Genomic DNA, 115,343 nt, shown 5'->3' with positions numbered 1-115,343 from the left:
AGTGCGATGGCCGATCTGGACCTGGCGAAAAAAAGCGGCTGTCTGGCCTGTCACAGTGTAGAAAAGAAGATTGTGGGTCCTGCCTGGGCGGACGTTGCCAAAAAATACGCCGGTGATGCCTCTGCCAAGGCAAACCTGATCGCCAAGGTGAAGGCTGGCGGTAAGGGTGTGTGGGGCCCGGCACCGATGCCTCCCTACTCACCCCGCGTCTCTGATGCCGACATCGAAAAGATGGTGGATTTTGTATTGGCCCTCGGCAAGTAATCCTGCGGATTATTTCTGAGCGCTAGATTTTTCAGTATTACTTTCTCCAGGACAGGGAAACGGCATTCTACCCCCTAGGTGCCTGGTCCGATCCTTCTTGGGTGTACCATCACCCACGGTTTGCTTGAGGCGAGTGATCCTCGCCTCAAGCGGGCCATCTTTTTTACCACCGCTTTTCATACTGCATTCCCTTGATAGCCGCTGTTGCCGGTTCCCGGCATGGCCTGCCTGCGTGGTTGTTCCTTTCGTGTAATACTTTACGCCGTATAGATGTGTGGTGAGGTTATCCTGTTTTTGCCGATGCCGCCTTCGGGTGGTTGGCATTGTGCTTCTCACCCTAAACCTCAAACGATGGTCGGTATTCGGTTTATGAAAGATGGTGTGCGATAGATGCGTATTTTAATCGTTGAAGACGAAGATCAATTGCGTGAACAATTATCGGTACGTCTGCGCCAGGAAGGTTTCGCCGTGGATCTGGCGGCCGATGGCCGTGAAGGCTTATTCATCGGGCGGGAGTATCCGGTGGATATCGGCGTGGTGGATCTGGGACTGCCAAAACTGTCGGGTATCGAGATGATCCGCAGTCTGCGGGCAGCGGGGCGCAAGTTTCCGATTCTGATTTTGACCGCCCGTGACCGCTGGCAGGACAAGGTGGAAGGCCTCGACGCCGGTGGTGATGACTATCTGGTCAAACCGTTTCATATGGAAGAGTTGGTGGCCCGGATCAAGGCCCTGTTGCGGCGTGCGGTCGGCTGGTCGCAGTCGCTACAGAAATTCGGGCCGTTGTCGCTGGACTCCTCGGCGCAGCAGGTCAGCCTGCGCGGCGAGCCGGTGGAACTGACAGCCTATGAATATCGGGTGTTGGAATACCTGATGGTACGCAGCGGCAGCGTGGTGTCGAAAACGGAATTGACCGAACACATTTATGACCAGGATTTTGATCGTGACAGTAACGTCATTGAAGTTTTTGTGGGGCGTCTGCGGCGCAAGCTGGATCCGGATAATTCGCTGGGCATGATCGAAACCCTGCGCGGTCGCGGTTATCGTTTTTCATTGCCCGCCACCGATGCGGAGGGGGAAAAATAGCGAGCCATGTTATCGCTTAACCTTCGGGTCCTGATCGCTGCCAGCGCGATACTCTCCAGCTTTTTCGGTCTCGCCGGGTTTACGCTTGACCGTGTCTATCGCAGTACCCTGGAACAATCCATGGAAGAGCAGTTGCAGGGTCATGTCTATGCACTGATCGCCACCGCCGGCCTGGATGAGAAGGGTTTGATGCAGATGCCCGCGACCGTGCCGGATGCCCGTTTCTCTGATCCGGGTTCTGGCCTCTATGCCCAGGTGATCAGTAACAGTGGTCGCTGGATGTGGACGTCAGAGTCCATGAAGGGCATGGATATTCCCTTTACTGATCGCCTCGCCCGTACCGAGCATACCCGAAGCATCATCACCGATGACGCTGGTCGGCAACTCTATCTGTTCAGTTATGGCGTGGAATGGAGTGATGCCAATGATCCACGACAGGCGTTTACCTTCAATGTCGCCCGGGATATGACGGATTTCAATGCCAGACTCACGGAATTCCGGCGTAGCCTGTGGGGCTGGTTGGGAGGCGTGGCGCTACTGTTGCTGGCCGTGCAGGGGACGATTCTGCGCTGGGGCCTTTCGCCGCTTAAACATGCCGCGGAAGAGCTTTCTGCCATCGCGGCGGGCCGGCAGACCCGATTACAGGAACAGTATCCCCTGGAGCTGCGCACGCTAACCGGAAATATCAATACCCTGCTTTCGCAACAGCAGGAGCATCTGGAACGCTATCGACATACTCTGGGTGATCTGGCGCACAGCCTGAAAACGCCGCTGGCGATTTTACAAAGTGCGGTGGAAAGCGGTCGCGCGAATCAACCGCTGTCCAGAGTGGTGCAGGAGCAGGTGGAGCGCATGAACCAGATTACCGGATACCAGCTGCAGCGCGCGGCGACCTCCGGCTGGACCGCGCTGGCCGCGCCGGTGGATGTGCGGGAGGCCACCCGCAAGGTGTTTGCCGGGCTCAACAAGGTGTATGCCGACAAGCAGGTGGAGGCCCGTTATGACGTCGACGCCACGGTTGAATTCCATGGCGACGAGGGAGACCTGCTGGAAATTATCGGCAACCTGGTGGATAACGCCTACAAATGGTGTGACCGGCGGGTGAGACTGGTTGCCCGCAATCAGCCCGGCCGGATCGAGGGACAGCAGGATTTCCTGCTGTGTGTGGAGGATGATGGCGACGGGGTGGCTGCGGATATGGTGCGTTACGTGTTGCAACGCGGCAGGCGTGCCGATACCGATATCGCCGGTCATGGAATTGGCCTGTCGATTGTGAATGACATTGCACAGGTCTATGGCGGCAGCCTGGAGATCGGCACCAGTGCGCTTGGTGGGGCGTGCGTTACCGTGTGGTTGCCGATGCCGGTGGTGAACGGCGTGGAGAAAAGTCCCGACTTAAAGTCGAGGTTGTAAGTCGCGAGCCGGCCGGCTCAACCGGTATGGCGCAAAAATCGCGGCCCGGAAAAAGCGATGGCGGGCTACCGTTGCCCGGTAGCCCGCCATCGTGGTCGCCGCTGTGCGGATCAGTCCTGACGATAAGGACTGTTGGAGCTGTAAATCTGGATGACCAGATAAACCAGCAGGATGCCGGCAATCGATCCAACTACAGTTACCATACTGGTCAAAAAATCTATCATTGATCACTCCTCAAAGTAGCCCTGCAAATCGTGTTGCACTTGTGACGGGTCATACGGGGCTGCGCACCGTGTTTTGGTTATTTTTTATCGGTCGTGGCGGGTTGTCTCAACATACCCCTCAACATACCCACTGCGAAAAAGTACTCATCAAAACAACCGCACGGATTCATGCCGGTTATTCAGTGGCTTTATGTTGCCCTAAGTTTTATTTCACATCAAGCGGCGTGGCGGCAAGCCGGGGCTGTGCTGCCGAGGACAGTGGCATGCTGTCTTTCCAATACCCCAGTCTGCCCTGTGGACCGAGTTGCGCCATCTCCACGCTTTGCAACACACCCTGATCATCCATACCACCGGCGACGTAGACGGTGGTTCCCGAGAGCGCCACGGCCGTGGCACTGCGTTTGTGATTCAGGCTCTTGAGTGGGGACCAGGCGCGCGGCTGACCGTTGGCGCGGACCGTGGCCATTTCGACCGTGGCCAGTCGGCGGATGCCGTCATGTCCCCCCAGCAGATAAAGGTGATCCTCCAGGGCGAAGGCGGAGGCAATAAACCGGGGCTGCAACAGGCGCGACTCGGCGACCTGCCAGGGCGCCAGCCAGCCATCCGCGCCGATGGTGGTCGATTCCACGTCGCCGTAACTCATGGGGCCGCCCTTTTCGACGTGACCGCCGAGTAAAAACAGACGCCTGCCCAGGGTCGCTGCGGCGTGAATATAGCGATCGACCTTTGCCTGTTCCGGGTCAAGCCGCCACTGGCCGGGGTCGGCCGGGTTGTCCGGCTCGAGGTGTTCGATGGACTTGAGAAACCGGCCATTGTAGCCGCCGATGGCGTACAGCCGATTATCCACCACGCTGGCCTTCAGGCCGCGCCGGGGGGTGGTGAGATAGCTGTGATGCTGCCAGGCCTGGAGGCTGCCGTCCGGGTTGATTCTGGCGCGTTCGACAGAGGCCAGCGGGACATTGTCATCCCCCAGCGAACCGCCGCCGCCACCCAGGGCATAGAGGTAGTCCCGATGAATGGCGGCCGCCAGATAAAAACGCCCCTCGCGCAAGGCGCTGGTCGTCTGCCACGGGCCTAGCCGGCCATCGGCCAGAATGGGGGCATATTCGACGGGCCGTACATAGCGCCCCCGGGCATCGACGCCACCCACCACATACAGGTAGCCATTGGCCGTGGCGGCGGCCAGGGCGCGGCGGGGATACTGAAAAGGCTTTAGCTCCTGCCAGCCCTCCCGCCAGTCTGTTTGTGAACTCTTCGGGACACCTCTTTGCAAATCAAAGGGAGACGAAGTCTCCCGTTTGTTGAGGCCGATGAAGAGCAGGGCGGCGACCAGTAACAGCAGGCCCAGCAGGGGGAGTGTCCGCGATGGAGGAGGATTAGACATGGTTATAAATCAATATATTACAGTTACTTGTTAAGGTAGATTGTTGAGAATAGCGGGGCCTGACTTCACCAGGCCGCCGGTGATTGAGTTTACAGGGACAGTGGAGGATCATATAGTGTGAGTGGTATCAGGGGCGCGCCACAGGGTATCGGCACGGCGAGACGAGGCTCTTATTATTCTACGTAAAAACAATGTGATGCCTCGTATTGTTAATCAATATTTTGAGGCCTTGGGGATGGGCCGAGATGAGGAAATTTGCAGGATTGGCATGAGATGAGCGAAAAGGGTTCCAGGGATGAATTGCAGGCGGTATCGCCGGCGGCCGAATCGGCGCCGGCAATCGCCCGTCTGTGTTACGTCGACGACAGCCGTACCTCGGCCTATGTGGTGCGACGCCTGTTACAGCCCTACGGTTATCGGGTCGACCATTTTTCATCCGCCGAGCCCGCCTTCGTCGCCCTCATCCAGCAGGACTATGACCTGCTGCTGACCGATCTCAAGGTGTCGGCCACCGGCATGGATGGCGACGACCTGATTCGCACGCTGCGCAATAGCGGCCATGCCAAAATCAGCAAACTGCCGATTATCGTGATCACCGGGGCCTCGGACGCGCAGAGCCTGGTGGACGTGTACGATGCCGGCGCCAATCAGGTATTGAAAAAGCCGGTCAATGCCGATGAGCTCGATGGGCACATTCGGCGTTTCCTGTTTGATGGCCGGCAGCTGCCTACGGCGCCGCCCGATAACACGGTGGTCAGCTTGCCTACCGCACATCGCCCGTCACCCGTGCCACATCCACGGCCGCTACAACCCGTCGACCGGCCCCCGTCTCCGACGTCCCTGATCGATTCCGTGCCGGTGTTGACCACGGCTGCCATCGATGTGCGCGCTACGGCGGGGAAAACACCGGCGCCAGCCTCGCCGGTCAAAGCACACGTGCCTCCAGAGACTGCCGCCGCGACAACCACGGCGGCAGCGTCCAGGCAAAAACCGACACCGCCGTCTGAGCCTGCCATTGATGCACAGGCCCATGCCGCGCCCACTGCCACTGTCGATGACACTCCCGACCCGCACCAGGAAGAGCCGGTGATTATTGAGCCCGGTGAGCGGCCCGGCCGGCGTGCCGCCGACACCAGGGTGCCGTCTGATGAGAATATTCTGCAGGACCTGGATCAATATGCCCTGGTGGTGACCGAGCGTTCCGGCCTGCTGGAGCGCTCCGGTATCGTCGGATATCTGCACTCCCTGATCGAGCTGGTGGGGGCGCGGAATTTGCTCAGGCGCGTGTTGATTTCGGCCGCCGTGCTGCTGCTGCTGATTACCGGCTGGAGCCTGTATTTCAATCAGGGGCTCCCGGTAGAAACCGCGTTGGTGGAATCGGGCGAAATTTTCCAGTCGATCAGCGTACCCGGTCGTATCGTGAGCAAGCAGCGGGTCGATGTGAGCCCGGCCCGCTCGGGACGGTTGATCGAAATCCTGGCCAGGGAAGGCGACAAGGTCACCAAGGCCCAGGTGCTTGCCCGGCTGGATGATCGCGAGCTGTTGAGTCGCCTGAACAGCTCAAAGGCAATCCTTTCCAATGCCCGCGAGGACATCGTGCTGGCGGAGCGTACCCTGGCCCGGTTACAGAAGGCGCACGCCAAGGGCGCGGTGGCACGACGTTTTGTGGAAGATGCCGAAATCGATCTGCGCTCGGCAAAAACCCGGGCCGGTGTAGCGCTGGAAGAGGTACGCAGCGCAACACTGGATGTGGGTAGCCAGCAGATCAAGGCCCCTTTTGATGGCACCGTCACCGCCCGGCTTGCGGAGATCGGCCAATGGGTCGGGCCAGCGGATAGCCTGTTTACCCTGGTGGACGAGTCGCAGCGGGAAATCGAGGTGCGGGTCGATTCCGCCGACAGTGTGGCGATTGACGTGGGACAGGTGGTGGCGGTATCGAGTGATGCCTTTCCCGGCCTGGAGTGGGAGGAATCGGTGGTGCGGCTGGGCACGGCGACGGATAACAAGAGCAACGCAAACTCGGTGAAGGTCTATATTAGCCTGGGTAAAGACGCACCCCTGCTGCGCATCGGCCAGCAGGTGGACACGGATATCCGCACCGCCTGGAATCCCAATACCCTGAAGGTTCCCTTTGAGGCCTTGATCAATCGTGATGGCCAGACCCTGGTGGCGGTGCTGGAGGCGGGACGGGTGCGGATGAAGACGGTGGAGACCGGTATCGAAGATTTTGCCATGGCGGAAATCAAGCAGGGATTGAATGAAGGCGAGATGGTGATCCTCTCCAAGGGCCGGCTGCTACAGAATGGTGATCGAGTGCATCCTGCGCGGGCGGGTAGGTAATCCTGACCCTGCTTGCTGATGCGCCATGGACCTGTGCTGGGTGCGCGGCTGCAATGTATTCCGGTTACTAACAACATCGCATGATTCAACTCCATTGTGTTTCCAAAACCTACTATCGGGGCGATCTTCCGCTGCCGGTGCTGAACAACATTTCGCTACAGATCAAGCAGGGCGAATTTGTTGCCATCATGGGTCCCTCGGGCTCGGGCAAGTCCACCCTTCTCAATATTCTCGGCTGTCTGGATACGGCGGATCAGGGCGTTTATCGGCTGGATGGGAAACCCGTGCAGGCCGCCAACGAAGACGAGCTGGCGCGCATCCGCAATCGCTGGATTGGCTTTGTGTTCCAGTCATTCAATCTCATACCCCGCATCGATGCCCTGCATAACGTGGAACTGCCCATGGTCTATGCCGGCGTGCCGCCGGTGGTCCGCAGAAACCGTGCCCTGGCGGCGCTGAAGATTGTCGGTCTGGCCGACCGCGCCCAGCATATCCCCGCGCATCTATCGGGTGGCCAGCAACAACGGGTCGCCATTGCGCGCTCCATTGTGAATGATCCGACGATTATTATCGCCGACGAGCCGACCGGCGCACTGGACTCAAAGACCAGTCACGACATCATGCGAATTTTTCAGCAGCTACAGGCCAGCGGCAAAACGATCGTGATGGTGACCCACGAAGACGAGATCGGCGCCTACGCACAACGTATTGTGCGTGTGCGCGACGGATCCATTGTCGATGCGGATGGGAGCCGGCCAGCATGAACGGTCTGCACAGCAGCATATTTCACGATGTCTTCTGGCAGGCCATATCGTCCCTGAAAGAGAACCGCCTGCGCACTGTGTTGAGTATTCTGGGCATCACCATCGGTATCTGTGCAGTGATGGTGGTGGGAACGGTTAGCCAGGGTGTCAAAAAATATGTCTACCAGGAATTAGATACCTATGGACTGGAAACCCTGTGGATATACCGCAAATGGGAAGACGAGGATCCCTTTCGCACGGTCAGGGAAGGCAGCGGCATTGATAATGACGATCTCAAATATCTGCGCTCCTGCTGCGCGTCGGTTAAACGGGTTTCGCCCGTAGTTTATATTGATGGCGACGTGGTGATGCGTTCAAAAGGCGATTTTTCCAAGATCAACCTGGAAGGCGTGGGCATTCACTATATCGGCATCAATAATGACCGGGTGATACAGGGGCGGGATCTGCGCCTGGAAGATATACAGCGGCGCAAGCCGGTGGCGATTATCGGTACCGCGATCCGGGATGAGATGTTCGGTAAGCATACAAACCCCCTCGGACAAATATTGCGCTGGGGCGAGGTGCGTCTGACCGTGGTCGGCATGCTGGAAGAAAAGAATCGCGATATTCTGGGCCAGCTCGGCACCGACGATTATGATGTCAATAAAAGGGTGCTGATTCCCTACACCCTGTACCAGCAGCAACTCGGCTCTAAAGATATACAAACCCTGCAGGCCGAGGCCGTGAGCGTTGCAGAAACCAAGAAGGCGCTCAAGGAGCTGACCGAGCTGCTGCATCGGCGGCATAACGCGAACTTTGAATATGCGACCGAGAGCATGGAAGGCTGGATTGAAACGGCCGAGGATCTATTACGGAATATTTCCTTCGTGGGTCTGATTGCCGCCCTGATATCCCTGCTGGTGGGCGGCATGGGCATCATGAATATCATGAGCACATCGGTCGTGGAGCGCACCCGCGAGATTGGTGTGCGAAAGGCCCTCGGCGCCTATCGCCGGGATATCCTCGCGCAGTTCCTGCTGGAGGCCACCGTGGTCAGCGTCATCGGCGGTATCCTGGGCATGATCCTGGGCATCTTCGCCGGTTTCGGCATCAGCTACCTCAGTGGCTATGCCCTCGGCGTGTCATGGTCATCCGCCGTGATGGCCGTATTAGTATCCATCGCCGTCGGCATGGTCTCCGGTTATTACCCCGCCCATCGGGCAGCCAGCCTGAAACCGGTGGATGCCTTGCGGTATGAGTAGCGGCGCCCCATGTCTCGTAATGACGCTTACCTTTAATGATTTACCCTATTGGCATGTTAACTGCATATTTATGGATCGAATGTGCGCTTTAAGAATTAGCATGTATAAGTTATTGATTTTGCATGATTCTCAATAAATGGCGGTGACGGATGTTTGACGGAAAGTCAGTTTTAATAACCGGTGGCACCGGCTCTTTCGGTAATCAATATACCGAGACCTTACTGACTCGGTATAAACCGAAGCGCCTGGTGATCTTCTCGCGTGATGAACTTAAGCAGTATGAGATGCAGCAAAAATTTAATAGCTCTGTTATGCGGTATTTCATTGGTGATGTGCGCGATGGAGAGCGGATCAAACAGGCGATGCGCGGCATAGACTATGTAATACATGCAGCGGCACTTAAACATGTGCCGGCGGCTGAATATAATCCCATGGAGTGTATCAAGACCAATATTCATGGCGCGCAGAACGTGATTGAAGCCGCCCTAGATAACAATGTCGAAAAAGTGATTGCCTTATCAACCGATAAGGCTGCGAATCCAATAAATCTTTATGGAGCCACAAAATTGGCTTCAGATAAGTTGTTTGTTGCTGCCAACAATATTGTTGGTAGCCACCGCACACGGTTCGCTGTGGTTCGCTACGGCAATGTGGTGGGCTCGCGTGGCTCAGTGGTGCCGTTCTTTAAGAAACAGATTGCTGATGGTGCGCGAGAACTGCCTATCACTGATCCACGCATGACCCGATTCTGGATAACTCTCCAGCAAGGCGTGGATTTCGTATTAAAGAATTTTGGGCGCATGCAGGGTGGAGAAATATTCGTACCCAAGATTCCTTCGGTGAGAATCGTGGATTTGGCCGAGTCGATTGCGCCAGGCGTGGCGCACAAAGTCGTGGGAATCAGGCCAGGTGAGAAACTGCATGAAGTGATGTGTCCTGCCGATGATTCACATCTTACGCTGGATTTTGATGATCACTACGTGATTCGTCCCAGTATCAAGCTGACTGGGGCGGTCGATTATGCATGCAATCTTCTTGTGGAGCGCGGTGTGCCTGTGCCGCAGGGTTTCTGCTATCACTCGGGCGACAATGGCGTGTTTCTAACTGTACCCCAGTTGCAAGACATGAACGGTACTAACTAACGATGATCCCCTACGCGCGTCAGCACATTTCACAGGATGATATCGACAGCATCACTGCGGTATTGCAATCCGACTGGCTCACGCAAGGTTCTGTTGCGCCCCGGTTTGAGCAGGCTGTGGCTGACTATTGCGGGGCGAAATATGCTATTTCGACCAATAGTGCTACTTCTGCCCTGCACTTGGCGTGTCTGGCTGCCGGACTTGGACCCGATGATCGTCTATGGACATCAGCCAATACTTTCGTTGCATCGGCCAACTGTGGCCGTTACTGCGGCGCGCAAGTCGATTTCGTAGATATCGATCCGGATACGTATTGTATATCTCCCAGTGCCCTGGATAAAAAGCTCTCTGAGGCCGATGCCAGCGATACCCTGCCCAAGGTGGTGATAGCTGTGCACTTCGCCGGACAGTCCTGCGATATGCAACGCCTGCATGCGTTATCCCAACGCTATGGATTTTTACTGATTGAAGACGCTGCACATGCGATCGGCGGCGAGTACCAGCAGCAGAAAATCGGTGGGTGTGCCTATTCGGATATGACCGTGTTCAGCTTTCACGCCGCAAAGGTCATCACAACTGCGGAAGGAGGGATGATCGTTACCAACTCGGCGGCTTATGCCGAGAAGCTGGCCCTGCTGCGTAGTCATGGAATCACTCGCAATCCCCAGCACTTCATCTGCAAAAGTGAGGGTGAGTGGTACTACGAACAGCATGAGCTTGGCTACAACTACCGCATGAATGAAATCCAGGCGGCCCTGGGTCTGAGCCAACTCCAGCGCCTTGACGAATTCGTTTTCAGGCGGCGTAGCCTGGCGGCATGCTATCAGCACTTGCTGGACGATTTACCAGTCAAGTTGCCGTGGCAGCATCCGGACACCAACTCGGCATGGCACCTCTATGTCATCAGGATCGACGCCGCTGAGAACACCCGCAGCAGGGCCGAGGTGTATGCCGTCATGAAGGCAGCTGGCATCGGTGTCAATGTGCACTATATACCCGTCCACATCCAGCCCTATTACCGCCAGCTCGGGTTTTGTTGGGGAGATTATCCGGAAGCGGAGCGTCACTATCAGGAGGTCATTACCCTGCCGCTGTTTTTCACCATGACCGATGCACAGCTGAATCAGGTGGCCGAGAAACTACGGGAGGCTCTGTCGTGAGACTGGCGGTCATTCCAGCGCGCGGCGGCAGTACACGCATTCCCCGGAAAAATATTCGTGTGTTTGTAGACAGGCCCATCATCGCCTATTCGATCGAGGCCGCACTGACATCGGGATTGTTCGACAAGGTGATCGTGTCGACGGACGATGAGGAAATTGCCAGCGTCGCCAGGGCGCTCGGCGCGGAGGTGCCGTTTATCCGCCCCGCCGCGCTTGCAGATGACTACGTCGGCACAAATCCTGTAGTGGCGCACGCCATTCACTGGTTCCGGGAACAAGGGCATATCATCGAGCATGCCTGCTGCATCTATTCCACTGCACCATTCATCCGCAGCGAATATCTCACTGAAGGTTGGCGCAGGCTGAACGAGAGCGGGCAAAGTTTTGCCTTTTCCGTTACCACCTACCCCTATCCCATTCAACGTTCGTTGCGTATGAGGGCGGATGGCATCATGGAAGTGATGTATCCCGAGGACTTCAAGAAGCGATCGCAGGATCTCGAGGAGGCTTACCACGATGCCGGCCAGTTCTATTGGGGCAGAGCCGACGCCTTCGGTACCGTAGCGCTTCATCAGAACTCTGTGCCGGTGATACTGCCACGTTGGCTGGTGCAGGATATCGATACGCCGGAAGACTGGGCCACTGCCGAATTGATGTACCGGGCGATGCAATTGGATGTTGAACACGCATGAGAGTCGCATTCAGGGTTGATGCCAGCACCACCATAGGCACAGGACATGTGATGCGTTGTCTGGTGCTCGCAGATGAATTGCGTCGACGTGGTGTGGCTACACTGTTTGTTTGCCGTAACCACCATGGCAATTTGGGTGAACGTATCCAGGAGCGGGGCCATGGAATCGAGTTGCTAACCGCGTCAACAGCGCCAGTCAATGGTCCTGAGCAAGAAATGCCTCCTCACGCAGCCTGGCTAGGGGTTAGCTGGGAACAGGATTGTGCCGAGACTGAGCACGTTCTGTGCGCTTACGGAAAATGGGACTGGCTCGTCGTTGATCACTACGCGCTGGATGCCCGTTGGGAGTCCCACATGAAAACGCTAACTCGCTGCGTGTTCGTGATTGATGATCTGGCAGATCGGCCTCATGAGTGCAATTTGCTGTTGGACCAGAGCTACTGCGGCGAATATCAAGATCGTTACCGTGAGCTCGTACCGGCACATTGCCAATGCCTGGTTGGCGTGAGCCACGTGCTGCTGAGGCCGGAATTTGTGGAGGCACGTCGTATGATGGCGCGCCGTCATGATGCGGTGCAACGGATCATGGTCAATTTCGGAGGAGTGGATCAGCCGGGCGCCACTGAAAAGGCTCTGCGTGTAGTGCGTCACGTAGTACCTGATAGTGTGGCTGTCGATGTCATCGCGGGATCGCTCAACCCGCGTCTGAAGCAGATCAAGGCACTCTGCGATAGCGGTGACAATATCCGCCTACATATCGATTGTCAGCAGATGGCAGTCTTGATGTGTCAAGCTGACCTGGCGATTGGTTGCGGTGGAGTCACCGCATTGGAGCGCGCCTATCTTGGATTGGTCTCACTCGTCACTTCAAATGCTGTGAACCAGGATCAAGCCGTAGCGGATATGGCACAGCGAGGTATGATTATTCCCTACCGCGATGAGGTCGATCTTGGGCGGCAGCTGAAAACGATTTTAGCTTCGACACTGCCAACCGTTGTCGATGCGGTAAATAATGGCACCAACCAAATCGTCGATCTCATGATGAACAAGTCCAAGTGTGGGATGCGGCCGCCGCAGAGTTCTGATGGGGTCGTGCATGCTTGAAGCGTTGCGTGAGGAAGACCTTCTGCTGGTGCTGAGCTGGCGCAACGCCCCGGAAGTTCGAGGCAATATGTACAGTGCGCACGAAATATCGGTTGTCGAGCACATGAACTGGTACCAGGAAACGAAAAATGACCCATCGCGGCTCGATTTCATATATAGCGATGAGGGCCGAAAATGCGGTGTCGTGTATTTTACTCAACTGTCGATCGAGAAGCGGACAGCATTCTGGGGTTTCTACGCCGCATCTGATGCGCCGAAAGGCACAGGTCTGAAAATGGAGTACGCAGCATTGGAGCATGCATTTTCGGTGCTTGGCCTGCACAAGCTAAATTGTGAAGTCATCGCATTTAACCGGGGAGTGATCAACATGCATAAAAAAACGGGGTTTGTCGAGGAAGGCCTGTTTCGTGATTTCCATTTTGATGGTGCAACGTATCATGATGTCATCAGGTTCGGCATGCTTGCATCGGAATGGGAGCAATGCCGGCCAGCCTTGCTGCAGCGAATTGCTCGGGTGGGTTAACATGGCGGCCTCCAGATTATGAACATAATTATTGCTGCGAGTCATAAGCGGTTCGATAGTCTGGCTGAGAGGCTATCGGAAGTTCCGGATATCAACGTAATCAGGATACGCAGACCCGACGAGTTGACGCCGGATTGTATAGTGTCTCATGCTCCCCGATACATTTTTTTTCTCCACTGGAGCATGAAGGTTCCTGCCGATATTTGGCAGGCGCATGAATGTGTCATGTTTCATATGACTGATCTGCCGTATGGCAGAGGTGGAAGCCCCTTGCAGAATCTTATCGTACGAGGTAAGGCAGAAACCAAATTAACTGCATTTCGTTGTATCAAAGAAATCGATGCCGGCCCGGTTTATCTCAAAGAGAACCTTTCGCTCTATGGAACGGCGGACGAGATTTTTCTACGTGCGACAGCGTTAAGCGAAACCATGATAAAAAAAATCGTATCGGAAAATATTCAGCCTGTCGCACAGTCTGGTGAGATCACGACTTTTACGCGACGTATACCTGCCGATAGCAATGTCGCTGAAATAACAACGATAACGGCTGTATATGATCACATCAGAATGCTGGACGGTGATGGCTACCCACCGGCATTTCTTGAAACAGAGCATTTTATGCTGGAGTTTAGCCGCGCAAGTTTGAAGGATGATTGCGTACTGGCGGATATACGGATCATGAAAAAAGGCACGCAGAAAAATGGCGAATAAACGTGTAATGGTGATCGTGGCCCATCCCGATGACGAAGTTCTCGGTTGCGGTGGCACCATTGCCCGGCATGCAGATGATGGAGATATGATTAAGGTGCTCATTCTCGCCGATGGTGTGGGATCGCGATCTGACTCCAGGGCGCCAGATCCAGTACAACTCGAAGCCAGAAGACGTAGCGCTCGGGCGGCGAATGAGCTGCTCGGTGTCCACGAAATCGAATTTCATGACTATCAGGATAATCGCATGGATGGCTGTGACTTGCTTGATGTAGTACGCAGCATTGAACGTGAAATGACTGCGTTTGATCCCTCTATCGTTTATACGCATCATGTGGGTGATGTCAATGTCGACCATGCGGTGGTCCACAATGCAGTTGTCACCGCCTGCCGACCCAAGCCTGGCTTCGCAGTCAGGGGACTCTGGTTTTTTGAAACGCCTTCCAGCACTGAATGGCGACCAGCAACATCGGCGATGCCATTTTCGCCGACCTATTTTGTGGATATTTCAGCCACATTGCCACGCAAGCTTGCGGCATTGAATTGCTACTTGAGCGAGATGTGTGACTATCCTCATCCGCGTTCACTACGTGCGTGTGAAAATCTGGCGATGTTCCGTGGAGCCAGTGTGGGAGTGTGCGCTGCAGAAGCATTTCAGGTTGGAAGAATACTGATATGAACCAGATTGTACGGATTGGTAAATACAGTGTAGGGCCGGGACTTCGTCCATTAATTATTGCCGAGATGTCCGGCAATCATGGTGGATCCTTGCAGCGGGCGCTTGCTATGGTTGATGCCGCCGCTGCGGCCGGTGCTCATGCATTGAAATTGCAAACCTACACCGCTGATACCATGACGCTGGCAAGCACCGGCAAGGAGTTTGTTATCACCGATCCCGATAGCCCATGGAATGGTCGTAATCTCCATGATCTTTATCAAGAAGCACATACCCCATGGGAATGGCACCTACCAATTTTTGAGCGTGCTAATCAAAGAGGCATGATTGCCTTTAGCAGTCCATTTGACGAAAGCGCCGTCGATTTTCTTGAAACCTTGGATGTTCCAGCCTACAAGATTGCCTCATTTGAGAACACTGATTTTCACCTGATCCGATATGTAGCGGAAACCGGAAAACCGATTATCGTCTCTACAGGAATGGCCACCGTGGCAGAAATCGACGAATGTGTTCGAGCATGCCGCGAGGCTGGCTGTACACAATTGATACTGCTTAAATGCACGAGCACCTACCCCGCGCAACCGGACGATACCAATATATTAACTATCCCGCACATGCGAGATTTATTTTCTTGCAACATCGGATTGTCCGACCACACTATGGGCAACGGCGTGGCGCTTGCCAGTGTTGCATTGGGTGCCACGGTAATCGAGAAACATTTCATATTGAACCGGGCGGACGGGGGGGTGGATGCCGAGTTTTCGATTGAACCACATGATTTGGCAAGTCTGGTATGCGAGAGTGAGCGTGTGTGGCGGGCTTTGGGCAGCGTTAAGTACGGGCCTGTTGGTGCTGAGACTGCGTCAATCAGGTATCGCCGGTCGATATTTGTAGTAGAGGATCTCAAAAAAGGTGATGTATTGACTGTGCATAACATCAGGCGACTCAGGCCAGCTGTGGGGTTAGCCGCAAAGCATTACGATTCGATTTTAGGCAGACCAGTAAAAATGGATGTTGGGAGAGGAACGGCCCTTAAATGGGATATGTTATGTTGATCAAACTATGGATGGATTGCTGATTAAAAGGTGACAAAGTGAAATTATTATTTATTAATCCATGCCTACGCAAGGGCGCGAATACAAAGATGCTGCCGGTAGGACTCGCAAGTGTAATGACGTACGTTGATCTGCATGGATATGAGTTTGATCTGTTGGATGTGGATGCATATGACCTAAGTGATGAGGATGTAGAAAATCATATCCATAGTAATCAATATGATGTTTATCTTTTTGGGAGCATCGTTACCCACTACAAGTGGGTTAAATGGCTTACACACACGATCAGAAAATATCATCCAAATTCAGTAATTATTGTTGGTAATTCAGTCGCTGGATCCTGTTACGAGGTCTTTATGAGTCATGCGCCCAATGATATTACTGTAATAGGAGAAGGTGAGGTGACGACGGTTGCAGTTCTGGATTCAATAAAGAATGGAACGGCATTATGTGAGGTTGAAGGCATCGCATTTCGCGATGGTGATGCAATCAGGAAGACGACACAGAGGAAGGCCGCGCGTCTGGAAAATTTGCCAATGGTGAATTGGGACTATTTCGATGTTTCGAAATACCTTGATAGCCAATCTACCCGAAATTCATTTGGCGCAGACAACAACACGGTAGCTATGCCAGTTGTCACAGCGCGTGGATGCGCATTCCGCTGTACATTCTGTCATTTCGTATTCTGGGATGACCCATATCGATATCGTAGTCCGGATGACGTTTTGGCAGAAATTAGACGTAATATGGAAAGGTATGGGGCTAATTACATCAATTTTTGGGATGATTTGAGCTTTGGATCGTTACCACAAGCCGAACGTATGGCAGATGCAATTATTCAGTCAGGACTAAAATTCGACTGGAGTGCGGCGGTGCGTACCGACTTGTTCGGTAACCCGAAGCATTCTTACGAACGCCGCTTGGCGGTTGCGCGTAAGATGCGGGAGTCCGGCTGTAAGGCAGTTGGGTTCTCTCTTGAATCTGGTAATAAAAATATTCTCGATATGATGGATAAAAAAATTAATCCAGACTATTTCACAAATCAGATTGAAGTACTACGTGATGTGGGAATAGTCTCGAATACTTCGGTAGTGTTCGGTTATCCGATTGAAACGGCGGAGACTATCGAGGAAACATTTGATATGTGTGATAAGAATCGGGTCTACCCGAGCATCGGTTTCTTGCTTCCGTTGCCATATACAAAAATGTACGAGTATGCGAAGGAGTATGGTTACATCACAGATGAAGATGCCTACCTTGATGCAATAACCGAGCGGCAGGATTTTTGCTTGAATATGACTGCTATGTCTCAGGATGCAGTGATGGATCATATAAAAAATGGCGCTGAGAGATTAAATAGGCTGCTGAAGCTTAATCTTGACGAGGGTTCTTACATACGGACTGGCGGCTATAACAAACACACCAACAAAAAATTACAGCTCAAAAAGCCACTGGATCCAGATAACATGAAGCGTAATGAAAACGATTTTTCGTTCAACTATTCTGAAGCAGTATTCGAAATTGATCAGGGTCTGGATGAAAAGTGAGGGTTTTTTAATGCGCATAGATTCTGTGGTGGACATGGGGGCTGGATTCGTTCAGCGTTCCAGAGCTGAATTTGAAGCAATTCTTAGCGCATGGCTTCCGATCATTAGCAGGTCTTCTGCCTTTGGTATTTTTGGTACGGCTGATGCCGCATACTATATTAATGAATTTCTGTTTAGGCATGGTTATGAGGATGTTGTTTATTTTTCGACTAATCCGCAGTTTCCAGAGATAGAAGGACGCAGCCTTCGAAAGATAGAGTGCGATACTGTGAGGGATCGGGATGTTATCTTCACGTCATCACTGTCCGATTCAGCAACGCAGGAGGATATTATCAGGCATACGGGCTATTCTGGTACAGTTCTTACGCTCCCTGACCTTAAGCACTTGAGTGTGACAATGATGCAAGATTCTGCATCTAACGAGCAAATAATGTTGCTCAAGAATTGTCACAAGAATACTCCTGCGTTTGTCATAGGCAATGGGGCTTCGTTGCTTGAGACTGATCCTAGAAGTATTGGCATTGATGCAGTGACGTTCGCGGGAAACGGCATCGTCCGGCTGGAGGGATTCGTTCCTGATTATTATTTTTCACTGGACTATTCGGCTCTGGTGCATTGGTCCGAAGAAATCTTTCGTTTGTCGTCGCGCAAGTTCTTTCCGTCACGACTTTATGAGTGGGTGCGTGAAGAGTACGCGAAAGATAGTACTGATAACGTATTTTATCCAGCCTGTTATGAGCGGAAAATCGATCTTGATATCGACGATTGGTACGAATATGGTTTTGAGACAGGGCACACCATCATCTGTCCCATGTTACAGATGGCGGCATGGATGGGATGTAATCCGATCTATCTCATTGGCGTTGATCTTTCCCATGATGTCAAAGGGAGCTACTTCACTGGCCACTATCACGAAAACATATTCGCGGGTTATAAGAATGAACAATTGACGGCCTTCAAGTCCAAGTTGCCGCGAGGAATTCTTCGTTCGGTCGAGGCCTGCCGCCATAAAGGTGTGGAAGTCTTTAACCTGGCGCCAACGAGAAACATACAGGGTGTCGCTAACCTCCCGTTCGATGATGTTATATGACTCGCTTTATTGCCTTAAATGACCTTGCAGTCATTCGCACATCGATGCGCACTTTGTGGAGAAAATAATGACGGTTTGTGATAATAAACAGGATCACCGCAAGGCGGCAGTACCGGATGAAGAATGTTGGCGCAGGATGCTGTCGCTATGCCTCAATGATATCGCTGCTGTCAGCTCTATGTATGCGCCGACCAGCTTCTGGTCTCCTGGTGTCGTCCAGCTGCTGTCAGAGCTAGAACATCATGGAATTGAGAGCTTCAAGTCCTGGCCATCTTCACATTTCTGGTTTTATCCGCTGTATGGTCAAGGTTATTCTGATGAAATGATCGCTGACTTATGGGGTCGCGTTCAGAGCGACGGCACGTCACGTCAGTACACTTGGTTTAGGCGACAGCTTTCCGGAGCAGTCGATGCCTACCGAGACTTCGACATGCTGTATGCTAACTGGGATCACTCAGTTTGGAGGCTGGATTTTGAAAAGCTGGGTGAGAGTCCGGTAGGGATGCCAACACAGACCTTTTCTCCCATGGGTGCAAATGGACCGACCTTGGGTAAGGCATATTTGAGCTATCTGCTCTGTCTATCGGCATTGTCTCATCATCTTGACTCAGCTCCTTCCCGGTTTCTCGAGATCGGTGGCGGCTTTGGCGCGTTGGGTGAGATCGTTCTTGCGCAGGATGAGCGGAATTTCTACCTCAATCTCGATATTCCGCCACTCGTCGCGGTCTCCAGTTATTATCTTCAGACTCTGTTCGGAAAAGACTCCGTGCTGGACTATCAGAACTCACGGGATTGTGAGTTAATTTCGATAGATGATATAGCGAAGAGGTTAAGGGGTGGGTCGCTGCCATCGTGGGAAATCGAGAAATTATCAGGCCCATTTGACGTATTTTGTAATGCTTACTCCTTCCAGGAAATGGAGCCGCACGTTGTGCGTAACTATATCAATAAAGTTGCAAGGCTTGACGTGAAATATGTCGTCTCGCTGAACACTATCAATGGGAAGCCGATGAAAACGGACAGTGATAGTGATGAGATAGGAGTTGTTGAACAGGTGACCTCGGATATGATCATCACTGAATTCGAGAGTAACGGATACGAAGTCTGTGGCCGCTATCGGCGGCCACTGATTATATCTGCTGGCGAATTAGTGGTGCTACGGAATCGTTCAATGACAAAGAAAGTTGGTTGCGGGAGATTGTCCCATGCCATAGTTGATCGTTCTGGACAATTTAATGGCGTATGGCCCGCGTGACGGATACGGTAAGCAGAGAGAAAAGTGTCATGACCAAAATCGAGAAAAATCTGGAACAGTTTGGCAAGCAGGGTTATGTCGATCTAGGAAGTGTTGTCGATGTAAATACATGCGCCGATCTGCTTGCAAAAATAAGATCTGAGAAGCAATTTTCACCAGCGATGTTTATGGACGAAGAATCGTTTCTTCGCAGCCCGGTATTTAACGGAGTAAATCCTAAGCCGGGATTCAATCTTCTGGATAACTACGATGATTTTGCTCAAGCAATAGAAAATACTGATGAGATTACTTCATTGTTAAGAAACTTGCTTGGGAATGGCTATAGCATCATCAGAAAAAAAATAATATGTGGCGTCCCAGAGGAGTGGATACCTCGTTGGATACTCGATCGAATTCGTGAAAATCCGGTTAATAATCTTGGGCCTTACGTTCGCCCTGAATATCGGGATGTAACCTATTTCTACGGTATTGATTTTCATCAGGACGTCATTGATTTTGCAGACCGGGATATCGACTTTATCACGCTCTATGTGTATCTACATGATGTGTCTGAAAATGCCGCGCCTCTAAATTTACTTCCGGGTTCATTCCGGCTAGGCGTTGATGGGTTTCCGCATGATATAGACCTGGCTGACGAAACAAGTAATCGTTGGCGTTATGTGCACGGCAAGTCGGGGCAGAGCGTTGAAGCCATACAACAGGTCATTACTGGTAGTGCTGGGAATGTTGCGCTATGGCATGCGTGTACCATTCATGGAACTGAGCCAAATATTGGATCCAACGAACGAGTATCATTGCGATATCTTATTGCCAAAGACCCTGACAGTAGTGCAACGTTCCTTGACTCTGTCAACCGTGGCATAACGACTGAGCGTTTCAATAATTCTATGCGTAAGGATTTGATGCGTGATGGTGCGCCTTGCATGAAGAAAAACAGCCTGTTTGACCAACACATGCTGCGCAAAGAAAAGCAATAGTAACAATGGCAGATTAATAAGTTATACGTTGTCGGCGAAACTTTCTGGCGTGTTTTTCTCTATTTTAATCAGGAATCGTTGTGCATTCTGATTGTGTGGGTCTTTCTCGAGAATATAGCGCACTGCCCAATCTGCCCCTTGGGGCATATCACATTGCCAGAATAATTTACCTGCCTTTAATACTGTGTCCAGGTCATTAGGGTGGTCCAGTAAATAATCGGTGTAAACATTCATAGCCTCATCGATATTTCCCGTTAATAGAAGCATGTCGGCGTACAGTGGGGTAAATGAGGAGTTCAGGCCGGACATTGTCTTCAATGCGTCGATAGCTGCGTCATTCTTCCCTGCATTGGAATACAGCATTAATCTTCGCTTGAGTGCATTTAGGTATGCAGGGCCGCTTGCAATGGATTCATACGCGGTGATTGCAGATGTGTCGTCACCTTCGAGCTCGGCTATGTAACCGCGTATTAATGGTATCAAAAGAACGGCCTGATCCGGCTTGTGATTTTTCTCTAAGCCAGCCAGCAAACGTTGTAAACCTTGCTGATTCTGGCATTGAAAATACTCATATGCTCGATCTGGTGCGCCACCAAGTGAGGCCCCCCGTTCGATGAGGGCTGAGTGATCTTGAGCAATCTCCGCCACCACGTCCGCGATTGACTCCTGGTAATCATGCAATAACTGTTGCTCTGCAATTGGTAGGTGGCTTACGTAAGCTGCATGGTATCTTGCCCAATTTATAGCGCGTCCAGGCTGTTGATCGCGCCGCCATTGTTCAATGAGGTGCCGCACATCGGGTTTGGGGCTCTCTTCCTCCACACGACTTAAGATACGGGTTCTAGTCAAACGGAGCATATCCAGGATTTCATCACTGGTTTCGATGAATGCCTGGAAATAGTGCTGGTTTTTTTTATACTCGATATCCTGAGTGTTTCGGTGAGTTGGCCTGAGGAGTAGGAGAAATCGACGTACGCCAAAATGTTTGATGAATGTTGAAGTTGATATATATTTGCCGTCGAGCTGTTTCTCAACATGCTTTATTTTTGCTTTATTATGAATCTCACTCCCTTTTTCTTTCTTGGCGATTAATTTGTGGTTATATATTAATGCTTTGTTCGCCAGCCCTTTAATGATACTCAGTTCGGTGAGCACATGATCTACCTCACTTAGTATTTCTTTGTAGTAGCTAATTCTAACTCTGGCATCGGAGGGGGGTACGCAGTCAGCGATAATCTTACGTGCCGGTATCTCCATCGGGGTGATCTGGATAGTATTTAATGCTGCATAGTCAACATGGAGCAGACGCATGGCTCCGGCTGCCGGGTTCACTGTTCGACAACCACGCGCCATCGCATTCTGAGATTGGGTATCGATATATTGGGCGGCCTTTAGAAGCGTGGCCGAGGTGTTCGCCGATACACCGCTGTTGGTCGTCACTTGCAGGTTCCCCGCCATGGGCCTGGGCCCTAAGGCGTGCTCTGCAGTACCGCTAGCATGGGTATACCCACTCTGACTAAAGCAGAAGTCAGCGCCACCTAAAATAATTTGCGTAACACCTGTTTCAACGACAAATGAAAATGCACTTTCGGTGACGGTAGGGCCTTCAATGGGCGGCAGGTTTTCCGGTTCCTGCGGGGTGCTCCATGGGTAGCGTTGTCCGATGAATACTTTTTCACCCCCCCAGCTCGACAACAGGTAGGGGGTCAAATGGGTGTTGTTCACCAGTAACGTACCGTCCTGAAATTCGAGCATGTCCCGGCTGACTTCCAGGTTGATGGGCTGGGGGTCGATTGATACGCTGATGTCGGGCTGGATGCCGGCCTGAATCAGTGCACGGCTGACACGGGACACAGCGATTACCAGCAGGTTTTTGCGGTGTTGCCGCACCCAGGGCAACAGTTCATCCAGTGATGGTCCGCCAGCCAGCAGGACTGCGGTTTTGCCGCGGAAGCTGTCCTTCAGGCAGAGTGCCGGCACCTGATTCTCTGTCAGGTTCTCGATCTGGCGCATCGTGAAATAGTGGGCATTCTGGACCAGGGCATACTGCCAGGAGAAGGCATCGAATTCTCCCTTGAGACGACTCCAGAAGTGCGGGTAATCGGGGTAATGGCCATGCAGTACCCCGCGTGAACGCATCAGCGTCAGTTGGCCCAGCAAGGCGTAGTTTTCTGCCCCCATTGCCTTGGCCTGCGCCAGCCAGTGTGTATCGCTGGTTATTTGTAGTTCCGGCTCTTGGCTACCGAGATCGCCCAATAAGACCAGTACGTGAGGCAATTCCACAAAGAGATAACGGCTGCCGGCCGGAATGCCATGCTTTTTCACATACTGGAAGAGAAGACCACTGTCGGTCCCTGGAATCACATAAAAGGTATCTTTCTGGAAAAGTGACTCACCGTATTGGGTCTGGAACACGGTGTTAGCACAGGTGTTCTCGAAGAGATTGCGGTTGATAGCGAACAGGTAGCACTCGCCGAATGCATTGCAGACAGTATTGCCAGAATCCATTTGCTGAGTTTTATCGATTTCGGTCAAATTACCCCACCCCTAAATTATCCTGACAGATTATAAATATAATGCTTGCATATTAAGCAAATTGTATGCCACTTCTAAGGGTCTCTAACCGTCCCTTCTCTTCCCTTCTCTTCCAATGTCCAGGAGATTTATTCGTAAATAGATTAAAGCTTTTTTGGCGGGAGCCGTAATAGGGTATGGGAGCGGTAAATATTTCCAGACTTAGGAGATATATCCGCTGAATATGAAGCACCCCGTATCCTGGTCCGCATAAGTCGCGCCAGTGGGGTATAAATAGGAGCACCTACAATGGCTGCTAGTATCATCAATACCAATCTAATGTCTTTAAACGCCCAGCGTAACCTTAATAAAAACTCTCTGGGTCTGGCCACCTCGCTAGAACGTTTGTCTTCTGGTCTGCGTGTAAACAGTGCGCGTGACGATGCTGCTGGTCTGGCTGTCGGCATGACGCTGCAGTCTGACATTCGTTCGCTGAGTGTGCAGATGAGAAACGAGGCTGACAAAATCTCTAGCGCGCAGAACTCAGATGCAGGCTTGGGTGTGGCAACGGATATTTTGCAACGCATGAATGAGCTGGCGGTGCAGGCGCAAGGTACCAACGGCCAAGCTCAGGTTGCAAATATCAATACGGAATACACAGCATTGGTGACAGAGCTGGCGAATATCACTGGTTCTACCGCCTCTACCGTCGCTAGCCTGACCGCGTCAAATGGTGCTGCAGCCGCGACAGCTGCAGGAGTTGCACTAACTGCCACTGCGGCGACTCGTGCGGGGCATGGTGCCACAATGGCTGTTGCCGAGTTTACCATCCAACGGTTTGAGGCATCGCGTGAGGCCAAATCGGCTGAACGCAGTCGTATCATGGATACGGATTTTGCAATGGAAACAGCGAACCTGGCACGTGGCCAAATCCTGATGCAGGCTGGTACGGCGATGGTGGCTCAGGCCAACTCGATTCCACAAAACGTGTTGGCCCTCTTAAGGTAATAAGAGCTAAGTAGGACTCTGCAGTAACATAGCCTGGTCATGGTAAAACATGGCTGGGCTATGGCAGCAGGAGAAGTAGGAGATCCGGTATGAATATCTCTAACCTGACCCAGATGGGCACAATGTCGCCACCTGTGGTAAAGGAGGCAGTAGCCTCAGAAAGCAGCAGCCCAGCGGTGAATGGCAAGGCTTTGCCGGCTATGAGGCAGGTCGGTGTGCATTCAGCAGACCAGCCGACAACCGGCGATACTCCACAGCAAAATTCCCCCTCCGCACAACCCACTTCAAAGGAACTGGATCAGCTTGTCTCACAGGCCAATGTGTCGTTACAGGCACGATTTAGTGACCTGAAATTTACCGTTGTAAATGGTACCGATATTAATGTTGTTCGAATCGAGGATAAGGAAACAGGTGAACTGATCCGGCAGTTTCCATCGGAGGCGATGGTGGCTATTGCCCGCACATTAGATGAGTTCCAGCGCGGAACCATGCTTGAGGAAAAGGTATAGTTATAATGGCATGTAACATGCATATATTGCTTATGTGTCATGTATAACTTGTAGTTCTGGTTGTAGTTCTGGTTGTAGTTCTGGTTGTAGTTCTGAGTAGGGGGATCTGATAATGGCTACGTTTGGTTTTGGTACGATCACTTCTCAGGGCATTGGCTCAAGTCTCAACCTTTCTGGTCTCGTCACTCAATTGATGCAGGTTGAAAGGATCCCTCTCGATCGGCTTATCGCACAGAAAACCAGTTTTGATGCCAAAATATCCGCACTAGGCACGATTAAAAGCTCCCTTTCGTCATTTCAATCCGCACTTGATGGCCTGGTCACGAGCACGACTTTTCAGGCTAGTTCTGCCACGTCGTCAGACTCCAGCATCATTAAGGCGACGGGAACCAGTGGCGCGGTACCGGGTAATTATTCAATAACAGATCTAACACAGCTCGCCAAATCACAAAAACTTGTGGCGGCCGGGCAGGCTGATGCGACCGCATCTATTGGTGCCGGCACATCCACAACACTCACCATCAATTTAGGCACAACTTCCGGCGCAACGTTCACGTCCAATGCGGACCCTTCATTTGATGTAGTCATTGATAGTAGCAATAATACGTTGGAAGGCATTCGCGATGCGATTAACTCGGCCAATGGAGGAGTAACCGCAACTATTGTAAACGATGGCGATGCGGCTAACCCCTATCGCCTGGTGCTGAGCTCAACGAACAGTGGGGCAGATCAGAGCATGCAGATTGTGGTTTCTGGAGATGCAACTTTAACAAGCCTGCTGAATTATGACCCTGCGGGGGCACAAAACCTTGCACAAACATCAATAGCCCAGGATGCAAACTTTAAAGTTGATGGGATATCGATTACTAAATCTTCAAACACGGTAACGGATGTAATTGAAGGCGTGACGCTGGAATTGGCCGGAGTGACAGCAGGAAGCACAGTGACACTATCCGTATCGCAAGATACCGGTAAAGCCAAGGAGGCAGTCAAGGCTTTTGTTGATGCCTATAATGGCCTGCAGGCAGAAATTAAGACGCAAATAGATTCTGGCGTTGGCGGTGGTGAAGCGGGTGCCCTGGCAAGTGATTCTTTGACACGTCAAATTATGTCGAGTATCCGTGCCGAGCTGAACAAAATTCCGACGGGAGTAACGGGTTCATACACGACTCTCTCAAGCGTTGGCGTTTCTTTTCAAGCTGGTGGAAAGTTGGCTCTGGATGAGACGAAACTGGATGCTGCCATACAGGCCAATAGTAACAATGTTGTAGATTTATTTTCTTCTGCCGATGGTTATGCGACACGACTCGACACTGTCGTGTCAGAGATGTTGGCCTATAACGGCAGTATTGACGCTCGGACCAATGCCTTTAAGGACAGAATCAGCATACTGGATGATCGACAGGAGTCTATTGAAGGTGCGCTATCCAGAACTGAGGAACGATTGCGAGCGCGGTTTACTGCTCTTGATGTATTGGTGGCAAGCCTGAATTCAACGAATAGCGCCTTGTCACAACAACTTGACAGTCTAGGTCTTTCTTCATAGCGATGAAAAATTTGATCATTCCTTTGTTGAATAAATATTACTACTATTATCAGGCAAAAAAACTATAAATAAATTGCTGATGGAGATTGGGATGGAAAGTATGAAAACGGCGGTTAATGCCTATCAGTCGGTACAGTTAGATGCCTCAGTGCTAGGGGCGACTCCATATGAATTAATTGCAAAATTACTTTCCAAGGCTATTGATTCAACCTTGAAAGCCAAGCAATTCATGATAGATGGGAATATTTCCGCCAAGGGAGAGCATATAAAAATTGCTATTGCAATCATAACGGATGGGCTGAATAGCTCTTTGAATATGGAAGAAGGTGGTGATCTGGCGAAAAAACTTCATGCGTTATACGAGCATATGGCTGTGTGTCTTTTGAAGGCGCACGCGGAAAATAATGTTGCTCTGCTTGATGAAGTTGTTTCGTTGTTAACCGAAATAAAATCTGGCTGGGATGGTATTGGCGATCAAGTTTTGGCATCTCGCTAGTAAGGCTAGAGTAATTTCTCCTCGAAATTATTCAACATTATTTTCAATATGGAATCTACGCTCACTCCCGATGAATGTCTGCTCAGTCTGTCGCGCGAGATGTTGCAGTGCGCCACAAGCGGTGATTGGGATCAATTGACCAAGCTCGAACAATCCAGACTCCCGCTGTTTAATGAGATTTTTGCACAGGGTATTTCCGGCAGGATCGCGCTTGCAAGGGAAGTGCTTGCGCTGGATGAACAAACCCAGAGCCTGGTACAGGCCCAGATGCCGGTGTTGCAACAGGCGATTCTGCTGATGCAGACCTCAGGCAAGGCCAATACGGCTTATCAGACTATCCAGGACTCAACCTCCGGTAACGATGGAATCCGGTAACGACTGCATCATCGTCTGCCACGTCGGCATCTACTGTGGTGCAAAAAAGACGTGGATGCGACACCGCCCCAACTTCGCACTCCCAAAGCACTAGCTTTCACTGCTGTAGCGCAGACTTGTGTTTTCGAATCCGCCTGTTTACCCTTCAGCGCATGTCAGACGATCACACCCAGGCGCTCTCGGATGGAATAAGGTTTCAGGCAGTGGTGCCTGTTGACTGGTGCAAAATCCCGTCGCTGCCGCTTGACCGTACCCAATCGCAAACCGCCAGTGCCAATTTACGTCTGCTGAACGCGCTGAATGTCCTCGAAGAAATCCCGCACGATCTGGAGAAATCCCCCCAGGCCCTGACCGAGTCCTCCCACCTGGATGCCAAACTGGATCTCATCCTCGGCATGCTGGGCGAATTGCTGCATCAGCAGGCGAAGATACCGGAGGTCGCGGTGGTGACGATCTCCAGTCACGCCTTGTCGCTGACCGAGCTAAGGCCCCCGAGTGTGCCGGGTGCGGGCGATCTGCTGCGGCTGCGGCTGTTTCTGGATACCCGTTTCCCGCAGGCCCTGGTGCTGTATGGGAGTGTGTCCACGACGACGGAGACCGGTTTTTCGGTGGCGTTGCACCCTCAGGGTGGACTGGTGCAGGCACAGTTCGACAAGCTGATCTTTCGCCAGCATCGCCGCGCCATTGCCCTGTCGCGCAGCGCAAGCGAAAGCTGATACCGCGCAAAGTTCCCGACTCGGTCGAGCAATATCCGCTAGGCCCCCGTTTTTACACCCCTTTTTTTATATAAAGACAGCGCCAGTATTTTGACATTATCAGGATATGGTGTATAACTTACCCGCGAATTCGAGATTCACACAATTTTTAGCGGTAAGTGGTCTTATCCGGGGAGGAGACGATGCCTGATTCAATGACGTTGTTGCTGGTTGAAGATGATGACCAGCAGCGTCAAAAACTCGCGGCTATATTGGAGTTTGTTGCCCAGGGAGCGGTAAGTGTCACTGATAGTCAGCAGGCGCTCGACAAGATTAACGGCAGTGTTGAGGTCGTGTTGTTGGGCAATTGTGGTTCTACCCAACAATTGACCGAGCTGTTTGAGGCGATCAAGGCAAAATCGGAGCAGACACCTCTGGTGTTGCTGGTTCCCGACAATGGCGAGTCACCCCTGCCCAAGGAGACGGTTCAGTCTGCCTTTGCCCTGCTTAACCTACCGATGCGCTATTCCGAACTGTCCGATGTGCTGCAACGGGCGGAGGTGTTTAATCTGGGGCGCAAACGGGGTGGGGGCGGCGGTATCAATCTCGAGCTTTTCCGCAGTCTGGTCGGCAACAGCCGGGGCGTGGTGGAGGTGCGTAAACTGATCGAGCAGGTGGCCGAGTCGGAGGCCACGGTGCTGATTCTGGGTGAGTCGGGCACCGGCAAGGAAGTGGTTGCCCGCAATCTGCACTACCATTCTTCCCGTCGTAATAAGGCCTTCGTGCCCATCAACTGCGGCGCGATCCCCGCTGAATTGCTGGAAAGCGAGCTGTTTGGCCATGAAAAGGGCGCCTTTACCGGCGCCATCAGCGCCCGCCGTGGGCGCTTTGAAATGGCGGAGGGCGGCACCCTGTTTCTGGATGAGATCGGTGATATGCCGATGAACATGCAGGTCAAATTGCTACGAGTTCTGCAGGAACGCATCTTCGAGCGCGTGGGTGGCACAAAAGAATTAACCGCCGATGTCCGGGTGGTTGCGGCCACCCATCAAAATCTGGAAGAGCTGATCAAGGAAGGCAAGTTCCGCGAAGACCTGTTCTACCGCCTCAATGTCTTCCCCATTGATATGCCGCCGTTGCGCGATCGTATCGACGACATTCCGCTGCTGGTCAACGAGTTGATCGCCCGCATGGAACATGAAAAGCGTGGCTCCGTGCGGTTTACGCCGGCAACCATGATGGCGCTGTGTCAGTACCGGTGGCCGGGCAATGTGCGCGAGCTGTCGAATCTGCTGGAACGCATGGTCATCATGTATCCGTATGGGATTGTCGATGTGGGCGACTTGCCGGCGAAATTCCGTCCGGCGGGCAGCCCCATGACCCAGGACCTTCCGGTGATGAATTTTGAGCCGCACCTGGTGTCCAGCACGGACTTCCAGACCTCGTCACGCCTGCCGCGCGAGGGGCTGGATCTCAAGGAGCACATCAGCACCATGGAATGCTCCCTCATCAAGCAGGCCCTGGACGAGGCCGACGGCGTCGTCGCCCATGCCGCAAAGCGGCTCAAGATGCGGCGCACGACCCTGGTGGAAAAACTGCGGAAATATGGCCTGCAACGCGGCGAAACCGTGACGGGAATTTGACCCGGCAAAATCCATCCGGTTATAACTTATTGATAATTAAGGAAGTCGTAATTTAGGCACGCAATTTGCTTTTCTGTGATGAAACCCGGCGGCGGCTTTTGGCCACCCCTTCAAACACAGACAGTTTGTTACTGAAAGGCAAGGCGTGTCATGGCATCGACTCAAGCACAACACATCCAGGACCTGGAAGAGAGTTTCCGGATATTCAATCGCGTTTCCGAACACCTGGAAGCGTCCTATCACCAGCTCGAAGACAGCGTAACCCAGCTGCACAGCGAGCTCAGCAATACCCAACAGTCACGGGCCCAGGAGGCCGCCAACACCTCGGGTGAAGTGGCCTTCCGGGCCGCACGCCTGGATGCGATCCTCACCGCCCTGCCAGCCGGCGTGGTGGTGCTGGATGGGGCCGGCTGTATCAGCGAGTGTAATCCCGCCGCCAGACAGTTGCTGGGTGAGCCGTTGCAGGGCGAGAGCTGGGCCACGGTTATCGCCCGGGTGTTTGCGCCGCGTTCCGATGATGGCCATGAGATCTCATTACGTGACGGCCGGCGCGCCAGCATTTCCACCTGCCCCCTGAGTGACGGCCAGCCCGGCCAGGTGCTGCTGATTACCGATCTCACCGAGACCCGTGAATTGCAGGAACACCTGGGCCAACACCAGCGGCTGATTGCCATGGGTGAAATGGCCGCGGGCCTGGCCCATCAGATCCGCACCCCCCTGGCATCCAGCCTGCTGTTTGCCGCCCAGCTCAAAAATTCCCACCTCGATAACGCGCATCGCTCCCGCATTGTGGACAAGGTCATGGGCCAGCTGCGTCAGCTCGAGGCACTGATCACCGACATGCTGATGTTTTCACGTTCCGGCTACAGCGGCGAGGAAAGCATCAGCCTGCAGGCGCTATTGACGGATCTCTCCAGCGCGGTGGCGGCCATGTGCGAACAGCGTGATATCACGCTGGTGGTCAGCAGTGACACGCCGGACCGCCAGGTCAAAGGCAATCCCCGCATTCTCGGCAGCGCATTGCTGAATCTTGCCAACAACGCGATTCAGGCCATCGGCAAACAGGGAACGCTACACCTGCATGCCGATGACGGCATGGGCGACACCGTGGAGCTGTCGGTCATCGACGACGGCCCTGGCATCCCCAAGCATATTCAGAAAGACCTGTTTAAGCCCTTTTTCACCACCCGTAATGACGGCACCGGCCTTGGCCTGGCGGTTGTGCAGGCAGTGGCACGCGCTCATGGAGGCAGCGTGCGGGTGGACTCGATCGAAGGCCAGGGAAGCCGTTTCATTGTTCAACTGCCGATTGTTCAGCTGCCGATCGCCGGCATACAAAATTAGCACGCCCGAATTTCAGGAGGTTGTATGACTCAAGCAGTAATACTCGTGGTTGAAGATGATGCGGATTTGCAGATCGCGCTGTGCGATACCCTGGCACTGGCGGGTTATGGCACCGAGACCGCGAACGATGGTGTCGAGGCCCTGGAAATCCTCCGCCGGAAAATGGTGGATATGGTGATTACCGACATCCAGATGCCCGGCATGGATGGCCATGAGCTGCTGAAGCAGATCAAGGCGCAATGGCAGGATCTGCCGGTGATGTTAATGACCGCCTATGGTTCCATTCAGATGGCCGTTGAGGCGATGCGCGATGGTGCTGTGGATTATCTGAGCAAACCCTTCGAGGCCGAAGTGCTGGCCACCATGGTGAGCCGCTATGTCGGCACACGCAATATCGCGACCGACACGATGGTCGCCGAGGATCTGCGCAGTAAGGAGCTGGTGGAACTGGTACGACGGGTGGCCGAGAGTGATGCCACCATCATGCTGACCGGTGAAAGTGGCGTCGGCAAAGAGGTGCTGGCGCGATTCATTCACAACAATTCATCGCGTGCGGACAAACCCTTTGTCGCGATCAACTGTGCCGCGATCCCCGAGAACATGCTGGAAGCCACGTTGTTCGGCTACGAGAAGGGCGCCTTCACCGGGGCCTACAAGGCCTGCCCGGGAAAGTTCGAACTGGCCCAGGGCGGCACGTTATTGCTGGACGAGATCTCGGAAATGGATGCGGCCCTGCAGGCAAAGCTGCTGCGGGTCCTGCAGGAGCGGGAGGTGGAACGCCTGGGTGGACAGAAAACCATGGCGCTGGATGTCCGCGTACTGGCGACGTCCAACCGCCTGATGCGCACCGAGGTCAACGAAGGCCGTTTTCGCGAAGATCTGTTTTACCGCCTGAATGTATTCCCCATCCAGATTCCCGCCTTGCGTGAGCGTACCGGTGACATCCTGCCGCTGAGCAGGAAGCTTATCGAGAAACACTTTCAGTCCAGCCAGGCACCGTTGCCGGAGCTAACCACCGCGGCGTGTGAGCGCCTGATGGCGCATCAATGGCCCGGCAATGTGCGTGAGCTGGACAACGTCGTGCAGCGCGCCCTGATACTGAGTAACGGCGACAAGATCACCGCCAGTGATGTGCAGTTTGAAAACCTGTCGGCCGATGAGGCTGGCCTGGATGTGATGGGTAACGGCGAGCCAAGCACGCTGGGCAATGAAATGAAGAATCATGAATACAACAGAATTCTGGCCGTGCTGCAGGCCGATCACGGCAATCGGCAAACGGCCGCCGACAAGCTGGGGATCAGCCAGCGGACCCTGCGTTACAAACTGGCACGAATGCGGGAAATCGGCATGACCGTTCCCGGGCGTTATGGGGCGGAAACGGCATAGATTTTGCTTTTTTGTAATGAATTATTATTGCATCACATGAAAAGGATACCCTTCAATCAAGACGCGCTGAGAATACATCCGTGTACGCTCGACAGCAGCATCCCTGCTGCTGACGGTCTTGATTGAAGGGTATCCTTTCCATGCGCCTTGTTAGTAAAAAGCGGTAATCAGCTTCCTGTATATTGAAGTAGGAGAACAACGATGAATGAAATCGATACCAGTCAATTGATCACCCAGATGCGGGCCATGGCCGCGGCGGCGCAGGGTACGCCGCAACTACAGGAGAGTGGCCCCGCCGGCAGTGACTTTAGTTCAATGCTGATGAAGAGCATCAACAGTGTCAATGAAGTCCAGCAGGAGGCCGGGCGGCTAGGCGATGCCTTTGTGATGGGTGATCCAGCCGTCAGCCTTGCCGAGGTGATGATCGCGAAACAGAAATCGGGCATCGCCTTTGAGGCGACGCTTCAGGTTAGAAATAAACTGTTGGGCGCCTACAAGGAAATCATGGCAATGCAGGTTTAGCGTAGCCGGTAATGTTGTCAAATTCGTAATCATTAATGATGGGTAAAGGTCAATTATGGCACTGGTAAAAGCCGAAGAAGTATCCGCGGGGTTCACTGGTTTGAGTGGCCTGCATGCCTTCCGACAGATCGGGATCATGCTGGGCCTTGCCGCCAGCGTCGCCCTGGGCGTTACGATTGTGCTCTGGTCATGGGCGCCCAGTTTTGGCGTGCTGTACGGCGCGCTTGAAGAGCAGGATGTCAGCACGGTGCTGGATGCACTTCAGCAGAACGGGTTTGAGGCAAAACTGGATCAGGCGACAGGGGCGATTCTGGTGCCCACCAGCAGTATTCATGATGCACGAATCAAGCTGGCGTCGATGGGACTGCCAAAAGGCGTGAGTGCCGGTTTTGACGCGCTGGACGAAAAAAATAATTTTGGCGTTTCGCAATTTATGGAAAAGGCGCGTTACCAGCGCGCGCTGGAGATTGAACTGGCGCGGACCATCTCCAGCCTGAGCAATGTCAAAAATGCCAGAGTGCATCTGGCGGTGCCACAGCAGTCAGTGTTTGTGCGCAATCGAAAGAATGCGAGTGCCTCCGTGGTGGTCAACCTGTTTCCGGGAAGAAACCTGGATGAAGGGCAGGTGTCATCGATTATGCACATGGTCTCATCCAGTGTTGCGGATATGAATATCTCGAACGTCACTATCGTGGACCAACGAGGCAACCTGCTGTCGCGTGGTGAATCGACCCAGAAGATGGCAAAGACCGGCGCACAGTTTGAGTATGCCAGCCGGCTGGAAAACAGTTATATCGATCGCATCGAGCGCCTGCTCACACCGATTCTGGGTTCGGAGTCCGTTCGCGCACAGGTGACCGCGGATATCGATTTCACCATGAGTGAGCAGACCCAGGAGAGCTTTAACCCGGATACCCCGGCCCTGCGGAGTAATCAGACCCTGGTCGAGCAGTCATCGGGTGGCAGCATGAATGGCGGGATTCCTGGTGCCTTGTCCAACCAGCCTCCGGGCGCGGCGACCGCACCAGAGCTTGTCAATGGGGGTGTCGAGGGTGGCGTTAACGGCGGCGCAAATGGTTCCAGCAACTCGCATCGCAAGGAAATCAAAAACTACGAACTGGACAAGACGATCAGCCATACCCGTTTTTCCATGGGGCGTCTCCGCCGCCTCTCAGTCGCCGTGGTGGTGGATGATTCCCTGATAACGGCGGCCGATGGTTCGTTGACCCGGACACAGCGCACGCCGGAAGAGCTGGATCGACTGAGCAATCTGGTCAAGGAGGCGGTCGGCTTTAATGCCCAGCGTGGTGATACCCTGAACATCATGAATTCATCCTTCACCATGCCTGTTACGCCGGAAGAGCTACCGGAAGTGCCTCTCTGGGAGCAGGGCTGGGCGCAGGATGTTGCCAAGAAATCCCTGGGTGCATTGTTGGTGATGTTGTTATTGTTCGGTGTGCTCAAGCCTATCCTGAGGCAGCTGGCCACCCAGTCCAAGATGATGCCGGTCGCTGCATTTGGTAATAATGAACGGGCGATGTCTGACGATACGCTGACGCTGGGTGCGAAACCCGAAAACCTCGCCATCAAGGCGCCGGGCAGTTATGAGCAAAATCTGCTAACGGCAAACGCGGCCGTTGAGCAGGATCCAAAACTAGTGGCGCAGGTTGTTAAAAACTGGGTGGCATCGGATGGCTGATCAAAAAAATAATGAGGTACGTGGTGTTGATCGTGCCGCGATACTGTTAATGAGTCTCGGTGAGGCGTCGGCCTCGGAAGTGTTGAAACACATGGACCCCAAGGAGGTGCAAACCCTGGGTGCAGCGATGGCGCAGCTAAAGAATGTAACCCGCGGCCAGGTGACGTCGGTGCTGAACGAATTCTGCACCACGGTCCTGGAAGAGACCGGTCTGGGCCTGGGCACGGACGAATATGTGCGCACGGTGCTGAGAAAGGCGTTGGGCGATGACAAGGCGGATAATATCATCGATCGGATTTTACAGGGTGGAAATACCAAAGGTCTGGAAACCCTCAAGTGGATGGACTCGCGGGCGGTTGCCGAGATTATTCGTCTGGAGCATCCGCAGATCATTGCCATTGTGCTGTCCTATCTTGAGCCCGACCAGTCCGCCGAAGTGCTGTCGCTGTTTCCCGAAAAGATTCGCGTTGACGTGCTGATGCGTATCGCCACGCTGGATGGCATCCAGCCAGCTGCGCTGAATGAGCTGAATGACATTATGGAGAAACAGTTTACCGGCAAGAACAATGTCAAATCGTCCAGCGTTGGCGGCATCAAGGCAGCGGCAAATATTCTCAACTTCATCGATAGTGCGCTGGAAGGTGAACTGATGGACAGCGTGAAGGAGATCGATGCCGACCTGGGTCAGAATATTCAGGACCTGATGTTTGTGTTTGACAACCTCAATGCCGTCGATGACCGTGATATCCAGACCATTCTGCGGGAGATCTCATCCGAGTCGCTGGTGCTTGCCCTCAAGGGAACGGATGATGAACTGAAGGAGAAGATTTTCCGCAACATGTCAAAACGCGCGGCCGAAATGCTGCGTGACGACCTTGAGGCGAAGGGCCCGGTGCGCCTGAGTGAAGTGGAGGGCGCACAGAAAGAAATACTTTCCGTTGCCCGCCGTCTGGCGGATGCCGGTGATATTGCGCTCGGTGGTTCGGGTGGCGAGGAGTACGTGTAATGACCTCCAGGGTAATACCCCGCGATGCTGCGCACGGCTTTGAATGCTGGGATCTGCCGATCGTTGAAGATGTCTCCGCCGCCGTAAAGGATGCCCGTCATGGCAAGGCGCCGGGCCTGATGACGGCAGAGCAGATCGAACGTATTCAGAAGCAGGCCTACAAGGAAGCATACGATGCCGGTTTTCAGAAGGGCCGGCAGGAAGGCATGGCATCCGGCAAGGCGGAAATCGCCACCAAGGAAAAATTATTAACCACGATGCTCGATTCACTCAGTCATCCGCTTGATCGGCTGGATGAAGCGGTTGAACAGCAGCTGGTAAGCCTTGCGCTGTCTATTGCCAGACAGTTGGTGCGGCGTGAGCTCAAGGCGGACCCAGGCCAGGTCGTCGGTGTGGTTCGCGAGGCCCTGGCGGTGCTCCCCATCGGTTCACAGGATGTCAAAGTCTGTCTGCACCCGGATGATGTGCTGCTGATGCGTGAGTCGATCGCGCAGTCAGGCGCCGACCAAAACTGGTCGTTGGTGGAAGACCCCAGCCTGATGCGTGGTGATTGCAGAATTCTCACCAGGGTGTCGCAGATTGAGGCGACGCTGGAAAAGCGACTGACTGCGGTGGTCGCGCCGTTGCTGGCCGACGCGCGGGGCCGCGATGCGACACCTGCCGCGCCGGCGGACGACGAATAACCGAGCGATGGGCGACTCCATCCATGACAGTGATGACACGCTCAGTGCGGTCAACCGCAGTGGGCTGTGGGCCAAACGTCTTGCCGCGGTGGAGCGGCTGGTTGATCGTCCAAAGCTGATCGTCGAAGGCCATCTGACGCGGATGGTCGGCCTCACCCTGGAGGCCGTTGGTTGCCATGCCCCTGTGGGTTCGCGCTGCCTGGTGGAGGGGCCTGACGGTACGGACATCGAGGCAGAGGTGGTCGGGTTTTCCGGTGAAAAACTCTATTTAATGCCCGTCGGGCGCATGCACGGCATTCTGCCAAACGCCCGCGTTGTGCCCAGCAAGGAAGTATATGATGTCGCCGTCGGCCCTGAACTATTGGGGCGCGTGCTGGACGGCGCGGGCAATCCTCTGGACGGGAAGGGGGCCATCAGCACCAGTGACCGTGTGCCGTTGGCGGGGCGTGCCATCAATCCGCTGGCGCGGCAGCCGATTCGCGAGAAACTGGATGTAGGTATCCGTGCGATCAATGCCCTGTTGAGTGTGGGGCGCGGTCAACGCATGGGTCTGTTTGCGGGTAGTGGTGTGGGTAAAAGCGTGCTGCTTGGCATGATGACAAAATACACCACGGCGGATGTGATCGTGGTTGGGCTGATCGGTGAACGCGGTCGCGAAGTCAAGGAATTCATTGAAAACATTCTGGGCGAGGAAGGCATGTCGCGCGCCGTGGTGGTGGCATCACCGGCGGATGACGCCCCGGTTTTACGCCTGCATGGCGCCACCCTGGCGACACGTATCGCGGAATATTTCCGGGACCAGGGACTCAATGTACTTTTGTTGATGGACTCCCTGACGCGCTATGCCCAGGCACAGCGTGAGGTGGCACTGGCGATTGGCGAGCCACCGGCTACTAAAGGTTATCCACCTTCTGTGTTTGCGAAAATTCCGCAGCTGGTGGAGCGGGCCGGTAACGGTGATACGGGCGGTGGTTCGATCACGGCATTCTATACCGTGTTGACGGAGGGGGATGATCAGCAGGACCCGATTGCGGATGCGGCGCGTGCGATTCTCGATGGGCATATCGTGTTGTCACGTGAGCTGGCGGATTCCGGCCACTATCCTGCGATTGATGTCGAGGCCTCCATCAGTCGCGCCATGACGGAGATCACCACGCCGGAACACCAGGATGCCACGCGTCAGTTCAAGCAGTGGTATTCAACCTACCGTCAGCACCGGGATCTCATTAGCGTTGGCGCCTACCGACCGGGCAGCGATGCGCGTGTTGATGAGGCGGTGGCGCTGTATCCGCAGTTATCCGAATTCCTGCAACAAGGTATTACCGAGGCGGTGTCGCTCGAGGCCAGTATCGCGGAGCTGGAGTCGCTGCGCTCGATAGAAATTGTGACGGCGAACAAGGTGCCGGCAATGCAGAAATCCTCCGCGCAACAGACCCTGCCGGCGGGTGCCAATCCGTACGCAAAATAGATGGGGCGTGTGACTTTCTTGCGTCCGCGCCGACAGACCCTGGTCTGAATCCCAGCCAGGTCGGCACGAGACCCTGCTGCTCCGTGCCAATTCCATGGCTCCGGTGTCACCTAACCACTAATGGATGTAATAAAACGCCACTTCAAAGCCGGCGATGCTGATGGTGTCGTCGGGCTTGAGCTCGACGGGCAATGCACCAAGAGGTTCGCCGTTGAGTAAGGGGGTGTCTGTGCCGCGGCGATGCTTGGAGGCATGCACCGGGCTGATGGAATAGCTGTTTAAGCCCCGGCTGATCAGCGCCAGTTTGTGGCCCTGGAAGCCGAGGGTACTGAACGGTTTACGCAGTTCCATCACGGTACGGGCAAGGGGACCGTTCAAGGTTCGTAGACCCGCCAGCGGCTGACCCTTGATGGTCTCGGCGCGGGACTCCCAGTCGGGCAATACCATCTGCGTATCATCCAACTCGGCCTTGATAAACATGGTGGGCTCATAGCGGGCCTCGCCCTCATTCAGAAACGTGAACTGGTGGTGTCCCACCTGAATGATGTCGCCGTGTTGCAGCGAGGTCTTTTTGATGTGATTGCCATTGACCAGGGTGCCGTTGGTGCTGCCCAGGTCTTCGGCAAACACCTGCTCCGGCAGTGATGAACTGATCATGGCATGACGGCCACTGACGGTCAGGTCATTGAGCTGGATGTCATTACCGTGTTTCCGGCCAATGCTGAGATGTGCGCGATCGAGCGCATATTCATTGATGATTTCGCCATCCAGGGTCAGGATGAGTTTACTGTTCATGCGTGCAAATCCTTGCGAGGTTCAGCTCGCCACACTTTCTTATGTGGCATGGTTGAATTTCGGTGAGTCGGGTTTGAGGCTGGTTCTGGTTGCAACTCTGGGCTCACAGACTGGACTCGGCGTTTAACTCGGGCAGCTAGTTTAAAAAATAAAACTGCACCTCAAAGCCGGCGATGTTGATAATGTCGTTTTCCTTTAGCAGCGTCAGTTCGGTGTTGATAACGGCATTGTTCAGCAGGGGTATGTCGGAGGTTCTACGACTGCGGGTGCCGGCAACGGAGGTGATGTAATAGCCGCCGGTGCCACGGGTGATCAGTGCCACGCGCTTACCCTGAAAGCCGATCGTGTTGTAGGTTTTACGCAGCTCCATCACACACTTTGTGCCGGGGCCACCCACGGTCCGGAATCCGCCCAGTGGCAGTCCCTTGACCACGTGGGTGGCGATGTCGTCGGCATAGATGAACTGCGTCTCGTCGAATTCGGCCTTGATGAACATGGTGGGTTCGTAGCTGTTCTCCGACTCCTGCATATAGGTCAACTGGTGGTGGCCGATCTGGACAATGTCGCCGTGTTCCAGCGCCACCTTCTTCACGTGATTGCCGTTGACCAGGGTGCCGTTGGTGCTGCCCAGGTCTTCGATAAAGACATAATCGGGCACGCTGGAGATCTGCGCATGCCGTCCGCTCAGGGTCAGGTCATTCAGCTGAATGTCGTTGTCATGTTTGCGCCCGATGCTGATGGGACGGCCGGTAACGGGAATTTCGCGGATGATCTTGCCTTCCAGGGTGAGGATCAGTCGACGCCGCGCCTCAGGGGCGCGGGCGGCGACGTCACCGACCTGTCCCGCTTCCGGCGACACGCCGGGAGAGGCCGCATCCCGCCCGCTGTGGAGGGAGACCGGTGCATGGGTCCGTCTGTCATTGGCGGGTGATCGGCTTGAGTGATTCATCGTGTTCCCTATATTGTTCAAAGTTTGATTTCTGGCGGGCCTTTCGGTAGGCCTCTTCGCCGGTAATCAATTTTTCATCGAGCAGGCGGCGTAGCGCGGTGTCGATCGTCTGCATCCCCTGTAGCGCCCCGGCCTGAATCACGTTCTCCAGCTGCTCGGTTTTCCCCTCGCGGATCATGTTCGACGCAGCGGAATTATTAATCAGAGTCTCTACCGCTGCAAGTCTGCCACGATTATCGGCCGTTTTTACCAGTTGCTGGGAGATCACCCCGCACAGCGAGGTGGACAGCATGGTGCGGATATAGGGTTCTTCGCCCGGCGGGAAGACGTTGATGATCCGGTCGATGGCGGCGGCGGCGCCATTGGTGTGCAGGGTCGCGAGGATCAGGATACCCATCTCGGCGGCGGTCACGGCCAGGCTGATGGTCTCCAGGTCGCGCATTTCTCCCACCAGGATCACGTCGGGGTCCTCGCGCAGGGCGGAACGCAGCGCCTGGGCGAAGCCCTCGGTGTGATCGCCCAGCTCCCGCTGGCTCATCAGGCAGGTCTTGTTGCTGTGCAGGTGTTCCACCGGGTCTTCGATGGTGATGATGTGGCCTTTGCGCTCCCGATTGATGAAGTCGATGATCGCCGCGAGGGTGGTGGATTTGCCCGAGCCGGTGGGGCCGGCCACCAGAATCAGCCCCTTGCGCTGGCGGGCCAGGGTCTTCAGCACCGCCGGCATGCGCAGCTCCTCCAGGGGCGTGATCTGGTTGGGGATGGCCCGGAACACCGCGCCAATGCCGCCGAGGTGGCGAAACACATTGACGCGAAAACGGGCCACATCGGGCAGCTGGTAGGAAAAATCGGCCCCGCCCTTTTCGGCCAACACCGTTTTGACCCGTTGCGGCATGATCTCGAACAGCAGGTCTTCGGTTTCGCTCTCGGTCAGTTCGCGGTATTTGATGGGGTGGATCTCGCCGTACAGGCGTATCCGCGGGGGATTGCCTGAAACCAGGTGCAGGTCGGAGCCGGACTGTTTGACCAGCAGCTCCAGAAAGGCGTCGACGCGGCTCATGCTCAGCTGATCGCCAGGTTGACCTGGGGCAGCAGCTCGGGGTTGGTCACGAAGCGCTGGAATTGCTGTTTGTCGGTGGCGTGCAGATAGGCCTCATCGGGATCGATGGTCTTGTTCTGCACCGCCTCCAGCAGGGCCTGATCCATGGTCTGCATGCCCTTGTCGCGCCCGGTCTGCAGGATCGAGGGGATCTGGAAGATCTTGCCGGTATTGATGAGATTGGCGATCGCGGGGGTATTGATAAACACCTCGACGATGGCCTTGCGGCTGCGCCCGTCGGGGCTCTTGACCAGTTTCTGGCTGATCACGCCGCGCAGGTGCTGGGCGAGAAAGTTACTCGCCTGGGCCTTTTGCGCGGTCGGTGTGGCATCGATAATCCGGTCAATGGTTTTGGTGGCGGAGGTGGTGTGCAGGGTCCCCAGTACCAGGTGGCCGGTCTCGGCGGCGGTCATCGCCATCAGGATGGTCTCGGGGTCGCGTAGCTCGCCGACCAGGATCACGTCGGGGTCCTCGCGCAGCGCCGCTCTCAGACCGTTGGCAAAGCTGTTCACATGGGTGCCGATCTCCCGTTGCACCACCAGCGATTTCTGGCTGTGGTGGATGTGCTCGATGGGGTCTTCCAGGGTAATGATGTTCAGGCGCCGGGTGCGGTTTAGCAGGTCCAGCATCGAGGCGAGGGTGGTGGACTTGCCGGTGCCGGTGGCGCCGGTGACCAGCACCAGGCCCTGATGGGTGTCAATAAATTTGGCCACCGCCGGCGGCATGCCCAGATCGTCCAGACTGGGGATGTCGGTGTTGACCAGTCGAAAGGCCGCACCGATGCCGCTGGTTTTACGAAACAGGCTGACCCGAAAGCGCCCGACCTCATGGCTCTGGTAGGCAAAATCGATGTCCTTGCCGTTCTCGAACTGCGCCCTCTGTTGCGGGTCGATGATGTCATCGATCAGACTCGCCAGCTCCTGTTCGGAGAGTTCGCGATACTTGATGGGCAGCAGCTCGCCCATGCTGCGCAGCAGCGGCGGCATGCCCACTGCGAAGTGGATATCGGTGCAACCCTGTTCACGGCCGAGCTTCAAAAAGGCGTCAATTCTGGCCATTAGCATGCATCCTTGCAGATGGTTTCCAGTTGCAGGCGCAGCGCGTCGAAGGTTTGAAAACGCTGTTCGGGGTCGACGGCCATGGCCTTGATGATCACCTGTTCCAGCGCGGGCGGAATGTCGGCATTGATCTCACGGGGCGGGATGGCCTTGCCTTCCACGTGCTGAAACAGGATCGCCATGGACTCGTCGCCGGTGTACGGCGCCTGGCCGGCGAACATTTCATACATGATGATCCCCAGGGTGTAGATATCGGTACGCGAATCGATGGTGCGTCCCCGCACCTGTTCGGGCGCCATGTAGGTCGGGGTGCCCACCAGTATGCCGCTCTTGGTGAGCCGGGAATCCGCCTTGCGGGCGGCGGCGGCCAGACCGAAATCCACGATCTTCAGCTCGTCGTTCTCGTCGATGAGGATGTTGGCGGGTTTCAGGTCACGGTGCACCACCGCCTGGGCCTGGGCCTGGGCCATACCGCGGCAGATGCAGGAAATCACGTGGATGCCGCGCGGCAGATCAAAGGTGGTGTGCCGTGTTTTGTGCTCCCGCAGCTCGTCCGCCAGCGAGTGGCTGGGAAAGTATTCCATGGAAATCGCGTAGGAATCGCCCACGGTGACCAGGTCGTAGATGCGGATGATGTTTTCGTGGGTGATCTTGCGGGCGTAGCGCAGCTCGTGCATGAAACGCTCGATCATGTTCTGGTCGGCGGCAAACTGGGGATTGAGGAACTTGAGGATGAATTCATCACCCACCATCACGTCTTCCACCAGCCACACGACGCCAAAGGCGCCCTCGCCAATCTTGCGGATCACGTGATAGCGTTCCGCCAGGATCGTATTGGGCACCAGTCGCGAGGGGTCAAGATAGTGGGTGAGTGGCGTGGTTTCACTGTCGGTCGCCCTGGTGGCATCGAGCGGCATGGACTGGGTTTGCCCCGAGCTGTCCGGCTGGGGCGCGCGGCTGTCGAAGGCCTGGGTGGGCAGATCCATCACCTCCGTCGACGGGCGGGCGACCGGTGGCGCGACGGCGGACGCGCCACGGGAGGCAGGGCTGGCGCGGTCGCCAAAACGCTGAATCAGACTGCGCACCGTCTCGTCGGCGGCGCTGCCGACCTCGTCGCCCCGGGTATGGATGAGCTGGGTCACGGCCTCCTGCACCGCCTGTGCGGAGGTGTCATCGGTGAGACTCTCCAGCGCCTTCAGCGCCTCTTTGCGCAGCGTGTTGTCGGCCTTGTCGAGCTGGCGGAGCAGGGGATTGATCGCCTGCCGATCGCCCAGCGTGGCGAGGGCGCGGATTACCACCTGGCCGGCCTCGGGATTTTCCTCCAGCATGGTGATCAGGTGCGGCACGGCGCGGGCGTCACCAATGGCGGCGAGGGCGTCCACCGCCCGCTCTCGCACCCACCAGTCTTCGTCGCGCAGGGCCTCGATGAGGCGGTCCAGGGCGCGCGGGTCTTTGCCGGTGTTCAGAATCTCCACCGCGGTGCGGCGCAGAAATTCGTCCTTGTCCTTGATCAGGGCCAGCACCGCATCGAAAACCTTGGGTCCGCCGATTGCCCCCAGGGCATCGGCGGCCCGCACCTTCACCCACCAGTCCACGTCACGCAGCGCGTTGAGCAGGTCTTTCACCGCATTCTGGTCACCGACCTCGTTGAGTACCTCCACCGCGGCGCGGCGCACGTATTCCGATTCATCCTGCAGCACCGTGATCAGGTGTTTGACCGTGTCCGGCGACTGAATCTTGGCCAGGGTCTCGATGGCGGCCGACTGCACCGTGAGGTCGGGGTCGCTCAATAGCTGGCAGATGTCCGCCACATGTTCCGTCGCCTGCAGCGTGGCCAGCCCATTGAGGGCCGCCTGACGCACGGACTTATTGCTATCGCCGAGCCCCTTTACCAGTCCCTCGCGACTGGCCGCGGTATCGAAACGGGCCAGCAGATTGAGCAGGTGGGTGCGCACCAGGGTCTGCGGGCTGTCGAGGCGCTGGATGAGGTCCGGCACCAGGGCCTCGGTGGCGATGGTGTCCAGCAATCGATACAGCATGGGGCGCACCTTGCTGTCGACGTGATCCAGCAGGCCCAGCAGGGTCGTGGGGTTGATGCGCTCGGCGTGGCTGGTGAGTATCTCGCCCAGGGCCGTCTTGGAGACCTCGGCCTCGCCAATGGGCTGACTGAAATAGGGGAGTAGGTCGTTGGGGTTGAACTCCTTCGAGCGCTTGAGGATACGGGTTACCCCATCCACGATGCGTTGGTCGCCCGCGCTCAGGCCGACGACAAAGGCGTGCAGGGTGCTGTTGCGCACAAAGCCGATCAGCAACTGCTCCAGGGTGGCGGTGTTTTGTGGACTGCCGAGGGCCTCAATCAGCCGGGGAATGGCCGGCTCGCCGATCTGCTTGAGCCGGTACAGGGCGCGCTTGCCTTCCGCGCTGGCGCCGGCATCGTCGGCGAGCAGGGTGTTGATTGCCCGACCGGCCTGAAATCCCGATAACAGGCTCATGCGCGGCAACCGTGGCCGGACCGACACCCGGCAAGCGTCTGCGCTGTCTGGCTCACGCGCGATGGGAAGACGGCGTGGCGCAAGCTAGCCCTCTCCCTCGTCATCACCGAGCTGATCGACCTGGACATGGTTGATGTAGGATTTATTGACGAGGTAGATCAGTCCGTCATCTATATGAATCTTGATGAAGGTTTCATCCGCACGATTCAGGTAGTCCAGCAGGCGGGCATGATTCGGTGGCAGTGATTCGCGTATCGTGCCGGCGATATAGGCGCCATCCATTAACTGCAAGTGGCAACGCATGGGATTGGTTTTGGTAGCCTGCTGGTCCTCCTCGGTGGCCTCATATTCAACGCGGGTCACCGATTTGATGTTATAAAATCGCAACTCGGGTGCCTCGTCACGATTAAAGACCAGAAAACTCTGACACAGATTCAGTGCCTCCAGTGGCTGTTCGCTGCCGGCATGGTGCGGGCTTTGCGTGCGCAGATAGATCGCGCCAATCACGCGACCCTCCGGATGAACCCAGAGGGTGACCGGGCGGAGTTTTTTCGGAACCTTTAAAGTGTTGTTATCCACGGCATGGCCTTTTGTGCGATGTGTTATCGAATTGTGTGTGACGCGACAATAAACGTAGTCAGTGTGCCAATATCCATCTCCAGGAGAGGGTTTTTAGTATACGCGAATCGGGCTGATATGCCTGAGAGCCTGTGAAAAAATCGTCGACCTACTGCGGACGTCGCTTTTCGGCTGCAACGGCGTTGCGCACCATGAAAACGGCGGTCATTTGGTCCACCAAACTCCCTTGTTTTCATGGTGCGCGCCTTGTTTCGCTCGAAAATCGACGCCCTCGCTACGGCCAACGGTTCTTTCACAGGCTCTGAGTAAAATCACTGAATTCAACGGCGCGGGCTGTATCGGGCAGGCCGGATTGAGTATAACGATTTAATATTATGAAAAACATCAGTTTACAGGGTTGCCGTAGGTGGATGATCGGGCCGTCGCTACGCGTTCGACGGTGGGTCGATTATTCTTCGACAATGAACGCCGCACAAGTAACGCCGCGCAAGGTCAACTGACCTCGCGCCTGGCCACAGGACAACAGGGTGACAACAGATGATGACACACATGACCGACGCGGTACCCCGACGACCGGCATCGGCCTACCTGGAGGTGCGCGGTGGCGCCCCGGCACAGCGGTATTTCACGCTGGCGGCGGAAACCCTCATCGGTCGCAATGACGAGGATTTCAGTCTGCCCGAAGACAGCATCGGCCTGTCGGATAGCCGGGTCAGCCGGTACCACGCGCGGATATTTCAGAGCAATGGTCGGTTTTATCTGGAAGATACGCACTCGACCAATGGCACGTTTCTGAATGCCTTTCGGCTGACCCCCGGTACCCCCTATGTGTTGCGTGATGGCAGCAATATTCAGGTCGGCGGGGTCTATCTACGTTTTCGTCCCGCTGCCGTGGCGCAGGCGCCGGGTTCCTCGGAGCGTTCCTCAGGTTATTCCTCCGACTATCCCTCCGAGATCGGGCGCAATGAGGAGTTTTTTGATTTCTCCCTCACTCCCGCCAATGCAGACGGTGAGAGGGCGGCAGATGTCTCGATGCTGTTTCGCGCCCCCGAAATGACCTCACCGGAGATCAGCGCCGTGCTGGATGTCTCCGAGGTGATGGAACAGCTGCATATCGCGCAGACCGATACCACCGAGAGCAACAGCCAGCTGCTGCGACGCCTGCGCGCCATGGTGCAGGTCAGTATTGGGCTGGGTACGGAGAGCAGCCGGGAGGCCCTGTTTGCCAGGATCATGGCGGTGATTTTTGACATCTTCCCCACCGCAGAACGGGCCTTTGTGGTGCTGCGCGACAGGCGTGGCGAGGGGGTGGCCGGGTTTCATCCGGCGGCCGCCTCGACCCGCACGCCCGGCGCGGAGAACACGGTGCTGGTGCTGTCCGAGGTCATCGTTGACGAGGTGGTCGGACAGCGGCGCAGTATTCTTTCCACCGATGTGATGGATGATCAGCGCTTTAAGGGGCAAGAGTCTATCTCGCAGCTGGGGCTGCGTAGCGTGATGTGCGTGCCCTTGCTGGTGGAGGCCGAGGTCATCGGTTTGATCCAGATCGACACCCATCGCCAGACGCATTCATTTGACCAGGAAGACCTGCAGATCCTGACCGGCATCGGCGCGCAAGTCGCGGTCGCGCTCAAGAATTTTGGCCTCTACGAAGATATTGAACAGCTGTTCGAGGGTTTTGTAACGGCCTCGGTACACGCCATTGAGGAACGCGATCCCGCCACGGCGGGGCATTCGTTTCGGGTGGCGGAATATTCCCAGCGCCTGGCGCAGGCGGTGGATGGTAGCCAGCATCAGGCGCTGCGTGATATCCGCTTTAGCCTGGAGCAAATCCGGGAACTGCGCTACGCGGCCCTGCTGCATGACTTTGGCAAGGTGGGGGTGCGGGAACATGTGCTGATCAAGGCCCGAAAGCTGTATCATTCGCAGCTGGACGTTTTGCAGGAAAGATTCCGTTATGCGCGGGCGAGTCTGGAGCGGCAGGCCTATCGCGAACTGGTTTATCAGCACAGTGAGCTGTCGCCGGCCGAGTTCAGGCGGCACCGGGGCGCGGTGGAGGCGCGATTGAAACTGGAGGCGGGACGCCTGCAACGTTTCATGGCGATCATCAGACACGCCAATGAACCGTCGGTGATTGATGATCAGGTCAACGGCGAACTACAGGCGGTCGCCGATTTCGTATTTCCCGGTGAACAGGGCGAGGCTGTGGCTTTGCTCAATACGGCGGAGTTTGAGGCGTTGACCCTGGCCCGCGGCAGTCTGACACCCGATGAGCGGCTGGATATTCAGTCACACGTCAGTCATACCTTTTCCTTCCTGAGCCATATTCCCTGGACGGGATCGCTGGCCGCGGTGGCGGATATTGCCCACGCCCATCACGAAAAGCTGGATGGCAGCGGTTATCCGCAGGGCCTGAAGGGGGACGAGATTCCGATCCCGGCGAGGGTGATGACTGTGGCCGATATTTTTGATGCCTTAACGGCGGGGGATCGGCCCTACAAACGGAGCCTCAGTGTCGACAAGGCGCTGGATCTCCTCAAGCATGAGGCCGCGCACGGCAAGATTGATCCACTGTTAGTGGAGGTGTTTATTGACAGTCAGGCCTATCGGTTGTTCGATCGGCCCTGACCTTTTACGATGCGTTTTGCGATAGCTTTGGTGGAGATGAATTGATTTATGGCATTCAGGAATTGCGGTCATCTGACTCACGTCGGTAATGTGAGGCAGCACAATGAAGATGCCTATTGCATCGATACTGAGTATAACTTTGGTGTGCTGGCCGATGGTATGGGTGGCCATGAGGGCGGGGAGATCGCCAGCCGCATCGTGGTGGAGTGCGTGTGCGCCGAAATTCGTGCGGGGCGGCCGATGGCGGATGCCCTGGTACAGGCGCACCATGCCGTACGCAAGGCGGCGGATCGGGGTGAAGGAAAGCCGGGCATGGGCTCTACCGCACTCGCCCTGAAAATGGATCAGGAAAACTTTGAAATCGTCTGGGTGGGCGACAGCCGCGCCTATCTCTGGGACGGCACCGCATTGACCCAGATCACCAAGGATCATTCCCTGGTGCAGGCGCTGGTGGATGATGGCAGCATCACACTGGCCGAGGCGCGGGTGCATCCGCAGCGCAATTACATCACCCAGGCCATCGGCATGTCGGATTTGCAGACCATGCAGGTCGGCCGCGTGCAGGGAAGGCTGTGTCAGGGACAACAGTTGCTGTTATGCAGTGATGGCCTGACGGGTGAGGTTTCCGATGCGGAGATTGCCGAAATTCTGGGTCTGGAACTCAATGAAAAGCAGAAAACTGACCTGCTGATTCAGAAGTCACTGGATAATGGTGGTGCGGATAACATCACGGTGTTGCTGGTGGCAGGCCCCGCAGAGGACACCGTTTCAACCGCGGATTAAGCTCTGCGGCATGGATTCATAAAACCGGCTTATTATTTTATTGAGTCACATGGAAAGGATACCCTTCAATCAAGACCGTCAGCAGCAAGGATGCTGCTGTCGAGCGTACACGGATGTATTCTCAGCGTGTCTTGATTGAAGGGTATCCTTTCCATGCGCTTTCTTAGTAAGAGACTATTAGGCGCCTGACAGGCATCTGGGGAGAGACTGTGGCCACACATAAGCGGCAGGGCCAGTCCGGATATTCCGGACCCACACTGTATTGGCACGACTATGAAACATTTGGTGTCGACCCCCGTCGCGATCGGCCGGCACAGTTTGCGGGCATTCGTACCGATCTCGATTTCAATATCATTGGCGAACCGCTAAGCCTGTATTGTCGCCCGGCCAATGATTTTTTACCGGCGCCAGAGGCGTGCCTGGTTACCGGGATTACGCCGCAAAAGGCCCTGGCCGAGGGAGTTCCCGAGGCCGAGTTCATCCGTCAGATCCATGCCGAGTTTTCGCAGCCCAACACCTGCGTGGTGGGTTATAACAATATCCGGTTTGACGACGAGGTGACCCGCACCACCCTGTACCGTAATTTTTACGACCCCTACGCCCGTGAATGGCAAAACGGCAATTCGCGCTGGGACATTATCGATATGCTGCGACTGACCCATGCGCTGCGTCCCGAAGGCATACGGTGGCCAACCCATGCGGACGGAAAAACCAGCTTTCGACTGGAACAGCTGACGGCGATCAATGGCATCAGCCACGAGGCGGCGCATGATGCCTTGTCGGACGTGCAGGCGACGATTGCCATGGCGCGGCTGATAAAAGAAAAACAACCCAGATTATATGATTATGTCTACCGCCATCGCTCCAAACAGAGCGTCGCCCAACTGCTCAATATCGCCAGGCCGGCGCCGGTGCTGCATGTTTCCTCCATGTATCCTGCGGAGCGCGGCTGTATCGCACTGGTCGCCCCGCTGGCGGCACACCCTGTCAATAAAAATGAACTCATTGTCTATGACCTGAGCGTTTCGCCGCAGCCCTTTTTGGCACTGCGTCCGGATGAAATGGCGGAGCGCCTGTTTACCCGACAGGATGCATTGCCCGAGGGCTGCGCCAGGCTGCCGGTCAAGACGGTGCATATCAACAAGAGTCCGGTCCTGGTTCCGGTCACTACCCTAACCGCTGCGGCGGCCGAGAAATGGCAACTCAATGTGACGCGCGCACAGCAAAACCTGGCAGTGCTGTTGGCACATGCGGATTTTTCCAGAAATCTGCAGGCCGTCTATAAGGAGAGCCGAAGTTTCGAGGCCGTGGATGACCCGGACTTCATGCTTTACAGCGGTGGATTCTTTTCCAATGATGATCGAGACCGAATGGAGATCGTTCGTCAGACCGTTCCGCAACAACTGGCGAGCCTGGATCTGCCCTTTCAGGATCAGCGCCTGTCGGAAATGCTGTTTCGGTATCGGGCGCGCAATTATCCGGAGTTTCTCAGTGAAGACGAAAACAGGCGCTGGGATGAATTCAGGCTGCAACGCCTGACGATGAATAGTCATGGCGCAGGCCTTAGCCTGTCTGAATTGCGTGAACGCATTGCGCTGCTAAAACAGACCTCGGATCTGGATCAAAAGCAACAGCACATACTGGACGCATTGCTGCATTACGCAGAGTCGATTACGAACGATCTTTTGGTGGATGCGTGAATATCCAGAAAAGGTTTCGGTTTGCTTAACCCGGTTTCAGGCAAGTCACCGAAATCATATTTAACTTGTTATTGAGAAAAAAGCGGATACACTTTTATTTCGTCACGTTTTCAGTGTCCATCAAGGAGAATGTCGTGGTTAAAAGAAAAACTAAAACCAAAGCAAAAGCCAAATCAAAAGTAAAACCAAAGGCCCGCCGCGTAGCCAAACGCACCCCGGCACGGGTCGCCGCATCGAAACCCCTAAGTAAGACGCATGAGAAAACATTGAAAGTGGTTAATAGCGCTTTGAATGCAGCGGATACTCTAGCGGCGAAGGTGGTTGCTGCGGAAGAAAATCTGGCAACGCATGTGCTGAAGCTGGAAGGCGCCGTGCGCGCGGCCGCCCGAAAAGAGACCGCCGCTGCCAAGCGTGCAGTGGCATCCGCAAAGCAGGCGCTGATGAAAGGCAAGGCCGCCGTTTCTGCCGGCAAGGCCAAGGCCAGCGCCGCACAAAAATCGCTGAACGAGGCGATTAAGGCGGCTGAGTTCGAGCGCAAGATGGAAGAGGCCAAGGCGGCGGCGATCGCGAAATTCCAGGCAAAATGGGAAGCCGATTTTGCGAGCAAGCTTGCCAAAAAGGCCAGGGCTTCGAAAAAGAAGCGCAGTGTGAAACGTAAACCCACCGCGGCATAAGTTTCATTCTAATGTGAGATAGACGGAGAGGCATACGGCGCAATGCCCTTCGGTTATTGCGCCCTACGGCACTACGGCACTGTGTAGGAGGGCAGCCCCCCTGGCCGATGGGTTGAGAGGGTGCGATTGTTGGAAGGGAATCGCCGAGAGGGCTGGGCTCCTACAGGGCGCAATGCCCTTCGTTTATTGCGCCCTTGTACTGTACTGGTGTGTTGATCGGGGTCTGTCGATGCCGTCCGTGTTTATCCAATCTCCACCAGGGCCTCATCCGGGTTGACGCTGTCGCCTTTTTTGGCGTGTATCGCCTTGATGGTGCCTGCTATGGGGGCCTGTACCTCGGTTTCCATTTTCATCGCTTCGGTCACGAGGACGGGATCGCCCGCAGCGACTTCATCGCCCACGGCCACCAGCACCTCGACAATAATCCCGGGCATGGAGGCGGTGACATGCCCCGGCTCAGTGGCCTTGGGACGACTGCTGCCCTTGGCCTTGCTGGTGGCGGTGGGCTGGTTGGCCGCGCCCACCGTCATCACTTCGTCCAGTGATTCGACCATCACCTCTTCCGGTGAGCCATCTACATTGATGAAGAAGGCGCGTTTGTCGTCCTGCTTATAGCCGGTACCGGTGACCTTGATGTGGTAGTTCTCACCGTGCAGCCCAATGTTAAATTCCGTTGCAGCCGCACAATAGGACTGAGAATGGCCGGGCAGGGGCTCCAGCATTTCTGGCACCAGGGTGCCGGCCTGACGGTGTTCGAGGAATTCACGGCCGATGTCCGGGAACATGGCGTAGGTCAACACGTCTTCTTCGGATTTCGCGAGTTCACCGATCTCGCCGCGTAAGCGGGTCATCTCCGGATTTAGTAAATCGGCGGGGCGACAGGTGATGACCGTTTCATTGCCGATGGCCTTCTGTCGCACCGTGGCATCCACCTCCGCAGGCGGCTTGCCGTATTTCCCCTGCAGATACAGTTTCACTTCATTGGTGATGTTTTGATAGCGCGAATCAGAGAGCACGTTGAGCAGGGCCTGGGTGCCGACGATTTGCGAGGTGGGAGTGACCAGCGGTGGGTAGCCAAGGTCGGCGCGCACGCGGGGAATTTCGTCCAGCACGGCATTCATGTGGTCGAGCGCGCCCTGTTCCTTAAGCTGGTTGGAAAGGTTGGAGATCATCCCGCCGGGTACCTGATTGTTTTGTACGCGGGTATCGATGCCGGTGAATTCACTCTCGAACTGGTGATATTTTTTGCGGATCTCGAAGAAGTAAAAGCCGATCTCCTGCAGGGCGGCGAGATCGATGCCGGTGTCGTATTCGGTGTCGCGCACCGCGGCCACCATGCTCTCCGTCGGCGGATGACTGGTGCCGCCGGACAGGGGCGAGATGGCAGTGTCGATGTGACGACAGCCGTTCTCAATGGCCTTGAGTTGACACATGCTGGCCAGACCGGCGGTGGCGTGCGAATGCAGGTGCACGGGGATATCGACGGCAGCCACCAGGGCCTTGACCAGTTCGGCGGTGGCCATGGGCGTGAGCAGGCCGGCCATGTCCTTAATGGCGATACTGTCGCAGCCCATGTTCTGCAGTGTTACGGCCATCTCGACATTCTGTTCGATGGAATGCACGGGGCTGATGGTGTAACTGATGGCGCCCTGGGCGTGCTTGCCGGCCGCCTTGACGGCCTCGATGGAGACCTGCAGGTTGCGTACATCGTTGAGCGCATCGAAGATCCGGAACACATCAATCCCATTGTCGGCGGCGCATTTCACAAAGGCGCGGGCCACGTCATCGGAGTAGTGTCGGTAGCCCAGCAGATTTTGGCCACGTAACAGCATCTGCAGACGGGTATTGGGCAGCGCGGCGCGCAATTGCCGCAGCCGTTCCCAGGGGTCTTCTTTGAGGAAACGGATGCAGGCGTCAAAGGTAGCGCCGCCCCACATTTCGAGCGACCAATACCCGATGGCGTCGAGCTTGCTGCAGATGGGCAGCATGTCTTCGGTGCGCATCCGGGTTGCCAGTAATGATTGGTGCGCATCCCGTAGCACGGTATCGGTAATGTAGACTTTCGACATGGTTCTTTCCTGGTGCGGTTTAAAAGATAGTGCCAAGTGCCTAGACGTCAGAGGCCCATGTGGGCGGCGACGGCGGCGCCAATGGCGGCGGCAAGGTGGCGTGATGAGGGGCGCACCGAATAATTGATCAGCTCCGGGTGTGATTCGACAAACGAGGTGTCGAACTTGCCGGATTGAAAATGCGCCGATTTCAGAATCTCCAGCTGGTACGGGATGGTCGTTTTGACGCCGTACACCCCGATGTCATTCAGGGCGCGGTTGGCACGGTCCAGCAGCGAATCCCAGTCCAGCGCCCAGACGATGAGCTTGGCGCACATGGAATCGTAGTAGGGGGGGATTTCATAACCCGTATAAATCGCCGCATCGGTACGCACCCCGGGTCCGCCCGGGGCGAAATAGCGGGTGACGCGGCCGAAGCTGGGCAGAAAATCATTCTTCGGGTCTTCGGCGTTGATGCGAAATTCCATGGCAAAGCCGCGACGCTTCACATCGCGCTGGCTGTAGCGCAATTTCAGTCCGGCCGCGATGCGGATCTGTTCCTGCACAATATCGATACCGGTGATCTGTTCGGTGATGGTGTGCTCCACCTGCAGGCGGGTGTTCACCTCCATGAAGTAAAATTCATCATTCTCCGTTAGTAGAAACTCGATGGTGCCGGCATTGGTGTAGCCCACGGAGCGGGCCGCCGTGACGGCCAGCTTGCCGATGTACTTGCGCTGCTCGTCATTGAGCTGCGGCGATGGCGCGATCTCGATGAGCTTCTGGTGACGGCGCTGGATGGAGCAGTCTCGCTCGAACAGATGAATGATCTTGCCGTGTTGATCGCCCAGCACCTGCACCTCGATGTGGCGGGGGTTGTCGATGCACTTTTCCAGAAACACCTCGGGGGCGCCAAAGGTCTTGCTGACCTCCGAGACCACGCGGTCAAAATTCCGATTAAGTTCATCGGCATCCGCGCAGCGACGAATACCGCGCCCGCCGCCGCCGTTGGTGGCCTTCAACATCACCGGGTAGCCGATCTGTTCAGCGATGGTGAGTGCCTCCTTGACGGACTGCAGGTTGTTTTCACTGCCGGGGGTGACCGGCACGCCAGCCTCGATCATCGCGGCGCGGGCCTGCAGCTTGTCGCCCAGACGGCGAATTACCTCGGCCGTTGGGCCGATAAAATGGATGCCGCGTCTCTCACAGGCCTCGGCCAACAGCGGGTTCTCGGAGAGAAACCCATAGCCCGGGTGCAAGGCATCACAGCCGGTCGCGATGGCCAGATTGACGATGCGGTGCACATTCAGGTAGCCGGAAACGGAGTCGGGCCCGAGATTGTAGGCCTCGTTGGCCTTTTTGACGTGCAGCGAATAGCGATCCGCATCCGTATAGATCGCCACGGATTTGATACCGAGCTCCGCACAGGCACGGACAATACGCACCGCAATTTCACCGCGATTGGCGATGAGGACTTTCTTGATCATGGCAAACCCGTCGTTTAGGGCGTGAGTCGGAGCGTTATTTCAACGCATTGTTTTTAATGGTAATTATTAAGTTTTTGTGATGCCCGGAGTCAATCCAGAGACCGTTTCGCACGCGCATCTGATTAATAGTGGCAGGCCGTCAAAAAACCTGACCGGAATCACCCCACCGACTATTGCGGATCACAAACAGTGCGTCAAGCCAGCCCGGCGCCCGGCCAGCGGTGTTGATGGGGATTCCCCTGCCACATTCGGCGCTAAGGCTTTGACAGGAAACCGAATCCCACTTAAAATCGCGCGTTTGGTTCGAGCCGCCTTGCGGTGGATGCAGCCTGTTTGGCCTGTCGTGGGTCGATGAGTAGTGGTTGTTATGGATATTATTGAGCCTTTTGAACTGGCAGCGCAGCACCGTACGCTGGCAGGTCATCTGCCAGTATCGAGCTTGCCGCGACTGATCCCGTTGTTAATCACGGACGACCTTGTGGTGCTGGGTCGATGTCGGGTTGATTACGTGCTGAATTTTGGTGTTGACGAGGGTGGAGTTCCGGGGCTGACGGGGACACTGCAGGCAGTGTTGCCATTGCAATGTCAGCGCTGTATGGAAGAGCTGGCGTTTCCGGTCAGCCTGGTGCTTAACCTGGCCCTGGTGAAGTCCAGACAGGCGGCACAGCAGCTGCCGGAAAATTATGACCCGTTACTGGTCTTGCCGGATGAAGAGACCAGTGTTGAGTCGATCATTGAAGACGAATTGATTCTTGCCCTGCCACAGGTGGCAATGCATGAAATAAAAGATTGCCCGAAAGGCGAAGCATTCCTTAATACCGAGGATGGGTCAGCACCGCAGCGCGAAAATCCGTTTGCTGTACTGGCACAATTGAAAACCTCTCAGTCGTCACACGACGATTGAGGGAACCTGTAAAGAAGAGGATTTAACAATGGCAGTGCAAAAGAGCAAAGTAACCCCTTCACGTCGCGGCATGCGTCGTTCACATGATGCGTTGAAACCGGCGACCCTGTCGATTGAACCAACTACCGGTGAAACACATCGTCGTCATCACGTGAGTGCCGATGGTTATTATCGTGGCCGCAAGGTAACGGGTTCCACCAGCGGCGAATAACACTTCGTTAGCGCAATAGACAACAATTAACGGTTATGGGCACACTATACCCACCGTTGTTCAACTGCACGGTTCAGATTCTCAGCGCTGTTTAACACGCTGAGAATCTGTGACGCGGTGTCTGTCGCGTCCTCGTATTACAAAATAACATCAAAAAATCCATATGAGCCTAGAATTTTCCATCGCGCTTGATGCTATGGGTGGTGATCACGGCCCATCGGTCGTGGTGCCCGCTGCGCTGCAAATTTTGGCGGAATCCCCACAGCTGCGCATTATCCTGGTGGGTGATGAGTCGGTGTTGGAACAAGAGCTGGCGACACACAAGCAGGCTGCCACATCCTCTATCTCGTCACGGTTATCCATTCAGCATGCCTCGCAACAGGTGACAATGGATGAAAAGCCTTCCGTTGCATTGCGGACCAAAAAAGATTCCTCGATGCGCGTGGCCATCAACATGGTCAAGGAGGGGCAGGCCAGGGCCTGCGTGAGTGCCGGCAATACCGGAGCCCTGATGGCGACGGCGCGTTTCGTGCTGAAAACCCTGCCAGGGATCGATCGGCCCGCCATTATCTCCACACTGCCGAGCCTGAAAGGCCATACCCACATGCTGGATCTGGGCGCCAATGTTGACACCAGCGCGGACAATCTTTTCGAGTTTGCGGTGATGGGTTCGGTGCTGACCAGCGCGGTGGAGAATATAGAGTCGCCGACGATTGGTCTGCTGAATATCGGTGAAGAAGAGGTAAAGGGTAACGAGCGCGTAAAAGAGGCGGCGCGCATTTTGGCGAGCAGCGACCTTAACTACATCGGTTTTGTCGAAGGTGATGACATTTTTAATGGCAAGGTGGATGTGGTGGTGTGTGACGGTTTTGTCGGCAACGTCTCACTGAAAACCGCAGAAGGCGTGGCAAAAATGATCAGCCACTTTTTACGCGAAGAATTCAGGCGCAATATTTTTACCCGTTGTGCAGGGTTGATCGCCTTACCGGTGCTAAAGGCCCTGAAACAGCGGATCGATCCTCGGCGCTATAATGGCGCGAGCCTGGTGGGGCTCACCGGTATTGTCGTTAAAAGCCATGGTGGCGCGGATGTATTGGCCTACGCCAGCGCGATTCGTGAGGCGCTAGTGGAAGTTGATAAAAATATCCCTGAACGCATCAGTAAACACGTGGAAGAGGCAATGGCTCGAAGGCAGAGCGATTGATGAGCGCCGCTAAGGAGTCTCCTATCTATTCCAAAATTCTGGGTACTGGCGGCTATCTGCCGGAGAAGGTGTTGACCAATCACGACCTCGAAACACTGGTGGACACATCGGATCAGTGGATTACAGAGCGCACCGGGATTAAAAAGCGCCATATCGCCGCTGATGACGAAACCACCTGTGACCTGGCCGAGCATGCCGCGCGTCAGGCGATTGAGGCTGCGGGTATTGCTCCGCAAGAGATCGATCTAATTATTGTTGCGACCACGACACCGGATCGTGTGTTTCCGAGTACCGCCTGCCTGTTACAGCAACGGCTGGATATCCACGGCTGTGCGGCCTTTGATATTCAGGCGGTGTGTACCGGTTTCGTTTACGCACTCGGTGTCGCGGACAAATTTATAAAAAGCGGCAGCCATAAACTTGCCCTGGTAGTGGGTGCGGAAACCATGTCGCGCATTGTGGACTGGACCGATCGCGGTACCTGTGTATTGTTTGGTGACGGTGCGGGCGCCGTCGTGCTTGGCGCCAGTGACGAACCGGGAATCCTGTCGACGCATCTGCATGCCGACGGCCAGTACAAGGAATTATTGTCGACCACCGGCGGTATATCCGAGGGCTTTCCCGAGGGCAGTAACGGCAAGGCACATGTCACCATGCAGGGTAACGAAGTATTTAAAACGGCGGTGAATACCCTGGGGCGTATCGTTGATGAAACGCTGGCCGCAAATAACATGAAAAAGTCAGACATTGACTGGCTGGTGCCGCATCAGGCCAATATCCGCATCATTAATGCCACTGCCAAAAAACTGAAGATGAGTCCGGACCACGTGGTGGTCACCGTTGCCGAACATGGCAATACCTCGTCGGCGTCCGTGCCGCTGGCGCTCAATGTGGCGGTGCGTGATGGCCGCATTCAGCGCGGTGAGACCATTTTGCTGGAAGCCTTCGGTGGCGGTTTTACCTGGGGCTCGGCCCTGTTGCGTTATTGATTGATGGGCTACCGGCCAAGACGTAAGTTAAGCACGACATTGAGTTCGCAGAGAAAAGTAACACCTGAATCCACGGTTAAGCCACGAATTCAGGTGACAGTCAGGCCATTTTTACAGTGGTTGTAGATTGTCCGTAAAAATTTCAGGAATTAAGACATGAGCTTCGCATTGGTTTTTCCCGGTCAGGGTTCACAGTCCGTGGGTATGTTGGCAGAACTTGCCGCGCTGCATCCGCAGATCAAACAGACATTTCAGGAGGCCAGTGATGCGCTGGACTATGATCTCTGGCAGCGGATCCAGGATGGCCCTGAAGATGAGCTTGGCAAGACACACATCACCCAGCCGGCGATGCTGACGGGCGGTATTGCGGTGTGGCGTTTATGGCAGTCGCAGACCGACCTCAGGCCGGCTGTCATGGCGGGCCACAGCCTGGGCGAATACAGCGCCCTGGTCGCCGCCGGCAGCCTGTCCCTGGCCGACGGGGTCAAGCTGGTTGAAGATCGTGGGCGTTTTATGCAACAGGCGGTACCGGCGGGGGTCGGCGCGATGGCGGCGATACTGGGCCTGAAGGACGAACAGGTGATCGCGGTATGCACTAGTGCCGCCGGGGGCGAGGTGGTGAGCGCGGTGAATTTTAATTCACCGGGCCAGGTGGTTATCGCGGGCCATGCCGCTGCGGTCGAGCGCGCGGTTGAGGGCGCCAAACAGGCCGGTGCGAAACGTGCCCTGATGTTGCCGGTGAGCGTGCCATCGCATTGCAGTCTGATGCTGCCGGCCGCCGAGCAGTTGGCGACACGCCTGGCCGAGATCACGATTAACACGCCGACGATTGCGGTATTAAATAATGTCGATGTCACCGCCGAGAGCGACGTAGACGCCATCCGTGACGCGCTCCGACGCCAGCTGTTTTGTCCGGTGCGCTGGGTGGAAACCATCAATGCCATCGCTGGTCAGGGCATTCAACAGCTGGTCGAATGTGGCCCGGGCAAGGTGCTGGCAGGGCTGAATAAACGCATCAATCGAGACATGGCCGCCTACACGACATCCGATGTAGCCGGCTTTAACACGGCCTTGCAGGCCATTCAGGGGGGAGACTAACGATGTCAAACACTGAGCAGATGAAAAACAGTCTGGAGGGTGAAGTTGCCCTGGTGACGGGAGCCAGTCGTGGTATTGGTCAGGCTATCGCCCTGGCGCTGGGCAATATGGGCGCGACCATTGTCGGCACCGCGACATCGGCGACGGGCGCCGATGCGATCACGGCCTACTTTGCGGCGCAGAATATCAGGGGGCAGGGCATGGCGTTGAACGTGACGGATGCCGATTCCGTCAGCCAGGTCGTGTCCGCCGTGACCGAGGCCTTTGGCGCCCCCAGCATTCTGGTCAACAACGCGGGCATCACGCGCGACAACCTGTTGATGCGCATGAAGGAAGACGAATGGCAGGACATCATCGATACCAATCTCACCTCGGTGTATCGCTTGTCCAAGGCCTGCCTGCGGGCAATGACCAAGGCGCGCAAGGGTCGCATCATCAGCATCAGCTCCGTCGTGGGGGCCGCCGGCAATGCGGGACAGACCAATTATGCGGCTGCCAAGGCGGGCTTGATCGGTTTTACCAAATCGCTGGCGCGCGAAGTCGGCGCACGCGGGATTACCGTCAATGCCGTCGCGCCTGGCTTTATCGACACGGACATGACGCGCGCCCTGCCCGATGCGCAACGTGAGGCGCTGCTGACCGGTATTCCCCTCAATCGTTTGGGACAGCCTGAGGAGATTGCAGCCGCAGTGGCCTTTCTGGCCTCGCCGGGCGCGGCCTACATCTCCGGCGAAACGTTGCACGTGAATGGTGGAATGTACATGGCTTAATCCTCGGCGGATTTTGTTTGAAATGTATAATTTTTTATTTATCAACAGGTTGCAGCACAATGTTAAAGGGTTTTTTTGCTTGTAACCCGGCGACGTTTTCTCTAGAATACCGCCACGCGGCTAGGGGCTGCATTGTAAAAACTTTGGGAGGATTTATCCGAGATGAGCACCATTGAGGAACGGGTCAAGAAAATCGTTGTTGAACAACTTGGCGTTAAGGAAGAAGAAGTCAGCAGCGAGTCATCATTTGTTGACGATCTGGGTGCCGATTCCCTGGACACTGTAGAGTTAGTGATGGCATTGGAAGAGGAATTTGATACCGAAATTCCTGATGAAGACGCCGAAAAAATCACCACGGTAAAGCAGGCAACGGATTACGTTACCGCCCACACCGAAAGCTAGGTTTGTTTTCCGCCAGGTTTGTTTTCTGAAGGCTCATTTTGGTTAGGAAGGGGCCTGGTGCGAGAAAAAAGTGTGACCGACGATGAATGTCGGTTACTGAGGCCGCAAGACTGCTGATAAGTGGTTGCGGCCTTTTCTATGTTGATACCATCGGTTTTGCAGTGGCAGGGGGCAGGCGGGGCAGGGTTGATCCTGACCGGTTGCCTACCCGTACCTTGTAAGGCCGTCGTAAACCATCCGTAAAAACAGCAGCGAGAGAGTGCAGTGACTAAACGACGCGTAGTGATTACCGGACTGGGCATGGTCTCCCCCGTGGGACTGAATGTCGCTGATTCCTGGGCAAACATATTGGCCGGCAAGAGTGGCATTGCGCCACTGACCCATTTTGATGTCAGTGACTTTCCGGTGCGCTTTGGCGGTTCCATTCGCGATTTTGATATCACCGAATACATCTCCGGCAAGGATGCCAAGAAGATGGATCCGTTTATCCACTACGGCATTGCCGCCGGTATGCAGGCCGTGCAGGATTCGGGGCTGGAAGTGACCGAGGAAAATGCCGAACGGATTGGCGTCGCCATCGGTTCGGGGATCGGTGGACTTACCGGTATTGAAAAGGGACACGATGCCTTTCTCAAGGGTGGGCCGCGCAAGATTTCACCGTTCTTTGTGCCCAGCAACATCATCAATATGATCTCGGGCAACCTGTCGATTGTTTACGGCATGAAGGGTCCGAACTATGCGATCACCACCGCCTGTGCCACCGCCACGCATTGCATTGGCGATGCCGCGCGCCTTATCGAATACGGTGACGCCGATGTGATGATCGCCGGCGGCGCGGAAATGGCGACCTCCACCACCGGTCTGGGCGGCTTTGCCGCAGCGCGTGCGCTCTCCGCCCGCAATGATGACCCGCAGGCCGCCAGTCGGCCGTGGGACAAGGACCGTGACGGCTTCGTGCTCAGTGACGGTGCGGGTGTGGTGGTGCTGGAAGAGTACGAAACCGCCAAGGCGCGCGGCGCAAAAATTTACGCGGAAGTCATCGGCTTCGGCATGAGCGGTGACGCCTATCACATGACCTCGCCCTCACAGGGTGGCGAAGGTGCCGCACGTTGTATGAAGCTGGCGCTGAAAAATGCCGGCATCAATCCGCAGCAGGTGGACTACATCAATGCCCACGGCACCTCCACGCCCGCGGGTGATGTGGGCGAGACCCAGGCGATGAAAACCGCCTTCGGCGAGCACGCCTACAATGTCGCGGTCAGCTCCACCAAATCCATGACCGGGCACCTGCTCGGCGCGGCGGGCGGCATTGAGGCGGTGTTCACGGCGCTGGCGATTCGTGACCAGGTCGCACCGCCGACCATCAACCTGGATCATCCGGATCCGGAATGCGATCTGGATTATGTGCCGGGTGCCGCGCGGCCGATGAAAATCGATATCGCCATGTCCAACTCCTTCGGTTTTGGTGGCACCAACGGTACGCTGATCTTCCGCAAGCCGGACTAGCCCGCAAGCGATTCGAGCAGCGCCGGCCCATGGCTCATGCAACGCAGGCAAACGCGAGTCCCTGCATCCGGGTGCTGGATGCGACGCTTGATCTGCTCGCGCTGCATCGGCGTAATCCCCAGCGTTATCCCTTCCTGTTGCAGAGTGTCGCGCACGGCGCGGCGGATGCCCATTTCGACATTCTGTTCGCCTTCCCCGGAGAGACCCTGCGTGCGGACGCCTTGGCCACGGCTACGTCCTCCGCGGCCGGGGACTTTCTCGACCGGCTCGATGCCCGTTGGCGCGATGCGTCTTCCAGCGTCGCGCCAGCCCCTGCCGATGGACTGCCCTTCACCGGGGGCTGGTTTCTGTTTCTGGCCTACGAGCTGGCCGGGCAGGTCGAGCCCAGTCTGGATCTGCCGGCGGCCAAGACGGCCTTGCCGGTGGCCTATGCCGCTCGCATCCCCGCGGCGGTGATCATCGATCATCAGCGCCAGCAGACCTGGCTGCTGAGCGAGGCGGATCAGGCCGACCTGCTTGATGTCCTGCAGCGGGATTGCACGGCGACGCCGTTCCCGCCTGCGGTACTGAAAGGCCTTCACGTTGCGCTGACCGAGGACCCGCCATCGCGTTATCTACAGGGCGTGGAGCGGATCAAGCAGTACATCGTGGATGGCGATGTGTTTCAGGTGAATCTGTCGCGGGCCTGGCAGGGGGAGTGTGATGCAAAGGTGACGGCGGCGGATATCTATCAGCAGCTGTGTGCGCAAAATCCGGCCCCCTTTGCCGGGTTGGCGGTGATCGGCGATGCCGCCGTGATCAGCTCGTCGCCGGAACGTTTGGTGCGCGTCACTCATGGGCAGCGGGTGGAGACGCGCCCCATCGCCGGCACCCGTCCGCGGGCGGCGCATGCCGCCGACGATCATGCCCTGCAGGACGAGCTGCTGGCCCATCCCAAGGAGCGTGCCGAGCACATTATGCTCATTGACCTCGAGCGCAATGATCTCGGCCGCGTCTGCGTGCCCGGTAGTGTCGAGGTCAACGAGCTGATGGTGTTGGAGAGTTATACCCATGTGCATCACATTGTCTCCAATGTGCGCGGCCGTCTGCGCCCCGGCGTGACGCCCGGGCAGGTGATCCGCGCGGTATTTCCCGGCGGCACCATCACCGGTTGCCCCAAGGTCCGCTGCATGGAGATTATCGCCGAGCTGGAGGCCGAGGGCCGTGGGGCCTACACCGGTTCCATGGGCTACCTCAATCATGACGGCCGTCTGGATCTGAATATCCTGATTCGCACCATCACCCTGTCGGGACGACAGCTGATGCTGCGTGCGGGGGCGGGCATCGTTGCCGACTCGGTGCCGCAGAACGAGCTGGAGGAGACCCGTGCCAAGGCCCGTGGTCTGTTGCTGGCGCTGGCCGATGACACGCCACGGGGCTGAAGCGACACGCCGCGGTTGCCCCGGTGTCGGCATCGGCTTGTGTTATCCTAACCGCTTCTGACGAGACGCTACGATCCCGTGTCAGCGACCCGTAATCGACAGGATGAGCAGACCCAGTGGCCGGCATATTAATCAACGGACATCCGACGCAACAACTCTCGGTGCTGGATCGTGGTTTCCAGTACGGCGATGGCGTGTTTGAGACGCTGCGCATCGCTCAGGGACAGCCGCAACACTGGCCGCGACACATGGCGCGCCTGGTCAGTGGCTGTGAGCGTCTGGGCATCACCCCGCCGGACCTCGCCTTGCTGCGTACCGAGGCCGAGCAGCTGTGTGGTGAGTCCGGGGACAGTGAGTGCGGCGTGCTGAAGATCACCGTGACCCGAGGAAGCGGAGGGCGGGGTTATGGTGCCAGGGGTGTGGGTGAGCCGACGCGGGTGTTGGCGGTCTTCCCCGTGCCGGAATTTCCCGCCAGTCATGCGACTCAGGGCATCCGGCTGCGGCTGTGCACGATGCGCCTCGGCGACAATCCGGCCCTGGCCGGCATCAAGCACCTCAATCGCCTGGAGCAGGTGCTGGCGCGGGCGGAGTGGGACGACCCCGCGATTGCCGAGGGGCTGCTGATGGATAATCATAATAATATTATTGAGGGAACCATGAGCAATCTGTTTTGTGTACAGGCGCCCGCAGGCGCGCCGCCGATCTTGCTGACCCCCAGCCTTTCCCGTTGTGGCGTGCGGGGGGTGACCCGTGAGCGCATTCTGGCGCTTGCCAGACAGCTCGACATTCCCTGTCGCGAGACCGAACTGCAACTGACGGATCTGCAGCAGGCCACGGAAGTGTTTGTCTGCAACAGCCTGATCGGCATCTGGCCGGTGCGCCAGTTCGAGCAACACGACTATGCGCCCGGGCCGCTGACCCGTCGTCTGCGTGCGGCCCTGGAGCAGGACAGCGGAGTCGGCGCATGACTCGGCGCATGACACAGCGCATGACAAAGCCTGCCCGTGAAAAGCTGTTTAAACTGATCGGCCTGGCGGTATTGCTGGGCAGCCTGACCGGCGCCTGGGTGATGATGGATTACCGCTCCTTTGTCAATGAGCCGCTGGTGTTCGGCGAGGAGGGGCTGCGCTACGAGATAAAGCCGGGCCGGACCCTCACCCACGTGGCCCGCGATTTAGAGCGGCGGGGGCTGGTCGAGTCGGCATCCTACCTGGTCTGGCTGGGCAAGTTCGAGGGCATGGCGAATACCATCAAGGCCGGTGAATACCGCTTTAATGACGGTATCCTGCCGGCGCGCCTGCTGGAGCAAATCACCAATGGCGAGATGCTGCAATACGCCATCACGGTCGTTGAGGGCTGGAATTTTTACCAGTTGATGGACGCGGTGCACAGCAATGAATACCTGCTGCATACCCTGTCGGATTACAGCGATGAAGAGATCATGGCGCAGATCGGCCATCCCGGTGAACATCCCGAGGGAATGTTTCTGCCCGATACCTATTATTTCCCCCGGCTGACCACCGACGTCGCCTTTCTGCAGCGGGCTTACAGCGCCATGCAGCTATTCCTGACGGAGAACTGGCCGAACCGCTCCATCGATGTGGAATTCGAGACTCCCTATGAGGCCCTGATTCTGGCCTCGATTGTGGAGAAGGAGACCGGGCTGCCCAGCGAACGCAAACAGATTGCGGGCGTGTTCAATCGTCGCCTGCAAAAGCGCATGCGCCTGCAGACCGACCCGACCGTCATCTACGGTTTGGGACACGCCTTCGACGGTGATATCCGTCGGCGCGATCTGCGCAAGGACACCCCCTACAACACCTATCTGCGCCGGGGTCTGCCACCCACCCCCATCGCCATGCCGGGCCGCGCCGCGATTCTGGCGGCACTGAATCCGATGCCCGGTATCGATCTCTATTTTGTGGCGCGGGGGGATGGCGGACACCAGTTTTCCTCAACCCTGGAGCAGCATAATGAGGCAGTGGTGGAATACCAGCTGGGAGGGCGCGAGCAGCCCTTTTCATCCCTGCCTGCCGGCAAGCAGGGAATGGATCAATGAGACAGCCGGGCCTTTTTATTACCCTGGAGGGCGGTGAGGGGGCAGGGAAAAGCACCCAACTGGCCTATCTGCAGCAACGCCTGCAGCAGGCGCTCGACGCCGCAGGCAAGACCCTGCACGTCACCCGGGAGCCCGGTGGCACCGCCCTGGGTGAGGAGATCCGCACACTGCTGCTGGATCATCGTCAGGCGGCCATGGCGGCCGACACCGAGCTGCTGCTGATGTTCGCCGCGCGGGCCCAGCATCTGGCCGAAGTGATCCGTCCCGCCCTGGCGGCCGGCGAGTGGGTGCTGTGTGACCGCTTCACCGATGCCACCTACGCCTATCAGGGTGGCGGGCGGGGTGTCGACATGGCGCGTATCGCGGCGCTGGAAGACTGGGTGCAGGGCGGCCTGCGCCCGGACCTGACCCTGCTGCTGGATTTGCCGGTGGACATGGGTATGGCCCGCGCCGGACAGCGTGGTGATCTGGATCGTTTTGAGCGCGAAAAGATCGACTTCTTCGAGAAAGTTCGGCAAACCTACCGGGAGCGTGCAGCGGCGGAACCCGAGCGGTTTCGTATTATCGATGCCGCCCAGGATATCGAACAGGTGCAACAGCAGATCGGTGCCGTGCTGGAACCCTTGCTTAACTCGCAGATTGCGGCAGGGGGCTGATAGATGGCCGCACCCTTACCCTGGCAACAGTCGCTGTGGGACGACCTCATCGGTCGGCTGCGATCCGGCACGCTGCCGCACGCGCTGTTGTTCAGCGGTGCGGTCGGCTACGGCAAGGCGGTACTGGCCGAGGCGCTGACCCAGAGCTTGATGTGCCAGTCGCCACAGGATGACGGCCGCGCCTGCGGTCGCTGCCAGGGTTGCGGGCTGCTGGCGGCGGGTACCCACCCTGACCTGCTGGAGATCGAGCCGAAAGAAAAGGGCAAGGCCATCCCGGTGGATAGTATTCGCGCGGTGGGCGATTTTCTGGCCCTCAAGGGCCAATACAGTGGGCGCCAGGTCGTGCTGATCAATCCCGCCGAGGCCATGAACCGGTTTTCGGCCAATAGCCTGTTGAAGACCCTCGAGGAGCCGAGTGACGATGCCCTGCTGATCCTGATCAGCAGCCAGCCATCGCTGTTGTTGCCGACCATTCGCAGCCGTTGCCAGCAGGTGATCTTTCAGCGGCCGGCGGCGGAGACCAGTGAGCCCTGGCTGGCCGCACAGCTGGCCAGCCTCGAGGGCAAGGCACCCGCGATTGGCCTCAAGGAGCTGCTAATGCTGAGCGATGGCGCGCCCCTGGGCGCACTGGCTCTGTGTGAGAGCGGCGGGCTGGCCATCCGCAGCGAGCTGATGGAGCGATGGGCCGCTCTGCGCATGGGCAAGGGGGATCCACTGGCCTGCGCGAAACAGTGGTCGGAACTGGGTATACCCCAGGCAACCCAGTGGCTGGCCAGCTGGACCATGGACCTGATCCGGCTCAAGTCGGGCATGGATCCGGACGCTATTTCTAATGGTGACCTACGGCCGCAACTGCAAAAACTGGTCGGTGGCCTGGAACTGAAGGCGCTGTTTGCCTACCTGGAACAGATCACCGACTATACGCGCTGGGCAGGCGGACAATTAAATCCCCAGCTGGCGATGGACGAGCTGATGATCTGCTGGAGCCGTCAGCGCTAATCGAGAGCCGTCAGCGCTAATCGAGAGCCGTCAGCGTTAGTCGAGAGCCGTCGGCGTTGATGCCGGGCGACCGGCGGAAAAAATGATATCGGGAGTGAGCGGGAAATATGAGCGGAGATTTTCGACAAGGCGGTATTCTTTCGTTGGCGATCAAGGACAAGAGCTCGCTGTATGCGGCCTATATGCCCTTTGTGAAATTCGGCGGGCTGTTTATCCCCACCAACAAGCAATACAAACTGGGTGACGAAGTCTTCATGCTGCTCACCCTGATGGAAGAAACCGAGAAGCTTCCGGTGGCCGGCAAGATCGTCTGGGTGACGCCGACCGGTGCCCAGGGTGCGCGTATCGCCGGTATCGGGGTGCAATTCAGCAACCAGGACAATGGCGCGGTGCGCAACAAGATCGAAACTTATCTCGCCGGTGCATTGAAGTCTGATCGGCAGACGCATACCATGTAGCCACTTTCGTCTGTCTCACCCCGTCGTCGTGTCGGCGACCTTGTCCGTATCACGGTAGCGCCTGTGTCCATCCCATCTTCAATTACAACCACACCGTTGGTCGATTCCCACTGTCACCTTGACCGGCTGGATCTGTCCCCCTGGAATGGTGATCTAAACGGCGCCCTGCAACATGCCGCCGCGCAGGGTGTGGGGCACTTTCTGTGCGTGTCCATTGATCTTGAGCACTACCCCGCGCTGTTGCAAATGGCCAAAAGCTATCCGCAGATTTCGGTTTCCGTCGGCGTACACCCCACCTCGCAGACAGGACATGATCCCAGCAGCGGCGAATTAATCGCCCTGGCAGCGGAGCCCGAGGTGGTGGCCATTGGTGAAACAGGGCTGGATTATTTCCGCTGTGAAGAAGGCGAGGCGGGTGAGCTGGAATGGCAGCGGGAACGCTTCCGTCAGCACATCGCCGCATCGCGGGCCGTACGCAAGCCGTTGATTATCCATATGCGCGATGCCACCGAGGACACCCTGCGGATGTTAAGGGAAGAGGGCGCCGATGAAGTCGGCGGCGTGATGCACTGCTTCGTGGAAAACTGGGACATTGCCAAGCGGGCCCTGGATCTCAATTTCGATATTTCATTCTCGGGGATTGTCACCTTTAATTCGGCCAAAGAGCTGAAGGAGGTCGCCAGGAATATTCCCATCGAGCGCATGCTGGTGGAGACCGATTCACCCTATCTTGCGCCGGTGCCCTTTCGGGGAAAGCCCAATCAGCCCGCCTATGTTCGCCAGGTGGCAGAGTGTATTGCGAGCTTGCGCGACAGCTCGTGGGAGCAGATTGCAGAAAAGACCACGGAAAATTATTTCAAACGTTTTGGTGCGCAGGCGTAGCACGGATATACCCGCAATACGATCAGGTCACTGCCGCCGCAATGTCTAGCGCCTGACGCAGTTTATCCCTCGGCGTATAAAAATGCGGTGAAAAGCGTATGCCACCACCGCGTTGCGCGCACATCACCCCCTGCTCCGTGAGTGCCGAGAACAGTGTGTCATTGTCGGTGTGACGATGACGAAACGTCACAATGCCGGCATATCGCCCGGGCGTACAATCGGTCAATAGTTCAAGCTGTTTCGATGCCTTAATTCCCTCGAATAGATAGTCGCTATTCTGCGTCACCATTGCTTCCACCGTTTGCATGCCGGTCTCCAATAACAGCGAAAGGCTGGCTTCAAGGGCATGAATGCCCAGCATGTTGGGGCTGCCACACTCAAAACGCCGGGCCGTAGTCGCGGGTTTCCATTGCTCTTTATCGTATGCGGTGAAGGCGTCCGTCATATGCCAGCCAAACTGATGCAGGGTCAAGGCTTCACGCCGTTCGGGCCGGCAATAGAATAAGGCAACACCCTCTGGTCCGAGCATCCACTTGTGTCCATCCGCCATCACGAAATCCGCCTGAATCTCCTGCACGTCAAATTGCAACGCCCCAATGCCTTGAATGGCGTCAACACAGAACAGGATATTATTTTTTCGGCAGAAATCACCAATGCGCCGGAGGTCGAGTTGCAGGCCCGTGGCATACTGTACCGAGCTGATCGCAATCAGGCGGGTGTGTTTGTCCACGCTATCAAACAGGGCCTGCTCGGGGTCGTCTGCTGTGAGATCAGCCTTACGCAGCTCGACCCCTTTGGGGGACAGCGCTTCCCATACCACGCGATTAGACGGAAATTCACCGGAGAAACTGACAATGTTTTCGCCGGCCTGCCAGTCCAGGCCAAAGGCCACAACCGAGAGTGCCTCAGAGGTGTTTTTTAATAGCGCGATATCGTCAGCGGAGCCGGCATTGATGAGCTGGCGCATATGCTGCCGTAGCCGCGTCTCGGTATCAAGCCACTGCAGATAATTCCTGGATCCCTGTACGACATTTTCTTGCGCAAATTGTACGACCGCATTTTTTGTCCGTACCGGCCAGGGAGACACGGCGGCATGGTTGAGATAAATGACATCATCGCGCAGAGGGAATTCTGCGGCGAGTGTGTGGTTGATCGGGTGCATGGGGTAAATGATCGTATTTTCGACCAGGCTGGGTCAAGCTATTGCGTGACTTTGCTAGAGCTCGTTAAATATGCAAGTGAATGTTCCGCTTGCCATACTAGTCTATTTCGCTAGATATTTTTTCAATGTGGAATAGAATTCCTTGAACTCGATCGGTTTGGAAAGATAGTCATTTGCCCCAGCCTCAAGGCATTTCTTTCTGTCTTCCAGCATGGCGTTCGCCGTCAGGCTGATAATGGCTGTCGTATTTCCGATTGCGCGTAGATGACGCGTTGCTGACAGGCCATCCATGACGGGCATTTGCATATCCATCAAGATCAAATCATAGTGATGAGTAAATATTTTATCGATGGCATCCTGACCATTTGATGCAATATCGACAGTGGGTCCCAGTTTGGTGACGTATTTTGAGATGAGCGCCTGGTTCTCGAGGTTATCTTCCGCCAGCAAAATGTGCCCCTGTAGCTTCGCTACAGTGGCCAGCGTGATGTTGTCCGGCGTGTGATCATCCGCGTTGATATCAGTGATAAACTCGATGTCATCTGCATCAATGCCAATATCAATAAGGGTGATGAATTGACTGCCTTGACCCTTGGTGCTGTTGATAGAGATATCGCCGCCCAATCGCGTCGCCAGCTGCTTCGAGATACAGAGTCCCAGGCCTGTTCCGCCGTAGATGCGGGTAGTGGATTCGTCTGCCTGTGAAAAGGGTTTGAATAATTTGAGTTGCTCTTTTTCACTGATGCCTATGCCGGAATCCGAAACAGTGATCTCCAGTTGGTTGACGTCAGCCACGTACGTTAGCGATAAGGTAACATGACCCGTGTCGGTGAACTTTATGGCATTGCTGCACAGGTTGATGAGGATTTGCTTGAGCCTGGTGGGGTCGGTATTGATAAATTTTGGCAGAGGAAAGTGGTATTCGATATTGAATGCGAGCCCCTTGTCATGAGCGCGTGTGGCGATTATCGTGCTCAATTCATTGGCAAACGTCACGGGGGATATCATCTTATCTTCAATAATAAGCTGGCCGGCCTCGATCTTGGACAAGTCAAGGATATCATTGATGATCTTTTGTAAATGCGAACCGCTGGCGATAATGGATTTTATTTCATGTTCCATGTCTTCCTGTGATTGGCCCTCATCGAGAAGCATTTCTGAGTAACCCAGGATGGCCGTCAGCGGCGTTCTGATTTCATGGCTCATATTCGCCAGGAATGTGGTTTTGGCCTGATTCGACGATTCTGCCGCTTCTTTCGATTTTTGGAGCTCTTCCTGGATAATGATTTGCTCCATGGTGACGCTTATCCATTTACCCAGCAGATTAACAAAATCAATATCCGCCCGAGTGAAGGATTTTGACATGGGTTTTCGATTCGAGAAATTGACGGTGCCAAATTTTTTGTCGTGCACGTAGATGGTAGTGCCAATGTAGGCCTCCATACCCAGAAACTCGGCGGCGGGGTGATCCTTATAGGATGAAGTGCTTACATGGTGGATAGCAATTGGGCCATCGGTAGAGAAGGTGATATTGCAAAATGTCTTATCAAGCGGAAGTACCAATCCCCTTTTCGCGGGCAATTCAGGTGGTGCGATAGTGTTCAGGAAGGTGGATTTATTGTTTTCGGGATCCTGGCAGCCGAGTTTACCGATTTCCATACCCAGTACACGACAGCCGAGTTTCAATGTTTCGGTGATGCGGTCATCCAGGCTAAGGCCTGAGTTGGATGTGGCCTCGTACAAAAGCTGGATGCGTTTTCCTTGATCGACTAACTGAGTCTCTCTGGAACTGGTCTTTTTTACCACGAAAATAGTGAATATGCCGAGAGATACGGCGGCGAAACTGAGAAATATGACAAGAATATAAGTTGTTTTGTTTTTCCTGTCAGACGTCGCGATAATGTTGGTTATCTCATCACGAGATGTGGTGAGTAATTTATTCAGTAAGCCGGGTAGTTGGGTGATGGATTGATGCTGTTCATCAGAGACATTATTGATCAATAATTTATATGCGGCATCCTGGTCTCCGCTATTTTTCAGGGTGATCGCCCGATTCTCGGATTCTTCCAGGCTTTCCAATAGGCTATTGGTATGATGCCATATTGTAAGTTCCTTGTCTTCCATTGGTGAGTTGGAGATGTCCTGGCGTAGGCCATGCATGATATCCCGGTTATTTAAATATTGTCTGAATGAATCCTCTTTCGCCTCTGATGATGGCGCAGCGGAGAGATCGCCAAGGGTGACGATCTGTTGATGAACTGAAAAGATAAGCCGGGATATCGTGCGCACCTCAATGGATTCAGAGGCCATTTCTTCTAACGACTCTTTGTTGTCAGCCAGACTTTTAAGCCAGAAACCGATAATCAAGGCGATAATCAATAACATTGTTACAAAGCCAGTAATGATAAGAGGCGTTGTAGAGGCGGTGTTTAGGTCCAGATTTTTATCATTCATAGTGTTTATGATTACTTCTAATTAAGGTGATAAAACATGTGTTGTATGTGCTTGTGTAACGATTACGGGAGATAAATGCTAAAACAGCCGCCCTGTGGATTGGTTTTATTGCTGATTCGGATATAACCTTTTCTCGTCTTGCTTTTGTGCAGATTTGCAACGCGTGAGGAGAAATACAGCCCCAGTCCTGTGCTGCCGGTTTCAAAATTGACCGTATTTGAATCTGGCGTTCCATCGATCAGCATTTGCTCCGGGTAGCCGCATCCGTTATCGATCACCGAAATTTTCGTATAGCCGTCGTCGCTGGTGACATTGATTACGATACTGTCTGTTGTGTATTGATAGGCATTGCTAATAATGGTTTTTATAATGCTGGAGACAAGGTTGCGGTCAAGATATCCAACCAAATCAGGGTCGCATTCAAGCGATATCTTTATATTGTAATTCTGTAACAGGTCTTTATAGTCAATAATAACCTCTTCAAGAAATTCATTCATATTGACTTCGTCAATATTGAAAAAATACTGCCCCTTGTCCATCTTGTAGAGTGTTAGTAATAGAATCAGATCGCGATTTACGCGTTGGGCCTCATGCTGCATTCGATTGAATGTGTCATACATCGGACATGATTGAGGATTGCAGTGGTTTGTGATCTCTGAAATGGAACCAAGCAACATGGCCAGGGAATTTTTCATGTCATGCACGGAGCCGGCCAGCACTGTCGAAAAGTCTATACTCTCGTTTGTGTTATGCATTTCGATTAGCTCTGGCTCGACTGTTTGTCGGCAGATTTTTTCTGTTCTCGATAGAGTTTCGTTAGCATCCTGTATTTGTCACTGGGTTTACCATCGAATGATACGCGGTCCAGATATTTCTTGGTTTCGTTTAGCAGGGCATGTGTCGGGCCAGCCTGTTTCATGAACATTATCAGGGACTGAGCGGCATTGAGATTTATCACTTTATTTTCAGCCATGGCGGCCGCCGCCTTGACGAACAGTGATATCGACTCCTGAATGTTTCCGTTTGTTGCGAGTTTAACGCCGCGGTTATTCAGCTCGACAACTTCGTCACGCGTTTCCATGAGCGTGTCAATGTTTTCTATAGACAATCCAGATGCCGACAGGCGCGTGATGATTTCATCAATCGCCTCCTGATTATCATGGTTGTTCCTGATGGCATGACAGGATAATTTATTCCCGGCATCATGCATGCCGTGGGCGTAGCATATTTCCGCAATATCTATGGCATCGCTGCTGTTCATTTCTCCTGGCGACACTTCGAAGATATCCATTATTTTATTCAGCGATGATACGGTTTTTTCATTATTCAGCATTTCATTGTGTATGGCCGCCTCATGTATATAATATTTGAGATTAAGATCTGAGTTGGGGAGACAGAATGACTCTTTCATTGAGCTAAGTGTGTTCAGGGCATCAGCGGTCATGCCCTTTTTTATGTATACTCTGGCGAGTCCTGAGTAGTCGTCAGGGGTAAAATAACATGAATGTTTTCCTGTTCTGACTATTCTTTTGTAGGCCTTTTCCGAGGTATCCAGATCTTGATTCTTAAAGGCGATGCTCGCGAGTGATTGCTGCCGCTTTATCGCCTTTGGTGATTTTTCTATGGCCCTCATCAGAGCGTCTTGCGAGTTTTTCAGGTCGCCGGTCTTTTCATGGACAATAGATAGCCAGTCATGTGCAAACAGATAGTTAGGGTTGTCTGCTGATAGGTCTTCGAAGATATACCTCGCCTCATCATATTTTCCACGGTGGAAATGTATCTGGCCAAGATAAAGCAAAGCCCAGGGTATCTCCCTTTCTTGCAAAACAGCGTTAACCACGGCTTCCGCATTGTCATAGTCTTTTACTTTTATATACAACTCCGCCTGTGTCTTAAGCAGTTCATACCGGTTTTTTGGTTTGTTATCCAGTAGTTTTTCGCAGATATCGATGGCAGACAGATAATCACGTTGCTGTATCGCCTGTGATATTTCTCTCAGATTTTCCTTTTTCTCAACCAGTCGCTTTAGCCTGGCTATAAGGACCTCTTTGGTGAAGGGCTTGGACAGATAATCATCCGGGATGTATTCCACCGCACCCATAACCATCTCTGCGGTATTTTCTGCCGTCGTCATGATGTATATGCTGGAGTACGGGATAAGATCCCTTTCCTTCGCTTCCTCTAGCACCTGCTGTCCGTCCTTACCGTTCCCTAGATTGTAGTCACACAATATCACGTCATACTGATTCTCAGAGATGAGTTTTATTGCCTCTTCGCCATTGACTGCATCGGTTATACTGTTTGCATTGTAGACGGCAAGCATGTTCTTCAACATTGTGCGCATGCCAGGAAAATCATCAATGATCAGTATGTCTTTACCTTTGAGGCTCCAGATTTTCATTATTTACTGCCTTGATCTAGTGGGTCTTGTCGGTTGGCGATTTTGATTGTTCGGGGTCGCTTGGGTCATCCGAGGTGATCTCTGATGCTGTGGCGCTCTCGTCCTGATTGTCATCCGCCAGCAATTCATCGGGGATTTCGGCGATTTCATCATCCGCCACAATTGCTTCGCTGAGATCAAATGCGGGGTCGCCTTCGGCATCATCGGCTTCGTCCGCCAATAAGTCATCGATAGCGCTATCGATGTCAGGTACAATGGGATTTTCCTCTTCGGTTTCAGCGCCCAGTGCATCGCCAGACTTGATCAGCAGGGTATATTGGTTCACTAGCGCATGAATATTGTCGTCTATTTTGCCAATGGCAGTTCCGTCATTTTTTTCGATAATTCCAAGAATGGAGTGAAAAAACGCTGTTTCATGCTCAACCAGATTATCGACCACCTGATCGATGTTATTTATTTGTGCGTACGGTGTCCCTTCGAAGGATGACTTTAGTGATGATTTCCTGTCGCTGACACTTTTGAGATAATCGCTTTTACTTTTTCCGAGTTGTGCTTTTATTTTTTTCTTTCTCACAAAAAAGAAGATGACAAAGCCAATAATTGCGATTGTCTCCAATACGACAATCTCACCAAGTATGATCACGGCAGTGGGGTCGGCGCTAGCCATCTGACTCTTCCTCTGATTGTTTCTTTAAAGGCTTTTTCCGAATGCTTGATGAATATTTGTAGGCGGCAAAGAAAATTCCGATGACAATAATGTTAAATAGTCCCACTTTCACAGAAACCATCACCCAGCTAACGGGCTCTTCTTCTGTTTCGGTATTCGTCACGCTATTATCGATACCCTCAACCTGTTCTTCAGTTTCCGGCTTATTACTTTCTGGAGGCGGTGATTTCTCACCATCGATATCAATGCTGAGTGGAGGGAGTGTTGCCTCCAGTGGTTTTCCATCCTTGCTGGAGCCGGATATCGCTATGGTCACTTCATGCTTGCCGGGAATTCCGTTGGTCGTGAACTCCTGCATCCATTCTGCCGGATTGACCCGTGTGATCGTTATCTTGTTAATCTCACCGTTTGGTAGCTTGTGTTCCGCCGTTACCTGCATTGCATCGGTGTCAATCAGTGTCTGGTATGGCAATACACTTACCCTGAATGCCTCTTTTGATACGGGTTCTATATTCGCTGTTGCCGGGTAAGCGTAAACAGTTAGCTGTTTCCTGAACTGTCGTCGGAAGGTGGTGCCGTTGATCTCCACCTCGATGTCATGTTCACCGGCAATCAGGGTCTCGTTGAGCTCGATGGAATAAATACCATCCTTTTCTTTTTTATCGACGCCTTTTCCATTGTCCAGTATTTTTAAATTCCACTTCTTTTCCTCGTTTTCAGTGTCAATTGCGACCTGGTTAAGTGTCGCTTTGACAAAGTGCAGGAAATCGCGCTGATCAATCATGGTGCCACTATTTTCCAGGTGTAGGTGGAGTGTCTGTTTGTCACCGACGGATAGTGTGACGGGCAATCTTGTGTTGACCAACTTGAGGTCTGTCACAATCATCACCCGGTTGTCAGGATCTTCTTTGGTATTTATTTGCCAGTAGCCAGCGGCAGGGTTTTTGACTGTCACCAGGTCGTAATTCGATTCTTTATGCCACGTCACATCTTGTGGTTTATTGTTGATATCGTACTTTTCGCCTGCGGGTGAGGTGATGCTACTTTCTTCTACGGCCGCGCCCCGGAACACCAGAAAGGTCATTTCCTTAATGCTGTCGTCTACCTTTACGCGGTTATCGGTTAAAGGAAGACTGTCTGCCTGTGCCACGTTGTCAAACAGGCGTAAAAAGAGTCGTTCCAGGTTTTCTGCCGTTTCAATGACCTCAAACCGGCCACCGGTCGCGGTTGTCAGCTGTTCTAGTAAATTCCGGTCAGATTCATTGGACAGTGCAATCGCATGGATCGTAACGCCGGCTTTTTGCAGGAGGGGCAGGAGCTCCCGCAATATTCGCTGGCGCGATGCCCGATTTTCCTGTTCATCGAGTGCGATATCGACCAGTCCATCGGTGAGTAAGATAAGATTGCGTTCCGAGCCCGACGTAGGGGGTGTGTCTCGCCAGTCCCATGTGGATCGTCTGATGGCATCCTCGATGTTGGTGAAAAGTCCCGCTGAGTTGATCTTCTGTACCGATGCCTTGGCATCGTTCTTCCACGCTGCCGTGACAGGACCGTGGGGAATGAGCATGTTGACCCATTGTCCAAAGGTCCAGACACCCGCCTGTGTCTCATTGGGTAGTAATGATACGAAGAGATTGAGTGCCGGTTGACGCAAATTCGCCGGGTCATTTGTTTTCATACTGCCGGATATATCGATCAGTACGCGCACATCATTGACCGGTGTATGCGGTGCGGCGGTATTTGCTGCGTCTGCATGGACGTGTGAGGCTGTTGTAAACAGCACAAGGACCAACAGCATGAGGGCGGCAAGCTGCGGCCTGCCATCTGTTGTGTGTGCCTGAACTACTGCGGTTACCTCGGACATCTACGCTAAATTCCTGTTTCGATTGTCATTTTTTGCCTGAAGCCTGCTTCCAGACTAGTAGCGGCAAGAAAGGTGAAAACTTCACATTTCGGGCAATAAATGCCGACAGCGATCAGGGAGTGGGAATGCTGGAAAATTGATAAGCTATTGATATGCAAGACTAATAACGCCTTGTCGTGGCGTATGCAAGATCTTGGCGCGAAATATCTGATAGATTAGCGATTGCTTCCCAAAATCCGACGGGCCCCAGCCTATAGGGCCGGGCTAGCTGTACCGACTGAGAGACACATGGTTCATCAGAAAAACTCAATAATCGCGTCTCACCACGAGCAGGATGAGCATCGTCGTCTGGTGCATGTGGTACAGATGGGGTTTAGTGCGGTGCTGGTCCTGGTGCTGGTGCTTTCCGCGATCAGTCTTTATCGGCTTAAAGAATTCAATACCAACATGGAAAAGATCGTCGAAGTCCACAATAAGAAGGTGGCTTTGGCGTTCGGTATGCGCGATGCCATTCGTCAGAGGGCTATCAGTATTTATACCATGCTGGCGACGGATGACATCTTTGTTCGAGATGCTGAGTCACTCCGGTTTTATTCATATGCCGGTGAGTACCGGAACATGCGAGATGAGCTGGTCAGTCTTGGTGTGGATAAAAAGGAAAAGGAAATCCATGCAAGGCTGGCGATTGTCGCCTCTGAGGCGCAGCCTGCCAACCAGCGATCAGCAGAGCTGCTGATGCAGGACGCTCCGGCGGATGTCGTCGCAGCAGCGATTACTCATGGCCTGGAGAAGCAGAAGCTTTTGCTCGATCTACTTGATGAGTTGACAACCCTGCAGCAGCAATACACGGATGATGCCGTTCAGAGTAATCAGAAGGATTTTAGATTTATCTTACTGATGCAGTTTTCGCTCGGCATTATTGTGCTGGTCGTCGGGATTCTTATCGCGCGCTTTGTTATCAATAATGTCAGGAATAAGAGCTTTGAGCTGAATCAGAAAAACACTGAATTGGCATTGGCCTATAAAAATGCAGAGGATGCCACCAAGGCGAAATCCACCTTTCTGGCAAATATGAGTCATGAGATACGCACGCCAATGACAGGTGTACTGGGTATGCTGGACCTGCTGCGTGAAACGAAGCTGGTGTCGGAACAGAAATATTTTGTTGATACCGCGTATAACTCCGCAGAGGCCCTATTGGTTGTTATTAAGGATGTTCTCGATTTTTCTAAAATTGAGGCCGGCAAGATTGATTATGAAGTCATTCAGTTTGATATCAGGCATCTTCTTGAAGAGGTGGTAGGGCTCTATGCCAAGAATGTGCAGGACAAGGGCATAGAAATTACCGCCTGTATCGAAAATGATGTACCTGAATATGTGCGGGGAGATCCGACACGCCTGCGACAGATTCTGAACAACCTGATCAGCAATGCGATAAAGTTCACCCATGATGGCGAGATCATTGTCGAGCTCAAACGGGCGGATAATGAGGGGACAGATGTTTCTGGACTGCTCAGGTTTTCGGTGATCGATACCGGCATCGGTATTCCCAAATCGGCGCAGAAAGTAATCTTTGGTTCGTTTACGCAGGCCGATGAGTCGACCACCCGTAAATTCGGCGGGACAGGGCTGGGCCTGGCCATCTGCGAGCAGATGACGAAGCTGTTTGGTGGCGAAATTGGTGTTGAATCCGAAGAGGGTAAAGGCAGCACCTTCTGGTTCACGGCCAATTTGCCCGCCACGGAGCGACGCTCTAATCGCCGTGAAAAGGGCATATTTTCCGGCTTGAGGGTATTTGTTCTGACCAAAAGCCGGGGGATGGAAAAAACAATCGGTAGTCTTGTCCAGTATTGGGGCGGTGATGTTATTACGCCTTCCGGTATCGTTGCTGGAAAAAATATTCCCTCAGTTGATGTGGCCATCCTGGACGTGGATAAACTGCTATCACTGAATGTTACTGACATCTACAGCCTGCGCAAACGTATCGTTGTTGCAAAATTCATGATTGGCATCTTCCGGCTTTCGGAACGCGACCTTGCCGAAAAGGTCAAGCATTTCCATTTTTCCGCCAGCATCACCCGGCCGATACGGAAATCTCCACTGCTTGCCGCGCTTTCCAGCATGCATGCCAGTAACGAAATAATTATTCCACATCACGCCAATAATGCTGACCAGCTTGTACCTCCGCATAAAGGCATATCAGTACTGTTGGTCGACGACAATGCCGTTAATCAGCAGGTCACCGTGTCCATCCTGCAGAAGCAGGGTTTCATGGTGGATATCGCGAATGATGGTCTGCAGGCGATCACCCTGTTCAAGGCCAATAACTACAATGTGGTGTTAATGGATTGCCAGATGCCCGTTATGGATGGCTTTGAGGCCACACGCAAGATTCGCGTCTATGAGCTTACCCATGGCTCGTCACGCACCCCGATTATCGCCTTAACGGCCAATGCATCCGACCAGGACCGCCAGGCCTGTTTTGAGTCAGGCATGGATGATTTTCTGGTCAAGCCCATGCGGATCAATGCGGTGATTGATGTGTTTTCGCGTTATCTGGAAACGGATACTCCGGTGGCTGAAGAAAACTTTCCCCAGGCTACTTCACTATCCCATGATGCAATCGAGCAACATTTTGATATGGGTGTATTGTCTGATCTGGAAGAACTGCTGGACGAGAATAAATTTACCGAGCTGGTAAAATTGTTTATTGAACATTCCCGGCAGCGTATTAAAGAGCTTGGATCTGCGATGGCCAAAATGGATATGGCGGATATTGAGTCGGTATCCCATTCATTAAAGGGCAGTAGTGCAAACCTGGGTGCCATAACATTATCGGGCATGTGTCGAGATATCGTGGATGCCGTGCGTGCGGGAAAAGTGCCCGATGATATTGCCGACCGGTTTGTTGCGATAGAAAATGAATTTCGTGATGTCAGCCGATATCTGCGTGAAAGAATTGGTGACCATGGCCTGCCGCAATGAGCGTCGGTAACAAATTTCCGGTATCCGCGTATGGATGAAAATGAATATCGCTCGGTACGCGATACGCTGGTCTCGGCCCCCTGTGTTTTCGAGAAAACCATCCTGGCCTTAAAGACACAGTGCTCAAAGGCATCAAGGAAGAACATCGCCGAGCGGGAGGTGGTGATGTGTGCCTCCGCGCACTATGCCGCGCGCTGTAATGACTGGCTGTTGCTGCTGCGGCAAAAATCCCAATTCGCGCTGCATACTGCGGGGCCGGTGGCCGTGCTGCCGCATGGCAAGGAAATGAAGGTGCAGGCCGGAGGAATGCTGGGGCTGTGCCGACTGCTGGAACTCGATGTGGGTGATCCGCCGGTCCGGCCGGATGTGTTTGCGGTGCTGGAGGCCCGGGATCAGCATTTTGCCGATTCTGATGTGCTGCCCTTTGATGAGATCGTCCGCGAGGTGGTGCATTTCAGGCCACGGTGATGGCCCGCAGGTCGCGGCAATAAAATATCCCTGGCGGCTCACATAAATCCGGGACAAAAAAAAGGCTGGAACAGTTTTTACTGTTTCAGCCTTTTTTTCTGCAATCTGCCTGGCGGCAGAGGCGTGTCTTAAGAGGTAAACATGCCCAGAAAAGCGGTACCCAAAAGCACAACAAAGAAAGTAATAGCAAGGCTCATAGCGACTCTCCCAATAGTAGAATGTTAGAAATAGATGTTTGGCCAAAAAATTAGCAGGGACACCTTAAACGATACGAAATTGTGGGTCAATACGGGCCAAATTTCCCTATTTTTATAGGGTTTATTGGAGGGCTGGCCATCTCTGGGTAATCAGCGTCTCCCCCTAGCCGGGTGCGTCCGCATCATCCTTATTGGCCCGCCGTGTGTCGGCCTCGATATCCTGAATGGTCTGTCGATGGCCGTAAGGCTTCCAGGCCGGGGCAATGACATTGGGCATGGTGGAGCGGTTGAGCAGGCGGGCGGGGGCCAGGGTAAATTCACCATAACGGGCGTTGATCGTATCGATGGCCGCATGGGCCCGGGTTTGCTTTTCCCGGTCCGGCTCCGCGCCCGCTGCAAACATCTCCAGCTGCCCGTTCAGGGGGCGCGGATCCAGGGCGGTGACCTGCACCTGATGTACCCCCTGGCCGCGCCAGCAGGCGCCGATCACCCGTTTGCACAGTTGCACAATGGTCTTGCCGTTTTGGGTGGGCACTACGCTGCGCGCCTTGTTGCCGATCCATCCCTCGCGTGTGTTGAGGGCGATGGAAAAGGTCTGCGCCACCATGGCATGGCGTCGCAAGCGCGCGGCGAGCTTTTCGCTCATGTGTAATAGATAGGTGAGGATGACGCCCGCCGCGCGGGTATTTGGTGGCATGACCTTGCCGTGGCCCATGGTTTTGGGCGCGGCCAGGCCGAGTTGCAGGGGCTCCGGATCGGCCCCCTGTGCCATGTACCAGATGCGCCGCCCCGGGTTGCCGAAGCGCTGCGCCAGCACACCAATCGGCAGGCGTTCCATGTCACCGCAGGTGTAAACCCCGCGTGCAGCAAGAAACCCGCCGATCCCCTTATTGATGCCACAGAGCTCGGTCACCGGCACATCGCGCAGGCGCGCCTTCGCCTCCCAGGGCGGGATCACGGTTAAACCGTCGGGCCGGTTGAGCTTGGCGGCATACTTGGCGGTGGTCTTGTCGCCACTGACCCCCACCGAGCAGGGGATGCCCGAGGCCTGGAACACGATCTCCTTGGTCAGCCGGGCGATGTGTTCGGGGGAGCCGAGCAGGCGCTGACAGCGGGTGACGTCCAGGAAGGCCTCGTCGACGGAAAAGACTTCGATGTCGGGCGAAATGGCATCGAGCGCCGACATGATGCGGGATGACACGGCGGCATAGCGTTCCGGCCGGGCCGGGGACTGAATCAGTGCGGGGCACAATCGACGCGCCTCTTTCAGCCGCATGCCAGTCCTGACGCCACAGGCGCGGGCCTCGTACGAACTGGTGATGATGCAGGTGCCGGTCAGGCCATTGGTCACCGCCACTGGACGCCCGCGCCACTCGGGGCGATCCAGCTGCTCGATCGAGGCAAAGAAGGCGTTCATGTCGACCAGAATGATGGCGCGACGCCAGGGGCGAAAGACGGTGCGAGTCACGTGACGGCCTGCGTTGCTGACGGGGGATCAATAGGTGCGGAGTTGGCTGACCAGCACACCCTGGATGCGCACCCGATGGGCGTCCAGCACCAGGGGGCGCAGGCTGCGGTTTTCGGGGGCCAGCTCGATCTTGCCGCCGACGCGACGGTGAAAACGTTTCAGGGTGGCCGCGTCGTCATCAATCAGCGCCACCACGATGTCCCCATCGGTGGCGGTCTCGCCGCGCTTGATGATCACCGTATCACCATCCAGGATCCCGGCCTCGATCATGGAGTCACCCTGCACCCGCAGGGCAAAGCGGTCGGGGCCGAGGAGGAATTCCGCCAGGTTGAGGGTGTCCTCGTCGGGGATCGCCTCGATGGGCCGGCCGGCGGCAATGCGCCCCAGGAGGGGCAGGCTGTAGCGGTGGGGCTCGATGTCGTCCCACGGCTCCACCAGTTCAATGCCCCGTTGCCGACCGGGTATCAAGCGGATGGCGCCGGCCGCGGCCAGCGCCTGCACTTGCTTGTGCATGGAGCCACGCGAGCGGGTGCCGAGACCCTCGGCGATCTCCGCGAGACTCGGGGCAAAGCCCTCACGCGACAGGTAATCTTTAATGAAATCCAGGGCTTTGCGCTGGCCGGGGGTAAGCATGGGCATCTTCACTGTGTCACTCACTGTGTCACTCACTGTGTCAGAAACGCGATGCACACAGCATAGAGAACAAGCAGAGAACATTCAAGGGCTGGAGGCTGCCAGAGTGAGGTGGTGTCGCGGTATCACGCAGGGGCGATCACAGGGATGGCAGGAATATACGAACAACACGAACAACCGGGCGCGCTGCCGTAAAAAAAAGGGCCTGAAGAACAGGCCCTTTTTCGTGCTGATGCTGAACGCGATGATCTATGGCGTCGTGTCCGGTGACTCCACGATGACCGTATTGGCATCGAAGTAGCCGTCGGTAGCCGCATGGCCATAGACATCCAGTTCCGCACCGACGGGCACGGCCAGGATGTCGATCACGGTGCTCAGCGCGCCGGCACCATCCCCCAGCATGAGGAAGATGTGGCTGTCGTCGGTCAGGCGGATCAGCTTGTCGCCGCTGTCGCTACTGATGGTAATAAGCCTGGAGTCGGCATCGACACTCAGCACCGTGCCGGACAGCTTCTGCAGGCTGTCGATCTTGGCGCTATCCACAATCACCAGGCCGGCCTTAAGGAGGCTGCTGTCGGTGGCGGAATAGACGCCGTCCACCGAGGCCGTCAGGCCCAGGTCGATACCCCGGTAGTCCAGCCGCTGCCCGCTGCGTGAAAACACCCGGGTGCCGGCCTGTGCCTGTAGCTGCACCTGAATATCCGTGGTCTCATCCAGCGCCAGACCAAAGGCCGCCGCGGCGGTCTGTGGTTCGGTGGTAACGCTGCCATCAACGATGGCGAAGGTGTCACGGTCACCCATCTCGATCACTTCGGCATACAGGCGAATCGTATGGTCGTCTGCATCGGTGCTATCTGCATCGGTGCTGTCCGCATCGGTACTGTTGGTACTACCAGTCTCTTCGTCATCATCGTCATGCTCTTCATAACTGCGTACGAAGCCGATGACGGTCAGCATGTCGTCATCCTGAATGCCGCTCCTATCGGCAGGATCGCCGTTCTGATCAAACACAGAGACGTCGTCGGCGACCACCTCGATACAACCATCGATACTCTGCGTCACCAGGCTGAGCGCGGTGGTGGTCGGCATATCCGCCATCGGTTGATCGCATAATTTGAAGCGGTTATTGGCCGCATCCAGGCTCTGCACATAGCCAAAGTGGCGCACCAGCTTGCCGCTGAACTGCTGGTCGATGATGTCCACAAAGATCACCGGGCGGAACCGATAGCCACCGTTGCCCGTTTGCACAATGTGCAGGGATTTGTCGGCATCGATATCGAGCTGGATATACAGGGTCTGATTGGCCACCACGTGGAAGTCACCGCGGGGATTGAGGTCCAGCTTGCCATTGCCGGTCATCGCGGGATAAACGGTTTCGGTGATATTGCCCTGGGCGTCTCTTTTGACGAGCTCGATACCGTTCGGTTGCTTTAGCTGCAGGCGGATCTTTTCGTACTCCCCCGCCGGCACGGCGTTGGAGAGGGCAAACAGCGCAGAAAAGTCGGTCAACCGCAGCAGGTTGATGGTTTCTTCACCCTGGAAGATCACCACCGGCCCGTTGTCGTTGTCGATATCATTGTCACTGTCGTCATCCGGGATCAGCGAGATCTCCGTGATGGTGACATTGACCTCGGCAAAGTCAGCGGTAGGGCCGTCGGTAAGCACGATGCCGACGCTGCCATTGCCGGTAGAATTTGTTGATGAACCTGCACCACCGCAGGCCACCAGAGCCAGGCTGATCAGGGCGAGTACCAGCGTTCCCAGAGGTGATGTATAGGTTTTGTGTGACATGTTAACTCCCGTCTTTGTGTAGTCAATAATGTTCATACCCAGTATCACTATAGGCGGGTTATGGCCGGAATAGTGCGGGCACCCCAAACACGCCTGCGCCTGCGTAAAGGTTCCGATATTTGCTGTTTTTTTAAAATGCCGGTACGTCATTTTTTCCCGGAGGCACCCGTATCTGGCAGCCCGCGGGCGAATAGGGTGTGGTGGGATATGGCCGCCCAGCAGCCTCGGCAGGGACGGGCATTGATGCGGTGGAAGACAGGGTAAGTGCGGAATGTTTGATATCATGCGCGCATGCCAAAGATCACCCTCGCCACCCTCAATGCCCGTTATATACATGCCTCGCTCGGCCTGCGCTATTTGAAGGCGAATATGGCCGAGCTGGGGCCATCAACGACCATCCGGGAATTCGTCATCACCCATCGCCCGATCGATGTCGCGGAAACACTGCTCGCCGATTCGCCGGCCATTATTGGGCTGGGCGTCTATATCTGGAATGTGACGGAGGTGACGGCGCTGGTCGGGCTGCTCAAGGCGATTTCACCGGCAACCATTATCGTGCTCGGCGGCCCCGAGGTCAGTTACGAAACGCAACAGCAGGTCCTTTATGGACGGGCCGATTACATCATCACGGGCATGGCCGACCTGGCATTTGTCGAACTCTGCCGAAACATCCTCGCCGGCACTGCACCGTCGACGAAAGTGATGCATGCGCCACAACCGCCATTGGCCATGATCCGTCTGCCCTATGATCAGTTCACCGAAGAAGATGTCGCCAACCGGGTGATCTATGTGGAGGCGTCGCGGGGTTGCCCGTTTAAGTGTGAGTTTTGTCTGTCCTCGCTGGATAAGACGGCCTGGCCATTCGATATCGAACGCTTTCTTGAGGCCATGCAGGGGCTCTACGCGAAAGGCGTTCGCCACTACAAGTTTGTGGATCGTACCTTCAACCTGAAGATTGATACCAGTATCCGGATCCTGGAATTCTTTCTTGGCAAACAGGATGACACACTGTTCTTACATTTTGAGCTGATCCCTGATCATCTGCCGGACAAACTCAAAACGGTGATCCAACGGTTTGCAGAGGGTTCGCTGCAATTTGAAATCGGCATTCAGACATTTAATCCTGAAGTGCAGGCATTAATCAGCCGCAAACAGGATAACCAGCAGGCCGTCGCCAATATTCAGTGGCTGACCCAGGCAACCACCGCCCACCTGCACACCGATCTGATTGTCGGCCTGCCGGGTGAAGACATGCAAAGCTTCGCTCGTGGCTTTGATCGGCTGATTGGCCTGAACCCTGGTGAGATCCAGGTAGGCATATTAAAACGCCTGCGTGGCACGCCTATTATCAGGCATACCGAGCGCTATGATATGCGCTACAACCCCGCACCGCCGTACAACGTGCTCTCGACTGACCGCATTGATTTCCGGCACATGCAGCGACTCTCACGCTTCGCACGTTACTGGGACATGCTGGCCAATTCGGGGCGTTTCAAAAACACCCTGCCAGTCTTGCTGGGTGAGCAGCCCTTTGATCGGTTTATGGGGCTGAGTGACTGGTTATTTGCAACCACACAGCAGACGCATAAGATTTCCCTTAAACGCCTGTTCGACCTGATCTATGAGTATCTGACCACGCTGCAGGATATGCCCGCTTTGGAGGTTGCACGCGTATTGGGGGCGGATTATGCCCGATCGGGTCAAAAGGGATTGGCGGGATTCATGTCGCCTACAGTGCGTGAGGCGCAGACTAAAGACCTTGGCAAGGCCATGAAAGGTGCGAAACGACAGGCCCGCCATGTGGGCTGAAAGACTGCCTGTGTAAACGGAAACCGTCGATCAGTGACGGGTACGAAATACCGTGGCCCATAAAAAAGCCCACCAATTTTAGGTGGGCTTTTTTTACGGGCAGTATGACCAGATTAACGGCTTATTTTTTGGCAACCCGTTTCTTTCTTGCCTTCTTTTTGGGCTTGTTTAACACCTTGTCGATCGAGGCGACAGATTTGGCGTAAGCGCCCGCACGCTTGGCGACCGCTTTCAGTGCCGCCAGTTCGGCTGCCATGCTGGATTTTGCAGGTGTCACTCTAGCAACCGCCTTGTTAACAACGGCAAGGTCTTTTTCGATCGCCGTTACGGCCTTTTTGTTGGCTGCGCTGGCATCCTTTTTCAGTTTGGCAGCGGCGGCCTTTTTCTTCTTCAGTAGTGTCGCCTTCTTTCTACTAAGCGTTTTGCTTTCAGCGAGGAGTTTCTTTTTCTCTTTGCTGATCGTTGCAATCGCATCCGTTGTCGCTGCTGCGGCATCGGCCAGAACAGCAATAGCGCTATCGACAGATTTCAATGAGGCGGCGCTGGTCACGACCTTTTTAGCTCTGCTAGTCTTCTTTTTTACAGCCATCTATGACTCTCCTTTTGGTGAAAAAATTGGTGAAAAAAATAATGGTAGTGCAAATCTAATATAAATTTACAAAAACATAAAGAAATCAGTCGAATAAATCAAAAATAATTTTCTCAATACTTCATAGATTATCCGTCAATAATCACGCATGCACTGCACATAAAAGTCTGAATTTGTCGTTATGCATGAGGTTCTGCATAACAGATAATACCGATAAATGTGAGATTTTTTTGACAGCTATCGCGTAACCTTTTTTATATCGACGCAGGTTTTCGTATCTTTATAGGATATTTTTTATCAAAGTATGAATGCGTCCCCTGAAAAAAGGCTATTTTTTGTGTGAAAAAATAATGATTGGATCGCAGTGCAGTGTTCTGGATATTCAGATTCCACGCTTGTATCCAGAAAAAATTACCGTCACCGTGCTGGTGCAGAGGCGTTGTGAATAACAAAAAATCGGTATCAACAGACACGGCTAGGGTATTATTTGGTGGCATGCAGGGGGAGTGCGCAGGATTTGCTTTTATACGCATTGCCAATCTGTATGATAGGCAACGGCGGTGTGAGTGGTGGTTGCCGCCTGTGAAATATACGCTAAACCCCATTCATGTCGAATATTTGGCGTTTTCGATAGACGATCAACCAGCAACAGAGGTGTTATGTTTTCCCGATTTCTAAAACCGGTGCGGCTACTTGATGAGACATCGGTGCAATGGATGTTTGATACCTTTGCCTGGGCACTACGAAATTTCGATGCCGGGGTATTTTTTGACGAGACAATTCTGGTGACGCCCAGCAATGAGCATTTCCCCGGCCGGGAATCCAGTGCAGAGGGCATGGCCAATCTGATCCTGGATAAGGTCAAAGGTTATGCGGGTATGCAACATTGGACCTGTCGTCTGGTGGATGCGCACCTGATCGATGAGAATGTCGCGCAAATCCCCGCGCCCGCACGTATTCAGATCGACGGGCCGGTGCGGGGAGCGAGCGGCGTCATAGCCACCTCGGTGGCCGAATCACAGCAGCTGATTGTCAGCTATCTCCCCGGATCGTTGCAGGATCCCGAGGTGGTCATCGCCAATTTTGCCCATACCCTGGCCCATTATCTCGGCACCACCGCGCGCGAGGCCCCTCCCGGTGGCGAGGAGAACTGGCCCCATGTGACGGAGCTGCTGGCCGTGTTCATGGGCTTTGGTGTGATGATGGCCGACAGCGCCAATACCACCAAGATTCGTTCCTGCAGTAGTTGTTCCGGCCCGGCGGTTGAGCGGGAAAATTTTCTCTCGCAATACGATATTACCTATGCCCTGGCGATATTCTGTTGCCTGAAGGGGATCCCGACCGGGCAGGTTGTGAGTCAGTTGAAGTCCTCACTGCGGCCTTTTTTCAAAAAAGCGGTAAAGGAGGTCGGGGGCAGAAAGACGCAACTACAAGATTTGCAGGAATTCCGGAACCCGAGTCACTGATCGACATATACCTGCCAACTGTTTTGCAAGGACTGGTTGGCTGATTGGTAGAAGAGCTAGTGTAGTGTCTCATATAAAACGCATATTTAGACGAGAAAGAGTTGATGTGTACCTCAAGATCCTATATCGCCCTACGGGAAGACACTCAAGACGCAATTGCCGCGTTGCAGACCTTGGAAAGGTAGCCGACATTCCCTGCGGTCTGCGCCTTGCACTTGCGCCTTGAGTGGCTTTCTAAATACACGTTTTATATAAGACACTACACTAGTAAAAGGACCAGAAAGAAGGTCAATAAAATAAAAAAAACACCATAAAAAAAGGGCCTGCATCAAAACGATACAGGCCCTTATTCTATAATGGCGTCCCCAAGGGGATTCGAACCCCTGTCGCCGCCGTGAAAGGGCAGTGTCCTAGGCCTCTAGACGATGGGGACATCGACTGATGTACTTCCGTATGATGATCTGAGCATGATCAACTTCAGTACTGACGCGTTATACTCACTACTTCGAGCAATGTGGTGGAGCTAGGCGGGATCGAACCGCCGACCCCTTGCATGCCATGCAAGTGCTCTCCCAGCTGAGCTATAGCCCCGAAAAGCGAAGCGCTATTTTAGTGAAATCCAGGGCTGTGTCAAGCGGACTCGGTCGCTTGGTTCTCTATTTTTGCCCAGGAGTCTCGCAGGCTTACGGTACGGTTGAAAATAGGTAGGCCATCCGCGGTCTGCGCCGGATCTTTGCAGAAATAACCTTCCCGTTCGAATTGAAAGCAATCGCCCGCATTCGCGTCTGCCAGGGCCGGTTCCAGCATACAGTGGGTCAATGTCAGCATGGACTCCGCATTGAGATGCGCGGTGAACGCCTGCCCATCCTTGGTGGCATCGGGTGTCGGGTGATTGAAGAGTCGGTCATAGATCCGTACTTCGGCCTTCAGCCCGTGCGTGGCGGACACCCAGTGAATCACGCCCTTGACCTTGCGGCCTTCAGGATTCGCCCCCAGGGTGGCAGGGTCATAGCTGCAGCGCAGTTCGATGACATCGCCCTGATTATTCTTGATCATCTCATCGCAGCGGATCACATAACCATTGCGCAGGCGAACCTCGCCGCCATGCACCAGGCGTTTGAATTTTTTATTGGGGGCGACCTCGAGAAAGTCCTCCTGATCGATAAAAACCTCGCGTGACATGGCAATCTCACGGGTGCCCATGGATTCATCCTGCGGATGATTGGCCACGGTCAGCATTTCCTCCTGACCCTCGGGATAATTTTCAATCACCACCTTCAGCGGATTGAGCACGGCCATGCGGCGCGGCGCATGGTCGTTGAGGTCTTCGCGCACACAGTTTTCCAGTACGCCCATTTCCACGCTGTTGTCCGATTTGGTGATGCCGATGCGCGTGCAAAAATCCCGGATGGCCGCGGGTGGATAGCCCCGCCGCCGCATGCCGGCAATGGTCGGCATGCGCGGGTCGTCCCAGCCTTCCACATGGCCTTCATCGACCAGCGCCGTTAATTTGCGTTTGCTGGTGATGGTGTATTGCAGCGACAGCCGGGAAAATTCGATCTGCTGCGGATGATTGGGGGTCTCCAGTGTGTCCAGAAACCAGTCGTACAGCGGGCGGTGGTCGGCAAATTCCAGCGTGCACAGCGAATGCGTAATGCCTTCCAACGCATCAGACAGGCAATGCGTGTAATCGTACATGGGATAGATGCACCAGGATTCACCAGTTTGATGGTGGACCACGCCGTGACGGATTCTGTAGATCGTTGGGTCGCGCAAATTGATGTTAGGCGATGCCATGTCGATCTTGGCGCGCAACACCTTGCTGCCATCCTCGAATTCACCGGCGCGCATTTTTGCAAACTGCTCAAGATTTTCCTCGATCGAGCGATCCCGAAAAGGGCTGTCTTTACCCGGCTCGGTGAGCGTGCCGCGATATTCCCGCATCTGCTCCGCATCCAGCTCGCAGACGTAGGCCTTGCCTTTGCGGATCAGCTGCATGGCAAAATCATAGAGCCGCTCAAAATAGTCGGAGGCGAAATACAGCCTGTCATCCCAGTCAAAACCCAGCCAGCGCACGTCTTGCTGGATGGATTCCACGAACTCGACATTTTCCTTATGCGGATTGGTATCGTCAAAACGCAGATTGCAGGTGCCGTGGTAATCCCGGGCGATACCGAAATTCAGGCAGATCGATTTGGCGTGGCCAATGTGCAGGTAGCCATTCGGCTCCGGCGGGAAGCGGGTGATGACCTTGCCACCATTCTTGTTGGCGGCAAGGTCCGCATCGATAATCTGGCGAATAAAGTTGCTGGGCGTGCTGGTGGATGCTGTCTCGTTGTCGCTCATTTTTTACTTGTTATCCTGTACCACCGTGGAGGCGCCGCTCAGCTTTCAGCGGCGCGTTTTTCAATATAGGCCAGCGCCATGTCGATGCGACGCAGACAGGCGGGCTTGCCGACCAGGTGCAGTGTGACATCAATACCGGGGGATGCTGCGCGCCCCACGACGGCAACCCGTAAGGGCTGCGCGACCTTGCCCATATTCAGCTCCAGCGCCCTGGAGACCGTTTCCACGCTGTGGTGCAGGGCCTCGGGGCTCCAGTCGCTGAGTGCAAGCAGGGCGTCGCGCATCTTTTCCAGCGGCTCCCTGGCCACCGGGCGCAGGTGTTTTTTCGCCGCCGCCGCGTCGTAGTCGTCAAAATCCTGATAGATGAAACGGCTGATCTCGGCCATCTCCACCAGCGTCTGCGCGCGCTCTTGCTGGGCCTTGACCACATCCAGAATATCGGGGCCCTCGCTGGGGTCAATGCCCAGCTTGCCCAGGTGGATGCTCAGGTGATGGGCGATGTATTCGGGCTCGGCTTTGATAAGGTACTGCTGATTCAGCCACAGCAGCTTTTCACGGTTGAACATGGAGGCGGCGGAGTTGACGTTGTTGATGTCAAACAGCTCAATCATCTCATCCCGGGAAAAGACCTCCTGATCCCCGTGGGACCAGCCCAGCCGCACCAGATAGTTCAGCAGGGCCTCCGGCAGAATACCGTCCTCGCGATACTGCATGACGCTCACCGCGCCGTGCCGCTTGGACAGCCGCTTGCCATCCGGGCCAAGAATCATCGGCGCATGGGCGTAAATCGGCGGCTCGGCGCCCAGCGCGCGCAGCAGGTTGATCTGTCGCGGCGTATTGTTGAGGTGGTCGTCACCGCGGATCACGTGGGTAATGCCCATGTCCCAGTCATCCACCACCACGGTCAGATTATAGGTAGGCGTGCCATCGCTGCGGGCGATGATCAGGTCATCCAACTCGCTGTTCTGGATCACCACCCGGCCCTTGATGAGGTCATCAATCACCACGGCGCCCTCGGGCGGGTTTTTGAAGCGGATTACCGGCTCAATCCCCTCCGGGACATCCTGGCGTACCCGGCAACGCCCGCTGTAGCGCGGCTTTTCCTTCCTCGCCATCGCCTCTTCGCGCATCGTCTCCAGCTCCTCGCGCGAGCAATAACAGTGGTAGGCCAGCCCCTTGTCCAGCAACTGCTGGATCACCTCTTTATAACGCTCAAATCGCTCGGTCTGATAAAACGGGCCTTCATCGTACTCCAGCCCCAGCCAGGTCATGCCCTCCAGAATCGCGTTGACCGACTCTGCGGTGGAGCGTTCGAGATCCGTGTCTTCGATGCGCAGCACAAACCGACCGCCATGTTTGCGGGCATGCAGCCAGGAATACAGCGCCGTGCGGGCACCGCCAATGTGGAGATAGCCGGTTGGGCTGGGGGCAAATCGAGTACGCATTACGATAGGGTTATCCTTGCAGTGCAAAAGGAAGCGGTGAAAAAGGGGGGGTATTGTACCAAGCCGCCACCAAAAGGGGAGCGACTGCCGGCCAGGAATAGATATTTGACCTGAACCCGCCCAGCTCGTAGAATCTGCGCCCTCATTTCGGAAAACCGGTTTCTAGCCGGATCCAAAATAGGGCGATTAGCTCAGCGGGAGAGCACTGCCTTCACACGGCAGGGGTCACTGGTTCAATCCCAGTATCGCCCACCAATTTTCTGTACAAGTCCGAGATAATCCGCAAGTCCGTGAAGTAAACCCGCATAAGTCTCACTAACTCACTGCGTTCGCAAGTGTGACTAAACTGGTTCAATCCCAGTATCGCCCACCATTAAATCAATCAGTTAGCACATCCCTGTAGAATTCAGATTCGTCCTGAGCCCATTTTGAGCCTAAATCTGAAAACCACCGATTTTTTTCCTCCAGTCATGGATGGAGACTGGCTCCGATTGTAATTTTTTCGATCACAATATTCCGCTAGCTAAACTCTTCTTCCGAGCTTGTTAAGTCCCGATTTTCGGACACCCAACCGGTGAGCGAATCAGGCGGGGAAGCAAGTCACACAAACGCGACCCCTGGGCCACACTGGTAAGGATTCCTCCTGCTGAAGAGCCGTTGAGCCATATGCGACGATGCCTGTACGTTAAGGTGTGGTTTACAGATATCCTGTTTTCGCGATACCGACTTGACATTTTCCCGGGTGAGACATAACGTTACCACATAAAATTATGTGGTTACATTATGTCTACATCGAAAGCGACAGCCTCTCCGACTGAAATATTCCGCCAGCACGGTGGCCAACTGCGCATGAGCGAGGCCCTTGAATACGGAATTTCGCGATACGCCCTCTATAAAATGCGCGATACGGGCATTGTCGAACAGGTTTGCCGGGGAATATATCGCCTGCGTGAGTTGCCACCGATCAGTCAGCCCGACCTGGTGACGGTCAGTCTGCGATTTCCCAAGGCGGTTATTTGCCTGGTGTCAGCACTGTCATTTCATGGCATTACAACCCAAATACCCCGCGAAATATCTGTCGCGGTTCCCCGCACCATGAGAATGCCGTCACTGACGTCACCACCGGTGCACGCCTATAAATTTTCAGAGGATGCCTTTAACGCCGGTGTAGAAGTACATCAGATCGATGGCGTACGGGTGCAGGTTTATAGTCCGGAGAAAACACTGGCGGACTGTTTCAAGTACCGCAACAAGCTGGGGATGGATATTGTTCTGGAGGCGCTCAAATTCTACAAGACACAAAAGGAATTTCATCCCGACATGCTGCTCAAGTACGCCAGAATATGTCGGGTTGAAAAGGTGATGAGACCTTATCTTGAGGCCTTGGTATGAGTTCTGGGAAGGGAGTGAATATAGCGGCCTCGGTCCGTCAGCGTTTGATAAATCTCTCGAGGAAGGATAAACGGCCGTTCAATGAATTACTCCAGCATTATGCGATGGAGCGGTTTCTTTACCGATTGTCGAAATCAGAATATGTGGATCGTTTTATTCTCAAGGGCGCCTTGATGTTGAGAGCATGGCGTTCACCGGAAGTGCGTCCCACCATGGATATCGACATGCTGGGAAAAACGAGTAATGAAATCGATAGCATCATCGCCCAAATCAGAGACATTATCGTGAGCGTTACCGAATCGGATGGACTGGTTTTTGATCCTGATTCTGTTAGGGCAGAACGCATCACTGGTGATGCCGATTATGAAGGCATCCGTGTGCGTTTTACGGGCAGCCTGGATAACGCCCGCGTGTCGATGCAGATTGATATTGGATTTGGTGATGTTGTACATCCTGCTGCTATCGACACCGAGCTGCCAACGATACTGGACTTTCCTGCCCCCAGGCTTTTGGGTTATAGCCGGGAAAGTGCAATTGCTGAAAAATTTGAAGCCATGTTGAAGCTGGGTGAGCTGAACAGTAGGATGAAAGACTTTTTTGATATTTGGCTCTTGTCCCGTCAATTTGATTTTGATGGTAACGATCTGGCTGAGGCCATAAGGCTGACACTTGAGCATAGGGGTACCAAAGCACCAGAGGAAGGTGCTGCCTTCACGAAATCGTTCGTTGATGACAAGCAGGTTCAGTGGACTGCATTCCGAAACCGGCTTGGCCTGGATCATGTTCCGGCGGATTTTGGAGAAATTGTTACTGCTGTGGAAATATTTATCAAACCTGTTGCTAATGCGCTCGTGTCAGATTCCGAGAAACCTCAACAGTGGATTGCTCCCGGCCCTTGGAAATAGTCTACGTTTTTTGTTGCGGACGGTGATCATCAGTTTTATTTGGAAAAGTTGTTCGAGTGGAATGTGAGGCTGGGCAGTAAGGTGTATGCCTGGTGTTTGATGATGAACCATGTGCATTTGATTGTTGAGCCAGGAAAGGATACGAAAACGATTTCGCAGTTAATGAAGCGGTTGGCGGGTAGGTTGTCGGCTTTAGTAAACAAACGAGGAAGGCGAACAGGCTCATTGTGGGATGGGCGATTTAAGATAAGCCCTCTTCAGAGAGACGACTATATATTGCCATGCCTGCGTTATGTCGTGATGAACCGGGTGCATGCCACTTTGGTGGCTGGGAAACAGCGACCCTATTTAATCCTGTTCGCGTGGGCACAGAAAACGTGCCCACCCTACCTGTCTGCCGCTGGATCAATCCTACTCAGGGCGATTTACCTTCCATCACTCATAACACCGGTACGACGCGGATGCTGAGCTGCTGCTGCAGGTCGCTACAGCGTTTGAAGGTGGCTTCGCGACGCTGGGCGACGGTGACGTAGCCGCGACATTCGGCGAGTGGGGTGCGGGCGAATCCGCAGGCGGAGCTGGCCTGTTTGATTGCCTGGTCGAGGAAGCCGATGCTGCGCCAGCAGTCGCTGGTTTTTTTGCAGGCGGCGGTGTTGCAGGCCGTGTCGATATTGTCGGCCAGGCCGTGAAAACAGTCGGCGGCGTCTGTCAGGTTGGGTTCAAATGAACATATTTTCGGCGGTTGTGTGGTTTCGCTGAGTTTGGCCTTTCGGGCGAAACGCTCGGCAGCTTCCTGCCACTGTTTGAAGTGGCTGGCCTGTTCGGCGCATTGTGTGGTCTTGTCGTCGGGGTGTTGCTGGGCGCACTGGCTCAGCGCGTTGCAGGCCTCGTTGACACTGGTGAAGAGTCGCTTGTGGGTGTCGCTCCATTGTTTGTGTTCTGCAAGGTTGCGAAAACCCACGCCATATTGTCCGGCTTCGGTGGCGGCGAGGCCTTTGGCCATGCTGGCGCGGGCCTCTTGTTCAAATCTTCCATAGGGCTCGTCTTTGCAGGATTCGACGATGCGCACCGGCTCTGGCTCAACCGCCGTGGCGGGTTCGGGCTCGGCGGCAGCGCTCACGGCACCGTCCGTGCTGGGCTGGCTCGCTTCGCTGTCTGTTGTGGTGTTTTCTGTTGCGGTGCCCTCGGCGGAGTCTGGTTGTGCGCTAGCGGCGGCCGTATCGCTGGCGGTGGTGCTCGGCGTGGTTCCGCAGGAGCTGAGGGTCAGCACGGCCAGTGCCAGCACGGCGGACAGGAAAAAGGCGGGGCTTGGTCTAGAGGAGAAAAGTCTAGAGGAAAAAAGTTTAGAGGAGAAAGTCTGAGAGGAGAATGCGTGCGAGTGGAAAGCGGGTCTGGCATCGAATGGGTTCATGAGTTTACCTCCCTGGTTTGCATGGTGTGGAGTAATGATTGATCGCCTGACAGCGAATGTGGTCATAGATGCTACCACAATTGTCAGGGGCGGGAGGGAGGCCGCAGGGATGGCCTGGCTGCGTAAGCTGTCGCCGGTTATTGCTGGCGTGTTAAGATCCGCTGGTTCCTCTGGACAACGGGCTGTACGGCCCGTTTCCCGGCCCCCATTAACCCTTGATGGATCGACATGTTTACACCGCTGGAACTCAATATCGGCCTGCGCTATTTGCGCGCTAAACGCCGCAATCAGTTTATCTCTTTTATCTCGCTGACCTCGATGCTGGGCATCGTGCTGGGCGTGACTGCGCTGATTACGGTGCTGTCGGTGATGAACGGTTTCGAGAAGGAGCTGCGCGAGCGCATTCTGGGCATGGCCTCGCATATCACCATCACCCGCGTGGACGGTGCGCCGCTGCAGGACTGGGAGGCCATGGGGCAGGCCATTGCCCAGACCAATCCCCGCATCGTCGGCATGGCGCCCTATGTGCGCAAAGAGGTGATGATGAGTTTCGGTTCGCAGGTGCAGGGCGGTCTGCTGCGCGGGGTGCTGCCGGAGCAGGATCCGGCCGTTTCGGACGTGTGGCAGAAAATGCTCTATGGCGAGCTGGGTGATCTGCGCGCGGGCGAATTCGGCATCGTGCTCGGCAAGAGCCTGGCGCGCAATCTGGGGGTGGTGATGGGCGACAAGATCACCGTCGTCACCCCGCAGGCGAGCAATACCCCGGCGGGCATTATGCCGCGCATGAAACGGTTCACGGTGCAGGGGATTTTTGAGGTGGGCATGCACGAATATGACAGCGCCATGGCCCTCATTCACCTCGAGGATGCGGAGCGCCTGTTCCGGCTGGAAGGGGGAGTGACCGGTCTGCGCCTGAAGCTGGATGACATGTTCCAGGTGGTGCCGGTGCGCAACCAGCTGGTCGAGGCGCTGCCCGGCGGCTACTGGATCTCTGACTGGACCATGCGCCACGCCAATCTGTTTCGCGCGGTCAAGATCGAAAAGACCATGATGTTTATTATCCTGCTGCTGATCGTGGCGGTGGCGGCCTTCAATATCGTTTCTACTCTGGTGATGGTGGTGACGGACAAGCAGGCCGATATCGCCATTCTGCGTACCCTCGGCAGCACACCCGGTTCGATCATGGCCATCTTTATCGTGCAGGGGGTGGTGATCGGCGTGGTGGGGGTGTTGCTGGGCGTGGTCGGCGGCGTCACCCTGGCGCTCAATCTCAATACGGTGGTGGTGTGGCTGGAGCAGGTGCTGAATATCCAGTTTATGCCGGCGGATATCTACTATATCGATACCTTCCCCTCGGAGCTGCACTGGGATGACGTCATCAAAATCGCCGCCATCTCGGTGGTGCTGAGCGTTGTGGGCACCCTGTACCCGGCCTGGCGGGCATCGCGCACCCAGCCGGCGGAGGCGCTGCGTTATGAGTGAGACGATGCATCCATCCGGCAATACTCGCGCAGACGCCGCCGCCGACAGTGTTGCCGCGCCGGTGCTGGACTGCCGCGCGGTGAGCAAAACCTTCGACGAGGGCGGCCTGACTGTCCAGGTATTGCGCGGCGTCAGCCTGCAGGTGGAAAAGGGCGAGCGCATCGCGATTGTCGGCGCCTCGGGGTCCGGTAAGAGCACCTTGCTGCATCTGTTGGGCGGGCTGGAACTGCCGACCCAGGGCGAGATCCGGGTGGGCGGCCAGCTGTTGAGTGCGCTCAGCGAGGCGGCCCGCGGCAAACTGCGCAATAAGACGCTGGGCTTTGTGTACCAGTTTCATCATTTGCTGCCGGAATTCACCGCGGTGGAAAATGTCGCCATGCCGCTGCTGATTCGCGGCATGCGGGCGGCCGAGGCCTGTGAGCAGGCCTCGGACCTGCTGCAAAAGGTGGGGCTGTCGGCCCGACTCAAGCACAAGCCCGGCGAGCTATCGGGCGGCGAACGTCAGCGCACCGCCATCGCCCGCGCCCTGATTACCCGGCCCCTGTGTGTGCTGGCGGACGAGCCCACCGGCAATCTGGATCACCGCACCGCCGAGCAGGTGTACGACCTGATGTTGCAACTGAATGAAGAGATGGGCACCAGCATCGTAATGGTGACTCACGACCTGCAACTGGCGCAGCGTATGTCGCGGGTGTTGCAGTTGACCGATGGTGCGTTTGTGGAAAGCGACTAGTGTTGCGAACCGGAGATAGCGGAACAAATGCAACAGATGGATTTTTTCGCCAGGCTAGGCGCAGACCCGCAGCCGTATGGGGTATACGGCAAGGGGCTGCAACGACGCATGGCGGAAAAAGACACTGTTTCATGTTTCGTTATTTCCGGTTCGCAACACTAGTGGTCCTTCAAGAGGGGTAGTGTAAGCCGGATAAAATACGACCACTACAACGGCACAGTTAATCGGTCTTATGCGCCTGGCGCCGGCGCCGCTGCCGCCAGTTACGGACCACGTGCATCCGCCATAACAGGCGAATGGTCACATTGCCAAGCACGGCAAGGCTCACGCCGCAGACAAAACAGCCCAGCAGAAAGGGCTGCCAGATCAACCCCAGCTCCTGCATTAACCACTCGATGGATAACTCAAACTGGACCTTCTGTATCGGCCGGTCGAGAATCCAGGTGCCCACCTTATAGGCGGTGTAGAAAAGCGGCGGCATGGTGATGGGGTTGGTGATCCATACCAGGGCCACGGAAATGGGTAGATTGACGCGCGCCAGGATCGCGCCGATCGCGGCGAGCACCATCTGAAAGGGCACCGGTACAAAGGCCACAAAAAAGCCGACACTGAATGCCCCGGCGACCGAGCGCCGGTTCAGGTGCAGGATATTGGGGTCATGCAGCAGAGTGCCCAGAAATTTCAGTCGTTTATGATCGCGGACCTTTTTGTGATCTGGCATAAAACGCTGGATAATACGCTTTGGCATCGACTTCCTCGGAACGTGGTCGGGCATTATCCACAATTTTAAGGATTGCTGATACATGCGCAGGGTAGCGCTGGGAATGTTATTCGGATCGACGGCCCTGCAACAGTTGGGCAGGCTGCCGCCGTTTGTCGGGTCGTGGGGATTGTTGCTCCTGTCGTTTGCCGCCCTGTGGGCGGTTTTTTATTTTGCCTCTTTCTATTCATCCCGTTTGGCCCGTTTGTCGTCGACCGTGGCCGCGCTGGTTTTCAGCGCCGGCATCGGTTTTTTCGGCGCCAGCCTGGTGGGGCATGGGCTGTTAGCCACCGCGCTGCCGGTGACGCTGGAAGGAGAGGACGTGGTGGTGGAGGGACTGATCGCCTCACTGCCGGAGCCGTCTTCGTCGGGTGGCTGGGGCCAGCGGCGCACGCGCTTTGAATTTGTGCCCGATAGCCTGCACTGGCAGGGCGAGCCACAGCCCCTTCCGGGGCGCCTGCTGTTGAGCTGGTATCAGGACCCGCCCGCGCTGCGCGTGGGAGAACGCTGGCGCCTGACGGTGCGACTGAAGCGTCCTCACGGTTTTATGAATCCCGGCGGTTTTGATTACGAGGCCTGGCTGTTCCAGCAGGGTATTCGGGCCAAGGGTTATGTGCGCGAGCCTCGCCGGTCGAACGGGTCGGATCAGGCGGCGGTGACCAACCAACGTCTGGCGGTGACGGCCCGCGCCTATCCCGTTCATCAGCTCCGCCAGCAGTTGCGCGATGAGCTGCAATCCGCCTTACACGACCACCCGCTGCGCGGCATCGTACTGGCGCTGGCCATCGGTGATCGGCAGCTGATCGATCAGGACCAGTGGCAGCTGTTGATGCGCACCGGCACCAATCATCTGGTGGCGATTTCCGGTTTGCACGTGGGGCTGGTGGCGGGCTTTGCCTTTTTTGCGGTGCGCCGCCTGTGGCGACTGTCGGCCACCGCCGTGAGCCACTGGCCGGCGGCTCGGGCGGGGGCGGTCGCCGCCCTGTTGGCGGCCACGGTCTATGCGCTGCTGGCCGGGTTTTCGGTCCCCACCCAGCGGGCCCTGGTGATGGTGGCGGTGGTGATGCTGGCGGTACTGTTGCAGCGCCACACCCGCCCCAGTGCATTGCTGGCGCTGGCGCTGATCCTGGTGCTGGTGATCGACCCCATGGCGGTGCTGGCACCGGGTTTCTGGTTGTCGTTCGGGGCCGTGGCGGTGATCCTGTATGCCATGTCCGGGCGGCTGGCGATGCGCTCCCTGTGGTGGCGCTGGGGCCGGGTACAGTATGTGGTCGCCGTGGGCCTGTTTCCGGCCCTGGTGCTGTTGTTTCAGAAGGCCTCACTGGTGGCGCCGCTGGCGAATCTGCTGGCGGTGCCCTGGGTCAGTATGGTGACGGTGCCGCTGACCCTGGGCGGGACGCTGTTGCTCGCGCCCCTGCCGGTGGTGGCCGAGTGGTTGCTGGGGCTCGCGCTGTGGAGTGTGGATGTCCTGTGGTGGTGGCTGGCGCTGGTGGGCCAGTGGCGGTTTGCGCAATGGTCGCAGGCGGCGCCGCCGGGCTGGGCGATGGCGGTGGCCGTGGTCGGACTGGCCTGGGTGCTGGCGCCGCGCGGGGTGCCGGGGCGTGGGGTGGGCATGGTGGGTCTGTTGCCGCTGTTTTTCCTGGCGCCGACGGGGTTGGCGCCGGGCGAGGCGCAGTTCACCCTGCTGGATGTGGGGCAGGGGCTGGCCAGCGTGGTGCAGACCCAGAACCATGTGCTGGTGTTCGACACGGGGCCGCGGTTTGGCAGCGGTTTTAACACCGGCGAGGCGGTGATCGCGCCCTATCTGCTGGCCCAGGGACGGGGGCGCATCGATACGCTGGTGGTGAGCCATGGCGATAATGACCACATCGGTGGTGTTCCCGCCCTGCTGGAGAGTCTGCCGGTACAGCGGGTGCTGAGCAGTGAGCTGGACCGGCGCGAGCTGCAACAGCGGCACGGCGTCGACCTGCAGGCCTGTGTGGCCGGCCAGCAGTGGCAGTGGGATGGGGTGGTGTTTACGATGTTGAACCCGGCCGAGCCGGAGTCTAAGGACCAGGGGCATACCCTGGTGCATAAAAAGGGGCGGCGGGAAAACAATCGCTCCTGCGTGCTGCGCGTCCAGGCCGGCAACGACAGCGTGCTGCTCAGCGGCGACATCGAGCAGGCCGCCGAGCAGGAAATGCTGCAACGCCTGGCCGCACAACTGCCAGCGGATGTGCTGGTGGTGCCGCATCACGGCAGCAAGACCTCGTCCAGCACGGCCTTTGTGGAGGGGGTGGCGCCGGCGATCGCGTTGTTTCCCGTCGGCTATCGCAATCGCTACGGCTTTCCAAAACCGCTCATCGTACAGCGCTACCGCGACCGCCATATCCGCCTGTTTGATACCGCCAGCCATGGCGCTATCACAGTCCGCCTGGGCGGGCCGCTGGGGTTAAAGCAGATCCATACCTATCGCCAGCAGGCCGCGCGTTATTGGCACGATCAGCCCATGGAGACAGCGCCCTGAGTCGCCCGCAACGCTTCCGGCGGATCGGCGACTCTGCTACAGTAACGGCTTGTTTGGTAAGGTATTGTGGTAACGGAATAATCGAGGAAAGCTATTCGTGTTTGAGATCGTAAAATCTGGCGGTTGGTTGATGGTTCCCATCATTCTGTGCTCCATCGTGGCGTTTGCCATTATCGGCGAGCGGCTGTGGTCACTGCAACGCAAGCGCATCATCCCCAGGCACCTGGTGGCCCAGATCTGGCACATGCAGTCCAAGGGACAACTGAGTGCGGAGCAACTGAGTTCGGTGCGCAACAGCTCGCCCCTGGGGCGGGTGCTGGCCGCGGGCCTGAGCAACGTCAACAATAGCCGCGAGGTGATGAAGGAAAGTATCGAGGAGACCGGGCGGCATGTGGTGCATGAGCTGGAACGCTACATGAACAGTCTCGGCACCATTGCCGCCATTACCCCGCTGCTGGGTTTGCTGGGCACGGTCATCGGCATGATCAAGGTGTTCAGCGTGATCACCGCGCAGGGCGTGGGCAATCCGGCCGTGCTGGCCGGCGGCATCTCCGAGGCGTTGATCACCACGGCGGCCGGACTGTCGGTCGCTATTCCCAGTTTGATGGCGCACCGTTATTTCCGTGGCCTGATTGACAGCCTGGTGGTGTTCATGGAACAGGAGGCCATCAAAATGGTGGAGGTCATTCATGGTGAGCGTCAGTCCGACGCGGCATTAGCAACCGCTGCCGCCAAATAATGCCGCTGCATCGATACCCGCCGCGAATCCCGTCAGTCACCCGGATAACGAGTACTAGTCTGTGAATATTTCACCCTCCCGGAAAGAAAACCTCGACGTCAACATTACGCCGCTGATTGACGTGGTGTTTTTGCTGCTGATCTTTTTTATGGTGTCGACCACCTTTGAGCGTGAGTCGGAAATCGAGATCATGCTGCCCGAAGCCACCGCCGATGCCAAGGCGGCGGATGAGTTTTCCCTGCAGGTGACCGTGGATGCCGAAGGCATCTTTTATGTCAACGGCCAGCGTGTGATCAACACCCAGCTGGAAACCCTGATGAAGGCCATGAAGGAAGTGGCGGGCGACCGGGAAAACCCACCGATCATCTTGAGCGCCGATGCCAAGACACCGCACCAGTCGGTCATCACGGTCATGGACGCGGCGCGGCAACTGGGATTCATTCACCTGAATTTCGCCACGGTTCAGTCGAACAACCAGCAGTGATTAGGCCCCTTTTTACCGTGCACGGCTGGCCGGCATCATTGCTAACGCCTGTGTCGCCAACGCACACCCCACGAGACTCCCGCCATGCTGCCTAGTCAGGTCTACAAACGCCTGCTCGGTTATGCGTGGCGCTATTCGAGCGTTTTCATGCTGGCGATTTTCGGCATGGCCGTGGTCGCGGCCACCGAGGCAGGTTTCGCCTGGATCATGAAACCCATGCTCGATGGCACCTTCATTGATAAAGACCCGAACATTATTCGCTGGTTGCCGATGGGCCTGTTGACCATTTTTGTGGTGCGGGGCATCGGCGGTTTTATCTCCACCTACGGCATGGAACATGTGGGACGCAATATTATCCGCGATATGCGCCAGCAGATGTTTTCGAGCCTGATGCGTTTGCCCACCAGCTTTTATGATCAATCATCCTCCGGCCAGCTGACCTCAAAACTCATTTACGATGTGGAGCGTGTGGCGCAGGCGGCCACCAAGGCCGTTACCATCGTGGTGCGCGATACCTTTACCATCCTCGGTCTGCTGGGGCTGATGTTCTACACCAGCTGGAAGCTGGCCATCGTGTTCCTGGTGCTGGGGCCGGTGATTACCGTGCTGGTGGTTTCCGTCAGTAAACGTTTCCGTCGTATCAGTCAGCGTATCCAGACATCCATGGGTAATGTGACCGAGCTTTCCCAGCAGGTTACCGAAGGCCATCGGGTGGTGAAAATATTTGGTGGCGAGAACGGCGAAGATCAGCAGTTTTCCAGAGCCAACGAATACAACCGCCGGCAAAACATGAAGCTGGCCGCGACGCGGGCCATCAGCGTGCCGACATCCCAGTTTCTCGGTGCCTGCGGTCTGGCGGTGATTCTGTATGTGGCCACCTCCGAGGAGATGCTCAAGGCGCTGACGGTCGGCACCTTCATGTCGTTTGTAGCTGCCAGCATGTTGTTGCTGGCGCCGATGAAGCGCCTGACCATGGTGCAGGCAACGGTGCAGCAGGGCATCGCCGCGGCCCAGAGCGTGTTTTTGTTGCTGGACGAAGAGTCGGAGAAAGACACCGGTCAACGGCTTATCGACAGGACACGCGGCAGGATCGAATTCCGCAGGGTGTCCTTTGCCTATGCGACGAGCAAAAAGCCGGTGCTGAAAGACATCAGTTTTACGGCCGAGGCGGGGCAGACGGTGGCCATCGTGGGTCGGTCGGGCAGCGGCAAATCCACCCTGGTCAGTCTGCTGCCGCGGTTTTATGATGCCACGGAAGGGGAGATCCTGCTGGATGATATCCCCCTGCCGGACATCAGGCTGCATAACCTGCGGGAACAGATCTCGCTGGTGAGTCAGGAGGTGATTTTATTTAATGACACCGTCGCCAATAATATTGCCTATGGCAGTCTGTCTGATTGCAGTGCAGAGAAAATCATTGCGGCAGCAACCGCGGCGCACGCCATCGAATTCATCGAGGCCTTGCCGAAAGGTTTTCAGACCGTGGTGGGTGACAAAGGCGTTTTATTGTCCGGTGGCCAGCGTCAGCGCATCGCCATTGCCCGCGCCCTGTTGAAGGACGCGCCGATCATCATTCTCGATGAGGCGACCTCGGCGCTGGATAATGAATCGGAACGCTATATTCAGGACGCCCTGTCGGTGTTGATGGAAAACCGCACCACGCTGGTGATCGCCCACCGTTTATCGACGGTGGAAAATGCCGACAAGATTCTGGTGTTGCGCGATGGCAGGATCGTCGAGTCCGGTCGCCATGCCGACTTGCTCGCCGCCGGAAAGGATTACGCCGCCCTGTATCAGATGCAGTTTGATGAGGAGTGAGAGCCGTTGCGTGCATTCTGGCAACGGATAGTGGCGACGGGTAACGGCGACGGATAATGGCGGCCTATAACGATGGGATTGTCGTGATGAAAAGGGCGTTTTGAAAAGCCTCGACTATTACTGGTACAACAAGAGCGGCATCACTTTATTGCTGTTGCCGCTTTCCTGGTTGTTCTGCGCGCTGGCGATACTGCGGCGATGGCTGTACCGCACCGGCCTGTTGAAGGTACATCAGCTGCCGGTGCCGGTGATCATCGTCGGCAATATCTCGGTCGGTGGTACCGGGAAGACGCCACTGGTGACCTGGCTGGTTGAATGGCTGCGTAAACAGGGCTATACACCGGGCATTGTGAGCCGGGGTTACGGCGGGGCGGCCACGCATTGGCCGCAGCAGGTGCGTGCTGATAGTGATCCGCGCATGGTGGGGGATGAGGCGGTGCTGCTCTCCCGCCGCACGGCCTGTCCCATGGCGGTCGGTCCTGATCGGGTTGCGGCCGCGAATGCACTGTTGACGTATACGCAATGCGATGTGATTGTGGCCGACGATGGCCTGCAACATTATGCCCTGGGGCGTGATATCGAGATTGCCGTCGTGGATGGGGTACGGCGTTTTGGTAATCAGCATTGTCTGCCGGCGGGTCCGCTGCGCGAGCCATTGTGGCGGATGAAGAGCGTTGACCTGGTGGTGACAAACGGGGTGGCCGGCGCCCGCGAGTATCGCATGGAGCTGACCCCCGGGCGGTTGCAAAACATGCGGACGCCGACACGCAACATGTCATTGGATTATCTGCAAGGCAAGACCGTGCATGCCGTCGCCGGCATCGGTCACCCTGAACGGTTTTTTCGTCAACTGGAATCCCATGGGCTGACGGTCATCCCGCATCCGTTTCCGGACCATCACCCCTTTGGCGCGCCGGACATTGCCTTTGCCGATGAGTTGCCGGTGCTGATGACCGAGAAGGATGCCGTGAAGTGTCAGGCCTTTGCCACCGAGCGCCACTGGAGCGTGCCGGTGGATGCCAAACTAGACGAACGCATGTTGCCATTATTGATGCGTTTGCTTAACAACCGAAACACAGACCTGCAAAGGTCGTCAACCGAGTCAGGACAGGATCATGGATAAAAAATTACTCGACATACTCGTCTGCCCGCTGTGCAAGGGGCCGCTGGTTTATAAGAAAGAGGCCGGGGAATTGATCTGCAAGCCGGATCGCCTGGCCTATCCGATACGGGACGATATTCCGGTGATGCTGGAAGATGAGGCGCGGGTACTGGCGCCGGACGAGGAAGTTGCATGACCTTTCGCGTCATCATTCCCGCCCGCTATGCCGCCACCCGTCTGCCCGGCAAGCCGCTGGTGGATATCTGCGGCAAACCGATGATTCAACATGTCTACGAGCGGGCGCTGGAAAGTGGCGCCGATCAGGTGGTGATCGCCACCGACAGTGCACAGATTGAAGCGGCGGTGAAGGAGTTTGGTGGCGATGTTTGCCTCACCGCGGCTACGCATCAGTCGGGGACGGATCGTATCGCGGAAGTGGCGGACAAACTGGGTTTCGCAGAAGAGGATATCATCGTCAACCTGCAGGGTGACGAACCCCTGATGCCGCCCGCAGTGATTCGCCAGGTGGCGGACAATCTGGCGCAGACCAGTCTGGCCAGCATGTCGACCGTGTGCGCCAGAATTAATACCGCCGCCGAATTGTTTGATCCACACCTGGTGAAAGTGGTGAAAGACAAAAACGATTTCGCCCTCTATTTCAGCCGCGCCAGCATCCCCTGGGATCGCGATGCCTTTGCCAGTACCACCGAAGTCCTGCCCGAAGACTCGGAACACTTCCGCCACATCGGCATCTATGCCTACCGCAGCGGATTTCTGCAGCAATACACCCGCTGGCCGGCCTGCGCCCTGGAAAAGATGGAGTCGCTCGAACAGTTGCGCGCCTTATGGAACGGACATCGCATCCATGTGGCCGAGGCCGTGGAGGTGCCGCTGGCGGGCGTCGATACCGATAAGGACCTGGCGATGGTGCGCGCCCATCTGTCGGCCTGATGCCCGGTCATAAATTCCCGGACCGCGTCACTTTTATCCACTTCCCCCGGCTTTTCACCGCTAGACTCGATACATGACCGCACCATCCACCAAGCCACCCTCCAAGCCATCCGCCCAGCCACCCTCCCAGCCACTCAAGGTTGGTCTTGCCCTGGGCAGTGGCTCGGCGCGTGGACTGGCGCACATCGGCGTCATCCGGGCGATCCGGGATGCGGGTATTCAGGTGGATTATGTCGTCGGCACCAGCATCGGTGCACTGGTCGGTGCCGTGTACGCGGCCGGCAAGATCGACAGCCTGCACAGCGCCTACCTCGCCATGGACTGGAAAAAAATTGCCTACTTCTTTGATGTCGTTTTTCCAAAGTCCGGCATTATCGATGGCAAAAAAGTCGCCGACTTTATGCGCGAGTATGTGCACGCCAGCCGGATTGAGGATTTGCCGATGCCGTTCAAGGCGGTGGCGACCGATTTCGGCAGTGGCGAGGAGGTCATCTTCGACACCGGCGACCTCATCGAGGCCGTGCGCGCGAGTATCTCCGTCCCCGGCATCTTCACCCCGGTGCGCATGCACGGCCGGGTACTGATCGACGGCGGCCTGGTGAATCCCGTGCCGGTAAACGTGGCACGCAACATGGGGGCGGACATCGTTATCGCCGTAGACCTCAATCATGAAAAACTTTCGGGCAGGCATGCGGTGGCCACCAAGGCCGCTGCCGAAAAGGACTCAGACGAGTCTGGAATTATGCAGACCCTGTCCGAGCTCGGCGGTGGGCGCTATCGCGAGGCGCTCGAACGGATTGAGAAGAAGCTGCACGCGTTTGATGACAACCCCACCCTGATGCAGGCCCGGCAGTGGCTGGCCGAGGAATCACTGCCGAATATTTTCGAGGTGCTGCTGACCTCCATCAATATCATGGAAAGCCAGATTACCCGCAACCGCCTGCAGATGGATCATCCCGATGTGTTGATCCAGCCGCGACTGGGTAGCGTACGTTTTCTGGAATTCAATCGCGCCGCGGAGATCATCGCCATTGGCTATGACGCCATGCGTCAACAGCTTGATGCACTGCCCGCCGACTATTTCACCCGCCCCGGCGCGCAGGCGGATGACAGTCGGCGTTAGACCGGTGACTGCGTAAGCCTCTTACGGGTCTTACGTCGCCCATTACGCCGCCTCGACCTCGACCTTCTTGGCCTCCTTGGAAGCGATCTTTGCCTGACGTTTGATGTCAATGGTCAACACGCCATCCTTGAAACGGGCCGAGATATTCTCCGCGTTGGCATCCTCCGGCAGCGCAAGCCTGCGCTCAAAGCTGCCATAGTGGCGCTCTACGCAATGATAGTTGGCCTTGTCCTCCTTATTCTCCTGTTTCTTCTCGCCATGAATCGTCAGCATATTGCCCGACACCCGGATGTCCACATCCTCCTTGGCGACGCCCGGGACTTCCAGACTGACGATATAGTCCTGATCCGTTTCCTTGATATCGAGATTCGGCGACAGCATGACAGGGGTGATCTCCGGCCATTCCATGCCACCGCGAAACACACTGGGGAAACCGCGTAGCGCGTCATTGAAGAGCCGGTCTATTTCCTGGTGCAGCTGGAAAACCGGATAGGTCGCCAGCGGCCGGGCCATTTCAGAGCGTACCGGCAGGCCCTGTGCTTCCGTCTTTTCATGCTGAAACCAGCTCCAGGGTGAATATTTCTTGATGTCCATGGGTTATCTCCTGAGTTGTTTTGTCACACTAAAATCACGTTGTTCGAACGTTGTTCTAAGGTTATAGCGCACGAATCGGCCAATTCAACCAACAAAAAAACTCAATTATGGACAGCCTGGCGTCCCCCCTGATCGTGCATCGATCAGGCCTTTTCTGCCGTGCCTGTGCCGGCGGCGCCGTCGTCGGCGGGGCGTTTTGCAGTGTCTTTTGCGGAGTCTTTTTTGGAGTCTGCCCCGGCCACGGTATCGGGAATGACAATGTGTAAAATATTATTTTTGCCGGATTTTTTTACCCGGTACATCAGCTCGTCGGCCTTGTACATCATCTCGCGGATATTCTTCATCGGCTGTCGGTAGGTGACCATGCCGATACTAAAGGTCACCGGCCAGGCATGCCGCTGCATGGCCTGCAACAACTGCTGCTGCAATTCCTGCATGACGTGTAAGGCCGGCTTTTCCGCGAGGGCGGGGAAAAATACCACGAACTCATCGCCGCCCAGGCGTGCACAGATGTCGGTCTCGCGCAGATTATGCTGTATGGTTTTGCCGGCAGCCTGTAACAGGTCGTCACCGATCACGTGTCCCAGCGAGTCGTTCACATATTTGAAATTATCGATATCGATATACGCGACCGTGAAGACCTCCGGGTAACGCTGGATACGGGTGCGCTCGCGCTCCATCTGTTCCAGAAAATAACGTCGGTTGAACAGGCCGGTCAGGGAGTCGATCGTCGCGAGGTTCGCCAGGGTGCTCACCTTGTCCTTCATGGAGGACAGTAGTCTGACAATGATCAGAAAAAACACCAGCCGGATGGCGGTATTCCAGACCAGCACCAGCGGGTGTGAATAGTCTCTGCCAGCGGTCAGCTCGATCGACAGCCAGACCGCGATGGAAACAAGAGTGACGATTACGCCAGGGGCATAGCCGCCATACCAGACGGCCAGCATGATCGGCAGGGTGTAAATAAACGAAAACGATAATTCCTGCCCGCTGAAATAGTCCACGATACCCAGCAGGAGGGTAAGAAGAATCAGCAGCAGTAACAGGCCGCGCGTGTCCTTGCGTACCAGATACTGATCAACACTTTTCAGCATGGCATCGCTTTGGTTTCATATCAGATTCATATCGTTCTCACCCGCCTCAAAGCCTTTGATTCGATCACGGCATACAGGTTCACCTCCGCCGAGACTTAGCGCCAGCGCAACACGACGAAACGCGACATGCCGCGGTCACTGACCAGCAACAGTACACGCTTATCCCCCCGGCTCTTGTCGACCGCTTGCCGGAATTCGGCTGCGGAATTCACCGTCTTACGATTCACCTCAAGGATCACCATGCCCGGGCGGATGCCGGCCAGGGAGGCCATCGAAGCGGGCTGCACCTCGGTGACCACCACGCCCTGGCCGGGTTTGACATCAAACTGTTGCGCCAGCTCGGGCGACAGGGTCTGCACGGTCAGGCCAAGGTCGGGCGCCTGCGCCGATGCAGGGGCCTGGGCGACGATTTCCGCATCGCTCAGCTTGCCGATCTTCACCGCGATATCCTTGCCCTGACCGTTTCTGATAATACTCACTGTCGCCTTGCTGCCCGGTGGGGTCAGCGCCACGCGATTGCGAAAATCACCGACGGTCTCTACCGCCTGGTCCTGATAACGGACAATCAGATCCCCGGTTTTTATCCCGGCCTTTTCGGCCGGTGAGCCTTCCGATACCTGCGCCACCAAAATACCCTTGCCCTGTTTGATCGAAAAGGACTCGGCCAGTTCCGGTGTCAATTGCTGAATGACGATGCCCAGATAGCCTCGGGTCACTTCGCCATTGGCGATCAGCTGTTCGGCAACGCCGCGGGCCAGGTTCGCGGGGATGGCAAAGCCCACGCCCATGTAGCCGCCGCTGCGGGAAAAGATCGCCGTATTGACCCCGATCACCTCGCCATTGAGATTGACCAGCGGGCCGCCGGAATTGCCCGGATTGATCGCCGCATCGGTCTGGATGAAATCCTCATAATCATTAATCCCAAGTCCGGTGCGGCCCTTGGCGCTCACCACGCCCACCGTCAGGGTATGGCTCAGGCCAAAGGGATTACCGATCGCCAGCACCCATTCACCCACCTCCAGGGCGGATGAGTCACCCATTTCCAGTTTGGGCAGGGCGGCCTTGATCTCCAGTACCGCCAGATCGGATTTGGGATCGGCGCCGGTGAGCGTTGCCTCAAACTCCCGCCCATCCTGAGCGGTGATGTGGATCTTGTCGGCACCCTCGACCACATGGTTATTGGTGAGGATATAGGTGGTTTCCGACAGCAGGCCTTTAGTATGGGAGAACACAAAGCCGGAACCCTGGCCCATAATTTTGCGTTCCTGCGGCGGCGCCTGTCGTGGCGCCTCTCGTGGCGTGAGTCCCGGAAACGATTCGCCAAAAAAGCGTTTAAAAAAATCATCATTGAAGGGCGAGGAGAAGGGCGAGACGAAGGGCGCGGCTGCGGCACTTTTCTGGACGCTCTCAACATTCACAAACACCACTGAGGGCGATACCTTTTTCGCCACCGATGCAAAGGCCTTGCTGGTCTGGCGCAGACTGGAGATACCACTGTCCTCGGCGGACAGTGCCGGCGGCCCAAGGGTCAGCGATAGCAGGATGAACAGGAGAATGATGCAGGACTTGTTAGGTGACATTTTCTGGCTCCATTTTGTCTTCTTGTGCAGCGGTTTTGTCAGCAACATGTTCAGGTGATTGTGGCGTGGTCCATCGCCCCCACTATCACTGATGCATTATTTCGGAATCACCACCCGGTTGATGACAATGGGACATCCATTTCGCAGATAGGGATGGCGGATGAAATTTCAACACCCCGGCACACTCACTCCATCTCGGGGTCGTATTCGCCGCGTCGGGCCAGGCTATTGAGGCGTGCGCGTTTCATCAGCGCCTGTTGCGCGCGGTCGATATTATCTGCGTTGCCCGCCCAGGCCTGGAGGACCGGCTGTTGCAGGGCGCGTCCATAGGACAGACTCAGCTGCCAGGGGGCGCTGCCGCGCTGATAGTTGATCGCATTGAGATTCTCGGTGGCCTCTTCGGGGCCCTGGCCACCGGACAGAAAATTGATGCTGGGCACGGCGGCCGGTACGGTTCGGCTCAACACCTTCAGGGTTGTGTCCGCGACCTCATCGGGATCGGCGCGACGGCAGTCTTTGCCCGGCAACACCATATTGGGTTTGAGCAGCATCAGTTCCAGCCGCACATGATGCCGGTGCAGGGCGTGAAACACGGCATGTTGCACGGCCTCGGTAACCGCCGCATGGCGTTCGATGTCGTGGCTGCCATCCATCAGCACCTCGGGCTCGACGATGGGCACAATGCCCTCGGCCTGACAGATCGCCGCATAGCGGGCCAGCATCTCGGCGTTGGCCTCGATGCCGTGCGGGGTGGGGGCGGGCCCATCGATGGCATACACCTCGCGCCATTTGGCGAAACGCGCCCCCTGCTGTTTGTAGTGTCGGAGCCGTTCGCCAAGACCGTCCAGCCCCTGGGTGATGAGGTCGCCCGGTGATAGCGCCAGCGGCAGCTTGCCCTTGTCCACCTTGATGCCGGGCACGATCCGCTGTAACCACGCCACCTCCGGCAGTGGTTGGCCGAGAGGATTCTTCTGGCCCAGAGTCTCTTCAAACAGGATGACGCCGCTGATGTAGTCACCCAGGCCGGGCGTGGTGAGTAGCAGGGAACGATAGGCCTCGCGAGTGTCGGCGGTGGACTCCACCCCGATGGGAGCAAAACGCTTGGCCATGGTGGGCAGACTCTCATCCATCGCAAGAATGCCGCGTTTTTCGTCGATCATATCGATAATGGTTCGTTCGAGTTCCAGTTCGATTTCCGTGTCCAGCTCCATAGTCATAAAGATCTCCTTGGTCGGGTGCGCACCCTTGAATTATAGGAGCAAATTCTGCGACCGAAACGGCGCAGCTAGCGTTTCGCCGGGTTCACGCATAGACACATAGTTATCGTTATGTATCAGTATATTTTGTGTTGTCTCATCCCTTGATGCAGATCAGCGGCCGCAGTCGCGCCACCTTGCGCGCCAGTCCGGCCCGATCGGCGGCATCGACCACCGCAGAGACATCCTTGTAGGCGCCGGGTGCCTCTTCGGCGACGCCGCGCAGACTGGGACTGCGGATCAGGATCCCCTCGCTGGCCAGCTCATCGATCAGCTGCCGCCCCTGCCACTGGCGCTTGGCCTGGTGCCGGCTCATGGCGCGACCGGCGCCGTGGCAGGCGGAGCTGAAGGCGAGCTGCTCGCTGTGCGCCGTGCCGGCCAGGATGTAGGAGGCGGTGCCCATGGAACCGCCGATAAGCACCGGTTGGCCGATGTGGCGCAGTGCCTCGGGGATGTCCGGATGGCCCGGCCCAAAGGCCCGCGTTGCACCCTTGCGATGCACGAACAGCCGGCGCGGCTGACCATCGACGCTGTGCGTCTCCTCCTTGCAGGTGTTGTGCGAGACGTCATACAGCAGCCGCAGCCGCGCCTCTGGCAGTACGCGGGCAAAGGCCTGTCGGGTCAGGTGGGTAAGGATCTGGCGGTTGGCCAGCGCGCAATTGATGCCGGCCCGCATCGCGCCCAGGTATTGCTGGCCGATCTCGGAGTGGATGCGGGCACAGGCCAGCTCACGGTCGGGCAGGTGCAGTTCCTGTTGTGAGGTGTAGGCCAGCATGGACTTCAGGTATTCGGTGCCGATCTGATGCCCGAGACCTCGCGACCCGCAGTGGATGCTGACCACCACATCATCCTCGCGCAGCCCGAAGGCCGTCGCGGCCGCCGGGTCATAGAGAGCGGCCACCTGTTGCACCTCCAGGTAGTGATTGCCCGAGCCGAGGGTGCCCATCTCATTGCGTTGCCGGCGTTTGGCCTGCTCCGAAACACAGGCCGGATCACTGCCCGCCATGCAGCCCTTTTCCTCGATGCGTTGCAGGTCCGCCGCCTCACCGAAGCCCTGTTCCACGGCCCAGCGCGCGCCGCCCGTGAGCATGGCCTGCATCTGTTGTGCATTGAGGTGCACGCCGCCGGTGCTTCCCAGACCGGCCGGGATATCCCGGCACAACTGATCGGCGAGTTGTTTCTTGACCGCCTCAATATCGCCACGGGTCAGTCCCGTGGTCAGGGTGCGTACGCCGCAGGAGATGTCAAAACCCACGCCACCGGCGGAGACCACGCCGCCCTGATCCGCATCAAAGGCGGCTACGCCACCGATAGGAAAGCCATAGCCCCAGTGGGCATCGGGCATGGCGTAGGCGGCGTTGACGATGCCGGGCAGGGTGGCGACATTGGTGATCTGTTCATAGACCTTGTGGTCCATGTCGCGCATCAGGGCCTCGTCGGCATAGATGATAGCGGGCACCCGCATCTTGCCCGTCGGCGCGATACGCCAGGTCAATTCGTTGTCGCGCTCAAACAGCTGCAAGTCCATGATGGCATCGTTCCCTGTGCCGGTATCCGGGTGAATGCCCGGATCGCAGTGTGCGTTTATACATCCACCACCGTGCGCGCATGCCAGGTTCCCTGCTGGTCCTGAAAGACCATCAGTGCGGTATAGGTCGCGCCCTTGACCTCCACCGTCGGCTGGTGCCGAGCCGGGTCGAGCGGCTCGCCCCACACCTGGGCATGTAGCCGGTGTCCCCGCAGTTTCACCGCGTAGCGGCCGAACAGCATCCGTCGGTTGGCCATTTCATAGATCAGGGCATTCAGCCAGTCGACCAGCAGCAGCTCGTCATCCGGCGCCTCGCAGTCAATCTCGATCATGGTCTGCGCGGCCACCGTAGCGGGGTCGACGATGACGGCGGTCAGCGCCAGCGCCGCCTGTTCATAGGCCGCCGCCAGGGTGTCGCCCCGGCCCCAGATCCCGACATCGGCGCCATGCTCAAAGTGTTGCCAGTCGGCCTTCATAATCAATATTCCCTGCATCAGAGTCGCCAACAGACGGCGCAGTGAGGCGCACGGCGGCAAAATGAGATGCGTAGTGCGTTCGCTATACTGTAGTCAATGAATGGATAAATGACAGCGCGTGCGGGCAGACGCAGGTGAACTTTTTCGAGGCAGTTTTCGAGACAGTTATCGAGGTATTAAAGATGGATCGTGCCATTGAAGTCCCCCGACGGCTGGAGGCTGGGATTCGCGCACTCGCCGCGCAGACGCCCTGTACCAACTCGCCGCCCGCCGTCGAACCCCTGGTGTTGCGGAAACGGATCAAGCACCTGCTGGTCGAGCACAATGCCGTACTGGTGGCGCACTATTATGTGGATGAGGCGCTGCAAACCCTGGCCGACGAGACCGGTGGCCACGTCGCCGACTCGTTAGGCATGGCCTATTTTGGTCGTGACCATCCCGCCCACACCCTGGTGGTGATCGGGGTGCGTTTCATGGGCGAGACCGCCAAGATCCTCAACATGGAAAAGCGCGTCATCATGCCGGATCTGGAGGCGACCTGTTCCCTGGACCTGAGTTGCCCGGCGGAGGAGTTCACCGCCTACTGCGACCAACACCCCGATCGGACGGTGGTGGTGTATGCCAACACCAGCGCCGCGGTCAAGGCGCGCGCGGACTGGATGGTCACCTCCAGCAACGCCGTCGACATCATGCGCCAGCTCAAGGCCGAAGGCCGCAAGGTCATCTTCGCCTCCGACAAACATCTTGGCCACTACATCCAGCAGCAGACCGGCATCGACATGCTCTGCTGGCAGGGATTCTGCGTGGTCCACGATGAGTTCAAGACCACGGAATTGAAACGGCTGATGGAGCAGCATCCCGATGCCGAGGTGCTGGTGCACCCGGAATCACCGGCCGAGGTTATTGCCCTCGCCGACGTGGTCGGTTCGACCACCCGCCTGATTCGCGCCGCCGCGGAATCGAAAGCCTCGCAACTGATCGTGGCCACCGATCGTGGCATCTTTCATAAAATGCATGAGGCGGCGCCCGGCAAACAATTGATCATCGCGCCCACCGGGGGCGCGAGCGGCACCTGTGTCAGTTGCGCCCATTGTCCCTGGATGGCGATGAACAGTCTGGAAAACCTTTGCCATGTGCTCGAAACGGGAAGTAACCAGATCTATGTACCCGAGGATATCGCCGCCAGGGCCAGACTGCCCATCGAACGCATGCTCGAATTTTCCCGGCAACAACAGCCGGCGTGATAGCGGACGCGGCAGCCGCAGCGGTGTATACAGACATCATCTTTCAGTTACGCAAGAATGCAAAAACGCAAAAATGCAAAAATGCAAGGAGGCAAAGGCTATGAACATCGGTGAACTTTGTAATCGCGAAGTCATTATTGTCGAGCGACAGGAGTCGGTGCTTGAGGCGGCAAAATTGATGCGCAAATATCATGTGGGTGACGTGGTCGTCGTAGAACAGAGTGGCGCCGAAAGTGTGCCGGTGGGAATCCTTACGGATCGCGATATCGTGATCGAGCTGGTCGCCAAACAGGTCAACGCAGAAAAGGTCGCCGTCGGCGACGCGATGAGTGGCGAGCTACTGGTCGCAAAAGAGGATGGACAACTGCACGAACTCATCGAACAGATGCAGTTGAAAGCGGTCCGCCGCGCCCCCGTGGTGAATGCCAAAGGCAGCCTGATCGGTATTGTCACAATGGATGACATGATCGAAGTGCTCGCCGAACAGCTCGGCGCCCTGGCGAGCCTGGTGCACCGGGAACAGTATCAGGAACAGAGCAAGCGTGTTGTGTGAAACTGATTTCTGCACGAGGTTCGAAGGGTGGGCACGCTTTCTCTGCCCACGCGGCTGCCCATCGGTCTTAATGCAATGAATATTTTTAATCAATCTCTTATGACTAGGTGAAAGTAAAAGTACCTAGTTATTGTGTTCGGCCTGTGAACTCTGTCCCAGATTTGGCGGAGGGGTGATTTTGGAATTTTACCAAAAGTTATCGATGCCTGCCTAAACTACAAACCAACGGGCTTGACTGCTGTTTATCAATGACAAGCCTATCTTAACGAGAGGAGGCATGCTTTTGATCTGTGGCGACAGAAGCTGCCTTCAATGAAGTCCAATTCATAGACTCTCAGGGCTTAAACGCCGACGTTCAATATCAGCCTTCTGCCACTATTCCGCATTGTCGTTCATAGATATTAGAAGTGGGGAATTTAGATTTTAGGCTCTTCAGCAGAATCTGTGGGTAAGTTTTGGTTCTGGCAAAGCCCCCAACGTA

The 115,343-nt window shown here is 55.8% G+C and carries 99 protein-coding genes and 3 tRNA genes (1 of these 102 running past the window's edge); 70 read left to right on the top strand and 32 right to left on the bottom strand.

Annotated elements, in window-relative coordinates; translation table 11 throughout:
• The 3 genes from RRB22_07535 to RRB22_07525 all read left to right on the top strand — a co-directional run.
• Positions 1–264: the 3' portion of a c-type cytochrome gene (locus RRB22_07535; protein MDT8384250.1), read on the top strand. Its footprint begins 51 nt before the window's first position; 264 of the gene's 315 nt are visible here — the last part of the coding sequence; its start codon lies off the left edge, out of view; it ends in the stop codon at positions 262–264.
• Between the two features lie 390 nt (positions 265–654).
• Positions 655–1,350, top strand: coding sequence for a response regulator transcription factor (locus tag RRB22_07530; GenBank protein MDT8384249.1), 696 nt, complete (start codon positions 655–657; stop codon positions 1,348–1,350).
• Positions 1,351–1,356: 6 nt separating this feature from the next.
• On the top strand, positions 1,357–2,763 hold the full coding sequence (locus RRB22_07525) for an ATP-binding protein (protein MDT8384248.1): 1,407 nt from the start codon (positions 1,357–1,359) through the stop codon (positions 2,761–2,763).
• Positions 2,764–3,192: 429 nt separating this feature from the next.
• On the opposite strand, the gene RRB22_07520 is transcribed toward RRB22_07525, so the two are convergent.
• Positions 3,193–4,371, bottom strand: a complete 1,179-nt coding sequence (locus RRB22_07520) for a hypothetical protein (GenBank protein MDT8384247.1) — start codon at positions 4,369–4,371, stop codon at positions 3,193–3,195.
• Positions 4,372–4,644: 273 nt separating this feature from the next.
• Between RRB22_07520 and RRB22_07515 the strand changes: the two genes are divergently transcribed.
• The 15 genes from RRB22_07515 to RRB22_07445 all read left to right on the top strand — a co-directional run bounded on the left by RRB22_07515 (position 4,645) and on the right by RRB22_07445 (position 20,644).
• Positions 4,645–6,711, top strand: a complete 2,067-nt coding sequence (locus RRB22_07515; protein ID MDT8384246.1) for an efflux RND transporter periplasmic adaptor subunit — start codon at positions 4,645–4,647, stop codon at positions 6,709–6,711.
• Positions 6,712–6,791: 80 nt separating this feature from the next.
• Positions 6,792–7,475 (top strand): ABC transporter ATP-binding protein, encoded by a 684-nt coding sequence (locus RRB22_07510; protein ID MDT8384245.1) that lies wholly within the window; start codon positions 6,792–6,794, stop codon positions 7,473–7,475.
• Entirely contained in the window at positions 7,472–8,716 is a 1,245-nt protein-coding gene (locus RRB22_07505) for an ABC transporter permease (GenBank protein ID MDT8384244.1), read from the top strand. The genes RRB22_07510 and RRB22_07505 overlap by 4 nt, the downstream gene beginning before the upstream one ends.
• A 149-nt stretch (positions 8,717–8,865) precedes the next feature.
• Positions 8,866–9,858, top strand: a complete 993-nt coding sequence (gene pseB / locus RRB22_07500; protein ID MDT8384243.1) for a UDP-N-acetylglucosamine 4,6-dehydratase (inverting) — start codon at positions 8,866–8,868, stop codon at positions 9,856–9,858.
• Positions 9,859–9,860: 2 nt separating this feature from the next.
• The gene (gene pseC, locus RRB22_07495) at positions 9,861–11,018 is read left to right on the top strand and encodes a UDP-4-amino-4,6-dideoxy-N-acetyl-beta-L-altrosamine transaminase (protein ID MDT8384242.1); all 1,158 of its coding nucleotides are present in this window, start codon (positions 9,861–9,863) and stop codon (positions 11,016–11,018) included.
• The gene (pseF, locus tag RRB22_07490) at positions 11,015–11,710 is read left to right on the top strand and encodes a pseudaminic acid cytidylyltransferase (protein MDT8384241.1); all 696 of its coding nucleotides are present in this window, start codon (positions 11,015–11,017) and stop codon (positions 11,708–11,710) included. The genes pseC and pseF overlap by 4 nt, the downstream gene beginning before the upstream one ends.
• A complete protein-coding gene (gene pseG, locus RRB22_07485; GenBank protein ID MDT8384240.1) occupies positions 11,707–12,813 on the top strand; it encodes a UDP-2,4-diacetamido-2,4,6-trideoxy-beta-L-altropyranose hydrolase in 1,107 nt (368 codons plus the stop codon). Before pseF ends, pseG begins: the two co-directional genes overlap by 4 nt.
• The gene (gene pseH / locus RRB22_07480; GenBank protein ID MDT8384239.1) at positions 12,806–13,336 is read left to right on the top strand and encodes a UDP-4-amino-4,6-dideoxy-N-acetyl-beta-L-altrosamine N-acetyltransferase; all 531 of its coding nucleotides are present in this window, start codon (positions 12,806–12,808) and stop codon (positions 13,334–13,336) included. The genes pseG and pseH overlap by 8 nt, the downstream gene beginning before the upstream one ends.
• A 183-nt stretch (positions 13,337–13,519) precedes the next feature.
• On the top strand, positions 13,520–14,047 hold the full coding sequence (locus RRB22_07475) for a methionyl-tRNA formyltransferase (protein ID MDT8384238.1): 528 nt from the start codon (positions 13,520–13,522) through the stop codon (positions 14,045–14,047).
• Positions 14,037–14,723, top strand: coding sequence for a PIG-L deacetylase family protein (locus tag RRB22_07470; protein MDT8384237.1), 687 nt, complete (start codon positions 14,037–14,039; stop codon positions 14,721–14,723). The genes RRB22_07475 and RRB22_07470 overlap by 11 nt, the downstream gene beginning before the upstream one ends.
• Positions 14,720–15,775 carry a pseudaminic acid synthase gene (gene pseI / locus RRB22_07465; GenBank protein MDT8384236.1) on the top strand — a complete coding sequence of 352 codons (1,056 nt, stop codon included), beginning with the start codon at positions 14,720–14,722 and terminating at the stop codon, positions 15,773–15,775. Before RRB22_07470 ends, pseI begins: the two co-directional genes overlap by 4 nt.
• Before the next feature lie 38 nt (positions 15,776–15,813).
• Entirely contained in the window at positions 15,814–17,322 is a 1,509-nt protein-coding gene (locus RRB22_07460; GenBank protein ID MDT8384235.1) for a radical SAM protein, read from the top strand.
• On the top strand, positions 17,252–18,412 hold the full coding sequence (locus RRB22_07455) for a 6-hydroxymethylpterin diphosphokinase MptE-like protein (protein ID MDT8384234.1): 1,161 nt from the start codon (positions 17,252–17,254) through the stop codon (positions 18,410–18,412). The genes RRB22_07460 and RRB22_07455 overlap by 71 nt, the downstream gene beginning before the upstream one ends.
• Before the next feature lie 67 nt (positions 18,413–18,479).
• The gene (locus RRB22_07450; protein MDT8384233.1) at positions 18,480–19,667 is read left to right on the top strand and encodes a putative sugar O-methyltransferase; all 1,188 of its coding nucleotides are present in this window, start codon (positions 18,480–18,482) and stop codon (positions 19,665–19,667) included.
• Positions 19,668–19,696: 29 nt separating this feature from the next.
• The gene (locus RRB22_07445) at positions 19,697–20,644 is read left to right on the top strand and encodes a phytanoyl-CoA dioxygenase family protein (GenBank protein ID MDT8384232.1); all 948 of its coding nucleotides are present in this window, start codon (positions 19,697–19,699) and stop codon (positions 20,642–20,644) included.
• Between the two features lie 21 nt (positions 20,645–20,665).
• On the opposite strand, the gene RRB22_07440 is transcribed toward RRB22_07445, so the two are convergent.
• Positions 20,666–23,179 (bottom strand): 6-hydroxymethylpterin diphosphokinase MptE-like protein, encoded by a 2,514-nt coding sequence (locus RRB22_07440; protein MDT8384231.1) that lies wholly within the window; start codon positions 23,177–23,179, stop codon positions 20,666–20,668.
• Positions 23,180–23,467: 288 nt separating this feature from the next.
• Here RRB22_07440 and RRB22_07435 point away from each other — a divergent pair, with 288 nt between their 5' ends.
• The 14 genes from RRB22_07435 (at position 23,468) to fliI (ending at position 37,538) form a co-directional block, all read left to right on the top strand.
• A complete protein-coding gene (locus tag RRB22_07435) occupies positions 23,468–24,166 on the top strand; it encodes a flagellin (GenBank protein MDT8384230.1) in 699 nt (232 codons plus the stop codon).
• A gap of 89 nt (positions 24,167–24,255) precedes the next feature.
• The gene (locus RRB22_07430; GenBank protein ID MDT8384229.1) at positions 24,256–24,675 is read left to right on the top strand and encodes a flagellar protein FlaG; all 420 of its coding nucleotides are present in this window, start codon (positions 24,256–24,258) and stop codon (positions 24,673–24,675) included.
• 112 nt (positions 24,676–24,787) lie between these two features.
• Positions 24,788–26,221 carry a flagellar filament capping protein FliD gene (gene fliD, locus RRB22_07425; protein MDT8384228.1) on the top strand — a complete coding sequence of 478 codons (1,434 nt, stop codon included), beginning with the start codon at positions 24,788–24,790 and terminating at the stop codon, positions 26,219–26,221.
• Positions 26,222–26,312: 91 nt separating this feature from the next.
• A complete protein-coding gene (gene fliS, locus RRB22_07420; protein ID MDT8384227.1) occupies positions 26,313–26,717 on the top strand; it encodes a flagellar export chaperone FliS in 405 nt (134 codons plus the stop codon).
• A 48-nt stretch (positions 26,718–26,765) separates the two neighbouring features.
• Positions 26,766–27,092: a flagellar protein FliT gene (locus tag RRB22_07415; GenBank protein MDT8384226.1), complete on the top strand. Its 327-nt coding sequence runs from the start codon at positions 26,766–26,768 to the stop codon at positions 27,090–27,092.
• Positions 27,093–27,244: 152 nt separating this feature from the next.
• Positions 27,245–27,808, top strand: coding sequence for a PilZ domain-containing protein (locus RRB22_07410; protein MDT8384225.1), 564 nt, complete (start codon positions 27,245–27,247; stop codon positions 27,806–27,808).
• A gap of 182 nt (positions 27,809–27,990) precedes the next feature.
• Positions 27,991–29,430 carry a sigma-54 dependent transcriptional regulator gene (locus RRB22_07405; protein MDT8384224.1) on the top strand — a complete coding sequence of 480 codons (1,440 nt, stop codon included), beginning with the start codon at positions 27,991–27,993 and terminating at the stop codon, positions 29,428–29,430.
• A 150-nt stretch (positions 29,431–29,580) separates the two neighbouring features.
• A complete protein-coding gene (locus RRB22_07400) occupies positions 29,581–30,774 on the top strand; it encodes an ATP-binding protein (GenBank protein MDT8384223.1) in 1,194 nt (397 codons plus the stop codon).
• A 24-nt stretch (positions 30,775–30,798) separates the two neighbouring features.
• Positions 30,799–32,160 (top strand): sigma-54 dependent transcriptional regulator, encoded by a 1,362-nt coding sequence (locus RRB22_07395; GenBank protein ID MDT8384222.1) that lies wholly within the window; start codon positions 30,799–30,801, stop codon positions 32,158–32,160.
• Positions 32,161–32,361: 201 nt separating this feature from the next.
• Positions 32,362–32,682 (top strand): flagellar hook-basal body complex protein FliE, encoded by a 321-nt coding sequence (gene fliE, locus RRB22_07390; protein MDT8384221.1) that lies wholly within the window; start codon positions 32,362–32,364, stop codon positions 32,680–32,682.
• A gap of 55 nt (positions 32,683–32,737) precedes the next feature.
• The gene (gene fliF / locus RRB22_07385; protein ID MDT8384220.1) at positions 32,738–34,381 is read left to right on the top strand and encodes a flagellar basal-body MS-ring/collar protein FliF; all 1,644 of its coding nucleotides are present in this window, start codon (positions 32,738–32,740) and stop codon (positions 34,379–34,381) included.
• Positions 34,374–35,387, top strand: coding sequence for a flagellar motor switch protein FliG (fliG, locus tag RRB22_07380; protein ID MDT8384219.1), 1,014 nt, complete (start codon positions 34,374–34,376; stop codon positions 35,385–35,387). The genes fliF and fliG overlap by 8 nt, the downstream gene beginning before the upstream one ends.
• Positions 35,387–36,070, top strand: coding sequence for a flagellar assembly protein FliH (locus RRB22_07375; GenBank protein ID MDT8384218.1), 684 nt, complete (start codon positions 35,387–35,389; stop codon positions 36,068–36,070). Before fliG ends, RRB22_07375 begins: the two co-directional genes overlap by 1 nt.
• 7 nt (positions 36,071–36,077) lie before the next feature.
• Positions 36,078–37,538: a flagellar protein export ATPase FliI gene (gene fliI, locus RRB22_07370; GenBank protein ID MDT8384217.1), complete on the top strand. Its 1,461-nt coding sequence runs from the start codon at positions 36,078–36,080 to the stop codon at positions 37,536–37,538.
• 117 nt (positions 37,539–37,655) lie between these two features.
• On the opposite strand, the gene RRB22_07365 is transcribed toward fliI, so the two are convergent.
• The 6 genes from RRB22_07365 to RRB22_07340 form a co-directional block, all read right to left on the bottom strand.
• Positions 37,656–38,333, bottom strand: coding sequence for an FHA domain-containing protein (locus RRB22_07365; GenBank protein ID MDT8384216.1), 678 nt, complete (start codon positions 38,331–38,333; stop codon positions 37,656–37,658).
• 136 nt (positions 38,334–38,469) lie between these two features.
• A complete protein-coding gene (locus tag RRB22_07360) occupies positions 38,470–39,282 on the bottom strand; it encodes an FHA domain-containing protein (GenBank protein ID MDT8384215.1) in 813 nt (270 codons plus the stop codon).
• Positions 39,251–40,339 carry a type IV pilus twitching motility protein PilT gene (locus tag RRB22_07355; GenBank protein MDT8384214.1) on the bottom strand — a complete coding sequence of 363 codons (1,089 nt, stop codon included), beginning with the start codon at positions 40,337–40,339 and terminating at the stop codon, positions 39,251–39,253. The genes RRB22_07360 and RRB22_07355 overlap by 32 nt, the downstream gene beginning before the upstream one ends.
• Positions 40,340–40,341: 2 nt before the next feature.
• A complete protein-coding gene (locus RRB22_07350) occupies positions 40,342–41,436 on the bottom strand; it encodes a PilT/PilU family type 4a pilus ATPase (GenBank protein MDT8384213.1) in 1,095 nt (364 codons plus the stop codon).
• Positions 41,436–43,928 carry a HEAT repeat domain-containing protein gene (locus RRB22_07345; protein ID MDT8384212.1) on the bottom strand — a complete coding sequence of 831 codons (2,493 nt, stop codon included), beginning with the start codon at positions 43,926–43,928 and terminating at the stop codon, positions 41,436–41,438. Before RRB22_07345 ends, RRB22_07350 begins: the two co-directional genes overlap by 1 nt.
• An 84-nt stretch (positions 43,929–44,012) precedes the next feature.
• Positions 44,013–44,435: a hypothetical protein gene (locus tag RRB22_07340; protein ID MDT8384211.1), complete on the bottom strand. Its 423-nt coding sequence runs from the start codon at positions 44,433–44,435 to the stop codon at positions 44,013–44,015.
• A gap of 609 nt (positions 44,436–45,044) precedes the next feature.
• Between RRB22_07340 and RRB22_07335 the strand changes: the two genes are divergently transcribed.
• From RRB22_07335 to RRB22_07320, 4 genes are all read left to right on the top strand, one after another.
• Complete coding sequence (locus RRB22_07335; GenBank protein MDT8384210.1) at positions 45,045–47,135, top strand: HD domain-containing phosphohydrolase; 2,091 nt, start codon at positions 45,045–45,047, stop codon at positions 47,133–47,135.
• Positions 47,136–47,183: 48 nt separating this feature from the next.
• The gene (locus RRB22_07330; protein MDT8384209.1) at positions 47,184–47,918 is read left to right on the top strand and encodes a protein phosphatase 2C domain-containing protein; all 735 of its coding nucleotides are present in this window, start codon (positions 47,184–47,186) and stop codon (positions 47,916–47,918) included.
• A 209-nt stretch (positions 47,919–48,127) separates the two neighbouring features.
• Positions 48,128–49,618: an exodeoxyribonuclease I gene (gene sbcB / locus RRB22_07325; protein MDT8384208.1), complete on the top strand. Its 1,491-nt coding sequence runs from the start codon at positions 48,128–48,130 to the stop codon at positions 49,616–49,618.
• A 134-nt stretch (positions 49,619–49,752) separates the two neighbouring features.
• Positions 49,753–50,292, top strand: coding sequence for a hypothetical protein (locus RRB22_07320; GenBank protein ID MDT8384207.1), 540 nt, complete (start codon positions 49,753–49,755; stop codon positions 50,290–50,292).
• Between the two features lie 242 nt (positions 50,293–50,534).
• Here the strand turns inward: RRB22_07320 and oadA are convergent, their stop codons facing one another.
• Both oadA and RRB22_07310 read right to left on the bottom strand, forming a co-directional pair.
• Positions 50,535–52,361: a sodium-extruding oxaloacetate decarboxylase subunit alpha gene (oadA, locus tag RRB22_07315; GenBank protein ID MDT8384206.1), complete on the bottom strand. Its 1,827-nt coding sequence runs from the start codon at positions 52,359–52,361 to the stop codon at positions 50,535–50,537.
• 47 nt (positions 52,362–52,408) lie between these two features.
• The gene (locus RRB22_07310) at positions 52,409–53,827 is read right to left on the bottom strand and encodes an acetyl-CoA carboxylase biotin carboxylase subunit (GenBank protein ID MDT8384205.1); all 1,419 of its coding nucleotides are present in this window, start codon (positions 53,825–53,827) and stop codon (positions 52,409–52,411) included.
• 367 nt (positions 53,828–54,194) lie between these two features.
• On the opposite strand from RRB22_07310, the gene RRB22_07305 reads away from it, so the two are divergent.
• The 15 genes from RRB22_07305 (at position 54,195) to RRB22_07235 (ending at position 67,386) form a co-directional block, all read left to right on the top strand.
• Positions 54,195–54,731: a YceD family protein gene (locus RRB22_07305; GenBank protein MDT8384204.1), complete on the top strand. Its 537-nt coding sequence runs from the start codon at positions 54,195–54,197 to the stop codon at positions 54,729–54,731.
• 28 nt (positions 54,732–54,759) lie between these two features.
• On the top strand, positions 54,760–54,942 hold the full coding sequence (gene rpmF, locus RRB22_07300) for a 50S ribosomal protein L32 (protein ID MDT8384203.1): 183 nt from the start codon (positions 54,760–54,762) through the stop codon (positions 54,940–54,942).
• Positions 54,943–55,105: 163 nt separating this feature from the next.
• A complete protein-coding gene (gene plsX, locus RRB22_07295) occupies positions 55,106–56,146 on the top strand; it encodes a phosphate acyltransferase PlsX (protein MDT8384202.1) in 1,041 nt (346 codons plus the stop codon).
• Complete coding sequence (locus RRB22_07290) at positions 56,146–57,135, top strand: beta-ketoacyl-ACP synthase III (GenBank protein MDT8384201.1); 990 nt, start codon at positions 56,146–56,148, stop codon at positions 57,133–57,135. Before plsX ends, RRB22_07290 begins: the two co-directional genes overlap by 1 nt.
• A 156-nt stretch (positions 57,136–57,291) precedes the next feature.
• Positions 57,292–58,233 (top strand): ACP S-malonyltransferase, encoded by a 942-nt coding sequence (gene fabD / locus RRB22_07285; GenBank protein MDT8384200.1) that lies wholly within the window; start codon positions 57,292–57,294, stop codon positions 58,231–58,233.
• 2 nt (positions 58,234–58,235) lie between these two features.
• Positions 58,236–59,003: a 3-oxoacyl-ACP reductase FabG gene (fabG, locus tag RRB22_07280; protein MDT8384199.1), complete on the top strand. Its 768-nt coding sequence runs from the start codon at positions 58,236–58,238 to the stop codon at positions 59,001–59,003.
• Positions 59,004–59,165: 162 nt separating this feature from the next.
• Positions 59,166–59,405, top strand: coding sequence for an acyl carrier protein (acpP, locus tag RRB22_07275; protein ID MDT8384198.1), 240 nt, complete (start codon positions 59,166–59,168; stop codon positions 59,403–59,405).
• A 264-nt stretch (positions 59,406–59,669) separates the two neighbouring features.
• Positions 59,670–60,911 carry a beta-ketoacyl-ACP synthase II gene (gene fabF, locus RRB22_07270; GenBank protein ID MDT8384197.1) on the top strand — a complete coding sequence of 414 codons (1,242 nt, stop codon included), beginning with the start codon at positions 59,670–59,672 and terminating at the stop codon, positions 60,909–60,911.
• A gap of 29 nt (positions 60,912–60,940) precedes the next feature.
• The gene (locus tag RRB22_07265; protein ID MDT8384196.1) at positions 60,941–62,332 is read left to right on the top strand and encodes an aminodeoxychorismate synthase component I; all 1,392 of its coding nucleotides are present in this window, start codon (positions 60,941–60,943) and stop codon (positions 62,330–62,332) included.
• A gap of 116 nt (positions 62,333–62,448) precedes the next feature.
• On the top strand, positions 62,449–63,300 hold the full coding sequence (gene pabC / locus RRB22_07260) for an aminodeoxychorismate lyase (protein MDT8384195.1): 852 nt from the start codon (positions 62,449–62,451) through the stop codon (positions 63,298–63,300).
• Positions 63,301–63,320: 20 nt separating this feature from the next.
• Positions 63,321–64,391, top strand: a complete 1,071-nt coding sequence (gene mltG / locus RRB22_07255; GenBank protein MDT8384194.1) for an endolytic transglycosylase MltG — start codon at positions 63,321–63,323, stop codon at positions 64,389–64,391.
• A complete protein-coding gene (tmk, locus tag RRB22_07250) occupies positions 64,388–65,047 on the top strand; it encodes a dTMP kinase (protein ID MDT8384193.1) in 660 nt (219 codons plus the stop codon). The genes mltG and tmk overlap by 4 nt, the downstream gene beginning before the upstream one ends.
• A 3-nt stretch (positions 65,048–65,050) precedes the next feature.
• Positions 65,051–66,046: a DNA polymerase III subunit delta' gene (locus RRB22_07245; protein ID MDT8384192.1), complete on the top strand. Its 996-nt coding sequence runs from the start codon at positions 65,051–65,053 to the stop codon at positions 66,044–66,046.
• Positions 66,047–66,153: 107 nt separating this feature from the next.
• Positions 66,154–66,504, top strand: coding sequence for a PilZ domain-containing protein (locus tag RRB22_07240; GenBank protein MDT8384191.1), 351 nt, complete (start codon positions 66,154–66,156; stop codon positions 66,502–66,504).
• A gap of 63 nt (positions 66,505–66,567) precedes the next feature.
• The gene (locus tag RRB22_07235; GenBank protein MDT8384190.1) at positions 66,568–67,386 is read left to right on the top strand and encodes a TatD family hydrolase; all 819 of its coding nucleotides are present in this window, start codon (positions 66,568–66,570) and stop codon (positions 67,384–67,386) included.
• Positions 67,387–67,408: 22 nt separating this feature from the next.
• Here RRB22_07235 and RRB22_07230 read toward each other — a convergent pair whose 3' ends face one another.
• From RRB22_07230 to RRB22_07205, 6 genes are all read right to left on the bottom strand, one after another.
• Entirely contained in the window at positions 67,409–68,548 is a 1,140-nt protein-coding gene (locus RRB22_07230; protein MDT8384189.1) for an aminotransferase class V-fold PLP-dependent enzyme, read from the bottom strand.
• A gap of 102 nt (positions 68,549–68,650) precedes the next feature.
• Positions 68,651–71,002 carry an ATP-binding protein gene (locus RRB22_07225; protein MDT8384188.1) on the bottom strand — a complete coding sequence of 784 codons (2,352 nt, stop codon included), beginning with the start codon at positions 71,000–71,002 and terminating at the stop codon, positions 68,651–68,653.
• Between the two features lie 62 nt (positions 71,003–71,064).
• Positions 71,065–71,697, bottom strand: coding sequence for a HAMP domain-containing sensor histidine kinase (locus RRB22_07220; GenBank protein ID MDT8384187.1), 633 nt, complete (start codon positions 71,695–71,697; stop codon positions 71,065–71,067).
• 65 nt (positions 71,698–71,762) lie between these two features.
• The gene (locus tag RRB22_07215) at positions 71,763–73,403 is read right to left on the bottom strand and encodes a response regulator (protein MDT8384186.1); all 1,641 of its coding nucleotides are present in this window, start codon (positions 73,401–73,403) and stop codon (positions 71,763–71,765) included.
• A gap of 16 nt (positions 73,404–73,419) precedes the next feature.
• Positions 73,420–74,070: a hypothetical protein gene (locus tag RRB22_07210; protein MDT8384185.1), complete on the bottom strand. Its 651-nt coding sequence runs from the start codon at positions 74,068–74,070 to the stop codon at positions 73,420–73,422.
• Entirely contained in the window at positions 74,063–75,934 is a 1,872-nt protein-coding gene (locus RRB22_07205; GenBank protein MDT8384184.1) for a VWA domain-containing protein, read from the bottom strand. The genes RRB22_07210 and RRB22_07205 overlap by 8 nt, the downstream gene beginning before the upstream one ends.
• Positions 75,935–76,222: 288 nt before the next feature.
• Between RRB22_07205 and RRB22_07200 the strand changes: the two genes are divergently transcribed.
• Together RRB22_07200 and RRB22_07195 are read left to right on the top strand one after the other, a co-directional pair.
• On the top strand, positions 76,223–78,919 hold the full coding sequence (locus tag RRB22_07200) for an ATP-binding protein (protein ID MDT8384183.1): 2,697 nt from the start codon (positions 76,223–76,225) through the stop codon (positions 78,917–78,919).
• 30 nt (positions 78,920–78,949) lie between these two features.
• A complete protein-coding gene (locus RRB22_07195; protein MDT8384182.1) occupies positions 78,950–79,387 on the top strand; it encodes a hypothetical protein in 438 nt (145 codons plus the stop codon).
• Positions 79,388–79,747: 360 nt separating this feature from the next.
• On the opposite strand, the gene RRB22_07190 is transcribed toward RRB22_07195, so the two are convergent.
• From RRB22_07190 to RRB22_07180, 3 genes are all read right to left on the bottom strand, one after another.
• Entirely contained in the window at positions 79,748–81,052 is a 1,305-nt protein-coding gene (locus tag RRB22_07190) for a DNA polymerase IV (protein MDT8384181.1), read from the bottom strand.
• 27 nt (positions 81,053–81,079) lie between these two features.
• Positions 81,080–81,709: a transcriptional repressor LexA gene (lexA, locus tag RRB22_07185; GenBank protein MDT8384180.1), complete on the bottom strand. Its 630-nt coding sequence runs from the start codon at positions 81,707–81,709 to the stop codon at positions 81,080–81,082.
• A 225-nt stretch (positions 81,710–81,934) separates the two neighbouring features.
• Complete coding sequence (locus tag RRB22_07180) at positions 81,935–83,476, bottom strand: DUF4382 domain-containing protein (GenBank protein MDT8384179.1); 1,542 nt, start codon at positions 83,474–83,476, stop codon at positions 81,935–81,937.
• Between the two features lie 291 nt (positions 83,477–83,767).
• Between RRB22_07180 and RRB22_07175 the strand changes: the two genes are divergently transcribed.
• A complete protein-coding gene (locus RRB22_07175) occupies positions 83,768–85,285 on the top strand; it encodes a radical SAM protein (protein ID MDT8384178.1) in 1,518 nt (505 codons plus the stop codon).
• Between the two features lie 121 nt (positions 85,286–85,406).
• On the opposite strand, the gene RRB22_07170 is transcribed toward RRB22_07175, so the two are convergent.
• Positions 85,407–85,874 (bottom strand): hypothetical protein, encoded by a 468-nt coding sequence (locus RRB22_07170; GenBank protein ID MDT8384177.1) that lies wholly within the window; start codon positions 85,872–85,874, stop codon positions 85,407–85,409.
• A gap of 659 nt (positions 85,875–86,533) precedes the next feature.
• On the opposite strand from RRB22_07170, the gene RRB22_07165 reads away from it, so the two are divergent.
• On the top strand, positions 86,534–87,340 hold the full coding sequence (locus tag RRB22_07165; protein ID MDT8384176.1) for a hypothetical protein: 807 nt from the start codon (positions 86,534–86,536) through the stop codon (positions 87,338–87,340).
• Between the two features lie 357 nt (positions 87,341–87,697).
• Here the strand turns inward: RRB22_07165 and RRB22_07160 are convergent.
• The 4 genes from RRB22_07160 to gltX form a co-directional block, all read right to left on the bottom strand.
• Positions 87,698–87,773: transfer RNA gene (locus tag RRB22_07160), tRNA-Glu, on the bottom strand.
• Between the two features lie 82 nt (positions 87,774–87,855).
• A tRNA-Ala gene (locus RRB22_07155) sits at positions 87,856–87,931 on the bottom strand.
• Between the two features lie 39 nt (positions 87,932–87,970).
• Positions 87,971–89,686 carry a glutamine--tRNA ligase/YqeY domain fusion protein gene (locus RRB22_07150; GenBank protein ID MDT8384175.1) on the bottom strand — a complete coding sequence of 572 codons (1,716 nt, stop codon included), beginning with the start codon at positions 89,684–89,686 and terminating at the stop codon, positions 87,971–87,973.
• Positions 89,687–89,724: 38 nt separating this feature from the next.
• Positions 89,725–91,137: a glutamate--tRNA ligase gene (gene gltX, locus RRB22_07145; protein ID MDT8384174.1), complete on the bottom strand. Its 1,413-nt coding sequence runs from the start codon at positions 91,135–91,137 to the stop codon at positions 89,725–89,727.
• Positions 91,138–91,311: 174 nt separating this feature from the next.
• Between gltX and RRB22_07140 the strand changes: the two genes are divergently transcribed.
• From RRB22_07140 to RRB22_07130, 3 genes are all read left to right on the top strand, one after another.
• Positions 91,312–91,386, top strand: a tRNA-Val gene (locus tag RRB22_07140).
• Between the two features lie 528 nt (positions 91,387–91,914).
• On the top strand, positions 91,915–92,523 hold the full coding sequence (locus RRB22_07135) for a type IV toxin-antitoxin system AbiEi family antitoxin domain-containing protein (GenBank protein MDT8384173.1): 609 nt from the start codon (positions 91,915–91,917) through the stop codon (positions 92,521–92,523).
• On the top strand, positions 92,520–93,428 hold the full coding sequence (locus tag RRB22_07130; GenBank protein MDT8384172.1) for a nucleotidyl transferase AbiEii/AbiGii toxin family protein: 909 nt from the start codon (positions 92,520–92,522) through the stop codon (positions 93,426–93,428). The genes RRB22_07135 and RRB22_07130 overlap by 4 nt, the downstream gene beginning before the upstream one ends.
• A 439-nt stretch (positions 93,429–93,867) precedes the next feature.
• Here the strand turns inward: RRB22_07130 and RRB22_07125 are convergent, their stop codons facing one another.
• A complete protein-coding gene (locus RRB22_07125) occupies positions 93,868–94,713 on the bottom strand; it encodes a hypothetical protein (GenBank protein ID MDT8384171.1) in 846 nt (281 codons plus the stop codon).
• Between the two features lie 354 nt (positions 94,714–95,067).
• On the opposite strand from RRB22_07125, the gene RRB22_07120 reads away from it, so the two are divergent.
• Both RRB22_07120 and lolD read left to right on the top strand, forming a co-directional pair.
• Positions 95,068–96,321 (top strand): lipoprotein-releasing ABC transporter permease subunit, encoded by a 1,254-nt coding sequence (locus RRB22_07120; protein ID MDT8384170.1) that lies wholly within the window; start codon positions 95,068–95,070, stop codon positions 96,319–96,321.
• A gap of 4 nt (positions 96,322–96,325) precedes the next feature.
• A complete protein-coding gene (gene lolD, locus RRB22_07115) occupies positions 96,326–97,054 on the top strand; it encodes a lipoprotein-releasing ABC transporter ATP-binding protein LolD (GenBank protein ID MDT8384169.1) in 729 nt (242 codons plus the stop codon).
• A gap of 220 nt (positions 97,055–97,274) precedes the next feature.
• Here lolD and RRB22_07110 read toward each other — a convergent pair whose 3' ends face one another.
• Positions 97,275–97,802 carry a DUF2062 domain-containing protein gene (locus RRB22_07110; GenBank protein ID MDT8384168.1) on the bottom strand — a complete coding sequence of 176 codons (528 nt, stop codon included), beginning with the start codon at positions 97,800–97,802 and terminating at the stop codon, positions 97,275–97,277.
• Positions 97,803–97,878: 76 nt separating this feature from the next.
• Here RRB22_07110 and RRB22_07105 point away from each other — a divergent pair, with 76 nt between their 5' ends.
• The 8 genes from RRB22_07105 to RRB22_07070 all read left to right on the top strand — a co-directional run bounded on the left by RRB22_07105 (position 97,879) and on the right by RRB22_07070 (position 106,537).
• A complete protein-coding gene (locus RRB22_07105) occupies positions 97,879–100,320 on the top strand; it encodes a DNA internalization-related competence protein ComEC/Rec2 (GenBank protein ID MDT8384167.1) in 2,442 nt (813 codons plus the stop codon).
• A 97-nt stretch (positions 100,321–100,417) separates the two neighbouring features.
• Positions 100,418–101,059, top strand: coding sequence for a MotA/TolQ/ExbB proton channel family protein (locus RRB22_07100; protein MDT8384166.1), 642 nt, complete (start codon positions 100,418–100,420; stop codon positions 101,057–101,059).
• Between the two features lie 61 nt (positions 101,060–101,120).
• Positions 101,121–101,543 (top strand): biopolymer transporter ExbD, encoded by a 423-nt coding sequence (locus RRB22_07095; protein ID MDT8384165.1) that lies wholly within the window; start codon positions 101,121–101,123, stop codon positions 101,541–101,543.
• A gap of 84 nt (positions 101,544–101,627) precedes the next feature.
• On the top strand, positions 101,628–103,361 hold the full coding sequence (gene msbA, locus RRB22_07090; protein ID MDT8384164.1) for a lipid A export permease/ATP-binding protein MsbA: 1,734 nt from the start codon (positions 101,628–101,630) through the stop codon (positions 103,359–103,361).
• Positions 103,362–103,461: 100 nt separating this feature from the next.
• A complete protein-coding gene (lpxK, locus tag RRB22_07085) occupies positions 103,462–104,484 on the top strand; it encodes a tetraacyldisaccharide 4'-kinase (GenBank protein MDT8384163.1) in 1,023 nt (340 codons plus the stop codon).
• Complete coding sequence (locus RRB22_07080) at positions 104,477–104,659, top strand: Trm112 family protein (protein ID MDT8384162.1); 183 nt, start codon at positions 104,477–104,479, stop codon at positions 104,657–104,659. The genes lpxK and RRB22_07080 overlap by 8 nt, the downstream gene beginning before the upstream one ends.
• Positions 104,656–105,414 carry a 3-deoxy-manno-octulosonate cytidylyltransferase gene (gene kdsB, locus RRB22_07075; protein MDT8384161.1) on the top strand — a complete coding sequence of 253 codons (759 nt, stop codon included), beginning with the start codon at positions 104,656–104,658 and terminating at the stop codon, positions 105,412–105,414. Before RRB22_07080 ends, kdsB begins: the two co-directional genes overlap by 4 nt.
• A 73-nt stretch (positions 105,415–105,487) precedes the next feature.
• A complete protein-coding gene (locus tag RRB22_07070; protein ID MDT8384160.1) occupies positions 105,488–106,537 on the top strand; it encodes a patatin-like phospholipase family protein in 1,050 nt (349 codons plus the stop codon).
• Positions 106,538–106,579: 42 nt separating this feature from the next.
• Here the strand turns inward: RRB22_07070 and RRB22_07065 are convergent, their stop codons facing one another.
• From RRB22_07065 to RRB22_07040, 6 genes are all read right to left on the bottom strand, one after another.
• On the bottom strand, positions 106,580–107,131 hold the full coding sequence (locus RRB22_07065) for an Hsp20/alpha crystallin family protein (GenBank protein ID MDT8384159.1): 552 nt from the start codon (positions 107,129–107,131) through the stop codon (positions 106,580–106,582).
• Between the two features lie 143 nt (positions 107,132–107,274).
• Positions 107,275–108,225 (bottom strand): GGDEF domain-containing protein, encoded by a 951-nt coding sequence (locus tag RRB22_07060; protein ID MDT8384158.1) that lies wholly within the window; start codon positions 108,223–108,225, stop codon positions 107,275–107,277.
• Between the two features lie 95 nt (positions 108,226–108,320).
• On the bottom strand, positions 108,321–109,805 hold the full coding sequence (locus RRB22_07055) for a DegQ family serine endoprotease (protein MDT8384157.1): 1,485 nt from the start codon (positions 109,803–109,805) through the stop codon (positions 108,321–108,323).
• 185 nt (positions 109,806–109,990) lie between these two features.
• A complete protein-coding gene (locus RRB22_07050) occupies positions 109,991–111,016 on the bottom strand; it encodes a class I fructose-bisphosphate aldolase (GenBank protein MDT8384156.1) in 1,026 nt (341 codons plus the stop codon).
• A gap of 142 nt (positions 111,017–111,158) precedes the next feature.
• On the bottom strand, positions 111,159–112,589 hold the full coding sequence (locus tag RRB22_07045; protein MDT8384155.1) for an RtcB family protein: 1,431 nt from the start codon (positions 112,587–112,589) through the stop codon (positions 111,159–111,161).
• A 56-nt stretch (positions 112,590–112,645) separates the two neighbouring features.
• Positions 112,646–113,065, bottom strand: coding sequence for an archease (locus tag RRB22_07040; protein MDT8384154.1), 420 nt, complete (start codon positions 113,063–113,065; stop codon positions 112,646–112,648).
• Positions 113,066–113,247: 182 nt separating this feature from the next.
• Here RRB22_07040 and nadA point away from each other — a divergent pair, with 182 nt between their 5' ends.
• A complete protein-coding gene (nadA, locus tag RRB22_07035) occupies positions 113,248–114,309 on the top strand; it encodes a quinolinate synthase NadA (GenBank protein ID MDT8384153.1) in 1,062 nt (353 codons plus the stop codon).
• Positions 114,310–114,409: 100 nt separating this feature from the next.
• On the top strand, positions 114,410–114,862 hold the full coding sequence (locus RRB22_07030) for a CBS domain-containing protein (protein ID MDT8384152.1): 453 nt from the start codon (positions 114,410–114,412) through the stop codon (positions 114,860–114,862).
• The last annotated feature ends 481 nt before the right edge of the window (positions 114,863–115,343 follow it).

The organism is Gammaproteobacteria bacterium (assembly GCA_032250735.1).
Lineage (GTDB): Bacteria > Pseudomonadota > Gammaproteobacteria > SZUA-152 > SZUA-152 > SZUA-152.
The sequence above is the reverse complement of the archived record's forward strand: the minus strand, read 5'-3'. Positions and strand labels throughout refer to the sequence as shown.

What these genes read in the sequence shown, in the direction of transcription:
- RRB22_07530 (MDT8384249.1), top strand. Translation starts at nt 655, where the DNA reads ATGCGTATTTTAATCGTTGAAGACGAAGATCAATTGCGTGAACAATTA.
- RRB22_07525 (MDT8384248.1), top strand. Translation starts at nt 1,357, where the DNA reads ATGTTATCGCTTAACCTTCGGGTCCTGATCGCTGCCAGCGCGATACTC.
- RRB22_07520 (MDT8384247.1), bottom strand. Translation starts at nt 4,371, where the DNA reads ATGTCTAATCCTCCTCCATCGCGGACACTCCCCCTGCTGGGCCTGCTG.
- RRB22_07515 (MDT8384246.1), top strand. Translation starts at nt 4,645, where the DNA reads ATGAGCGAAAAGGGTTCCAGGGATGAATTGCAGGCGGTATCGCCGGCG.
- RRB22_07510 (MDT8384245.1), top strand. Translation starts at nt 6,792, where the DNA reads ATGATTCAACTCCATTGTGTTTCCAAAACCTACTATCGGGGCGATCTT.
- RRB22_07505 (MDT8384244.1), top strand. Translation starts at nt 7,472, where the DNA reads ATGAACGGTCTGCACAGCAGCATATTTCACGATGTCTTCTGGCAGGCC.
- pseB (MDT8384243.1), top strand. Translation starts at nt 8,866, where the DNA reads ATGTTTGACGGAAAGTCAGTTTTAATAACCGGTGGCACCGGCTCTTTC.
- pseC (MDT8384242.1), top strand. Translation starts at nt 9,861, where the DNA reads ATGATCCCCTACGCGCGTCAGCACATTTCACAGGATGATATCGACAGC.
- pseG (MDT8384240.1), top strand. Translation starts at nt 11,707, where the DNA reads ATGAGAGTCGCATTCAGGGTTGATGCCAGCACCACCATAGGCACAGGA.
- pseH (MDT8384239.1), top strand. Translation starts at nt 12,806, where the DNA reads ATGCTTGAAGCGTTGCGTGAGGAAGACCTTCTGCTGGTGCTGAGCTGG.
- RRB22_07475 (MDT8384238.1), top strand. Translation starts at nt 13,520, where the DNA reads ATGAAGGTTCCTGCCGATATTTGGCAGGCGCATGAATGTGTCATGTTT.
- RRB22_07470 (MDT8384237.1), top strand. Translation starts at nt 14,037, where the DNA reads ATGGCGAATAAACGTGTAATGGTGATCGTGGCCCATCCCGATGACGAA.
- pseI (MDT8384236.1), top strand. Translation starts at nt 14,720, where the DNA reads ATGAACCAGATTGTACGGATTGGTAAATACAGTGTAGGGCCGGGACTT.
- RRB22_07455 (MDT8384234.1), top strand. Translation starts at nt 17,252, where the DNA reads ATGAAAACGATTTTTCGTTCAACTATTCTGAAGCAGTATTCGAAATTG.
- RRB22_07450 (MDT8384233.1), top strand. Translation starts at nt 18,480, where the DNA reads ATGACGGTTTGTGATAATAAACAGGATCACCGCAAGGCGGCAGTACCG.
- RRB22_07445 (MDT8384232.1), top strand. Translation starts at nt 19,697, where the DNA reads ATGACCAAAATCGAGAAAAATCTGGAACAGTTTGGCAAGCAGGGTTAT.
- RRB22_07435 (MDT8384230.1), top strand. Translation starts at nt 23,468, where the DNA reads ATGGCTGCTAGTATCATCAATACCAATCTAATGTCTTTAAACGCCCAG.
- RRB22_07430 (MDT8384229.1), top strand. Translation starts at nt 24,256, where the DNA reads ATGAATATCTCTAACCTGACCCAGATGGGCACAATGTCGCCACCTGTG.
- fliD (MDT8384228.1), top strand. Translation starts at nt 24,788, where the DNA reads ATGGCTACGTTTGGTTTTGGTACGATCACTTCTCAGGGCATTGGCTCA.
- fliS (MDT8384227.1), top strand. Translation starts at nt 26,313, where the DNA reads ATGGAAAGTATGAAAACGGCGGTTAATGCCTATCAGTCGGTACAGTTA.
- RRB22_07415 (MDT8384226.1), top strand. Translation starts at nt 26,766, where the DNA reads ATGGAATCTACGCTCACTCCCGATGAATGTCTGCTCAGTCTGTCGCGC.
- RRB22_07410 (MDT8384225.1), top strand. Translation starts at nt 27,245, where the DNA reads ATGTCAGACGATCACACCCAGGCGCTCTCGGATGGAATAAGGTTTCAG.
- RRB22_07405 (MDT8384224.1), top strand. Translation starts at nt 27,991, where the DNA reads ATGCCTGATTCAATGACGTTGTTGCTGGTTGAAGATGATGACCAGCAG.
- RRB22_07400 (MDT8384223.1), top strand. Translation starts at nt 29,581, where the DNA reads ATGGCATCGACTCAAGCACAACACATCCAGGACCTGGAAGAGAGTTTC.
- RRB22_07395 (MDT8384222.1), top strand. Translation starts at nt 30,799, where the DNA reads ATGACTCAAGCAGTAATACTCGTGGTTGAAGATGATGCGGATTTGCAG.
- fliE (MDT8384221.1), top strand. Translation starts at nt 32,362, where the DNA reads ATGAATGAAATCGATACCAGTCAATTGATCACCCAGATGCGGGCCATG.
- fliF (MDT8384220.1), top strand. Translation starts at nt 32,738, where the DNA reads ATGGCACTGGTAAAAGCCGAAGAAGTATCCGCGGGGTTCACTGGTTTG.
- fliG (MDT8384219.1), top strand. Translation starts at nt 34,374, where the DNA reads ATGGCTGATCAAAAAAATAATGAGGTACGTGGTGTTGATCGTGCCGCG.
- RRB22_07375 (MDT8384218.1), top strand. Translation starts at nt 35,387, where the DNA reads ATGACCTCCAGGGTAATACCCCGCGATGCTGCGCACGGCTTTGAATGC.
- fliI (MDT8384217.1), top strand. Translation starts at nt 36,078, where the DNA reads ATGGGCGACTCCATCCATGACAGTGATGACACGCTCAGTGCGGTCAAC.
- RRB22_07365 (MDT8384216.1), bottom strand. Translation starts at nt 38,333, where the DNA reads ATGAACAGTAAACTCATCCTGACCCTGGATGGCGAAATCATCAATGAA.
- RRB22_07360 (MDT8384215.1), bottom strand. Translation starts at nt 39,282, where the DNA reads ATGAATCACTCAAGCCGATCACCCGCCAATGACAGACGGACCCATGCA.
- RRB22_07355 (MDT8384214.1), bottom strand. Translation starts at nt 40,339, where the DNA reads ATGAGCCGCGTCGACGCCTTTCTGGAGCTGCTGGTCAAACAGTCCGGC.
- RRB22_07350 (MDT8384213.1), bottom strand. Translation starts at nt 41,436, where the DNA reads ATGGCCAGAATTGACGCCTTTTTGAAGCTCGGCCGTGAACAGGGTTGC.
- RRB22_07345 (MDT8384212.1), bottom strand. Translation starts at nt 43,928, where the DNA reads ATGAGCCTGTTATCGGGATTTCAGGCCGGTCGGGCAATCAACACCCTG.
- RRB22_07335 (MDT8384210.1), top strand. Translation starts at nt 45,045, where the DNA reads ATGATGACACACATGACCGACGCGGTACCCCGACGACCGGCATCGGCC.
- RRB22_07330 (MDT8384209.1), top strand. Translation starts at nt 47,184, where the DNA reads ATGGCATTCAGGAATTGCGGTCATCTGACTCACGTCGGTAATGTGAGG.
- oadA (MDT8384206.1), bottom strand. Translation starts at nt 52,361, where the DNA reads ATGTCGAAAGTCTACATTACCGATACCGTGCTACGGGATGCGCACCAA.
- RRB22_07310 (MDT8384205.1), bottom strand. Translation starts at nt 53,827, where the DNA reads ATGATCAAGAAAGTCCTCATCGCCAATCGCGGTGAAATTGCGGTGCGT.
- RRB22_07305 (MDT8384204.1), top strand. Translation starts at nt 54,195, where the DNA reads ATGGATATTATTGAGCCTTTTGAACTGGCAGCGCAGCACCGTACGCTG.
- rpmF (MDT8384203.1), top strand. Translation starts at nt 54,760, where the DNA reads ATGGCAGTGCAAAAGAGCAAAGTAACCCCTTCACGTCGCGGCATGCGT.
- plsX (MDT8384202.1), top strand. Translation starts at nt 55,106, where the DNA reads ATGAGCCTAGAATTTTCCATCGCGCTTGATGCTATGGGTGGTGATCAC.
- RRB22_07290 (MDT8384201.1), top strand. Translation starts at nt 56,146, where the DNA reads ATGAGCGCCGCTAAGGAGTCTCCTATCTATTCCAAAATTCTGGGTACT.
- fabD (MDT8384200.1), top strand. Translation starts at nt 57,292, where the DNA reads ATGAGCTTCGCATTGGTTTTTCCCGGTCAGGGTTCACAGTCCGTGGGT.
- fabG (MDT8384199.1), top strand. Translation starts at nt 58,236, where the DNA reads ATGTCAAACACTGAGCAGATGAAAAACAGTCTGGAGGGTGAAGTTGCC.
- acpP (MDT8384198.1), top strand. Translation starts at nt 59,166, where the DNA reads ATGAGCACCATTGAGGAACGGGTCAAGAAAATCGTTGTTGAACAACTT.
- RRB22_07265 (MDT8384196.1), top strand. Translation starts at nt 60,941, where the DNA reads ATGGCTCATGCAACGCAGGCAAACGCGAGTCCCTGCATCCGGGTGCTG.
- mltG (MDT8384194.1), top strand. Translation starts at nt 63,321, where the DNA reads ATGACAAAGCCTGCCCGTGAAAAGCTGTTTAAACTGATCGGCCTGGCG.
- tmk (MDT8384193.1), top strand. Translation starts at nt 64,388, where the DNA reads ATGAGACAGCCGGGCCTTTTTATTACCCTGGAGGGCGGTGAGGGGGCA.
- RRB22_07245 (MDT8384192.1), top strand. Translation starts at nt 65,051, where the DNA reads ATGGCCGCACCCTTACCCTGGCAACAGTCGCTGTGGGACGACCTCATC.
- RRB22_07240 (MDT8384191.1), top strand. Translation starts at nt 66,154, where the DNA reads ATGAGCGGAGATTTTCGACAAGGCGGTATTCTTTCGTTGGCGATCAAG.
- RRB22_07230 (MDT8384189.1), bottom strand. Translation starts at nt 68,548, where the DNA reads ATGCACCCGATCAACCACACACTCGCCGCAGAATTCCCTCTGCGCGAT.
- RRB22_07225 (MDT8384188.1), bottom strand. Translation starts at nt 71,002, where the DNA reads ATGAATGATAAAAATCTGGACCTAAACACCGCCTCTACAACGCCTCTT.
- RRB22_07220 (MDT8384187.1), bottom strand. Translation starts at nt 71,697, where the DNA reads ATGAAAAATTCCCTGGCCATGTTGCTTGGTTCCATTTCAGAGATCACA.
- RRB22_07215 (MDT8384186.1), bottom strand. Translation starts at nt 73,403, where the DNA reads ATGAAAATCTGGAGCCTCAAAGGTAAAGACATACTGATCATTGATGAT.
- RRB22_07210 (MDT8384185.1), bottom strand. Translation starts at nt 74,070, where the DNA reads ATGGCTAGCGCCGACCCCACTGCCGTGATCATACTTGGTGAGATTGTC.
- RRB22_07205 (MDT8384184.1), bottom strand. Translation starts at nt 75,934, where the DNA reads ATGTCCGAGGTAACCGCAGTAGTTCAGGCACACACAACAGATGGCAGG.
- RRB22_07200 (MDT8384183.1), top strand. Translation starts at nt 76,223, where the DNA reads ATGGTTCATCAGAAAAACTCAATAATCGCGTCTCACCACGAGCAGGAT.
- RRB22_07195 (MDT8384182.1), top strand. Translation starts at nt 78,950, where the DNA reads ATGGATGAAAATGAATATCGCTCGGTACGCGATACGCTGGTCTCGGCC.
- RRB22_07180 (MDT8384179.1), bottom strand. Translation starts at nt 83,476, where the DNA reads ATGTCACACAAAACCTATACATCACCTCTGGGAACGCTGGTACTCGCC.
- RRB22_07175 (MDT8384178.1), top strand. Translation starts at nt 83,768, where the DNA reads ATGCCAAAGATCACCCTCGCCACCCTCAATGCCCGTTATATACATGCC.
- RRB22_07170 (MDT8384177.1), bottom strand. Translation starts at nt 85,874, where the DNA reads ATGGCTGTAAAAAAGAAGACTAGCAGAGCTAAAAAGGTCGTGACCAGC.
- RRB22_07165 (MDT8384176.1), top strand. Translation starts at nt 86,534, where the DNA reads ATGTTTTCCCGATTTCTAAAACCGGTGCGGCTACTTGATGAGACATCG.
- RRB22_07150 (MDT8384175.1), bottom strand. Translation starts at nt 89,686, where the DNA reads ATGAGCGACAACGAGACAGCATCCACCAGCACGCCCAGCAACTTTATT.
- RRB22_07135 (MDT8384173.1), top strand. Translation starts at nt 91,915, where the DNA reads ATGTCTACATCGAAAGCGACAGCCTCTCCGACTGAAATATTCCGCCAG.
- RRB22_07130 (MDT8384172.1), top strand. Translation starts at nt 92,520, where the DNA reads ATGAGTTCTGGGAAGGGAGTGAATATAGCGGCCTCGGTCCGTCAGCGT.
- RRB22_07120 (MDT8384170.1), top strand. Translation starts at nt 95,068, where the DNA reads ATGTTTACACCGCTGGAACTCAATATCGGCCTGCGCTATTTGCGCGCT.
- lolD (MDT8384169.1), top strand. Translation starts at nt 96,326, where the DNA reads ATGCATCCATCCGGCAATACTCGCGCAGACGCCGCCGCCGACAGTGTT.
- RRB22_07110 (MDT8384168.1), bottom strand. Translation starts at nt 97,802, where the DNA reads ATGCCAAAGCGTATTATCCAGCGTTTTATGCCAGATCACAAAAAGGTC.
- RRB22_07105 (MDT8384167.1), top strand. Translation starts at nt 97,879, where the DNA reads ATGTTATTCGGATCGACGGCCCTGCAACAGTTGGGCAGGCTGCCGCCG.
- msbA (MDT8384164.1), top strand. Translation starts at nt 101,628, where the DNA reads ATGCTGCCTAGTCAGGTCTACAAACGCCTGCTCGGTTATGCGTGGCGC.
- RRB22_07080 (MDT8384162.1), top strand. Translation starts at nt 104,477, where the DNA reads ATGGATAAAAAATTACTCGACATACTCGTCTGCCCGCTGTGCAAGGGG.
- kdsB (MDT8384161.1), top strand. Translation starts at nt 104,656, where the DNA reads ATGACCTTTCGCGTCATCATTCCCGCCCGCTATGCCGCCACCCGTCTG.
- RRB22_07070 (MDT8384160.1), top strand. Translation starts at nt 105,488, where the DNA reads ATGACCGCACCATCCACCAAGCCACCCTCCAAGCCATCCGCCCAGCCA.
- RRB22_07065 (MDT8384159.1), bottom strand. Translation starts at nt 107,131, where the DNA reads ATGGACATCAAGAAATATTCACCCTGGAGCTGGTTTCAGCATGAAAAG.
- RRB22_07060 (MDT8384158.1), bottom strand. Translation starts at nt 108,225, where the DNA reads ATGCTGAAAAGTGTTGATCAGTATCTGGTACGCAAGGACACGCGCGGC.
- RRB22_07055 (MDT8384157.1), bottom strand. Translation starts at nt 109,805, where the DNA reads ATGTCACCTAACAAGTCCTGCATCATTCTCCTGTTCATCCTGCTATCG.
- RRB22_07050 (MDT8384156.1), bottom strand. Translation starts at nt 111,016, where the DNA reads ATGGAGCTGGACACGGAAATCGAACTGGAACTCGAACGAACCATTATC.
- RRB22_07045 (MDT8384155.1), bottom strand. Translation starts at nt 112,589, where the DNA reads ATGGACTTGCAGCTGTTTGAGCGCGACAACGAATTGACCTGGCGTATC.
- RRB22_07040 (MDT8384154.1), bottom strand. Translation starts at nt 113,065, where the DNA reads ATGAAGGCCGACTGGCAACACTTTGAGCATGGCGCCGATGTCGGGATC.
- nadA (MDT8384153.1), top strand. Translation starts at nt 113,248, where the DNA reads ATGGATCGTGCCATTGAAGTCCCCCGACGGCTGGAGGCTGGGATTCGC.
- RRB22_07030 (MDT8384152.1), top strand. Translation starts at nt 114,410, where the DNA reads ATGAACATCGGTGAACTTTGTAATCGCGAAGTCATTATTGTCGAGCGA.